The following is a 115,343-nucleotide window of genomic DNA, read 5'->3' on the forward strand; positions in this document are numbered from 1 at the left end:
CTGGAAGAGATGTGGCTGATCCGAAAAACGGCTCATGCCAAAGCCTGGGCCTGGTCGGTACAGTCTATCCGGCTATATCTGCTAAAAGTAGCTGCCCAGGTTCATGAAACGGTTCGCAGGATACACATTCGTTTTTCGCGAGCCTTTTCCCAACAGAACCTGTTCCGAGAAGTGATGATGCAGTGTTAGTGGCTCGCCAGCCAGGTGTCAACAAGGAGGGGGTTTTTTCTACAGGGGGCAAGCCCTGGAGGGAAGGCTATGCCCTTGGCTCATCATTTTCGGCTTTTTTCCGGCAAAATGAGAAAAAATTCTTGGCGAAGGAAAATTTAATTCTATTCCAACCGGGAGCCAAGGAGTAGTTTTGATAAAATCAGCGCGGCATGGAGTTAAAATTTAATTTCAACTCCATGCCGTGAATAATCCGGGCAAAGTGGGAATTTGAGTTTAGGTTTCCCACGCTTTCCCACATTGATTCAATATAGTTTTTCGGTCTTTGTCATCAAAAAGCATGGAGAAGTGCCATTTTTTTGATGATACCGGTCTGTAAGCACATTGTTTTTTTGGATGTGAGGAACTTTTTAGGCAGAAAAGGTGGTAAAAAGTGGTAAAAAGTGTCAGAAAGTAATACATTTGAAGAAATGACTAGGTGAAGAAGTGAATTTCGAACAGCTATTAGGCGAATACGAGTGCAAGATAGATGCCAAAGGGCGCATGCGGATGCCGAGCGGGCTGATTGCTCAACTCGGCGAAGGCGAAGCACTTTCTTTCGTCATCAACCGGGGCTTTGAACAATGCCTCATGCTGTACCCGGAACCGGTCTGGGAGCGGATCACCAACGAGATCAATCAGTTGAATCTCTACAATAAAAAGAACCGCAACTTCGTCCGTTACTTCTACCGAGGCGCACAGAAAGTCTCTATGGACAGTGCGGACCGCATCCTGGTCTCCAAGCGCCTGTTGGAATACGCGGGCATTGACAAAGAAGTGGTCCTGTCGGCTTATAACGACAGAATTGAAATATGGGCAGCCGATCAGTACGAGGCGCTGCTGGATGAAGAACCGGAGGATTTCTCCGATCTCGCAGAAGACGTACTGGGCAAGGCAAACGGCAAAGCACCTGAGCTATGAGTTACCACCTCCCAGTAATGGCGCAACCTTGCATCGACGGGCTGGTGACCAACCCTGATGGTGTCTACGTGGACGCTACTTTCGGCGGGGGCGGGCACTCCCGGCTTATTCTGGAGCACCTCGGTGCGCAGGGTAAGCTGGTAGGCTTCGATCAGGATGAAGATGCGTTGGCGAATGTGCCGGAAGATGAGCGGTTCATTTTCGTGCAGCACAACTTCCGCTTTCTGAAGCGCTTCCTGAAGTTGCACCGCATTCGTGAGGTGGACGGCATCATGGCGGACCTGGGGGTTTCTTCCCATCAGCTGGATGTGCCGGAGCGTGGCTTTTCATTCCGTTTTGACGCACCGCTGGATATGCGGATGAATCAACAGCAGGAAGAGACCGCTGCGACTTTATTGCAGCGCCTGACGGCCGAGGAGCTTCAGGATATCCTGAGCCGTTTCGGGGAAGTGCGCAACGCCAAAACGCTGGCAGAGCAACTGGTGGCGGAACAACGGGTCAAACCAATTCAAACGATTGGTGAATTCCTGGCGGTCGTCGATCCACTTGTGCGCGGCAACCGGGCGCGGTATCTGGCACAGGTATTTCAGGCACTGCGCATTGCTGTGAATGATGAAATGGGCGCACTGGAGGATTTCCTGAATCAGTGCCTCGAAGTGCTGAAACCCGGCGGCCGCTTAGTGGTGCTTTCTTACCACTCTCTGGAAGACCGCATGGTCAAGCATTTCCTGAAGACCGGGAATGTGGAGGGTGTACAGGAAAAGGATTTTTATGGCAATATTGACCGGCCATTCAAAGTGCTGACCAAAAAAGCCGAGCTGCCCACAGAAGAAGAAATTGAGCGCAATTCCCGCGCCCGCAGCGCTAAGCTGAGGGTAGGGGAGCGCAAAGCATAAATGAAAACCAAATGGCAAAGAGACAAAGCCCAATCGCAGGTCTGTTCGACATGGGGGTCTGGAGCAAAAAGCTGCTGCAGGACCAACTGTTCTACATCCTGTTCCTGGGGTTTCTGACCTTTGTCTACATCGCCAATTCTCACCTTGCGGAGCGGAATGTACGGGAGATTCAAACCCTACAGAAGGACCTCAAGGAAATGCGCTGGTACTACATGTCTCTGCAATCAGAGAACATGTACAATGCCAAGCGTTCGGAAGTGGCTAAACGGGTGAAAGACAATGGTCTGCGCCCGCATGCATCAAAGCTGAACCGAATACAGGTACGACAGGAATCTTATCAGTTAGGAGATGGATATTAAGAACGAAGTCCTTTACCGGGTCTACTTTCTCCTGTTCGGCATCGTCGTTCCGGTAGCGTTGATATTGATCTATCGTACCGTTGATTTGGCCGTCTTAAATGGCGACAAATGGCGCAAAGCCGGGGAGGATAATTATATGGATTACCGGACGATTGAAGCCGACCGGGGCAATATCTTTGCTGAAGATGGCAGCCTCCTGGCAACGTCTATTCCGTACTTCAATATCCGCTTTGACCCTCTGGCTGCTACGGACGAGGCCTTTGAAGAAAATCTGGATACCCTGGCACACTGCCTGGCTTACTACGTCCTGGAAGATGTGACGGTGGGGGGGGCGAGGGAATATCTGTTGGAGTTGCGTGGTGGTACTGACCGCTACGTATTATTAAAAAAGCAAGTCTCCTACGCGGAGAAAAAGTTCATTGAATCGTTTCCATTATTTCGACTAGGCCGCAATGGTGGCGGCTTCATTGCCGTGAAACGCAGTGAGCGCAAACGGCCCTTTGGCATCCTGGCACAGCGTACCGTTGGGTATGTCCGTGACGGAGCCAAGCCAATAGGGCTTGAGGGTTACTATGACGAAGTACTGGGCGGGGAGCCCGGTCAGCAGTTGATGGTCTGCGTAGATCGCCGGAAAGACCTTTGGATGCCGGTGGATGACCTTAGTGCGATAGAGCCTCAAAGTGGCAATGACATCGTTACCACCATCGACCTTGACATTCAGGACATCGCCGAGCGGGCCCTGAACCGTGCGGTGAATGCCCACGATGCAGAATGGGGCACCGCCATAGTGCTCGAAGTTGAAACGGGCGCTGTCCGGGCCATCGCCAACCTTGGCCGAACCGATCAGGGCTGGTGGGAGACCTACAACTTCGCCGTTGGAACAGCAGGTGAGCCAGGGTCTACCTTCAAGGCAGCATCTGTATTGGCACTGCTTGAAGATGAGTACCTGACCCTCGATGACTCCATTCGCATCTATAATGGTAAGGCGGAGTTCTACGAAGAGACGATGGAGGACGCCTCACCCTACAGCTACCGTATGGATACCATCAAGCTGCGGGAGGCATTCGAAATCTCTTCTAACGTGGGAATTGCTAAAACCATTGAGCAGTTCTACGGAGAAAAGAATGACGGTAATGACGATGAGGGCGCTGCCCGCTTCGTCCGGCGCCTCAAGCAGTTCAACTTGCATCAGCCTGTTGGACTGGAAATAGAAGGGGAAGCCAATCCTTATATCAAGGAAGCCTATAGCGAAGAAGACTACTGGAGCGGCACAACGTTGCCCTGGATGTCGATCGGCTATGAACTGGAACTGACCCCTCTGCAACTGCTGACCTTTTATAACGCTGTGGCAAACGGGGGCAAAATGATGAAGCCCTATCTGGTCTCCGCCATACAGCGGATGGGCAAAATGGAAGAGCAGTTTTACCCAACGGTAATTAACCGCCGCATCGCTTCTCCAAAAGCCATTAACCAACTGCAGGAGTTGCTGCGGGCGGTGGTGGAAAGCGAACGGGGTACGGCTCATGACTTGTATACCGATAAGTACAGCTTTGCCGGGAAGACCGGTACAGCTCAGGTCAACTATAAAAAAGGGTCCAGAGGGACAAGTATCGGGGGGCATCAGGCTTCTTTTGTCGGGTATTTCCCGGCGGAAGCTCCAAAGTATTCCTGCATCGTGGTCATCAATAAGCCACGCCGCGGCGGGTTCTACGGTGGTGATGTAGCCGGGCCGGTCTTCCGGGAAATCGCAGACAACATCTACCGGGTGAAACCGGCGCTGCACCCGGTACTCAATGCTCAGGCACCGCCAGCTTACCTGGAAAATACGCTGCCGGGTATGAGTATTGGAGCACAGGACGACTACCGGTCGCTATTGGCTTACCTGGATATGGAGGTGCACGGGGAGCCCGAAACCCAAATGGCAGTACTGCGCCCCCGTTCAGATAGTTTGATGATGGAAACCCGGACGATGGCAGAAGAAACAGTGCCAAATGTAGTCGGGCTGGGATTGCGGGATGCCCTGCATGTGCTGGAAAACCGCGGGCTGAAAGTCTCGGTGGAAGGCGTAGGTAAAGTGGCCCGGCAGTCTATCATCCCTGGCACAAGAATCCGCGGGCAGCAGATAAAGCTTTACTTGCGGTAGCAGGATAAAACAAAACGAAACCAACACCGGAGTACGAAAAGCTCTGAATAAAAACTAGGATGTAGCATGTCTGCAACACTCGAAACCCTCCTGGAACCTGTAAAGGTCCTGGCTGCCAACGGGCCGCTGGGGCAAGAGGTTGGAAGCTTGCAGTTTGATTCCCGGAAAGTAAAGCGTGGTGATGTGTTCATTGCCATCCGGGGCACACAGGTCGATGGGCACGATTATATCGCCTCGGCCGTGGAAAAGGGAGCTACCGCAATCATTGCAGAAACGCTGCCCGAAACCCTGCCAGATCATTTGGCAAGTGTGCAGGTAGCCGATAGCGCAAAGGCGCTCGGCGAGATGGCCAGTCTTTTTTACGGTGAGCCATCGAAACAATTGAAATTGGTAGGGGTGACCGGCACCAACGGCAAAACGACCACCGTAACCCTGCTTCATGAGTTATTCCTGAAGCTGGGCTACAAGGCGGGGCTGCTGTCTACGGTGCGCAATAAGATTGGTGAAACCCCGCTGCCGGCAACGCATACCACGCCCGATGCCCTGTCCGTACAGGCATTGCTGCGGGAAATGGTGGATGCCGGTTGCGACTATGCCTTCATGGAAGTCAGTTCCCACGCAGCGCATCAGCGGCGTATTGCGGGGCTTGACTTTGACGGGGCAGTATTCACCAATATTACGCACGATCACCTCGATTACCATAAAACGTTTAAGGCCTACATCGAGGCCAAAAAAATGTTCTTTGACATGTTGCCTGACACCGCCTTTGCCCTGGTCAACGTTGATGACCGCCGGGGGGAGGTGATGTTACAAAATACTTTAGCCAAACGCTATACCTATAGCCTTCGGTCTATGGCCAACTTCCGGGCAAAGCTCCTGGATAATTCGGTCACTGGCCTGCAGTTGCTGATGGATGAGCAGGAAGTATTCAGCCGCCTGATTGGCGATTTCAATGCCTACAACCTGCTCGCTGTTTACAGTGTAGCCGTGCTGCTGGGGCAGGACCGGATGGAAACCCTTACGGCGCTGAGTGAACTTGGCGCAGTGGACGGGCGCTTTGAAACCATCGTTACGCCCGGCAAAAGCTACATCGGCATCGTCGATTACGCTCATACGCCGGACGCGCTGGAGAAAGTGCTGCAGACCATTGATCAGCTCCGGCAGCGGGACAGCCGGGTCATTACGGTGGTAGGCTGTGGTGGCGACCGGGATAAAACCAAACGCCCGGTCATGGCCAAAACGGCCTGTGCGCTGAGCGATCAGGTGATCCTGACCTCAGACAACCCCCGTAGCGAAGACCCGGAAGCGATACTGGAAGAGATGTGGAAAGGGGTGCCAAAGGACGCAACCCGTAAGGTGCTGACGATTGTCAACCGGCGGGAGGCTATCCGGACGGCTGCCGCACTGGCACAAGGAACCGATATCGTACTGATTGCCGGCAAAGGGCATGAGAAGTATCAGGAAATTAACGGAGAACGGCTGCCCTTTGATGACAAAGCAGAATTAGAGGGAGCGCTACAGGATAAATCTTAGCAGAAGGCCGGAGCTGCGCCCTAAATGATTATTTTAGCGGCGTTTCTTCAACCACCCAATAACTGATCAACACTATGCTCATTCAACTCGTCGACTGGCTCGGCAATTCCATGGGAGACTTTTCAGGTGCAGGCTTGTTCCGGTACATCACGTTCCGGGCGGGCGCGGCTGCAGTTTTATCCCTGATCATCTCTATGGTTTTTGGTGGCCGCATTATCAACTACCTGCGCTATCTGCAAGTAGGGGAGACGGTGCGCGACCTGGGGCTGGCTGGTCAGCTGAGTAAGCAAGGTACGCCGACGATGGGGGGCATTATCATCATCATGGCCATTCTGATTCCCTGTCTGCTGCTGGCTGACCTGAGTAATGTATACGTTGTGCTCATGATTGTCAGTACGGTTTGGATGGCTACAATCGGGTTTATCGATGACTACATTAAGGTGTTCCGCAAAAACAAGGAAGGCCTGCGTGGTACTTTCAAAGTGCTGGGGCAGGTTGGCCTGGGGTTGTTGATTGCCCTGACGATGATCCTGAGTGAAGACATCGTAGTCCGCCTGGAAGTAGACGAAGCAGCCGAGTTGGGCTATACCGAAATGGTGGGAGATACCATCCACGTCCCTGCAGACCTGGCCTACGTTGGGCCTGCGGAAAAGGGCGATTACAAAGCCAACCTGACCAATGTCCCGTTCCTTAAAGGTAATCGCCTGGATTATGCCTGGCTGATGCCGATTCAGGAGCCTTCTGCTTCGCGCTGGGTGTGGTTGTTGTTTGTGCCTTTGGTCATTTTCGTAGTCACTGCCGTTTCCAACGCTGCCAACCTCACGGACGGGCTGGACGGGCTGGCGACGGGTGTTTCCGGTATCATTGGTGCTGCACTCGGCATCTTTGCCTACGTTTCGGGCAATGCCATCGCCGCCAACTACCTGAACATCCTGCACCTGCCGGGCACCGGAGAACTGGTGATTTTTGCGGCCTGCTTTGTGGGGGCGACCCTGGGCTTTTTGTGGTACAACTCCTTTCCCGCTCAGATTTTCATGGGCGATACCGGGAGTTTGACCCTGGGCGGTATCATCGCTGCTATGGCCATCATCCTCCGTAAAGAGCTGCTGATCCCCCTGCTGTGCGGTATTTTTCTGGTGGAAAACCTATCGGTAGTGCTGCAGGTCAGCTATTTTAAATACACCAAGCGCAAATACGGCGAAGGCCGGCGCATATTCCTGATGTCCCCCCTGCATCACCACTATCAGAAAAAAGGCATGCCGGAAGTGAAAATCGTCACCCGTTTCTGGATCATCGGTATCCTACTGGCGGTATTGACGATCATCACGCTGAAAATCCGGTAGTCACCAACACATTACACAAATAAACAAATATGCACCAGAATCACCTTAGCTGTGGTTCTGGTTTCGGTATATGACCGGAAAACGCTGAAACATGAAAAACATCGTCATACTCGGAGCCGGCGAAAGTGGCGTAGGCGCTGCCCTGCTGGCTCAACAAAACAGGCATCATGTCTTTGTCTCCGACCGCGGGGGCATTGCAGAAAAATACAAGCGTGAGCTGGAAAGCCACGGCATTGCATACGAAGAAGGGCAACACACCCGGGACCGTATCCTGCAGGCCGATGAGGTGATCAAAAGCCCGGGCATTCCCGATCACGTACCCTTGATAAAAGAACTGGTAGGCAAAGGCATACCGGTTATTGCTGAAATTGAATACGCAGCCCGCTACCAACAATCAAAAGTGATGGGAATTACGGGCAGCAACGGAAAAACCACCACCACCCGCCTGGCTTTCCACCTGCTGCAAACCGCAGGGTTTGATGTGGAAATGGGCGGTAATGTCGGCAAAAGCTTTGCCCGCTGCCTCACGGAGGCCCACCGGGCGTACTACGTGCTGGAGCTGAGCAGCTTTCAACTGGATGGTATCGTGGACTTCCGGCCGGATATTGGGATGATCCTTAATATCTCGCCGGACCACCTCGACCGCTATGATTACAAAATGGAAAACTATATCCGGTCTAAATTCCGGATTACCATGAATCAGCGGCCGGACGATGTCTTCCTGTATCAGGCAGAGAATGAGCATATCGCTGCTTTTCTGCCAGAGCACGACATTCAGGCGGAAGCGCTGCCGTTGCTGCGGGCGGCCCTCACGGAAAACAGCTTTACAGCTGGCGGTCATCATTTTGACCTTCGGCCAACTAAGCTTCGGGGAGAGCACAACGCATTCAACGCATTGTTTGCCACTACGGCAGCACTACGTTGGGGCGCAGCGCCGGAGGCTATACAGCGAGGGCTGGAAACTTTCACTCCGGTACCGCACCGTATGGAGGTGGTGGGCACTTATCAGGGTGTGGAGTATATCAATGACAGCAAAGCCACGAATGTGGATGCGGTGTACTACGCACTCGATGCCATGCCAAAGGGCGTGGTTTGGATTGCCGGCGGGCAAGACAAAGGCAACGATTACGAGCCCCTGCTGCCGCTCGTCCGGGAAAAAGTCCGGGCTATGGTGGCGCTGGGCATTGACAATACGAAACTGAAAGCCACTTTCGGGAACCTGGTAGACACCTTTGTGGAAGCCCGGTCGGCAGAAGAGGCGGTCGAACAGGCCGCAGGGCTGGCAAAAAACGGAGAAAAAGTCCTCCTTTCGCCAGCGTGCGCCAGCTTCGATTTATTTAAAAATTACGAACAACGGGGCGAGCTGTTTAAGGCAGCCGTCCGGCAATTAAAATAAACAGACAAGCATGTCGCTAGCAACGAGAATATATGCAGAACTTCAGGGAGATCGCGCCATTTGGGCGGTGATAGCCCTGTTGGCGATGTTCTCGGTCATGGCGGTGTACAGCTCAACGGGCACATTGGCTTACCGGGAGATGGGCGGCAATACAGAGTCCTTCCTCGTCAAGCACTTTCTAATCGTAGTGGGCGGATTGTTCCTGACGTACCTGGCACACCTGATGCACTACATGAAGTATTCCCGTTCAGCGCCCGTGCTTTTGCTGATTTCGGTCCCACTGCTGATTTACACTATCGCCTTTGGAGCCGATATCAACGATGCCCGCCGTTGGATTGAAGTGCCCTTTGTCGGGGTGACTTTCCAAACGTCGGACTTTGCCAAGCTGGCGCTGATCATCTACCTGGCCCGTATGATCGGGTCAAAGCAGGATTACATCAAAGACTTTCAGTCGGCTTTTGTACCGATCATTGTGCCGGTACTCATCATCTGCGGGCTGATTGCGCCGGCGGACTTGTCGACAGCCATTCTGCTGTTTTTCACGAGCATCATGATGATGTTTGTAGGAAGGGTCGCGCTACAGTATATCGCGTTGCTGTTGCTGCTGGGCATTGTGGTTTTTGCGATGCTGGTACTGCTTGGTGAGTTTTTCCCTGAGGTCGTCCGTTCCGATACCTGGGTCAACCGGGTCCGGGAATATATGGACAACCCGGATGGCGGTTATCAGGTGCAGCAGGCAAAGATTGCTATGGCCAATGGCGAATGGCTGGGGCTGGGGCCGGGGAACAGTATTCAAAGGAATTACCTGCCGTCCCCGTATTCTGACTTCATCTACGCTATCATCGTGGAGGAGTACGGCATCTTTGGTGGGTTTGCCATCATCGGCCTGTATGTGGCCTTGTTCTTCCGGTCTACCCGTTTGGTGACCAAGAGCCCCAAAGCGTTTGGTGCCATGCTTGTGATCGGGCTGAGCATTAGTCTCGTGCTGCAGGCCTTCATCAATATCGCGGTTTCGGTCCACCTTGTACCTGTTACAGGGGTGACGCTGCCGATGGTGAGTATGGGCGGTACTTCGATCCTGTTCACTTGTATCTCCTTTGGGATGATCCTGAGTGTGAGTAAGTATATTGAGACGGTTGATGGGGGAGGGTAGGGTTTAGAGGTGAGGGGTTAGGGTTTAGGGGTGAGGGTTTAGGGGTTAGGAGTGAGTGGTGATTGAGAAAGAGCATTGAAAAAGCCGAGTCGAGTACGAAGGCTGAACATAGAGGAATAAATTATTGAAAGTGGCCATAGAAAAAGAAAAGCCGGGGGAAAGCTCCCCAACCTCAACGCCCAGGATCATCATATCCGGAGGCGGGACCGGTGGCCACATTTTCCCCGCTATTGCCATCGCTGATGCGGTGAAGGCCATAGCACCGGAAGCAGACATCCGGTTTGTCGGGGCGAAAGGAAAAATGGAGATGGAGAAAGTGCCCAAAGCGGGCTATCCCATCGAAGGGCTGTGGATCAGCGGATTCCAGCGGAAATTGACATTACGGAACCTGAGTTTCCCTTTTAAGCTCATCAGCAGTTTGTGGCGGTCGCGGCGGATCATCCGGCGTTTTCGGCCACAGGTGGCTGTGGGCGTGGGAGGGTACGCAAGCGGGCCTTTGTTGCAGGTCGCGAACAGCCGGGGCATTCCCACCCTGCTGCAGGAGCAAAATTCCTTCCCGGGCATTACCAACCGGTTACTGGGTGGGAAAGCCGACAGGATCTGCGTGGCTTACGAAGGCATGGAGCGGTTCTTCCCGGCAGAAAAGCTGCTGCTCACCGGCAATCCGGTCAGGGCACAGTTGCAGGATATCCGGGCGACCCGGGAGGAAGGCGCAAAGCACTTCGGGGTTGATCCGGCGAAGCCCATCCTGTTCGTTTTTGGCGGAAGCCTGGGGGCACGGTCGATCAACGAAGCGATGGCAGCGAATGCCGAAGCGCTGAAAGCCCGGCCCGATGTACAGGTGCTCTGGCAGGTAGGTAAGCTTTACGAAGCCACCTTCACCGCTTGCGAAACGGCACAGTTGCCCAACGTGAAAGCACAGGCTTTCATCGACGGCATGGATCTGGCCTACACGATGGCGGACGTTATCGTTGCCCGCTCCGGTGCCCTGACGATCTCAGAACTGCAATTTGCCGGGAAACCGGCGATTTTCATACCCTCCCCAAACGTGGCGGAGGACCACCAAAGCAAAAATGCACAGGCTTTAGTTCGTAAAGATGCTGCCCTGATGATTCCGGATGCAGCAGCCAAGGAGCGAATCCTGAAGGATGCCATTGCTTTGATTGATGATGAGGAAAGGCGCCTAACGCTGAGCGCCAACATCAAAAAACTGGCACAACCGGATGCAGCGGAGCAAATTGCCCGCGAAGTGATCCGGCTGGCCCAATCGGCAAAGCCATAACCGATGGACTTGAAAAGCATACAAACCGTGTACTTCATCGGAGTGGGAGGGATTGGCATGAGTGCCATCGCCCGCTACTTCAACGGCAGAGGTGCCAAAGTACTCGGCTACGATAAAACCTCAACCGAGCTGACCAGAACGCTGGCAGCAGAAGGCATTGACATACATTACGAAGAGGACGTCTCCCGGATACCGAAGGACGTTGACCTGGTGGTTTACACTCCGGCCGTGCCTGATACGCATGCGGAGTTGCAGTACTTCCGGCAGCAGGGCACGCCCATCAAAAAGCGGGCCGAAGTGCTGGGCATCATCAGCCGGGGTATGAAAGCGATTGCCATCGCGGGTACGCATGGCAAGACCACGACGACTACGCTGACGACCTACCTCCTGCGGGAGTGTGGGATCAGCTGCACGGCTTTTCTCGGCGGCATCGCCCTTGATTTCGAGACCAACTTTGTGGAAGGGCAGTCGGAATGGGTGGTCGTGGAAGCCGATGAATACGACCGGTCTTTCCTGCACCTGAGCCCCAATATTGCGGTCGTCCTTTCCATGGATGCGGACCACCTCGATATCTACGGCGACCGGGCGTCTTTACACGAGACCGGGTTCCGGGCTTTCGCCAAAAAACTGGAGCCGGGCGGCAAGCTGTATTTGCAGCATCGCTGGGCAGTAGAGATGGGGAATATACCTGGGCTGGAGCTTTTTGGAGTGGAAGGTGGCAGCTACCGCGCAGATCATATCCGCGTGGAAGACGGCTACTTTACCTTCGATTACCACAGCCCGGCGCACCGGCTTGAAGGACTCCAACTGAGCCTGCCCGGGCGGCACAACGTCGAAAATGCAGCGGCAGCTATTACGGTGGCTTTGCAGCTGGGCGGCAAAGGAGAAGATATCCGACGGGCCCTGCGCAGTTTCCGGGGCATCCGGCGGCGGTTTGAATTTTTGCACCGCAGCGAAGGTCAGGCCTACATCGATGATTATGCCCATCATCCGGAAGAACTGCGGGCCGCAATCGGAGCAGCAAAAGAGTTGTTCCCGGACCGCGAAGTGACCGGCATTTTTCAACCGCATCTGTTCTCGCGTACGCGGGACTTCGTGGATGGATTCGCCCGGGCGCTGGAACAGCTGGATGAAATCTGGCTGATGGATATTTACCCGGCCCGTGAAGCACCGGTTCCCGGTGTGGACAGTGCCTGGTTGTTTGACAAAATAAACCACCCCCGCAAGCATTTGGTGCATGCGGAGGAGGTACTTCAGCTGGTTCAGGAGCGGCAGCCCAAAGTGTTGCTTACCCTTGGTGCCGGTGATATTGATTTACTCAGAAACCCCTTGAAGGACTACTTCGGGGGAAAAGCATAAGGAAATGGCGATACCGCTACTACAAAATATGGACCCTAAAACACAGCGTATGCTTCGGCGCATCGGCTGGGTAGTCCTGTTTTTGGGCGTGCTGGTGATCTATATTTCGGCGGTGGAACAGAAAGGCGGCAGTGCGGTAAAGGATATTATTGTGAATATAGAACCGTTACCGGATGGGAACAGCCTGTTGGCAGATGCTGATGTAAGAGGCGCTATAGAACGGGCTTTTGACAAGCCACTGGAAGGGCAGTCACTGTCCGACATCGATATTGAGCGCCTGGAGCAGGTACTGGAGGCAGAGCCTTTTATTCTGGACGCGGAAGCCTATGTGACAGCCGGCAATCATATCGTCATTGACATCAACCCAAGGGAGCCGATACTGCGGGTGATCGACAATAACGGGTATAATTACTACCTGGACCGGGACGGCATACAAATGCCCCTCTCGGACCATTTCACCGCAAAAGTGCTGGTGGCAACTGGTAGTCTGCCCACGTACAATGAGACCTTCCTGGAGCGCAAACGCAACCGGCTGAAGGACGCCTTTTTACTGGCGCAGCTCATTTTGAGTGATCCGTTCCTGGCGCCTTTGTCAGAACAGATTTACTTCGACAGCCGGGGGAAGATCACCCTGGTACCGAAGATTGGCAGTGACCGTATTGAATTTGGAAGCTTTGAAGACGCCCGCAGTAAGCTGCGTCGGATCAAAATATTTTATAAGGAAGTGCTGCCCTACACCGGGTGGCGGACCTATGATGAGATTAGTGTTGCCTATGATGACCAGGTGGTCGGGCGTAAGTAATTTTGAAAACGAAAACTACAGTTAAATGATACCCATGAGTGAGACCAATGTAAACAAATCGGAAATCATTGTTGCGCTCGATATCGGGACAACAAAAATCTGTGCCATCGCGGGCCGCCGGGATGAGCATGGCAAAATTGAGGTACTGGGCTTTGGCAAAGTCGCCTCCGAGGGCGTACTGCGCGGCGTAGTGTCGAATATTGAAAAGACTGTTAAGGCCATTGCTGAAGCGGTGAACATGGCGCAGCGTACGGCAGGGCAGACCTTCAAGGTGGTGCACGTGGGGATCGCCGGGCAACACATCAAGAGCCTGCAGCACCGGGGTATCCTTACCCGTGACTCTGACCATACTGAAATCAGCCGCCGGGATATTGACCGGCTGATCAGCGATATGTTCAAGCTGGTACTGCCGCCCGGCGACAAAATTTTGCATGTTATTCCACAGGAATATACGGTGGATAATGAGCAGGGGATTACGGATCCAATTGGTATGTCCGGCATTCGTCTGGAAGCCAACTTCCACATTATTACCGGTCAGATTTCTGCTTCCAACAACATTCACCGCTGTGTAGAGCGCACCGGGCTGAAAGTGGCGAATATGACCCTTGAGCCTATCGCTTCTGCTTCTGCGGTGCTGAGTGAGGAAGAGAAGGAAGCCGGCGTGGCACTTGTAGACATCGGTGGCGGCACCACGGATATTACCATCTTCCAGGAAGGCATCATCCGGCATACTGCGGTAATTCCCTTTGGCGGCAATGTGATCACCAAAGACATCAAGGAAGGCTGCACCGTGATGAAGCCACAGGCAGAGAAACTGAAAGTGAAGTTTGGCTCCGCACTGGCGGAGGAAGTTTACGATAACCGGATTATCTCCATTCCCGGCCTGCGCGGTCAGGACCACAAGGAGATTTCCGAAAAGAACCTCGCGCGGATCATTCAGGCACGGGTGGAAGAAATCCTGGACTATGTGATTTGGGAAATCCGCCGTTCCGGCTTTGAGCGCAAGCTCATTGGCGGCATCGTGCTGACGGGTGGAGGCGCGTTGCTCAACCACATTGATAAGCTTTCCGAGTACCACACGGGCATGAGTACCCGGATTGGTACGCCGGTGGAGCACCTGGCGCACGGGTACCACGAGCACCTGAGCAGCCCGATTTACTCGACCGGTGTGGGCTTGCTGATTAAAGGGCTGGATGACCTGGAAGCAGGGCTCATCCCGGCGCAAGCCGAAGAACCCGCCGAAGAAGAAGAAGTTACGGTAGAGAAAGAACCGGCAGGCAGCAACTGGTACGATCAGCTTTTCAAACGCACGAAAGAGTGGTTTGAGGCCGAGCCGGATAATGAATTCTAAATCTGGCCCCATTAGCCAGCAAGCAAACCTTGTTCCGGAGCGGGAGGGACGCCCGGTACCGAAACGGGGTGCAACAAACAACAAACGAACGCTGATACTTCAATTAACCATGTTGGGTCCACGCAAAGCGCAGCAGGAAAGCCCAGCAAAATAAAAAACAAGCAGTTATGGTATTTGATTTGCCAAAAGATGAAAGCCCGATCATAAAAGTACTGGGCGTGGGCGGCGGCGGCAGCAACGCCGTGACGCACATGTTCCGGCAGGGCATCGTAGGGGTTGACTTTGCGATTTGCAATACCGATTCACAAGCTATGGAACTCAGCCCGGTGACGACCCGCATTCAGCTGGGGCCCAACCTGACCGAGGGCCGGGGTGCTGGTTCAAAGCCAAATATCGGCAAAATGGCCTGTGAAGAATCCATTGAAGCCGTTAAAGCTTATCTGGAGAATAACTGCCGCATGCTCTTTATCACAGCGGGCATGGGCGGTGGTACAGGTACGGGTGCAGCTCCCATCATTGCCAAAACAGCTAAGGAAATGGATATCCTTACCGTGGGTATCGTGACGCTGCCTTTCACTTTTGAGGGCCGTCGCCGTACCTCTCAGGGCTTCGAAGGGCTGGAAGAGCTGAAAAAGAATGTCGACACCCTGATTGTCATCTCGAATGATAAGCTGCGGCAAATCCATGGCAACCTGTCCATCTCTGATGCTTTCGCGGAAGCGGACGACATCCTGACCACGGCAGCCAAGGGCATCGCGGAGATCATCACCGTACCGGGCTACGTAAATGTGGACTTTGAGGACGTCAACACCGTTATGCGCGAAAGCGGTGTAGCCATTATGGGTACTGCCTCCGCTGAAGGGGAAGACCGGGCCAAACGGGCTGTGGATGACGCACTGCATTCTCCGCTGCTTGAGGATAACGACATTCGCGGTGCACAGCATATCCTGCTCAATATCACTTCCGGTACGAAGGAAGTTACCATGGACGAGATCTTTGAGATCACCGAATTCGTGCAGGAGGAAGCCGGTTACGGTACCGACCTGATCTGGGGTAACTGCTACGATGAAGAGCTGGGCGAGAAGATCAGCGTGACAGTTATCGCTACCGGTTTTGAGCACAACAAGCAGAAAAAGGCGAATAAAGTTGCGGATGACAAGGTGATCGTTGCGCTGGATGAGGATCAGCCCAAACCCGTTGAGGACCAGCCAAAAAAAAAGGGCCTGGCCGATATTGGGTATGAGCCTTCCGGCAATGGCCGGCACACGGTAGAGTTTGATGATGTGCGCGAAACTATTGCGAAATACCAAAGCCGTGGCCGGTACTCCTATGACGAGCCCTATGTGAACACAGAGGGCGGTGAGGCTTCAGATGAAGACCGGGATCAGTTTCTGGAAAGAGAGCGTAAGCGCCGCGAACGTCTGCGCAATAACCGCGTAAAGCTGAGCAACCCACAGGCTATCATCGAACTGGAGAACGAGCCGGCCTACCTGCGCCGGGGCGTGAATCTGGATAATGTGCCGGATTCCAGGGAAGAGTCACATTCCACCTGGAGCATCAACGATGATGATGAGCTGGAGGTCCGTGGTGGCAATTCCTTCCTTCACGATAATGTAGATTAGGCGGAAGCCTGATTTTCAAGATACTTTTGCTTTCGTAGGCGGCTTGACTCAAATGGGGTTAAGCCGCTTTTTTGTTGAAGGTTTTTGGTGAAAAACCTGAACAAAATACTTAATTCGGAGTTATACCATTGAATTAAGAGACAAGAACCATGAGTAACCGAAAGATGAAGCTGGCACTGACTGTGGGGTTGTTGAATCGGAAGACAGGCGAAGGCAACACGCTGCAGCTGGTTAAGCGTCTGATGAACAAATTCCGTTCCGATGTCGGTGGTTTTTTGGGCATGCGTCAATTGGAAGAGCAAATACTCAACCGGTCGCACACGCTACAGTCTTTCGCATTAGATTTTGAGCACTACACCCTCAATCTGGATATCGTCAACAACCGCACCGACAATACAGAGTCTATCAACAGGTTGGAGTTTTCTGCTCCGGCATCCATGATTGCTGCTTAAAGACATGATATAGTAGTTTTTTACGGCGCAGGTCCGATTGCATAGGGTGGCTTGCGCTATTTTTTTGTCCCGGTTTCAGCAGCACCATAAAGAGCATTGGAAGCGGGCCGGTTTGAAGCGCTTCCTGTAGGTCTCGTCCTGCTTTTTGCTGCTTTAGGGCAACTGTTTTTCCTTTTGATCGTAACAATGAGTAAACAGTATCGCTTGGTTTAGGTGCTTTGTGGTATTTGTCTTATGGAAACCAGCGTAAAAGCACAACCACTTTCGAAAAGGAGGCTTTCCCCGAAACATTCTGTCATTGTTTGAGAAAATCATATATTTACTCAAAATATGCCCCGGTAGAGGTAAACTATGAGCTACAAGCAGGAAGAAATCGATGGTCTGGAACGGCGTTGCAAAATGATGCAGCTGAAGATATCTAAGCTTGAAGAAGCGCTCATTCTTGCCATTGATGCCAGCGCGAAGTTCAAAATTGAGCACGAGCTGAATGAGTTAAAGCCTAAGCTGGCTGCTGCCAAACGAGAGCTGGAAGACTTGCTTACCACAAAGTCGTCTGTTGAAAAATCCTCTTCTAAAAAGCCCCCGGCGAAGTTGCATGATCATCACCGGCTCACTTGCGACCGGAAGGAGCAGGACACGCAGTTTAAGGGGATTAGGCTTACACAGGAACATCAGGTGAATTTCCTCTATATCTATGGCTTTGACCGGCATGAGCACGAGGCGCTGGTCGAACGCTTTGCCTATGAACTGCGTGGCGTGATGAAGGATTATCTTAACCCTAACCTCCGTGCACGTTGTAAAGTAGAACAGGCAGAGACCATCTATCTGGAACTCAATGACAATATCGAAGCCTACAAAATAGAGGTCCTTTCCCAGTTGTTTGCCGTCTTTGGTGTCGATACCCACACCTGCGGCCCAATGCTGCAGCGTGACCTGAAGTACCTCTGGCAGCACAGTGCCCGGTTGCAAAGCCTGCAGGCGCAGGATTACGTTTGCTGCTACCTGATGATCCCTGAAATGGATTGGAATAAGGAAATTACCCCACAGGTGGTGACTTGGTTTATTGATGAATTTTGCGGTTCCACCCTTCCGCCAGAGGCCCCCGGATTCTTTTTCTTTTTGGGTATTGAGTTCGAAGAAGAGGACAGTGAGGTGAAAGGGGAAGTAAAAACGGCTATCCGGGCTGGTGGCAGCCGCGTACAAATTCTTCCGGAGTTGAACAGCCTTGGAGAAAAAGACCTCAAACAGTGGTTTAACCGCTACAAAAATCAACTCCCCCGCCGCACGAAGTATACGGACTACTTCAAAACAGAGGATAGCTATTATATGGATGACGTTGTGGTCGAGCTGCAGCGCCTGATTGACACGATAAACCACACCACATCATGAAGATACTGAACCGAAAGTTTTCCCGTACCGCCTTTGACCCGGAAGGGTATATCCTACAGGATGGCCTGCGCAGTGCCGTTGAGGTGGCCATTGCCCTCGGTCAGCCGCTGTTGCTTACCGGGGAGCCGGGGACAGGCAAAACCCTGCTGGCTTCTAAAATTGCGCATGAGCTGAGCAAAGCACCTGATAGTACCTTTCGCCCCAAGCCGCTGGTGTTCAACACCAAGACGACTTCTACCGCCCGTGACTTGTTTTATACCTATGATGCCGTCTCTCATTTCCAAACAGCCAATATCAAGCGGCAGGATAATGAAGCGGCTCTTGGTACAGCTGATTTTATTGAATTGCAGGCGCTGGGGCGGGCCATTGCAGGTACCAACCCCGGAGCGGTAGATACCAGTAAATTCAAGACTGCATTGCCGGAAAAGCCGGAAAGTGCGGTGGTGCTGGTCGATGAGATTGACAAAGCGCCCCGTGACTTTACCAACGATATCCTCAACGAGATTGAGGCATATACCTTCCGGATTAAGGAGCAGGACAACTATGAAGTATCCGTAGGCACTTCTGAACAGGTGGTCGTTATCATGACGTCTAACTCGGAGAAAAACCTGCCTGATGCCTTCCTGCGGCGCTGTGTCTTTTTTCATATTGAGTTTCCCAAATCGGATAAGCTGTTACAGATTGCGCAGTCCCAATTGAGTGGAAGTACGGGCTACACAGAGGAGGCGCTAAAAGACCTGATCCGCATCTTTGAGCAGATCCGGGGGGCTGCTGTGCGCAAATCGCCAGCCACAGCTGAGTTGATTGCCTGGCTGCGTATTCTGGAATTGCAAAAATATATGGAGCAAGGTCGTAAAAAACAGCAGGAAATGCTGCTCCACAACCTCTCCGTATTGGTGAAAACCAAGGAAGACCTGGAAGCGGTGCAGGCTTATTTAAAGGAACAGCTTAGCACGTCATAAACTAATCCCCCAGATCAAAACGTCTTTTGAACCAACCACCACCAAATACCAATCCACTACCCCTTGAATCCCTGATTCAGCGGCTGGAGGCTTCGGGCTACCAGATAAGCCCCCGGCAGCGCCTGCAACTGTGGCGGATTTTGGAGCAGTTTGGTGCGAAGGAGCTAGACCGGGCGGATCAGCTCAAATACCGTATGGCACCGGTGCTGGTGACCAATGCGGAGGAGCAACAGGCTTTTTATGCCCTCTTCGATCAGTTCCTGGAAGAAAGCCGGAAATACGAGCCGCCCCCTGTACCTGAACCCCCGCCCCGATGGTGGGAAAGATTATCCCGTAGTGCCTGGGTTGCTTTGCTAGGAGCGTTGTTGCTACTCGCAGGAGGAGGGCTGTGGTACGTGCTTTCCAACAGAGCGGAGCAGGCGCCCCGACTGCTCAAGGTGAGCCACGATCCGGTGATTACGCTGGGGGAACCCTTCCGTGCGGACAATCAAAGTGGGGGATACGATACAACAACGACCCGGTTCAGGTGGGAATTACAGGATGCCGTTACTGGCAGTGTAGAAGACTCATATGACGATCCGGTCCGCTGGATATTCCGAATGGATACCATTAGCGGTAGTTATAACAAAAAGCTGTTGTTAATTGCAGCAGCAGCAGAAAATCAGGATACCTTTTCCGCATCAGTCAGAGTGGTGTGCGCTTCCCCTCCGGATGCCAGTTTTGAAGTGCCGGACAGTGCTTCGGTACAGGAGCGTCTCCGGTTCCGTCCTGTTGCTGCTGAGCAGGAAGGCTACCGGTACGAATGGAAATTTGGGGACGGCACCGAAGCGGAGGGCTACATTGTGCAGCACCGGTATGAAAAAGCCGGTGGGTACACTGTTCGTTTGCGTATTGTCGATGACCGTACTCAGGCCTTTTGTGAAAGCACTGCTCAACAAGACCTGTCGGTGGGCAAGCTCAACGCATTTCTGGCTTATCTGCTGGTACAGAAGGATGAGCGGGTGCCAATGGGGCTACATTTTTCGAAAGGTACCTGGCGGGCATTGTTGGCCATCCTTATCCTGGCCGTTTGGTTTTGGGGCAGGTGGTTATTCCAGAAACCCCCACCACCACCGGCTCCTGAGGAAAAGTCGGCGGCCTTGAAAGCCCGTTTTGCACATGCCGATCAGCCTCCCTACGAAATCCCGTTCCGGGCACAGGACGAGCTCCTGCGCCCGGGGCCAGAGCTGTACCGGCTGGCCCGTATTTTGCGGCTGCGGCAGGAGGGCGTCCGGCAGGAACTGGATTTGCCGGCCACCATCCAACAGACGATCGAAGGCGGCGGCTTCCCGGCTGTGCAATTCCGGCGTACGACAGTTCCGCCCAACTACCTTTTCCTGATTGATGAGCAAGCGCCCAACAGCCATCAGGCACAATTATACCGCTACCTGCTTGATTTTCTAAAGGAGCAGGACGTACACGTGGCGGCATTCTGGTACAATAAACTCCCCGACCGTTTCTGGAATGCCCATCATCCCAACGGGCTGCGCCTGGAGCAACTGCAGCGTTTGTACCCGCACCATCGCTTGCTGGTGCTCGGAAATGCCCATGCTTTGCTCGATCCCACAGCTGAAGGGGAGCACCGGGTACGCCCCGAGCTGTCGGGCACCTACCGCCGCTGGAAAAGCCGGTTGCTGCTCACGCCTTTGTCTGCCAATGACTGGACTTACCGGGAAGCGGTCCTCTACGACCTGATGGCGGTCTTCCCAAGCGATACCGCAGGGGTACAAGCTGCGATGGCTTACCTGGAAGAAGACCACGATGAGGAAGACGAACGCGCCATGCCTGGTTTCAACCAATGGCAGGCCGCCCACAATCAGCCGCCCCTGCCTCCGGAAACCAACTACCGCCGCTGGAACCGCTTATCGACCTACAAAGCTTACTTCGCTGATCACCCTGAAGTATTCACCTGGTTCAAAGCCGCGCTGGTTTACCCGCAGCCCACCTGGCCGCTGACGCTGGCTATAGGCAAAGCCATAGGCGCACCGGTCACCTTCGACAATATGCTGCTGCTGTCCCGCCTGCCGGTACTACAGGGGCATCCCATTCAGCCCCGTCTGCGCCTGAAGTTGCTGGCCGACCTGGATAAGGAAACGGAGCGCAAAGCCCGGGCTGCCCTGGCTGAAGAGCTGGAGGCTGTAGCACCTGCGGTAGAAGGCGGGCACGCCAGTTATAAGCTTCAGGTGCAACTGGCCATGCAAAACTTCCTGACAGCCCCGGATGATGCGACCAATAAAGAGGCGCTCTTCCACTTGCTGGAGGGGCATGCCCTGAATAAGCAGCAGCAGGCAGAACTGGAAGAAGCGCTGTCTCGTGCCACCGGCCGTACACAACAGCTGAGTACCTTCCTGCAAAAAACATCGAGAGAAGACCGTAAGCCACGACTGGGGCGGCGCCTGCTGAATGCTGATTTCTACCGGGCGCTAACCACCACCTCCCTGCTGTTGCTACTGGGAGCGATGGTTGGCACCTTTGACGGCTATGTGGACCGTAGTGGTACGGAAGGGTCCGTCTACAATCCTTTCTGGGAGCAGCGTCCGCAGCCTGATAGTGCTCTGATTTACCACAACCGGGCGGTCGTGGTCTGGGACAGCCTGCGGGGAGGAGAAGAGCTGCCAGCTGTGCAAGACCTGGAGCCTCTGCTGGCTGACTTCCGCCGGGCCAGTGGTCTGCGCGGAGGTAACTACCCCCTTGCTGCTTCCAACACAAGCCTTACCCTTTACCATCAGGGCTTGTTGGATTACCATCGTTTTTTGCAGGAGGGGGATGAAGTGTGGTTGGGTACCGCTGCCGCTTTCTTTGAGCAGGTAGATACCCTGCCCGCTGCCCGGCATGCGCTGGGGCTGATTGATTTCTACCGTGAGGACCGTGCTGCTGCCCGGCGGGCTCTAAACGCACTACCTGCCGGTTTCTTTGAAGACTGGTCACTGGAGCCGAACCTGCTGACGCTGCTGTCCCCACAAAACGAATACGGCGTACCGCTTGCCGAATGCCTGGCACCTCCGGAGTTGGAGTGGCTGAACGGCACAGACCTCTGTCGTGGGGACACCCTGCGCTTGCGGATCGTGCCCGCCGGGCAAACCATTGAGGAGTACTTCGTACGATGGGGGGACGGGCAGTTAGATACCCTGTCGCAGGCAGACACCATCGGGCACCGGTACGAGGTCGGCGGCGGGCAGTTGGAGCTAGAGGTGCTGGCCTTTGGGCGGTGTGGCAAAGGGCAGCGTGGTTATCAGAAGCGGTCGCAGCTCATAACGCTAAGTGTACCCCCCCGCATTCTATCTGGCGGTGTCGACTCCATTACCGTTTGCCCGCCCTACCGCTTTGCCCCACGCCCGGACGTACAGGGCGCCGCAGACTACGCCTGGGATTTTGGGAACGGGCAGCAAAGCCGGCAGCGACAGCCTACAGTGACTTACACTAAGCCCGGCACCTATACCGTGCAGCTCCGGGTAGCGAATAGATGTGGAACGGACGAAGCCATCTGGCAAAATACCGTAACCATACAACCCCCTGCCGCCTGCATGGATGAAGATAAGCTTCTCCTCTTTGAAGACAGGTCTACCGGTCTGTATGGCTATCGCGACATACACGGGGAGGTCGTCCTGCCCGCCCGGTACAACCTCGCCAGCGAATTTGACGACAATGGCCAAGCCGAAGTCGCCAAAAACGGCCGCCTCTTTCGCATCGACAACACCGGGCGCTGCGTGGGTGGGGACTGCCCGCTGCGCCGGTACCGCGGCCGAATTATGGGTAGCCTGACGGAGGAGCCCCTGGCGAACACACCCCTGCGCATCCCGAATCTCCCGGAGCCTTCCCTGGAGACGGATGCCCAGGGCTACTACACCTTTGAGCTGTCCGAAGACACTTCCCCTGCCAACTGGCAGGCACAGGTGATGAGCGGAGATGGCTCGATTGGGAGTTTCCAGTTGCAAATTGCCGATGCGGAAGCAGATCCGGTGGCGCTTGTAACCCATACATTCCAACAAACCGTATTGGACGAGGATCCTAATGAAGCCGATACCGACGGCGATGGCATTCCCAATACCTCCGACCGCTGCCCGGAAGAAGCGGGCCCCGAAGCTCTGCGTGGCTGCCCCGATACCGATGGGGATGGTATACCGGATATCGATGACCGCTGCCCGGAGGAGGCGGGTGTGGAGGAGCTGCAGGGGTGCCCACCTCCGTCCGATGAAGCCACGGAGGGCGAAGTCGGACTGGAGATGGTGCGGGTGGCGGGCGGCACCTTCACCATGGGCTGCGCGAGCGAGGAGCGGGATGGGGATTGCGATGATGATGAACAACCTGCCCATAAAGTGACGGTGGATACCTTTTATATGAGTGTGCATGTGGTGACGGTGGGTCAATTTGCTGCATTCATTGAGGATAGCGGCTATAAAACGGATGCCGACAAAGAAGGTTGGAGTTATATCTGGACGGGTAGCGATTTTGAAGAAAAGGAGGGCGTAAACTGGAAATGTGATGTATCCGGTCAGGTCAGGCCCCAAGAAGAATATCGCCATCCTGTCATTCATGTTTCCTGGAATGATGCGGTAGCCTATGCAGACTGGCTGAGCCAAAAGACGGGTCAAAACTACCGCCTGCCCACAGAAGCGGAGTGGGAATACGCAGCCCGGGGCGGGGAAGCGGGGGCTAAAGATGCGTTTTTATACAGCGGTAGTAACGATATTGACGCGGTGGCCTGGCATTACGGGAACAGTAATAGCCGTACGCACGAGGTGGGGCAGAAGCAGCCCAATCAGTTGGGCCTGTATGATATGAGTGGGAATGTGTGGGAGTGGGTGCAGGATTGCTGGCATGAGGATTATAAGGGAGCTCCAGAGGATGGGAGTGCCTGGTTGGAAAGTAATGATGGCAATTGTGGTCGTCGTGTTGTGCGCGGCGGGTCGTTGTTCCTCATTACTAACGACTGTCGTGTCGCGAGTCGCTACAGGAGCAGCACAGGTGACCGGTTCAACGACCTCGGTTTTCGTCTTGCCCGGGACTAATTTACCCTCTGTTTCTTTTAGTTCAGCCGATAGGCTGATTACTCTTTTGTTCTTTTGGCTTTTAATTCGCCGCAGGCGAATAAATTTCATAAATTGCAATGGGCAGTCATGTAATGAGCTTGTCGTCGTGTGCTCCCCTGTGAAATGATTTTAAATCTTTGCTTATGGAACAGTTTTACTTTGTCTACATCTTACAAAGCGAGGTAGATGGTAAAAACTATGCTGGCTATACTAAAGATTTAAAATCAAGACTTCAGGCGCATCAAAAGGGAGAAGTAATGAGTACGAAGCATCGCCGTCCCTTAAAGTTGATATACTACGAAGCTTGCTTATCACAAGAGGATGCGCTCAAAAGAGAAAAATACTTCAAGACACACTATGGCAAAATGTACCTAAAGAAGCGCCTGAAGTCTTATTTCACAGGGTGAACGCGGCGGGTCGTGGAACAACAATACTAACAACTGTCGCGTTGCGAATCGCAATCAGCCCTGTGGAATCCGGCAGAAGCCGGAATGCTATCGCATTATTCCACAGGGCAGGAAACAACACAGATAATCGGAACAACAACAACGGGTTCCGTCTTGCCCGGGAGTATGCACAGCCCAGTGCTGTAAGCCAGAGTCTGGCTAGGTGAAGTTGCCAGTCAGAGCGTGCGTTCATTATAGTCCGATGGCCGTCCGGTGCTGCTGCCTTGAGGCAGATGCCAAACACATCGGCAAAAGGCGGGGCTAGTAGCGTTAGTGAACGTCCCTCCTGCCTGTTGTCACAGGCTCTTGTACCAGCCGCCGGTCATCCTTCCCAGGCTTTGAATTTGCTCGCTTACCAGCCGGTACTGCCCGGAAGAGATGAAGGTCTTTTTTTAGTCACCCCCACCTCTCTCTGTCATCTCCTAAAAAAGGTTGACAGGATTAATGAGATGGGATAGCGTTGAGTCCACCCCCCGGCCCCGTCCATGACGAAGCGGAGCTTGTCAGGATTTAACAACCAGACGCTTGCGCCATAGCTGGCTACAGCGTCGGGGCACGGGGGAGAGGTGTTGCCCGTGATGCTGGTGAGTGGAGCGTAAAGTCCGCCCTTCGCTTTTGGGCTTGAGCCAGGCAGGCGTTGCCGTGCACGGCGTGTATGAAGTGTGGAAGCTCTGCATTGAGCTCCAACGCCCCTACCTCAAGCGCAGCGCCTGTCCCCCGCTGGCCGCTTTCGCCTGGCTGCTACAGCGCCGGGGCTAGGAGGAGGTACTAGTGGTCTGTCAAGTGTTAATTTATGGGTTGAGTGGGAGGGAATTTTGAGGCTAATCAAGGCGGATGTTCCCGCGCATAGCAGCGCTACGTAAGGGGTTATCCAACGAAGAGTAGCCTCAAAAGTCGCCACAGGCAACCCCTAGTTTTAGCCTTGACAGACCACTAGAACCAATTCCCTGAAAAGAGTTGACAAGGGGGCAAGGGAGAAGCGTAACCTCAAAAAAGCCCCACCGAAACAACGCCGGCGGGGCTTCTCTTTAAATGCGTCTGTATCTTTTAGCCGCCGAGGAGGATGTCGCAGTATTCCTGTGGGATGACAACATCTTCCACAATGATAGAAGACCGGTTGTCTGGGTTGTCAAGGTCGACCTCAAGCTTGTAGTCTTCCACTTCCAGGGTCTGAGACTCCACGACAATATCCATAAAATCATAGGTGCGGCCGGCGTAAACAAGCCTGAAGTCATATACCTCGCCCCGGAAAAGACGGCTGGTAGTGAAGGCACCGCCAATGACCTGAGCGAGCGGTTCCCAGCGCTGCCCGGTTTGCCGGAAATAAATCACAGCATCTGGCTTAATGATTATGTCAGGCCCTGCTCCTTCGCACAGACCGGAGAACCGGACGTCCAGCATCAACGGGCTCGGGGGTTCAAAGGTCTTCATATCCAGGACTGTGGTAGAGTTACAGATGGTCGTAAATGGAGGCGAGGTGTAGATGACCTGATTGCCTTCAGATACCTCCATGTACAAAGTCCGGTTCTTCGGGATATTATACATGTTGATGGTTTGCCCGTTCAACGCTTTGAAGTAGCGGCGGTAGCTGAAACGACGTCCGGTGATAGCGTCATAAAGCTGCCCTCTGAGCCAGGGCGCATCCCGGTAGTTGTTGTAGTCAGATTCGATCACCAGCCGAACCGGCTCATACCAGCGGCAGGAGTTGTAGAAGTAGTCAAAGTTCCACCACGAAAGGTGGGTGATCAGCATCGTAGCGCTAAGGTTGCCATCCGCGTCTTTTTCTACAACGGCCTCGCCTTCGTGCTTCCACTGTCCGGTATTATCATCGAGTGACCAGATGGGGATAATGTCCCCTTCTTTTACCTGCTGCCCTGTAGCCGGGTCGATGGTCTCCGGATTAATCCCGACTTCCACTTCTACCGGCTCAGAAAAGTCGGTCACCTCATCATTGCCAACAAACATATCCAGTGCAACAAAACCAGCGGTTACAAATTCTACCGGCTCCATTTCATTGCCATTTTCGTCTACTACGTTGGTAGCCGTGAAGCCACCAGGGAAGGAGGCCAGGGATTCATCGCTGCGGTTGTCGAAATGTACCAGTTGCACCTCAATGTCACCGATAAGCTCTTCCCCCTGTGCATTCATGACTTTAGTACCTTGCTTGAGCCTGACACTAGCCATTTCCTCTTTGCCGGCGACCATTGGGGTCGAGAATGCGGTGTCCTGCATAACACCGTCAGCGTCCGCAGCAGTCGTTCCCAACTGAAGGCTTACCCCTTTAGGCGGGGCATTAAGGCTCACCATATTGACCGGAATGTACTGATACGTCGTATCGTAGAGTACAATATTCTGAATGGTTTTTATATAACCGGGAGCTTCTGCAATGACCGTTAGTTCCAGCGGGTCATCCTCGGTGATCATGACGTCTTTGTCTAATCCTATTTCGAGGAAGCCTGCCACGGGTTTCAAGTCCCGCTTACCGTCTGTAGAGTAAATCAGGTCCTTATCCGGGCCCTCAATGGTAATGGTGAGGTTATCGGGAGCGTCACCGCCTGTGTCCAGGTTGGCATCACCAAAGTAGAAGGCAACGGGCACCCGGAAGATATCAGTATTAATGTTGAGGTTGACGCCATCAACGTACCCTTCTATCAAATCCTCCCGGGCTTCCTCTGTACAAGTAGTTACCAAAAAGGCAAGCATTAGAACTGCGCTTAGCCGTAGGGTATTTAAGAATAGCTTTTTCATAATATTTTTGGATTGGATGATTCAGGATTTACTGCTCGGCTTCGAGCGCGAAATGTTGTGTGATTGTCTTGGAGGCTCCACCGGGGTCCGCTTTAAGGACCTTCTTGAACGGCTTATAGCCAGGTACGGTGATGTTAAGCTCATAGGTATCTCCAGGATCAAGGCCAAGAGTGAACTGCCCGGTAGGATAGGGCCCGGTACGCTCCAGCGTTTTGTCGCCGTTGGGGAGTACCTTGTACAGGTCTATATAAGCCTGACGCAGCTCCGCATTGGTAACGGCATCAACGGCAGCGCCCTTCACAATAAGATAAGGTGAGGCCGTTGGTATGGCCTGCTTTGGCGGTGCCGGGTTGGCATCTGTAAGTTGTTCTTTGGTCTCGTTTTGAAGACGCTCTTTTGCAAAGGGCTTCGGTGCATCCACCATTTCGGAGGTCCCCTCTGCTCCCGGGCGCAAGCCAAACAAGTCTTTTGGTAAATTAAATTTATAAGCCAACCGGAAGCCTACCGAGGGGTGTACCCGTACATTTTTAAAGTTTTCGGAAAGGACCGGGCCATTTTGGGCATTGTCGCTTAACAGGCCTGTTGAATTAAACCGGATATCCGGGCGCCCTCTCACCATAGCTCCGGCCTCCAACGCAAAGCTCAGGTGCCTCACGCCAAGCGAACGGCCGAATCCGAGCCCAAAGTAAGGGTAAACGGCAGATCCCGTGGTGTAATTGACATTGATGGTGCCAATGCGATCAGGCGTCAGTTCGTAGTCATTGACTGCTACGCCTTCTGCAAATTCACCATTGACATTGATGTAATTATTGAGATTGACCATCACGCCGCCCATGAGGCGGAAAGAGCGTTTTTCCCCAATGGGCAACTCTGCAATCAGCCCAAGGGTGCTGAGGTCAAGATCGGAGCTCAGAATCAGGCTCTGTCCGGAGAACCCGAGCGAAGAGGCATTAAAGCTAAGCCCTTCTACATTCATGCGCATGCGGTTGTAGGATATGCGGAAGTTGACGGGCTTTATGACCCTCAATGTGGCATCAACACCAAAAAAGGCATGGGTGCCCGAGCTTAAACCAATGGACATAGCGGGCTGAAAGGTGGAAGCAGGCGGTTCAGCTGCTTCGGCTTGCCCATAGGCGGCATCTATGGGCACTGAAGAAAAATAAATCGCAAAAACGAACGTGAGTATTCCGCTTGCGGCGTGTAGTTTAATCCTCATAGTAGTAAGGGTTTAGAAATCCGGAATTTGGGTTTTAATTATCAAAAACCTACTGAAAAACGGTAGGTATCATCCCTTTTCTATTGCCCTTAGGGCTTCTCGAAAAATAAGTTTTACAATTGGGTTTTGCCTTGATGAGGGACAAAACCAACCATCGGGCGGGTTTTGGGACTTATCAAGGCAAAAGCTACCAATGCCATTGTAAAACTTATTTTTGCCCCGCTACTTAGTGTGTAGTTTGCAGTTGTGTTTGTTTTTGGGCAATGTGAATGTATACGGTAGGAATTTAAGGAGGTTGCAAATCGAGGTGATTTTTTGACCGGTATAAATTAGTGTTTTCCAAATATTTTAAGGTTGGCAGCTAAAGAGAAATATGGCTTAACGGTAAAATTTGCCAGGGTTTGGCTATTTGGTGTCCTGGGAGTTGTCAAATAAAAAAGCCCCCTTGCGGACGATCCGCAAAGGGGCCAGATTATCTCAATGCGCAATCAGAAGGCCAATGCTTCTGATTCAATTGATTTTCATTTATTGCTTGGTGAAGCGCAGCGTTTCCAGAATGCCGCTTTCGCCCTGTACTTCCAGGAAGTACATGCCGGCAGGCAGCGTTGCCACATCAAGCTGAGTTTGTACAGCGCCTGTACCTACCTGCTGCTGACGGAGCGCCTGCCCAAACTGATTGCGGACAACCACGATGGTGTTGTCCTCTAGTGCACGCTCGAAGCGCAGGTTCAGTGCATCACGGGTTGGGTTCGGGAACAAGGTCGTATTGCGTACCTCCTGAGCCGGTACTTCAAAGGTAACCGCATTACCGGTTTGTGCTTCTGCACCGCGCTTGAGGCTGATGCCGTTGATCGCTTCCTGCACTTCCTCAGAAAGTGTAGGGATTGTATTGCCAAGCACCGTTACATTACTGAATACCGCACTTGCAGGTGTATTGTTGACAGAGAAGACCACCATACCGACTTCCACGCAGGCATCCATTGGTACATAAGCGGCATTTACGAATGCGAAGCTGCCGCCACTAGTGCTGCTGTAGCCAATGATGTAGTCGCCCTGACGTACCAAACGCAGCCACTGTGGGAATGGGCGGTAGAAAGAGGTAAAGCTGCGGTTGGCATCCGTGTCGTACCGGGTAGACCAGTAGATGTTGCCGGTGATGTTGGTAAGCATGTTAACCATTTTGGCACCCGCTGCAGTGCTCTCACGGATAGCAATACCAGGGAATCCGCCCTGACGGCTCTCTACCTTTACTGTGATGGATCCATTGCCGCAAAGTTCCTGAGAAATGAAACCGGTGTTATCTGAGTCATCTTCCAGCGGGAAGTTGCGGCCTCCACTGGTGATCGCAAATTCACCATTATTGGCGTTGCACACCTCATAGCTAAATTCATTCTCGCCTTCGCCTACATCGCTGGCACCCCATGGTGCAGGCAGTTCACCTGATTCGTCTACCACAGTGATATTAGCAGTACAGCTCTGCGGGCCTTCCGGGGTGTTGACCATGACGGTCACCATGACGGTTTGGCCAAGGTCATCACAGCTCAGCGTAGCTGGGCTGATCATGCCGAGTGTGATTTCGGGGCAATCAGATGGATTGTCCTGATTGTCGATATTGACCACGTCCGCTTCTGAAAGGTTGTAAGAACCAAAGTCGAGCAGTACATCATTGTCTACGCACTCGAAAGTAGGATCTTCGCAGCAGTCCACATCCGCATTAGCGCCGCCTTTGGTGTTTTGGCAGGTCTCGGTCCATACGCCGTCAATGAGTTGCAGGGAGCCTTCTTCTGGTGTGCCGCTGCCTTCGGTAACGCCTACGTTGGTGCTGGCAAAGCCATCGACGGTCATATCGCCCTCGTAGCTCAACAGCTGGAAAATTGAACTATTGCACTCCAGTGCGATACCATCAGGGCTGCCGTTTTGCAGGGAGCTGAACTCGAAATAGTAGTAGGTTATACCGCTGGCGGTACTGCCTTCGCTGAAGTTGTCAAGGGTTTCGCTATCGTAGGAGGTGTTGTTGCTGCCATTGTAGAGTACGACCTCGATACCGGATAGATCGCCTTCAAATTCGCTGGAAACGGCTACTTCCACGAATTCATTGACATCGCCCCCAGCGTTATCGTAGTGGAATTCGCTGATGAAGATGTCATCGGTAGTTGGGCAAGAGACGCACTCGGGTACACGGAAGTAGTAAGTTGGCGTCCTGCAGGTAGTATTCATCTGATCGAGCAGCTCGATTTTTGCTACTTCACCCGGCGTGTTGTCGGTGATACTCGCCTGAAAGGATCCAGAGATAGGACCATTTTCTGCACCTGAGAAGGTGCCATATCCGATACTCGTTTCAGGATTAATATTTGAATAAGAGCCTGAGCCATTGGATACAACCGCAGATACATCAAAAAATGAGCTTTCAGCAAATTCGCCCGTTCCGCACGACAGGTTGGAGAAGGAAACATTGGTGAAGCCGCAGGTGCTCTCGGGAGCTGCTGGTGATGATGTGCACTCGGTCACGGTGAGGTCAGCTACGTTTTGTGGCTGGTTAGAGTTATGGTTAGTACAGCCGCTGGCAGTGGAAACATCCGAATAGACTTCCCAGTTGGCTTCATTCCAGCTGCCGTTATTTGGACCAGGGTTTGTCCGAATGGCTACGCCATCTTCAAATTCGTGGCAGGTATTCGAACCATCTTCACCAATAACTCCGAAAAAGTCAATAACCGTTTCAGATCCATCAATAATCGCTATTTGATCATCCCCATTACTGTCGGCAGGGCCATTGGCTCCTCCGTCAATAACAGGTGCAAATCCGTAAGCTGTCTCGAAGTCATCTGCATCTTTTGCAATGTAGGCACAGCTACCCGCTGCAAGCGTTCCGATCGAGCTAAGGCTGATATCGACATTAGTGGAAGGACCACTATTTCCATTTGTCCAGCGGCGCAGCGCCCATCCGGTCAGGTCAACACCGCTAGTGCCGCCATTTTTTATTTTAACAAAACGGGCATTTGCATTATCATTAGGGTCAGCGATCATCTCAAGGTAGATTTCCGGCGTGCTAGGAGGCGGAGGAGGAACGACACCCGTACCAGCAGTAGGCGTATTGTCATTGCCCAGGTTAAAGTCACTGATGACCCAGTCGCTGGCCATATCTGTGTCTACGCCATCCGTTACCCGGCGTACGCCTGCCGGGAAGAAATTGCCATCCGGTCCGATTACCGGGGCATCGAAGAAAAACGTGTCACCGGCATCTCCATCGGTGAGCGCAACCACATCTCTCCAGAACTCCCCACCTGTAACGGAAGAACCGGAAAGGCTGCTTGTTACCACAAGGCCATAGGTGGTGCTGCTGTTTTCCAGGGAATTGGTGATGATCTTGTTAGGGGTTACGCCATACTCCGTATTGACAAGTGCGTTACCAATGAGGTAAAACCCATTGGAGCCAATGATATCATCGGCTCCAAAGTCAAACCGGAAGTCAATCGCTCCATTATCCGATTGATCATCAGATTCTACCCCGATGATACTCAAGCCAAGTAGTGGTGTACCGGGTTCACCGTAAATTTCCACATATTCCACATCAGTGCCTGCGGTGCTGATTAGTAATTCATTGAGCACTTGTGCCTGTAGTGTTGTTCCGAACATACATAGCGCAAAGAGCATTAAGTAAATTTGTCTCATGCTGTAGTAATAGTTTTATAGATTCAGTAATTTTTTACCAATAAATCGATAGGTCTCCGGGTGGAAGACAGGGGGGCGCTTATGATAAGTAGTAGCCTAAAACAGTCGTAAATAGAATTACGGTGCGGGGGGAGCGTACATATTTTTTCTAAAGATGCCACAAAATAATCAATTCTCAGCGATTTGCCCAATTCACGCATGTTAACTATTTGTATATTTTGCTGTTTGCCAGGTCAAATGCCACTCCGGGGGTACAGAATGAGGATTTTTTTTAGCTTAGCCCTACCTAATAGCAATACATGAGTGATCAGATCAACAGACCGGACTCCAGGATTGGCAACCAACTCGAGTTGCTGTCCTTCCATATCCCTAAGTCGGCAGGAACCTCTTTCCGGAACATGCTGCGCGATGTGTATGGTGCCGAAGCCGTACTGCGCTTTGATACGCCCCTGCGCGGTAGGGGTAAATTCCGGGTAGAACAGCAGCCGTTCACCGGTCGCACCCTGCCCAACCGGGTGCGGGTGCTGCACGGGCATTTTTCCTGGCCAATGGTTAGCAATATTCTGGAGCTGTCACCGGATATCCTCAAAATTACCTGGCTCCGCGATCCGGTGGACCGCGTGGTGTCCAATTATTTCTATTTGTCAGAGCGCCTGCGGGACATTATTGACGAAGAAGGGAGAGGGGTTGATATCCTGGCAAAAATGGAGCGCAGTCTCATAGAATATGCGCAAACCGAGATCAATCAAAACCGGATGTCCAAATTCCTGGAGGGGCTGCACCTCAGGGACTTTCGCTTTGTGGGCATCCTCGAGCATATGGATGAGGATTTGCAACATATGGCGGACGCGATGGGCTGGACGATTCAGGAGGCTTATCAGCACAATGCCACTGGCAAACGCAAGCGGGAAATCACCCCTGAGGAACGGGCCATCATTGAAGCCTGCAATGCCAAAGACCTGGAACTTTATCGTGAGGCTCTTGAGCTTCGAAAGCAGGGATACTGGAAATCATGATCGAGTTAATATCCATACATATTCCCAAAACGGGTGGTACCTCTTTTTACCGGGCATTGCAAACGGTTTACGGGGTGGAGCGGGTATCGGTCTCTTTCAGAAGGCGGGATTACTTTGAAGCGGTGGAGCAGGGAGGACTGCCCCGGGCGCTGCCTTCACAGCTGAACGTACTGCATGGGCACCTGCGCTACGAAGAAGTCCGGGATCTGCACCTGCAGCATAATGCAAAAGTCATTACCTGGCTACGTGACCCGGTAGACCGCGTAGTTTCCAATTATTCTTTTTTCAAACATCGCCTGTTGCACCCGGAGCATAACCCAAAGGTGGCCGCGGCTAATGCCCACCGGGTTTCAGAAACCCTGCTGGAGTACGCCACGCTGGAGGAAAACCGCAACCGCATGTCTAAATTTATGCAGGGGCTGCATCCAAAAGACTATTTTTTCATTGGTTTGCTGGAATCCTTTGAAGCCGACTATGAACGGCTGGGGAAACGCCTGGGCTGGGCTCACATCCCACCACTGCCCCGCCTCAATGACAACCGCCGTTTCCGGAAAGCGCTACCTGAAGTCAACGAAGAGGCGCTCCGTCAGTTGCAGGCCCTCAATGCAGAAGATATGGCGCTGTACGATTGGGTGAAAACACACCGCTCAGCTTTTTAAGTCTCGGTAAAGATTGATGTAGGACTGTACAGCATCCTGTAAGTGAAAAGGGCGGAACGGCCGTTTTTCCCAGTCTCCTGCGTACGCGCGCTGCAGTGCCCGGGCGAGTGCCGCTGTGCTCATCTCCTGCATGGGCACCCAATGCCCGCTTACCACTTCGCGCAACGCACCTCGGCCGGAGGAAAGGATAGGGACGCCCATAGCAGAGGCTTCTGCTGCGACAAAGCAAAACCCTTCGCTATAGGAGGGGATCACAACACAGGACGAATGTGCGATTTCCCGATAGAGGGTCGCCCGCGGCAGATCGTGGAGCAACTGTGTCTGCTGACGGATCCCGAGTTGGTCCAATTGTGCCTGTACCCAATTGTACATTGGTTGAGGATAGGTGGGTATAATGAGCTTGAACCTGGCTTCAGGGTATTGCCTGAGCAAGGTTTGCGCTGCCGGCAGCAGGAGTTCCAGCCCCTTTGACATGCCCAGGCGCCCAAAGTAGGTGAAGGTGAATTCCTTTGGCGGCTGATGAGGATAAGCCTCAAAAGCTGTATAGTCCAGCCCGTTGTAAATCCGTAGCGCTTTTTCGTCAGCAATGCCGCTCGCACGCAACGCCTGCCGGGTGTAGTCGGATACCCCGATGAAGCGACGAAAAGGCAGTTTTAGCAGGAGTTGCTCCCAGGAGTAAAAAAGGGTACGCTGCAGCACATTAGCAAAAGGCAGCTGCCACCAGAGCTTTCCCCAGACTTCGTGGAAGGTAATCAATACCGGTTTTTTGCTAAGGGCGGCACCGATCCAGGCTGGTAAGGCGGCATTGTAGGAAGTAGTGTGTACCACATCGTATTTTTTCGCCATACGCCGGATCACCGGCAGGCTTGCCACGCTGAACCAGTAACGGTTGCGGCAGTTGACCCGCACCACTGATACGCCCTGAATGTCCTCCTGTCCGGGCAAATCGGGGCGGAACCGGGTGGTAACGACTGCAACTTTGTGACCTGCCTTTACCAACGCTGTTGTCAGCTCGTAAAACAGCTTCTCCGCTCCACCGATATAAGGATGGAAATGCTCAAGTACGAAAAGGATTTTCACGATTGGAGGTCTTCTTTTTCTGCTTGCTGAAGAGTGATTTTGCGAGCCAGCTCAGTGGTGGCCATCTGGTTTTTTTTCAGCATGAAGAAGAGTTTGTACTGGAAGAAAAAAATGAGTCCCAGGCAGAAAAAAATGATAGCGTTGATGTTGCTCTTAATCCCAAAAAAGTTGGCAATGGCCTTGGAGATTGCGTCGGGGAAGAGGGCAAAAATACCGACCGACATCCAAAAGGAGGCACCCAGAGCAGCCTCTTGCCAACTGGCTTTTGATTTCAGGAAACGCCGGAACAGGTTGAAAACAAACCCCAGGGAGGCTAGTGGAACGATAATCTGATAGACTTCAAGCTTCACGTCACTTCATTTTTGAAGGGTAAAATAGCAATTTCCAAAGCAAATCCACAGCGGTGGTAATGCCCATGACCAGGTCTTGCCCTTTGTTCAGCGAGTAGTCCGTGTAAGTGACCTGTATAGGAGCCTCGGCAATGGTCAGCCCCTTTTCTTCTGCCTGCACGATCATTTCGCTACAGTAGCCAAAGCCATCAAGCCGGAGCCGGAGATTGCGTATGGCTCGTGCACTGAGTAACCTGAAGCCCGTCTGAGTATCCGAATAGCTGCGCTGACAAAAGGTGTTCGTCAGGACATTGGAGATGCGGTTGTACAGGACACGGGTGGGCGGAATGCCAGGGGACGGGTCCAGGAAGCGGCTGCCCAGCACGATATCAGCTTCTGTTTGGGCCTGTACTTCCACCAGCCTGTGGATGTCTTCAGGGTGGTGCTGCCCATCGGCATCAATTTGTACCACACATTTCCAGCCCTGACGCCTCGCGTAAGATAAGCCGGTTTGTGCTGCTGCCCCTGCGCCACGGTTGATGGGGTGGGAGAGGACACGTGCCCCTGCCAGCCGGGCCTGAGAAGCAGTATCGTCTTTGCTGCCATCATCTATAACCAGTACATTGGGGAAGCCACTGCCAATCACCTTAGCTACGACCTGCTCAATCACAGGGCCTTCGTTATAGGCAGGAATAACAATCCATATTTGTTCTGGTCGCATCATTTTGGGGTTTCTGCTACAGCTTAGACCTCGGATTTGAAATAGATGTGCAATATAGTCATACGTGCCTGGAGTCGGGTTGTTTCGCAGCAAGTTTTTGGAGGGCTTCCTGGCAGGCTTTGGCATGTGCTGCCCAGTTGAATTGCGCTGCCCACTCCACGGATCGTTCTTTGAGAGCTGACCTTGCTGAATCGTCCAGCTGGTCTACCGCTTGCATCTGCCGGGCTATGGATGCGGGCTCCTGATGATCGATATAGTACGCAACCGAACCGCCTACTTCAGGCAGGCTGGATACAGAGGAGCAAATCACCGGGCAACCGCACCGCATAGCCTCAAGAACAGGCAGCCCGAAACCTTCGTATTCGGAAGGATATATCAAAGCCTGGGCGTGGCTGTACAATTGCGGGAGGGCTTCATCGGGCACAAAGCCGGTCAGAAGAATATCTGCCCGGTACGGGTGCTGGCGCAGCGCTTCGAAGAACGGCTCTGATTTCCATCCCCGCTGCCCGGCTACAATGAGCTGACCGCTGCCGCCATTTTGCCGGTACTGCTGATAGGCCATTAGGAGATTGACGAGGTTTTTTCGAGGCTCAATAGTGCCGACCGTAAGCCAGTAAGGGGTGGTAATGCCCTGCTGATCCAACCAGGCCCGGGTCCTCAGGGGGGTAAGTGCCGGATTGGCTCCGAGATGAGCTGCAATCACTTTGTTTTTTAGGAACGGGAAGTGTTCCAGGACATCTTTGCGCGTATGCCGGGAATTGGTGATGACCAGGCTTGCCCTTCTAAGTATGCCTTTGAGGAAGAGGCGTTGCAGCATCTGACTGTGCCAAATGTGGTACTGCGGGAAGAGCAAAGGTGTCAGGTCATGGATGACCGTCACCCGATGGACACGCCGCGGCAGATTGAAAGGGCCAAAGTGAGCAGGCTCCACTACGATATCCACCTGATGCCGCCGGAGTAAGTACGGTACAATAAAAAACATGCGGAAGGCGGCGAATACCAGCCCAAAGCGGTTGTTGGGCACTACGAGAGACTGCGTGCCCGGTATAGAGGGCATGGCTTTCTCACGCACCAGCAGGTACTCATTATCAGAGTCGAGCCGGGCTAATGCTGTGATAAGCTCGCGGGTATAGACATGTACACCGCCACGTTGATTGTCCAGAGGGTCCGCAAGTATGGCTATTTTCATGATTTTGACCTGTGCTGAATGCAAAGGTACAATCTTTGGGCTAACCTTTGAACAATGGAGATGGCCCTGACATGCAGGACAAGCAATTGGAAAAAAGTATATTCGCCACCATGAGTACTGATAAGAAGCGAATACCTGAGACGGGCCAGGATCCGGAAAAGCTGCTCGCAGCAATGGAAAGTTTTAAGTCGGGGGATGCCCGCTGGAAGGAAGGCCGTACCTGGAGTATGGTCTATCAGGTGGACGAAGCCCACAATAAGTTTTTAAAGCAAGCCTCCAACCTGTTTTTTTCAGAAAGCTACATTAACCCCTTCGCCTTTGAGAGCCTGCAGCGTATGGAAAAAGAAGTAGTCGCTATGACAGCTGATATGCTGCACGGGGACGAGCAGGTTGCTGGGACGATGACTTCCGGCGGGACAGAAAGCATTTTTCTGGCGCTGTACACCTATCGGGAGTGGGGGCGAAAGGCCAAAAGAGGCTGCACTGAGGTGATTGCGCCGGCTACCATCCACCCGGCTTTCGAGAAAGCAGCTCACATCCTTGGGCTTCAAATAAAGAAAGTGGAAGTAGGAGAAGATGGAAAAGCAGATGTGGAAGCCATGCGGCGGAAAATCGGCCCCGGAACACTAATGCTTGCAGCTTCTGCACCCTCTTATCCGCATGGGTTGCTCGACCCGATTCCATCTATTTCTCAGGTCGCACAGGAGCATCAGTTGCCCTTCCATGTGGATGCCTGTATAGGGGGGTTCATGTTGCCATGGGTGGAGCAGTTGCGCCCGGAACTTGTCCATCCCTGGGACTTCCGGCTGCCTGGCGTCACCTCCATATCCGCAGACACACATAAATTTGCCTACGGAGCAAAGGGCAGCTCAGTCCTGTTGTACCGAAGTATGGCTTACCTCAGGCATCAGTTTTTCATAACCACCGACTGGGCAGGAGGCATTTACGCCTCAGCTACGCTTCTTGGGTCACGTTCCGGCGGTCCTATCGCTGCCGCCTGGGCCGCGATGAACAGCCTCGGGCGGCAGCGCTACCTGGAGCTTGCCGGGCAGGTAATGGCGGGGGTGGATCAGCTCAAAGCAGCGATTGAAAGTATACCGGAGCTGGATTGGATCGGCGCGCCCTGCATGAATATCCTCGCTTTTGCTACCCGGAATAACCGGCCCGATATATTTGTGGTGGCGGATGCGCTGGCAGAGAAGGGCTGGTATGTGGACCGGCAGCAGCGTCCCAATTGCATTCATGTGACCGTCATGCCTCAAAATTTGCCAGTGTTGCAGGCTTACATCGATGATCTCCGCTCTGCTGTTGCTTTTGCAAAAGCCAACCCCAACGCAAAGGCAGAGGGCAATGCGGCACTCTACGGGCTTATGGCAAGAATCCCCTTCCGGGGAATGGTGGCACAGAATGTGCGAAAAATGTTTGAAACGCTATATGGGAACCCGGCTGAGGAGGACGCTTCTACCGAGCCCGAGCCTGCAAAGTGGATGGGCTGGGCCAACCGCTTGCTTAGCTTCAACCCGTTTCGGCGGTAACAATAAAAGAAGCAGAAAAAACAGAATTGATGATTTATGCCACTGCTTTTTTTACCGTAAAAACCTATTTTTGTTTCAAAAGCACCAACCCACAATCAGACGAAAAAACCAAAGTTTAAAACAAGATATATATGTTTAAAAGTATCGATGCCCTTTCACCTCAGGACCAGAAAGTATTGTACGATGCAGTCCCTCAGGTTGTTCTGCTTGTTGCCGGTGCCGATGGTATTATCGACGATTCCGAGTTGGCAGCCAGTGAAAAAGTAGCTCATGTCCGGTCTTTTGACTTTCATCCGGAGTGGATGGAGTTTTACGAAAAACTGGATCAGGACCTTCATGAACGGCTGCTGGCTATGATCCAGGATTTACCAAGGGAGACAGAGCCCCGGCAGGAAGAGCTGGTCAGCCGGCTTTCCAATGTTAATGCAGTACTCAAAAAGATTGATAAGCGGCAGGCCCGGCATTTTTATGAGGGGCTGTTGAGCCTTGCGGGCCACGTAGCCAAGGCCTCCGGTGGATTTATCGGTTGGCTGAGTGTAGGGCCCAAAGAAGCGAAGGTGACGGATTTGCCTATGATCGATCCAGTCTGATTTAAGTTGGCATTTTTAGGGATAGTAGGGAACATAGCTTTTGTTTTCTGGTAGAGTAGGAGTAGCTATGGTGCTACCTTGGGCATTGTCCATGGTTTCACCTTGCCAAAATCTACGTTTTTATGAAAGCATTCCTACTATCCCTGACCTTAATGTTTGGCCCTCTGGCTATAGTGCCCGCTCCTGTAGCTGTGCAATCGGCTGCAACTTTATATTTCAGATCTTACCTATGTCCTGAATGTGATTCCTGACCAAGTAGAAAATAAGACTATCAGATAGCCGTGTGTATCCGGGCTTGTCTGGTCGTAGCCAAATTGTAAAGAACTGCCGGGAGCTTCGGTATACTGGCCGTTTGCAGGGGCATGAAATCAACAAACCTTCTTTTCCGCGCATTTATAGATGGAAAGCGGTGGTTACAAAGCCGCATTACTGAATCTAACAGCAGCACCACGGCACAAAGCGCAAACAAGGCAGCGGACAATCCTGCCAAAAAGCAACTACATGTTCATCTGGATCGGGTTTATTACCCTCGTATTTTTTCTTCTGGCCCTTGACCTGGGCGTCTTCAACCGTAACCCTCATGCTATTACCACGCGTGAGGCGCTGGGGTGGACAACGTTGTGGGTAAGCCTGTCTCTGCTGTTCAGTGTATTTATATACTACGCCTATGGCAATGGCTGGGTCGCCAATCCGGAAGCGCTTACTGCAAAAGATGCGGTGCTTAAATACCTGACGGGTTATCTGGTTGAGCAATCGCTGAGCATGGACAATATATTTGTCATTGCGATGATCTTTACCTACTTCAGTATCCCGCAAAAGTATCAGCACCGGGTGTTGTTTTGGGGTATACTCGGAGCGTTGGTTTTCCGCGGGATTATGATTTTTCTGGGCGTGGTACTGATTCAGAAATTTGCCTGGCTGACTTATGTATTTGGCGTGTTTTTGTTGTACTCTGCCTATAAAATGTGGTCCTCCAGTGAGGCGGTCCATCCACACCAAAATCCGGTGATCAAGTATGTAAGCCGCCTCATACCCGTTACCAAAGAGTTCGACGGAGAGCAGTTTTTTGTCAAGCGCAAGCATATTACAGCGGCGACGCCATTGTTCGTTGCGCTTATGGTGGTGGAAACCACCGATATCATGTTTGCCTTCGATAGTATTCCGGCTATTTTCGCGATCACGACTGATCCGTTCCTGGTCTTTACCTCTAATATCTTTGCCATTTTAGGGCTGCGGTCTCTGTATTTCGTGCTGGCTTCCATCCTGGACCGCTTCAAGTACCTGCAGCATGCTCTGGTGTTTATACTTGCCTACGTAGGTGTGAAGATGCTATTGGTGCATCAGGTCCATATTCCGGAATGGTTATCCCTGACAGTCATTTTTATTTCTCTGGGTGCCGGTGTATTGTTTTCCCTTTACAAAGCGCCCAAAGCTGAAGAAGCCCCGGCAGAACAAGCTGCACAGGATATTGCCGAGTCTGCTTCCAGTCAGTTGGACGCCCGTTCAGAGGGTCAGGGGCAATAAGGTCAGGGCTATCTGGGGATAATCATATCTTTAACTACGCCCCAAATGGCAAATTCCATATCCGGCTCCAGTGCAATGATTTCCTCATCGGTTTGGATACTGATCTGTTCTTCCTGCATATGCAGGCGGCAGACGATAAAGCTGCCTTCGAAATAAGCGGCTATGATATCCCGGTGGCGGGGTGTGGCCTGCCGGTCAACAATAGCAATATGTCCGGGCAGAAAGCCTTCACTGCCCAGCGTTTCCTGGCTGACCCGCAGAAAGAAGGTATGTGCCGGGTGCCGAATGAGGGCCAGGCTCAAATCCAGCCGGATGAAGTTGTACTCCTCGCCCGGGAGTGGAAAGCTTTTGCCATCACTGGCCTCCACTTGCAGATAGGGCGTCATCTCATCCATATCCACAACAGGAACCGTTTGGAAATCTTCGTAGGACCGTATTTTTACCATCGTACATTTTGTTTAGTTGCCACAATTTTAAAAACAAAAGGTTTTTAATGCAAGTATTTGTGTGGTTTTTTATTCAGAATTGTTTTCCACTTCTCCCTTGCTTCCGAAATACCTCAGAGTTTAGCTATCTTCGAGCGAAAATCAGAGGGCCGGCTGAACATCCGGAATTGGGCATCCTTTGAAACAGAAGTAAGCGTATGGCGCAGGAATGCAAAGCAAAAAGCCCGTGTGGCTGGAGGCTGGCGCTGTTCGAACTATCCTCTGCGGCTTTGATCGTTCCCGGCAGCTTACTTTTTTTGTAACTATTTAGGTCAATTTGCAAAATAGCGAAAAAATAGCGAACTAGCACAGGTGAACAAGGACGAGATCATAGCGCAACAAGCTGAGCAAATAGCAAAGCTGGAATCACTGCTGGAAGCAGCGCTGGCTCGTATTGCAGAGCTGGAAGCACAGCTGAAAGCCAACAGCCGGACTTCGTCGCGGCCTCCGAGCAGCGATGGGCTGAAGAAGGCCCCTGCTTTCCCGCGCAAGAAAGGCGGCAAGAAGGGAGGCCAGTCTGGGCATAAGGGGAAGACGCTTGAGATGGTCGCCCCGTCTGCAGCAGACCGCCTTGTTGTCCACCCGGTAGCTGAGCAAAAATGCAGCTGCGGCCAGAACCTGGAAAGCACTGTGCCAAGCATAAGCTTAGAGCGCCGCCAGGTTTTTGACCTCCCCCCGAAGCTTTTGCAAATAGAAGAGCACCGCCTGGAGGTCAAACATTGCCCTTGCTGTGGCGAGCAGCATACAGGCAGCTTCCCGTCCGGCGTGCCAGCCCCCGTACAATACGGCGACAGGGTACATGCCTTAGTCAGCCTGCTGAATGTGGAGCAAAGCATGCCCGTAGGGCGCATAGGGGAGCTCTTTGCCAGCCTGACAGGGTATGAGCTTAATGAGAATACAGTATCCACTTCCGTACAGCGCATGTACGGGAAGCTGGCCGATGATGAGGCGGTTATCAAAGAGCAGGCATTGTCCAGCCCCGTAGCGCATGCTGACGAAAGCGGTGCCCGGGTGGCAGGCAAACTGCACTGGGCACATAATTTTGTCTGTGGCCTGTTTACTTATCTGTTTGTGCATGAGAAAAGAGGCGCACAGGCGCTGCACAGCGACGAAAGCATAGCTCAAAACTATACAGGCACACTGGTGCACGACTGCTGGGCAAGCTATTTTGGCTTGGAAAACGCCCGCCATGCGCTTTGTGGGGCGCACTTGCTGCGCGAGCTTAGAGGCCTAGCTGAAAACCATGAGCGCCAGTGGGCTGACAAGATGCACAGTTTGTTAATGTACGCTTACGAATTTAGCAGTGGCGGGAGCTCAGTGCTGCCGGCTAAAAAATATAAAACGGTCCTGTCCCGCTACCGGCAAATCTTAAAAGAAGCCAGCCGTGAAGAGCCGCCGCCCGAACTCCGCCCAAAAGGCCGGGCGAAGAAAACAAAAGGGAGGAACCTGCTCGAAAGGCTGGAACGATACGAAGAAGAAGTACTGAGGTTCACGCGGGAGCACGAAGTGCCCTTCACTAATAACCTGGCCGAACGTGATATCCGCCCGTTAAAAACGAAGCTAAAAGTCAGTGGCTGCTTCCGTACCCTACAGGGTGCGCGGCACTATGCAAGGATCAAAAGCTTTTGCAGCACGGCAAAAAAGCACGGCTTGTCTGCCTATGAAGAGTTGCTCAACGCTTGGCGGGGCGAGTCGTTCCTTCGCAGCTACGCTGCCGCAGGAACCCACACCTAAATAGTTACCTTTTTTTGATTACCAAAACCTTATCCGTTTTTAACATGGCAGATCCTACAATCTCACAAAAAGCTGCAGACAACATCCGTGTGCTTTCCGCCGCAATGGTAGAAAAGGCAAATTCCGGCCACCCCGGTGGCGCAATGGGCGGTGCAGACTTCATGCACATCCTGTTCACGGAGTATATGAACTATGACCCCAAAGACACGGCCTGGCCCTTCCGCGACCGGTTTTTTCTTGACCCCGGCCATATGTCGGCTATGCTGTACAGCCAACTCCACCTGCTGGGGCACTACGGTACAGAAGACCTCGAAAATTTCCGGCAGTGGGGCAGCCCGACACCGGGCCACCCGGAGATTGATGTAGCCCGTGGTGTGGAGAATACCTCGGGCCCATTGGGGCAGGGGCACACTTTTGGTATCGGTGCCGCAATTGCTGAGCGCTTCCTGGCCCACCGCTTTGGGGAGTGGATGGCGCACAAGACCTATATCTACATCTCTGACGGCGGCATTCAGGAAGAAATTGCGCAAGGTGCCGGCCGTACGGCAGGCTACCTTGGCCTGGGCAATGTGGTGATGTTCTACGACGCCAATGACATTCAGCTGTCAAGCGAAGTTAGCGAAGTCATGGACGAGGATACGGGTAAGAAATACGAAGCCTGGGGCTGGCATGTGCAGACTATTGAAGGCAACGATCCTGATGCCATCCGTAAGGCATTGGATGCTGCTGTAGCGGAAACAGACCGTCCTTCCCTCATCATTGGCAAGACCATCATGGGCAAGGGAGCGGTAACCGAAGAAGGCGAGTCCTTCGAGCGTCAGGTGTCCACCCACGGTAAGCCGCTGAGCGGTGCCGGAGCCTCTTTTGAGAAGACCGTAAAGGCGCTGGGCGGCGACCCGGACAACCCATTCGCGGTTTTCCCGGAAGTGGCAGCATTCTACGAAGAGGTGAAGACCGAAAAGCACGCTTATGCCGAACAAAAGCGGGCAGAGCAGGAAGCCTGGGCTTCCGAAAACCCGGAGCTGGCGGATAAGTTGGAGCAATACCTTTCCCGTGAGCTGCCTGAGCTTGACTGGGCTGGTATCAAACAAAAGCCCGATCAGGCTACCCGTAGCGCTTCCGGTGCCGTGCTTAGCTATCTGGCCGATCACCTCGACAACATGATCGTCGCTTCTGCTGACCTTTCCAATAGCGATAAAACGGATGCCTTCCTCAAGAAGACCACTTCTTTTGTTAAAGGCGACTTTAGCGGTGCGTTCCTGCAGGCCGGTGTTTCCGAGCTGACTATGGCGGCACTGTGCACGGGTATGGCTTTGCACGGCGGCGTCATCCCGGTTTGTGCAACCTTCTTCGTGTTCTCCGACTTTATGAAGCCGACCATCCGCCTCGCCGCGCTGATGGAGCAACCGGTGATTTTCATCTGGACGCACGATGCGTTCCGGGTAGGGGAGGACGGCCCGACGCACCAACCCATCGAACAAGAGGCTCAAATCCGTTTGCTGGAGCATTTGCAGAACCACTCCGGCCGCAACAGCTTTACCGCCCTGCGCCCCGCTGATGTGGACGAAACGACCGTTGCCTGGCAGTTAGCCCTAGAAAACACACACGGTCCGAGCGGGCTCATCCTTTCCCGTCAGGACATCAAAAGCCTACCCGCCAATGGCAGCCGCTACGAAGCAGCTAAGGCAGCTGAAAAAGGTGCCTACATCGTCCAAAAGGAAGAGGGCGGCAACCCTGACCTCATCCTGGTTGGCAACGGCTCCGAAGTCGCTACCCTGATCGAGGGCGCCAAGCTGCTACGGGAGAAGAAAAAGCTCAAGGTACGGGTCGTCTCCGCTCCATCCGAAGGCCTCTTCCGTAATCAGCCCATCAGCTATCAGCTGGATGTGTTACCTTACGACGTACCTACTTACGGTCTTACCGCTGGCCTGCCGGTCACCCTCCGCGGCCTGGTCGGCCCACTGGGTGAGGTCGCTGGACTGGACCACTTTGGGGAGTCCGCCCCCTACACCGTACTGGATGAAAAGTTCGGCTTCACTGCCGAGCGCGTCTACGAAGGTGCGGTAAGCTACCTGGAGGACTTTGAGTAAACGCAAATACCCTCATGGATAGATGGATGAGCGCCATTTCCTGTTTTTTGCGGGGGATGGCGCTTGTTGTTACTGCTGGTTGGTCTGTCAGGCAGCGACTCCAGAGTTGCGATCTGACTTAAAGCAGATGACCCCGGGAGCACTCCCTTCTCCCGGGGTCCTTTACTATGATAGCATACTAGCTCCCCAACAGGATCAAAGCGTTGCTGGTGTAGAGCTTGAGCCTGGCATTTCCACAAGAGCTCTGCCCCAGCTTTTGCCTGGAAAAACCTATCGGGTCCCGGTAAAGTACCGGGAGGGAAGCTCTCCGACAGGAGGCTTGGGTTGCTGGTGTAGAGCTGGATCCAAGCCCCCGTCAAGAGCTCTGCCCCAGCTTCACTTGGGAAAGCACTGATGCACTTCTACATTTCTACGGAATTTGGGCTATTTTGTATGCCAAATACAAACGGTATGGAGCTTTACCCCAATCAGTCCTTTCACATTTATAACCAAGGGAATAACGGGCAGCAGGTCTTCTTTTCAGACCGTAATTACAAGTTTTTCCTTTGGAAAATGCGTGCTTATTTGCTGCCTTTTGGTGATTTACTTTGCTATTGCCTAATGCCAAATCACTTTCATTGGTTATTTTATGTAAAGGCGGCAGAAATCTCAAAAGACATACTATGGCTCCATGTAGATCATATCGAGTGGGTGAGGCGTAAGCAGCAATATGGTGATGCGGCGCAAGTTGTGAACCGGCAGCGCATAGGCAGTAAAGAAGAGGAACAGGTAATAAGTATCAACCAGTCCATAGGAATCCTTTTGCAGTCGTATGCCCAGGCAATCAACAAAGAGCAGGGTCATACAGGGGTGGTTTTTCGCCCCAAGTGCAAAGCGAAAGATGGTTGGATAGACGAATTTGTGACGATTAAAGGGCTTACGAATGCCCCCTTTGCTCCCGGAAACGGTTATTTTTACAACTGCTTCTGTTATATCCACGATAATCCGACTAAAGCTGGACTGGTCAGCAAAAATCCAGATTGGGACTATTCTTCCGCAAAGGATTATGCAGGTCTTCGAAAGGGCACGCTGTGTAATCTGGAGATGGGGCAGGAGCTGATTCGATATTTGTGATTTTTTAAACTTGCCGTAGAGCGTTGGCTGCTGGTGTAGAGCTTGATCCAAGCCCCATCGGAGCGCTCTGACCCAGCTTCCTCCTGGTGTAACCTATCGGATCCCGGTAAAAACCGGGACCCGACAGGAGCAAGGCTCTTGCTGGTGCAGAGCTTAATCCAGGCCCCCTCTAAGCGCTCTGCCCCAGCTTTATCTTGGATAACCTGCCGGATCCCGGATAAGTACCGGGAGGGAAGCTCTTCGACAGGAGGCTTGGGTTGCTGGTGTAGAGCTTAACCCAAGCCCCCACCAAGCGCTCTGCCCCAGCTTCATTTACTGCAAACGAAGCGACCCCAGCCCCTCCAAACGCAATAACATTGCCCAAAATCCGTATATTGCTCACAAAAAATAGATTTTGCCAGAGCAGCACAAAGGACTAGACCACGAAGCCATGCAGCAAATGGCCCTGCAGCAGCAAGGGCACACCCACCTGCTGGTCATCGGTGTGGACGCCTACGCCCACTGCCCGCCCCTGAGCAACTGCGTAAAGGACGCCAAAGACTTCACAGCGCTGATGCAGCAGCAGTATCAGGTCAGCCCGGAGCGCACCTACGAGCTGTACGATGCGCAAGCCACCCGCACCCAAGTGCTGCGCCAACTCAAAAACCTGCGCCATAAAGTACAGGAAGACGACAGCCTCATCGTCTACTTCTCCGGTCACGGCGAGATCGAAGACGAGGAAGGCTACTGGATACCCATAGAAGGCAAGCCAGGCGAAGACGAAGGCTGGATTGACGCGAGCAGCATCAAGCGCTGCCTGAATCAAGTGGAGTCCTTCCACACCCTCGTTATTGCCGATGCCTGTTTTGCCGGTTCTTTTTTCATGTCTTACAAGAGTGCTACCCGGCAGTTGCTGCACAGCCGCCGCTCCCGCCTCGGCATTTCCGCCAGCCACAGCCGCGAGCGCGCCCTCGACGGGCAGGCGGGCGACAACAGCCCCTTTGCCAAGGAACTGCTGCGCGCCCTGCGCCACAATCAGCAGCCCCTGCCGGTCGATCAGCTCTTTACGCAGTTGCGGGATGCCGTAGCCGCCGCCACGCAGGGCCGGCAGACACCCATTTTCAAGAATATCGATGTGAAGGGGGATGATCAGGGGCAGTTTGTGTTTGTGCCGGTGGGCGATGAAGTAACGGCATGGGAGGCGGCTAAAGCGGCCGATACGATCCTGGCCTATTTCCAATACAATCAAGACTATCCGGACGGGAAGTACCGGGCGGAAGCCTTGGCGGCAATCCGTCGCCTGGAAGAGGAAGCCCACTGGCAAAGGGCGCAACAAGCCGATACGCTTTCCGCCTATTTTGAGTTCTTAGATCGTTTTCCTACTGGGGCTTTTGCCGAGCAAGCCAAGCAGCGGCAGCAGGAGTTATTGAGCGGCTATACAGAGCCGAAAAGCCCCCAGCCGCCTAAATTAAAAACAAAAAATCCACCTACTCCGAAACCAAAACCTTCCAAGCCTGACTTACCACCCGACCTCATTAAGCTGAGCGAAGACATGGTGCATATACCCGGCGGCACTTTTTGGATGGGCTGGAAGGATGAGGTGCGGGATGGAGAGGGTCATGACAAGGAAAAACCTTGCCACGAAGTCAGCCTGTCCGACTACTATTTGGGGAAGTACCCGGTCACCCAGGCGCAGTGGAAAGCGGTGATGGGGGACAATCCAAGTTGGTTTAAAAATTGCCCTGATTGCCCGGTGGAACAGGTCAGCTGGGATGATGTACAGGAATTCATCAAAAAGCTAAATGCTAAAACCGGCGAAAAGTACCGCTTGCCTACCGAAGCGGAGTGGGAGTATGGCGCCCGGGGCGGAGCTAAGGATGAATATTTGTACAGTGGTAGCAATGATCTGGATGAAGTAGGTTGGTATAGGGATAATAGTGGAGGTAAAATCCACCCTGTGGGGCAAAAGCAGCCGAATCAGCTGGGTTTATACGATATGAGTGGGAATGTTTGGGAGTGGGTGCAGGATTGCTGGCATGAGCATTACAACGGAGCGCCGCGGGATGGAGGTGCATGGTTAGAAGACAGTAATGGAGATTGTAGTCGTCGGGTGCTCCGCGGCGGTTCCTGGTACTTCAGCTCTGGGGGCTCCCGCGTTGCTATTCGCAGCAGGAGCATTCCTTCGATTCGGAGCAGCTACCTCGGGTTCCGTCTTACCCGGGACTAAGCTACTCTTTGTGCTCTTACCCTTTTACTCTTTTTTCTTTTCTGCTGGAATGACAGTCAGACCGATGGGGCGTAAGCCCCCGGCTAAAAAATGTAAAACGGGTCTTGCTGCGCTGCGGAAATGTAGAATGAAAAATGCACTGTCCGCCGAAGTGAGAGCGAAGGCGGGTATAAAGGGCGAGCGGTGCCAGACGTACTACCGAGCTACCTTTCCTCCCCTCCGCAGCTTTAATGTCACTCATTATCCATCGAAAATCATTACTTTACAGTGTTCGAATTGAACGGAAAACCTATAATCAATTGTTTGAAAAACAGAGCATTAAAAATATGGGTGGAACAGACCTATTAAAAAGTGCGACTCCGCTGGAGTCGATGCTACAATTTAAGCTTAAGATTACTGATGTACGACCCCAGTAGGAGTCGACAGTCAGTAAAAAAAGTCTTCCCCCCTTTAATTGACGCCGTAGGTGTCACACTTATGCTTAGGCAGATTCAGAAACAAGAAAGTGGAGGATCAGGATGCCCCAAACAACCGCCCCATCTCCAACACCCCAATCCAATCCTGCTCCATCCTATCCCCCGCCCGGTAAATCCGGATACTGCGGTAGCCTTCCGAAGCGGGCTCGGTGTACTGCTCCAATTGCTGCTCCGGAAGGTTGACGATCCACACTTCCGGGATGCCGGCGGCAGCGTAGAGGGGCAGCTTCACTTTTTGGTCTTTGTCAAGGCTGGTGTCGGCGACTTCGATGAGGAGGTGGATGTCTTCGGGTTGTGGGTGGGAGCGCTGGTAAAAGTCTGCCCGGTAGCGGAGTACGCTGATATCCGGCTCAGGTTCGCTATGGTCGCTGAGGGCGATGGGGTTTTGTGCGTTCACAATGTAGTCGTCTGATAGTTGCCGGCTGAGGTGATGGATTAGGAACGCAACTGCGCCAGCGTGTTTAGGCTTTATTGGGGACATATCAATAATTTGACCTTCAAGCAACTCCACACGCTTGCCCTCGAACAAGTCTGCCTCTCCCATTTGATGGTAATCATCAATACTAAACCGGTGTATAGGTAGTATTGCTTTGGTGGCTTGCTGTGTCATAAGAATACTTTTGATCAAAGATAAGCCTATTTGGAGGAAGGGGCAAGGTGTGAGATGACAGAGCGCGTCCACTGAAGTGGCTTCAAGTTAGGTGGCATTGTGTGTTCTTGACGCAGAGGATCCCGGGAGAAAGGACCGACTTCATTAATTAAAAACGTCGGACAGGGAGTGCTCCCGTGGTTCTTTCCTGCAGGACTCAGGCGGCGATTTTGGAATCGCGGCCTGGGGCTAGGCTGAAAGGTTGCCCCCGTACAGCTATCGAGTTCAAAGTCGGCAACTGACTGGAAGCTAGTGCTGACTTAATCGTCAGTATAGTCAGGCTCAATTGCATGAAGAAATTAGTAGATCGATGCTTGTGAATAAAATGACGCTATAAAACCTATCTGATTGATGGTTTTGTATATTTGATGCGATCAAATGATGGCATCATGATTCAAAAGTACTACGAGGGAACCTCTAAAATCATTAACCTATCAATAGAAGTTGGTAAATTGATAGGGATAGTAGACGCAACATATCTAAGAAAACCTCAAACAAATCTACGCCGGGAGAACAGGATAAAGACGATTCAGTCCTCCCTGATGATTGAAGGTAACACCTTGTCGTTAGATCAAGTGACAGCGATATTCGAAAACAAAAGGATTATAGGTCCGGCAAAAGATATAAAAGAGGTTCAAAATGCAATTGTTGTCTATAGTAAACTGAGGGATTTTGATCCATGCAGTGAAGAATCCTATTTATTGGCACACAAAATATTAATGTCGGGATTAGTGGAGAATGCTGGAAAATACAGGGCAAAAGGGGTTGGGATATTTAAAGGAGAACAGATCGCACATATGGCACCTCCTGCATGGAATGTAAGTAATTTGATGAGCAATTTATTTTCCTATTTGAAAGAGAGTGAAGACAATCAAATCGTAAAAAGCTGTGTATTCCATTATGAAATGGAGTTTATACACCCATTCATGGATGGAAATGGCAGAATGGGCAGGTTATGGCAAACATTGATATTGATGCAGGAGAATCCAGTATTTGAGTATTTACCGATAGAAATAGAGATTAAGAAAAATCAAGAAAAGTATTACGAAGCGTTATCAGAATCAGATAAAGAAGGCCTATGTACTAAGTTTGTAGAATTCATGCTTGGAATGATAAAAATAAGTCTGAACGATTTAATAGAAGACCAGAGAAAATCCTTTAGTGATGAGGAGCGGTTGCAATATTTTAAGGAACAAACAGATTTGAAGGAATTTACCAGGAAAGATTACCTGAGGGTATTTAAGGATATATCCACCGCTACAGCAACAAGAGATTTAAAAAAAGGAGTAGACTTAGGAATTTTAAAAAAGAAAGGTGAAAACAGGTTAGCGAAATATGAATTCAAATAAAAATGGTAAATTAAGAATCCGGCACGGCGTGTAGCCGGGCTGTATGGACAAGGGTGCAGTTTTCCACTGCGCCCTTGGTTGTTACGGGAGGAGGACTAGTGTGAGCCTACCCCCCAAACAACCGCCCCACCTCCAACGCCCCAATCCAATCCCGCTCCAGCGTATCCCCCGCCCGGAAAATCCGGATCAGGCGGTAGCCGTCCGTGGAGGGCTCGGTGTACTGCTCCAGCTGCTGCTCCGGCAGATTGACGATCCATACTTCCGGGATGCCGGCGGCAGCGTAGAGCGGCAGCTTCACTTTTTGGTCTTTGTCAAGGCTGGTGTCGGCGACTTCGATGAGGAGGTGGATGTCCTTAGGTTGCGGATGAGCCTTAGCATAATAATCTTCCCTAAAATCCAGAACAGCCAAGTCAGGCTCAGGCTCAGAGTACTTGCTGAGCGAAATAGGGTCTTGGACACTGATAGTGTACTGGTCAGAAAGGGCGGATCGCAGCCAGTTGTTTAGGAGCTTGACTACAGAGGCATGTTTGGATTTTACTGGAGCCATATCAATGATTCTTCCTTCGAGCAACTCGACACGCTTGCCTTCAAACAGACCTGATTCAGACATGCTGTGGTAGTCATCTGTACTGAACTGGTGCAGGGGTAATATTATTTCGGCAGCCCGTTGCGTCATAGGTAGTACTTTTGATCAAAGATAAGCTTAATTAAAGGATGGGGCAAGATTTTATAGCGCAGGGTCTCATGAAGGTGGCTTCAAGTTAGGTGGTATTCAGTGTTCTTTTGTTTGAAGCATAGAACCCTAGGAGAAAGGTCTGACTCTACCTGGCTGAGCTGGTAGACAGGTTCGTTAATAAACTACGTCGGACGGGGAGTGCTCCCGGGGTTTGCCCGTGATACTCAGGCGGCGATTTAGGAATCGCGGCCTGTGTCAGTGAGGCCTGAAGCAAAAAATACGCCCACGATACCTTTTTATCACCGCCAAATTCCTATTTTAATCCTCTGGAAAACAGATGGGGCAGGAGGTCCCGGAGCAGGTAGGCAGGGCTGAGCTACTGTAGGAGCATACCAACAGGAGCCGTCCTCTGCCACAACGAAAAAGTACAGCTGATCATGGCATTGCAGTGACTAAGCTTCCCACCCGGCATTGAACCTCCGCCCCGGCATACCGTTCCAACAGAAAACAACGCCACATGCGTATCTTACTCACCGGCGCGACCGGCTATATCGGAAGACGGCTCCTGCCCGTGCTCCTGGAAGACGGGCACGAGGTCATTTGCTGTGCCCGTAACGCCACGACCTTTGACGTGCCGGAAGGGTGGGAGGAGCAGGTGGACGTTTTTCAGGTCGATTTCCTAAAACCCGTGGATATGCAGGAAGCGCCCCGGGAATTCGATGTAGCCTTTTATCTCATTCATTCCCTGTCTGCTGCCATCGACGATTTCAAATCCCTGGAGGAGCAGGCTGCTACGCATTTTAATGCTTTTGTGGAGCAAACAACTTGCCAGCAGATCATTTACCTCACGGGTATCGTCAACAGCGAGGAACTATCGAGCCACCTGGAGTCCAGACTGCGGGTAGAACAAATCCTGGACAGCGGCAAGGTGCCGCTCACCGCACTACGGGCCGGTATTATCATCGGCTCCGGCAGCGCTTCCTTTGAGATCATCCGCGACCTGGTGGAAAAACTGCCGGTCATGATTGCCCCGCGCTGGGTGAGTACCCGCTGTCAACCGATTGCTATACGCGATGTGATCAAATTCCTGACGGGCGTAATGCTCAAAGAACGGTACTACGGCAAAAACTTCGATATTGGTGCCGAGGATATCCTGACCTACAAGGAAATGCTGCTCGGCTACGCCCGTGCCCGCGGGCTGAAGCGGTCGCTCTATGTGGTGCCGGTCATGACGCCCCGTTTATCTTCCTACTGGCTGTACTTTGTGACCTCCACCACCTACGAGTTGGCCGTCAACCTGGTCAACAGCATGAAAATAGACGTCATCTGCCGACCCAACAATCTGGCGGAAGAGCTGGGCATCGATCCTATCCCTTACGAACAAGCGGTAGCCCTGGCTTTCGATAAGATACAGCAGAATATGGTGGTCAGCAGCTGGAAAGACTCTCTGGTGTCCAGCTCAGACAAAGCGTCGCTCAACCGCTACATTGAAGTGCCCGAGTACGGCTGTTTTGTAGATGAGCAGAAGGTCGCCATTACCCACAATACCCCTGACCAGGTTTGGCAAAATGTAGTCAGCATCGGAGGCGAACGCGGCTGGTACTATGCCAACTGGCTGTGGAAGCTGCGCGGCTACCTGGACAAGCTCGTCGGCGGCATCGGTCTGCGCCGGGGCCGTACCCATCCCAACCGCATCCACGATGGCGATGCCCTTGACTTCTGGCGGGTACTCATTGCCGACGAAGACAAACAACGGCTCCTCCTTTACGCCGAGATGAAGCTGCCCGGTGAAGCCTGGCTGGAATTTCGCATTCAGCACAAAGACGGGCAAGCCTACCTGCGGCAGAAAGCCACCTTCCGGCCGTTCGGACTATTCGGACGACTATACTGGGGAGCCGTGCTGCCCTTCCATTACTTTGTTTTCGGGAATATGGCCAAGCATATCGTGCGTTTTCAGGCTAAAGGGCAGCCTAAAGTCAAAGTTTCCTAAAAAAATTTCCCAACGGAACGGGCAAATAATAGGTTTTCGATAAATGACGCAGTTAGTATGCTGCCAGACGAGGCGCGATAAGGGAGCATCCGTACGGACGTGACCGCAGAGTAACGAAGTATGGCGGCATAATAACAAGACAGAATCGAAAAGTTATTATTTAGCCGTTCCTTAAAAAATCCAATCGGCGCTCAGGCTCGTATGCCTGTCGAAGATCACCCGAATGAATCATTTTTTAATTGAAAAGTAAGCTATGAAAAATTGTATTGCATTAGTAACCAGTATTATGATGGTCGCGCTCTTAGGTTCTCCCTTGCAGGCGCAGTACGATGGTAAAGCAAAGATGAAGAAGGAAAAAACCAAGATGATGGCCGAAAAGGACATCCTTGATGTAGCGGCTTCTTCCAAAATGCATACCACCCTTGTCGCAGCCGTAAAAGCTGCCGGTCTGGTAGAAACCCTGCAACAGCCGGGGCCATTCACTGTATTCGCGCCGACCAATGCGGCTTTTGAGAAGTTGCCGGAAGGCACCGTAGCGACCCTCCTGCTCGAAGAGAACAAGGAGCAGCTGCAGGCCTTGCTGACCTACCACGTTGTGCCTGGCAAAATCACTGCCGATCAGGTTGTGAAAGCCATTAAAGCCAATGACGGCACCGCTACCCTAACCACCGTCAATGGCGCAGAGATCAAGGCTATCTCCGAAGGCAATGCCGTCTACCTGATTGATGAGAATGGCAACCGCGCCCAGGTCTTTAAGACCGACCTTGAGGCGTCCAACGGCACCATTCATGTCATTGATACCGTGGTGATGCCATAACAAGGCAAGGTGTATCAACCTGCATCAATGTAAAACAGACTTGGCAAGTGCCCGTATCAGGGTTTTGCTAAGTCTTTTTTTGTCTGGCCCGCTTTATCGTTCAACTGCAATCGGGCCGGTGCTGCAGCCCCCCTGAACCCCCCGCCTGCCCATCTGTTACAACAGAAGAACCAACCCACTACTCATGCGATATTTACTGACTTTAACATTATTGCTCGGGCTTATAGCCTGCGCCAACAACACCAATGTGTCCGAAGAACTGCCGACAACGACCAAGGCGAAGTCCAGCCGCTGGTCAGACCCGACGCTCATCCTGCCCGATAATTTCGAAGCTATCGTGGTAGCCGATGCGGTAGGCAGAGCCCGGCATATTGCGGTACGCGACAATGGCGATATTTACATTCAGCTCCAAAAAGCGAAAGACGGAAAGGGAATCGCTGCCCTGCGCGATAATGACGGCGATGGCCGGGCCGATACCCTGGCTTACTTCGGTGAACATACCGGCACTGGGATGGAAATTTATAAAGGCTACCTTTACTGCTCCTCCACAACGGAGGTCTTCCGCTATCCACTGCCGGAAGATGGTGCCCTTGTTCCGGACGAAAACAGCCGCGAGCTCGTGGTGAGCGGCTTCCCTCAACAAGGCTCCCACGAAGCCAAGTCGGTCACCTTTGATAACGATGGGCAGCTGTATGTCAATGTAGGCGCCCCGTCCAATGCCTGCATGAAAGAAGCCCGCACCAAAGGGTCAACCGGTATGGACCCCTGCCCGCAGTTGGAATGGCAAGGCGGTATCTGGCAGTTTGATGCCATGCAGACTGGTCAGACACAGCAGGCAAATGGGGAGCGCTTTGCCACCGGGCTGCGCAACTGCGTTGGCATTCAGTTCAATCATGAGGGCAATCAACTGTACGCTATGCAGCATGGGCGCGATCAGCTCAGCTATCTTTTCCCGGGCATGTACAGCTACGAGCAAAATGCCGAACTCCCTTCTGAGGAATTCCTGAAGGTGGATAAGGGCGACGACTTTGGCTGGCCTTATTGCTACTACGACCACAAGCAGGGCAAAAAGGTGCTGGCGCCGGAGTACGGGGGCGATGGAGAAAAGCAGGGGCGCTGTGAAGGCATCGAAGAGCCGGTGGTGGCCTTCCCCGGGCATATGGCGCCGAACGACCTGGTCTTTTACCACAATGAGCAATACCCTGAAAAGTACAAAGAGGGCGTTTTCATTGCCTTCCACGGCTCCTGGAACCGGGCCCCGCTGCCCCAAAAAGGCTACTTCGTGGCTTTTGTGCCCATGCGCAACGGGGAAGCGACCGGTGATTGGGAAATCTTCGTGGACAATATCGCCGCTGAGACGACCATTGAGAAACCGAAAGATGCCAAACACCGCCCCACGGGGCTGGCAGTCGGGCCCGATGGCAGCCTCTACATTACCGACTCCGTAGAAGGTAAGGTCTGGAAAGTCCGCTACCTCGGATAAACGGAAGATCGAATGGTGCCCTTTTTGACGAGGGGCACCATTTGAATTTTAAGGTGAGTGCTGCCGGTGTGCATAAAAAATTCCACTTTTTGAATAGCCTGGCAGTATTTGTCGTTTGCCTATTTTGGTGCATCTCCTAAAAAAATCCTGGATAAGCTGGAGCAGAGCGGGAAGCTCTACCCCAGCAGCCATAGCGCTTAAATGCAGGGGGGGGGCCTTCGGATTCCTCCCGCATTTTCTTACCTTTGCTAACGAACATTCATTCGTATTTTGAAGTCTGTTTACCAAAAGCATTAACCAAACCATGACAGATAAAACCAAGTTAGGCTCCGTAAGCATGGAAGTCGACGAGAAAGGCATTGCCCGCCTGACTTTCGAGCACCCTGCAAGCAACTCTCTGCCCGGCCGTTTGCTGGCTCAGCTGGCAGACACCATCACTGCTGCGGGAGCAGACCCATCCGTTAAAGTGATCATCCTGCAAAGTGGGGGCGACCGTGCCTTCTGTGGCGGGGCAAGCTTCGATGAGCTGATTGCCATCAAGGATTTGGACACTGGCAAGCGCTTCTTTATGGGGTTTGCCAATGTCATCAACGCCATGCGCAAGTGCCCCAAGTTTATCATCGGGCGCATACAGGGCAAAGCCGTTGGTGGTGGCGTGGGGCTCTGTGCAGCGACCGACTACTGCATTGCCAGCCAATGGGCATCGGTCAAGCTGAGTGAACTGGCAATTGGTATTGGTCCGTTTGTGGTAGGGCCTGCTGTGGAACGTAAGGTGGGTAAATCCGCCATGACACAACTGGCCATTAATGCTTCCGAGTGGCGCACGGCGCAGTGGGCGAAGGACAAAGGCTTGTTCGCAGATGTCTTTGAAACCGTGGAGCAACTCGACGCCTATGTGAGCCACCTGGCAGAACGACTGTCGGATTACAGCCCGGAAGCCATGCGGCAGCTCAAAGCAGTCTTCTGGGAAGAAGCTCAGGACTGGGATACCCTGCTCGAAGCCCGGGCGGAACGAAGCGGGGAGCTGGTCCTTTCTGATTTCACCGTGAATGCGATCAACGCCTTCAAACAAAAAGCCTAAGCATGGACCCCCGGCAAATTCTAAAAGACCAATTTCTGCAGATCGTCGATACGCAGTTGAAAAACAATGACCCGGCGCATACCCGGGTGACTTTCGACCGTCTCAGGGCTACCGGCTATAATGAAGAAACAGCCCGCCTGATGATCGCGCAGTGTGTGGCGGCAGAAGTCCGGGAAGTCATGTCGAGCGGAGCGGAATTCAATACTGCCCGCTACATAAAAAACCTGGACCGGCTGCCTGGACCACCTGAATCAGCTACATAATGGATCAAACCCTATCCATGGAAGAATACCTCAAGCCTACCGCTTTTTACGAGTTAAGCGACTCCGCTTTGCTATCCTTTGTAAATGGAGTAATGAAAGGCGGGTCGCCTGTTGAGAAAGCCGTAAAACTGTACTATGCCATTCGGGACGGCTGGCGTTATGACCCTTATCAAATCAAACTGGAGCCCGAAGCCCTGAAGGTTTCAACTTTAATGGCCCGTTCAGATGGCCACTGCATAGACAAAGCCATTTTGCTGATTGCCGCCTGCCGTGTGGTGGGTATTCCTGCCCGGCTCTGTTTGGCGAAGGTGCGCAACCACATCGCTGCCGAGCGTATGACAGCCACCTTCGGTACGGACGAACTGGTGCCCCACGGTTATGCGGAGCTGTGGCTCAATGGCAAATGGGTAAAGGCTACCCCTGCCTTCAATAAAGAGTTGTGTGACCGGCTGGGCGTTGCGCCGCTGGAGTTCGATGGGCATTCGGATTCCTTGTTTCAGGAATTTGATCAGTCCGGTGGCACCTTTATGGAATACCTCGATGAGTATGGTGCCTTTGCTGATGTACCGTTGGAGCGTATGCGGGCGCTCATGCAGCGCCACTACCCTGAGGCTTATGAGAACTATCTTAAGCACGGTAAGCTGATCCTTAAGGAGGCCTGACAACAGGCTGCCCGGCACATCTCCGCATCTCGTTTTGGTGCAGAAAAAATAGAAACTATCCTGACCGAACCATGAATAAAACCGCTATGAAAATCGCAAAAAAATCTCTGCTCGAAGGCTTTCGCCTGATGGCAACCGCCAAGGCCATGACGGAGATTTATGAGGACAACTTCAAATTCGTTTCCAAGTACGTGCACGCCACCTCCCGGGGGCACGAAGCCATTCAGCTGGCTACCGGCATGCAGTTGCTGCCACAGGACTACGTAGCACCTTATTACCGGGACGACGCTTTGCTCCTGGGCATTGGCTTGCAGCCCTACGACCTGATGCTGCAACTGATGGCGAAGCGGGACGATCCGTTTTCCGGCGGCCGGACCTATTATTCCCACCCCAGTCTGAAGGACGAGGATAAGCCTAAAATCCCGCATCAGTCCTCCGCGACCGGCATGCAGGCTATTCCCACCACCGGCGTAGCCATGGGCATTCAGTACAAAGAGCAGCAGGGGCTGGCAGAGGATTTTGGTGGGAAAAACCCCGTTGTGGTTTGTTCCCTGGGCGATGCTTCTGTAACGGAAGGAGAAGTGGCGGAAGCCCTGCAAATGGCCGCACTTAAGCAATTTCCCATTATTTATCTGGTACAGGACAACGGCTGGGACATCTCTGCTAACGCGGCGGAGACCCGGGCGCAAAATGCCGCCGAGTATGCTGCCGGCTTCAAGGGGATTGAAGTGGAAAGCATTGATGGCAGCGATTTTGCAGCTTGTTACGACACCCTGCGCAAGGTGATCCGTAAAGTGCGTAAGGAGCGCCGCCCGTTTTTGATACACGCTACGTTGCCCCTGCTCAACCACCACACCTCCGGCGTCCGCAAGGAATGGTACCGGGATGACCTGGAAGAAGCGGCTGAGCGCGACCCGTACCCGGTACTGCGCGATAAATTGCTCAATGAAGATATTGCTACCGAAGCGGCGGTGGAAAAGATAGAAGCGGAGGTCCGGGCGCTGGTGGCAGAACACTTTGAGCGTGCCCGGTCCGCCGAAGACCCCAAACCGGAAGACTTATACACTCACGATTTTGCGCCCACGCCCATTACCGAAGAGCGGGGCGAGCGGGAACCCGCCGGCGGTACCCCCACCGTTATGGTAGACAGTGCCCTCTTTGCGGTAGAGGAACTGATGCGCCAACACAAGGAATGCCTGCTGTATGGTCAGGATGTGGGCGGGCGGCTCGGCGGCGTATTCCGCGAGGCTGCCACCCTGGCGCAGAAATTTGGCGACGACCGGGTGTTCAATACGCCCATTCAGGAAGCTTTCATCATTGGCAGTACGGTGGGGATGTCCGCTACAGGGCTCAAACCTATTGTGGAGGTGCAGTTTGCCGACTACATCTGGCCGGGGCTCAATCAGCTGTTCACGGAAGTCAGCCGGTCGTACTATCTCTCCAATGGCAAATGGCCGGTCAGCAGTATCATCCGGGTGCCGATTGGAGCATACGGCAGCGGTGGCCCATACCACTCTTCCAGTGTGGAATCGGTGGTGACGAACATCCGGGGCGTAAAAATCGCCTATCCGAGCACCGGAGCCGACCTCAAAGGACTGCTGAAGTCCGCCTACTACGATCCGAACCCGGTCGTAATTTTCGAGCACAAAGGGCTGTACTGGTCAAAAATGAAAGGCACCGAAGCCGCCAAGACCATCATGCCCGATGAAGACTATGTCATTCCTTTCGGGAAAGCGCGGGTGGCTTTACCGGCCAATCCGGAGCAGATAGCGGCAGGCGATTCCCTGGCCGTGATCACCTACGGCATGGGCGTGCACTGGGCGCTGAACGCGGCTAAAGCCTATCCCGGACAAGTGGAGGTCATCGACCTGCGCACCCTCAGCCCGGTGGATGAGGAGGCGATGTACGATGCTGCCCGCCGCCACAACAAAGTATTGGTGGTTACGGAAGAGCCGGTCCATAACACCTTCGCGCAGAGCCTGGCTGCCCGTATTCAGGAGCATTGCTTTGAGCACCTTGATGCACCGGTACGCACGATCGGTTCTGAGAATATGCCGGCTATCCCGCTGAATGAGGTGCTGGAACGGGCTATGGTGCTTTCCATGGAGCAGGTGCAGGAGGCGATAGGGGAGGTGCTGGCGTATTAATTCAAGTCAGGTGGTGGCTTCACAGCCTCACAAAACAACTCACATGAGCACGTTCCATCCCCGAAACCTCCACCGCGAGGGCTATGATTTTGACAGGCTTACGAAAGCCTATCCGCCCCTGCGGGCGCATGTGATCAGGAACCCCGCAGGCGGCCCTACGATTTCCTTTTCAGACCCGGAAGCCGTAAAAGCGCTGAATACCGCCCTGCTCATCGGGTACTACGGCTTACAGCATTGGGACATTCCCGAAGGTTACCTTTGCCCGCCGGTGCCGGGCCGGGCCGACTATCTCCATCATCTGGCGGACCTTCTGGCAGCCGGAGGCCCCCTGCTTACTGGCAAAGACATCCGCATCCTGGATATCGGCACAGGCGCTAATCTGATTTATGCCATCCTGGGGCAGCGCATCTATGATTGGTCTATGGTGGGCACAGAGGTGGATCCCCTTGCCCTGAAAACGGCTAAAGCCCTGATCGACATTAATCCGGTACTGCAAAACGGCATCAGGCTGCGGCAGCAAAAGGATCCCCGCTTCATCTTGGAAGGCATCATCCGTGAGCAGGACTTCTTCCATGCCACCGTTTGCAATCCACCTTTTTACGCCTCCGAAGCAGAGGCAGCCGAGGCTAACGCCCGCAAACGGAAGAATCTCAAGCTCGGAAGGGTAGGCCGCACTGTGGCTGGGCAGCCCGCGGAGCTGTGGACGGAAGGCGGGGAGCGTTCGTTTCTCCTGCAACTCATCAGGGAGAGCCGGGCCTACGGGCAGCAGGTCGGCTGGTTTACCAGTCTGGTGTCCCAAAAGGATAATTTGGAACCTTTGAAGCACGCCCTGGTAAAAGCGGCGGCCAAAGCGGTGAAGGTTATTCCACTGGCTGCCGGTCAGAAGCGTGTGCGGATGCTGGCGTGGCGCTTTCAGGAATAGGGGCATTGCGCTGTTTGCAGAAGCCTGGCATTTGCCCAGGTCTCCGTCCTCACTCCAAGCCGCAGGCCGATTTTAACAAATCCATAGTACTTCCGGTATTATTAACACGTTCTTAGTACCCGTTAAACTGGGATTAAACCCCTTCCGGGCACTAGGGGGCAGTTGTTGAAGGATGTATCTTATGGGAAAGATTAAACCAAACCCGACCACCATGAGGACCCTTCAGTTTATAGTCGCCCTGGCCATCATCACCACCACCTTTTCCTGCTCAGATTATGCCCGTCTGGAACGCAAAGAAGACCGCCTCATTGGCGCGTGGGAATTTGATAAAGCTTTCTACCGGGGCCATGGGCAAATTTTCCGCGACAACGTCATCGATCAGTTCAACGGAGACATCATCGAATTCTACGAAGACTACACCGCAATTTACGATGACTACAGCGAAGGCATCGTTTACGCCGGGGAATGGGAGCTCTTCTTCGACCGCCAATGGGAAGGTGATGATACAGACATCGAGTTCTTCCTGGATATGTACTTCTTTGAACCTTACGGACAGGAGTCTTTTGCCTACTTCACCTGCGTGAATCTGATTACGAGAAATAAGCTGCACGTCCAGGCCCGTACCCGTCATGGTTTGTATACTTTTAAGCTTCGGCGGTTGTAGAGCTTATGAGGGGGGCAGGCACCATTGCCTCTACACCCAAACCAACTTCCCCTCATTCAGTTCCCGCTCCCCATCAAACCGGTAAGCAGTGAGCACCCCGCCCTTCGCCACGCTATAGTCGAGGCAGCAGGCATTGGGCGTCAAAAGCTCAGGCGTGCCCTTCAGCCAGTAGTGACCGAAGAATACCGGGCGGCTTCGGTAGGGTAGTGGGCGGTATCATCGTCCCGGAAAGGCAGGGATGATTACTGATCACAAATCTTGAGATATCTATGCCCGGTCAAACGCTGCGCTGCCTCAACCGCCCGGAGGAGCAGTGGCTATCAGAACTTAAAGTCCAATGGCAATGCATCAAAAGATTTGACTATAAACCAAAATGTATATACCTTTGCAGAGCCTACGCTGCATGAAATCCGACTCCATGTCGTTGAAGGGTATCCTTCTTAGTGCAGTTGCGGGCATTTTTTATTTTAGTGTGTTTGTTTTGGTTAAACTCGGAACGGAGAGGTTTGGGCGTCAGGCACAAACCCGACGCATGAGTTTATGCCGACACGAAGTCATTTTTGGTCCGAAACCACTTCTTCGTCGGTATAGCGGTTTCCTTACCGACTTTCAGCAGACTGTTGAAAATAGTTTTCCATTAAGCTCACTGTAAAGCAAGAGGACGATACAGGCTTATGTTAAGCTTTGGCGCTACTTTTTCAGCCCCCAATTTACCAGGCTCAATTACTTATCGAAAACAGTAGCAAGTTTACTACGTTTTACTTTCAGTGGTTCGAAAAGTTCGAAACACTGAAATTGAGTAGCCCACTAAGCATTCTTCTTTTCAACTATTCGAATTACTCGAATAGTTGCCCATTAATGACATCTCCCATTTTCAGGACAAGCCATTGTAAGACCACTATACAAGACTACTCTTCCTGGAGCAAAGTTGATACCTCCACCCCCAAAGCCCGCGCCAGCTTCGCCAAGTTCAGTACGGCGATGTTCCGCTCACCCCGCTCCACGGAGCTGACGTAGGTACGGTCGAGATCGGCTTCGAAGGCGAGGGCTTCTTGGGAAAGCTGCTTTGCCTTGCGCAGCTTGCGGATGCGGGCGCCTAGTTGGGAGAGGTAGGATTGCTCGTCTTTGTCGTAGGGCATATGGCGTTTTAGAAGGCATATTGACCAAAAGTAGATTATAAGTCTACGGACTATAAGTATCATTTTGGATTTTCTGCCTATATTTGTAGCTCACCAAAACGCCAATCCATGAAACCTAATGCTATCCCGGCACGACCTGCTCTGCCTTGGATGTACCTATTGCTGATAATTATATCACTCCTGCTGCTGTATCTGCCAATATTCTACCTCCCCACTACCCCACCTCCAGAAGTCGCCATCGAACTCAGCACCGATGAACTGTTGGCCTTAGAGGCAGCGTATGAGCAAGGATTCGACCATCCCGATCCAGATGGCGACGATCCCTGTCTGCGGCTGCAGCTCCTCCCCTACAAGAAGCTATCCGCTTGGCGCAAACAGTTCCGTAAACGCGGTTTCACTATCCAAAAGATCAAAGACATGCTAAAAAGCGGACGGCGGGAGATATTGATCCACCCAGAAAAGAGCACCCGCTACACCAAAATTTTCGACTCCAAAGGTAATTGGATTGTAGTTGACTTCGTAGATTGCATCATCTGGCAAGTTGCCCCTCATAACTTTAAGTAATATGGAAATCGGACAAAACACTACCCTCTACGTCAAAGCCCTCTCCAACGGCGAATGGTTCGGTGGCTGGGCACCGGTGCAGGCCCGGATGGAATGGCTGCGCCCGGATGGAAATGCGGCGCTGTTTACGATTACGGAGGAGGGGTTGGATGAGGAGGATGAGTATGAGTTTTACGCTGCCGGTACTTTGGTTATTGCGGTTTTTGAAGAGGGGGATTGGCGGGGGAAAAACGGGGTAATAGTAGGCTAGCTTTACTGACGTCAACCACATTTTAACATGACAACACAAAAGTTAAAAAACATCATCAACCATTACAAAAAAAGGGCGCGGAAAAATTATTGGGAATGAAATTGCGCGATAAGTGCATAAGAAAAGTAAATTTGCCAGATCCATTTCAAACTGATGAATTAACACCTGCTGAAATTGAAGACATCCTTTGCATTTACAAAGACAGGTTTGACAAAGTCGAAATAGAAAAAATAAAAAACTGCAGCTGATCAAGTCGTGACTACTAATGCTTAAGCCAGTACCCCCTCCAGCCGCTCCTTCCACCGCCGCCAATCCGGCATTTCCCTGGTCTGCAATTCGTAGAAAGCAGCGCTGTGATTTGGGTGTAGCAGATGGCACAATTCATGCAGGACCACATACGAAATGCAGCCTTTAGGGGCTTTGACCAACTCCACATTGAGGATGATTTTCCCGGCGGGGGTACAACTGCCCCAGCGCTTGTCCATCCATTTGATAACCGTCGAGGTCGGCGATACTTTATATTTCTCGAATCGCTGTACCCATTTTTCGGCAATTGCAGGAAATTGGATTTCCGCCCGCTTTTTGTACCAAGCCTTTACCAGGCGTTCCGTATCGTTTTTATCCGGGGTGAACACTTCCAGAAAGCCGCGTTTCAATTTGACCGAGGCTTCCCCGGGGCGCTCGTACACCTTCAACCGATACTGCCTCCCAAGGTATAGATGGCTTTCTCCGCTGACGTACCGGCGCGGCGGCGTCCGGGGCTCAAAGGACAAAAAGTAGCTTTGCTGTTTCAGAATCCAGGGTGCACGCTTGCGGATTTTGGACTCGATTTTTTCCCATTCCGCACCAGTTGGCGCTTTAACGCTGACCGAACGGTCAGGATGCACGGTGATCCCCAGCGTCTTCCGCTCCTGATAAGTCAACGAAAACGCTATGGTTTCCGACCCGAATGCTATGCAGTGTTCGCCTTGCTCTATGCTCATTACTGATACCTCAATTTTGCCACTTCAATACTTTTGGCTGCAATATCGTCGATTTCTCCAAAGGTAAGCTTCAGCCCGTGTTTGTCCCGGATTTGGTCCATCAGGAAGTCGCCAATGGCAATTTCCAACTGCCCGATCAGATTAGTCTTGTTTTTCCAGTCTACTTTGGGCATACCATTGTCAAGTACGATGGATTGTACCAAATTGTCAATGCCCAGCCCGGCATCCACTGCCACAGAACGGGCCACTTCAGGGGCTTCCATCTTTTCTTTGATGGACTCAAAGGCGATGCCGTAGAAGGCCTGCGCCACTTCCCTGCCCTGCAAAGGGGCCGGAATATCATCCCCGGTACGATTAAGGACGGCCTCTTCGATTTCCTGCGAGCGCTTCAGGTATTCTGCCTCTGAAATCCGGCGCTCCTCATACGCTTTGATGGTTTCTTTGAGCAGCTCGGAGAAGCGCTTGTAAAACACTGGGTCTTCATCCATGCGCTCGTTGATGTGCTTAGCGGTGCGGTGGGCGATGGTGTCTGCCTTGGCGGCTTTGCCCACGATCTTTTCTACCTCTTCTTCAAACTCATCTTTGTCAAAGATATTGACGAGTTCGGTGATGGGCTTGACCTCATGCGAAGTGACGTGCTTGTCGATCAGTTTCTGAATCTGCTGCTCGTAGGATTTGAAGTCGATGGTATCGGCAAACCGCTGCCGCACCGAAGCGCGGAGCTTGGAGAAAAAGCCCAGATCGAATTTATAACGGTTGACCTCTTTTTCCGGGGTTTGGGTATGCCATTCCACGCTGGACAGTGCCATTTTCAGGAGGCGGGCAAATTGGCTGAGCTTGTCGTAAAACTGCGCGCGCCGGGCCTCATCTCTCAACACCTCTTCATAAGCTGGCTCATCGTAGCGATTGTCTACCGTTTTGAATAAATCCCAAAGTTCGGAATGGGCCTGCGGCAGCTTTTGTGCTTCCTCCAGAACATTGATCATAGTGAAGGCCAGATCTTCCGCATCAAAATCCTGATAACTCGAGTAGGTGCGCAGGGCTTCATCCAGTTCTTTGAGCACTCCGTAGTAGTCAATGATATAGCCATAATCCTTGCCAGGGTGGACACGGTTGACCCGCGCGATAGCTTGCAGTAAAGTATGCTCGCGCAAGCTGCGGGTGATGTACAAAATGGCATTTCTAGGCGCGTCGAAGCCGGTGAGCAACTTATCGACCACTATAATGATTTCCGGTTCGTCATCGTATTTGTAGCGGTTGATTAGTTGCTTTTCGTACTGCCGGGGGCTGCCGCCGAATTCGTCCATTTTGGCGCTCCAAAACCGCTTGACCGTGTCATTCGATTCCTCAAACGCGCTTTCTTCCCCTTCGCGCATATCGGGAGGGGAAATGAGTACCTCCGCGCTGACTTTGCCGATTTCATCCAGGTACTTTTTGTACTGTATAGCGGCAGCTTTGCTTTGGCAAACCAATTGCCCTTTCCAGTCTGTGCCGTCACTGACATCAAGGTAGTGCTCGCTGATGTCCCAGGCGATGGTATAGATTTTCTGCTCGGCTACATTGAGCTGATCGGCCCGGCTGAATTTCTTTTTCAAATCTGCCCGCTGATACTTTGTGAGGGGTTCAGACACTTTCGTGAAATAGGCATCCAAAGGGCGCTCATTGACTTCCTGCAGGGCGTGGCGGCCTTCGTAAAGCAGCGGTACTACAGCTTCATCTTCCACTGCCTGGTCTACGGTGTATTTGTCGATCAGCCCACCGAATTTTTTTGCTGTATTTTTCTCCTTTTTGCGCAAAGGCGTACCGGTGAAAGCTACAAAACAGGCATTGGGCAGCGCTTTTTCCATGCTGATATTGAAAATGCCGTGCTGCGAACGGTGCCCTTCGTCGACCAGCACAAAAATATCCGGGGAGGTAAAAGGCTGTTTGACCTGATTGACGGCTGTCTCAAATTTGTTGATAATGGTCGTGATGACGGCATCACTTTTGCTACCCAGCAATTCCACCAGGTGCTTGCCCGTTCTGGCTTGCAAAACCGGAATCTGGCATTTGTTGAAAGTACCATAGATTTGGTCGTCAAGGTCGACCCGGTCGGTGACGATGACGATTTTGGGGTTGCGGATGTTGTTGTCCAGCGCAATCGCCTGAGCCAGCATGACCATCGTAAGCGACTTGCCGCTGCCTTGGGTGTGCCAGACCACGCCCCCAGTGCGCTTGCCCTGTTGCAGTACCGCAATCCGCTGCATGGTTTTCTTGATGGCAAAATATTGCTGATAACGGGCAACCTTTTTGATGCCCGCGTCAAATACGATGAAGTTGAAGACCAGGTCCAGCAGGCGTTCCGGGCGGCACAGACAGTACAGGTAATGATCTTGCTCAGTGGGCAACTGTGACTCAGCCAGCAGGTTTTGCACCATATGCCGGGTGTAGCTGCTGCGGCTTTGCAATATTTTCTGCTCCTGCTCCGGGTCGAGTGGGGCGTTTTTGGCGGAAGCCAGTTCCTGCTCTAATTGGCCCGGCTGCCCGGATTGTTCTTTCCACTTTGACCAGAACTTTTCCCGGGTGGCTGTGGTGGCGTAGGCGGCAGCATGGGTAGCCAAAGACAAAAGTAATTGCGAATAAGCATACAACAAACGGATGCCGTCTTCCCGCTGATTGCGCAAGTGCTGGGAAATGGCCTGCGGCAGCGGCTCCTTCATATCCGGCCGCTTGCACTCTATGACCACCAGCGGAATGCCGTTGACAAACAGCACGATGTCAGGTACGTAGTGCTCGTGGCTGCCCGCCCGCTGCACTTTGTATTCTTCGGTAACGTGAAAGGTATTGCGGCTCCAGTCTTTCCAGTCAATGTATTGCAGCGTATGGCTTTTTTTGTCGCCCTCTATGGTCTGCTCCAGCGACTTGCCCAGGGTGAGCAATTCATAAACCGATTGGTTGGCAGTGATCAGTCCTTCCTGCAAAGGGACCTCTTTGAGGGCGTTTACACCGGTTTGGATGTTGGCATCCGTGTAGAGATAAGCTTCGCCTTTGTACTGTATGCGGTTGATGCGCTGCAACTGCGCCCGCAGGATACTTTCCAGCAGCACATTGCCCGTTTTGCCGTTACGCGCTGCTAGGGCTTCTTCTGGACTGAGGTAGGTGTAACCCAGACTTTGCAGAAAGCGCAGGGCGGGGATTTGGGAGATGTGGTCTTCTTGAAACGATGGGGTGCGCATACTCTTAAGTATTACAGTGCTATGCTTTCCAGCCAATCCAATGCTTTCTTTTTCCGGTCGCTGCTGCTATCCTGTTGCTTGACGAAGCGGTCGACTAACCCTCTGGTCAATAGCTCGCCGAGTGAGCCCTGTGCAATTAGCTCAGGGTAATAGGGAATGTCTTCCATCGCCACAAGTTCGCTGTAGCCCGTTTCCGGATTTCGATAGCAGAATACCACCTTAGGCACGGCATCGTCCGGCAAGGCATCAAGCAGTGCGGGGTTATGGCTGCTCAATAGCAGCGTCAGCTGCCGCTCTTTGGCCAACTCATGCATCGTAGCCAGTAATTTGTGAGCACGGCTGGGGTGAACACCGTTATCGACCTCTTCCACAATTACGGTACTGCCTTCCTTCGCAGAAAGCAGGATAGCTCCGAAAGCCAGTATCCGCAAGGTGCCGTCAGATAGTAGTGCTGCTTCACAAGAACGGTTTACACCTCCAAACGACTCTGTCAATTGCAGCATCACCTCCTTCCTGGGGGTATGAATGAAGTCGATATCAGTAATGGCTTGCTCCGGCACACTTGCTATAAAATCTAGTAAAGCTTGCTTATTAGCAGCCCGGTTAGGATTCTCTGATTTGAGCAAATAGTGAAGCGTACTTGACAGATTACTGCCATCGCCAAGCAGGGTGTAGTCGCTTTCAAAGCTGTAGCCTCTCATCCTTGAAGGCACTGGGTCCAGAAAAACAATATTCAGCAGGTGCTTTTCAAAAGCTTTGGCTGTGGATGGGATAATTTGGCCGGACTTCTTATGCCCCTCTGCAAAGCGGGAAGCGTTCATCAATTGCAGGAAAACGGCCGTTTGATCGGTACCGCTTAACAGCGGCTTCTTACCGCCACGGGCAAAGTTGTTGTATTCTATTTCTATAGCAGTCTGCCGGCCTGCGCTTGGCTTCTTGATTTGGTACAACGGGTAAGGTTTGGGGCGGCTTTCGCCTGCGAAGACCTTTTCTCCATCAATATGCAGCTCTCCGCCCTCCCGGACTTCAAAGGATACTTCCAGCTGATTATACTCCCGTCCTGATATGCTCCCTCCAAGGGCAAAGCGCTGCAGGCCTGCACGAGGCAGGTCCTCTATTTTGCCCCTTACCACCTGATCGTTTTCATTGACCTTGTACTGCAAAGCTGACAGCTTCTGCCCCTGCGCCAGCCAGTTCAAGAAACGGATCGCTTCCAGTGCGTTGCTTTTACCGGACGCGTTGGCTCCGATGAGCATCGTCAGGGGCGATAGCTTGAGCCTTGCTGATTGGTAACTTTTAAAGTCCTTGATGTGGATTTCCTGAATCATACCCTTACGTTTGCTCCAATATAAAGAATTATTTCAGTGCTGGCACAACCCCCATACTTAATAAGCCTCCCGCCGGATACGCTTGTCCGGGAGAAAATCCCAAACCATAGAGCTATAGTGCCAGTCGAACCACTGATTGAACAATATCCAGGAGCGATGCTCCGGCCAAAACTCGGGAAAAGAGCACATCCCTTCCAGCAAGTCTTCAAAGATCATTGCGTAGTTGGCTTTCAAAAAGCGCTCCACCTCCTTTATTTCCCAGTCTTGATCTATGAGGCCGGTCCAGCATTCGTCCATGACATCTACCTCACGGCCAGCAAACACCTCGTCAACCCAATCGTAGAAGGGCTGCTTTGGTGTGACGATCAATAGTGCGCGGTTGAGGGTTTTTCTTTTAGCCATGTGATGTTGGGAATTCTGAATTCCATTAATTGTTCGTTAGTCGCTCCAGAAATTGGCGGGTGCTGAGCACGCGCATGTTGGGAAAGGTTATGTTTTTAAGTATACGGAAGTGGCGGTTGTCCGTTACAATGAAGTTTAATTTGCTTCTTCAGCCAGCCAGGTCTCCATCGTTTCTTCGTTCCAGCCGTGTTCATCCCAAAGGCGGTCCATTTCATCACTGGCCTGTTTGGCAAAATAATTGGCCAGAAGGCGTCGCACGTCTTTGAGCTGCTCCTCATTCAACTCCATGCTGTATAGCTTGAGCAGCTCAAGTTGGAGGTTGGTCAGTGGTTTATCTAATATCATAGCTTACTATTTTCAAAATTCAACATGGATAACCAGACTTTAGTTTCTGTTTCACCAGTCTTCCCCAGGTGTCCAGAACTTCAACAGCGATTCCCGCCCCACATGATAGCAGTACTGCTTAGCCAGGGCTTTGAGGTCTGCACCTTCGTCAATGGCTACGGCATCCTGTGCCACAAAAGCACGCCGGATAACCTGAAAATTCCGGGTCTTTTTGTCCAGCAGTTCAAAGGTCATTGTCCAATCGTATTTTTTCCAAAGATGTACACGGTCACCAAATTGCTCTCGGGCTTCTTCAGCCGAGAGGTACAACTGATCAAAATAATTGCTGAACTGCGAAATGCTGATGGCAATACCGCCCCGCTCCGCTGTGATGATAAAGTCTTTGACCGGGGAGTAAGCTTCCATAGCACTCCGGACTATAGCCTGTTCTTCGTTCGTAGTGTGTACGGGCACTCTTTTCCGAATCACCACCTTGCCATCGTAGGGGTATTCCACGACCTCGTAGTCCTCCGGCACTTCCGTGATCAAGTCTTCCGCCTCGGAGTCCTGCGTCAGGTAATACCGTACTTTTCCGGTTTTGGTGGGAACAGCACGCACGTAATAGGTCTTTTTCTGTCGGTTGGTGTAGCTGAATGAGGAATTGACCATAAGAGTATTTCTAGTTTTCTCTGGTGTTTCAGACTTAATGAGTATTGATTTAGAAGTCAGAATATCCTAACATAGCGCATCCCCACTTATTGTCCAAGTTGACATAAACACAAAATGTACGTACATTTACATTATGTTCACTGCACAAATACGACTGCAGATCGCTGAAAAGTAATTTTCTTAAGTGCAGTTGTGGGTATTTATGATAACGCAACTGATAAAGAATTAAGTCGACTGGGTTTGGCCGCATGGCCTTATCGAGCCGCGAAAAGTCCCCGGTTCTTCAACCGGGGCATCTTTATTTCCGGACTATTCCCATTGGGTCATTTTTGGAAATACAAGACCGGAAAGAATATAGTAAGGCGACCCATACTTATGCAATCCCGGGTCCCCACTTTCGTCTACATACATGAAGTGCATATTCTATGGATTTACGCGCACCTTCCCCGTCAGCAGCCGCTGCATCAGCCCTTTCTTTTGCGTCTGTAAAGCCCGCTCCTTCTCCCGCAGCAGGCGGATTTCCTCGTCGGCCTGAGTGAGGATGGCGGCTATGGCGGTCTGTTCTTTTATCTGGGGTATAGGAAACTTCAACTTCAATATGCTTTTTTGAGAAATAAGTGGTTGCCCACCCTTATTTCTGAACCTTTTCAGTTGCTTGAAATCCAGAAAGTAAGCAAGGAAATTGATAGACGTACTATGATAAAACTCCTTGGTAAAAAGACAATTGTCGGTTACCCAATAATCACCATTAGCTACATGAACACAACCACAATACTCTCCTACACGACCGATTAAAATCTTGCCTCCTGAAAGCAATGATTTATCTGTATATCCCATAATTCCATTACCGCCATAAACAGGTTTGTTTATATTTTTAGTTGAGCTTGACCGGGTATTATTGGGTTTGGTTTTTCCACTACTCAAAGAAAACAGTTGCCCTAGCTCTAAGGCATCCCATTCCCCCTCAAACCCCTTCACCCGCACCTTCCCCGTCAGCAGCCGCTGCATCAGCCCTTTTTTCTGTGCTTCTTTTTCCTGCAGGAGCTGCCGGGTGAGGGCGATGGCGCGGTCCCAGGTGGAGAGGATGGTGGCTATTTTTTGTTGCTCGGGTAGGGGGGGGAGTGGGACAGGAAGCTTCTTCAGCTGAGTTGAGTTTATACTAGCCAGATTAGTACTCTGTTTTGACGAGAGCATAAAGTACTTTCTCCCTTGCCAGCTTCTCGTAAACTCGGCAAGAATATTTGGTAAAAGCTTTTCCTTGTTTGTCCTTACAGCAAATATGTGATTTTGATGTATGCAGTTTTCAATTTCATTCATCCATATGGTACCTCGACCTAATTTGTCAGCATCGCCTCCTTCTGTGAGTAATATATCTCCCTTGCGAAGAAGATACTTGGGTACTTCGTCCGTAGGGACTTCAATTTCCTTTACAACTTCTAAATCCAAATATCCGTCTTGTACATTTGCAACTCTCATATAAGGCACCAAAGATGTCTTCGTACCTGGCTTAATTTTTCTTCCTTTTGCAATACCCTTTTGAATGGTACTGATATTTGCCAATTCGTTCACCTCCCACTCCACCGGCAGCCATCCGAGTTTGGTTTTTTTGTAGCCGGGTTGAGTACTGGAAGAGGGTATGTTATCGTAATGGTTAGTCATAGTTGGTCTAGGCTAGGAAATCAAATTGGTGATTAAATGCGATGAGTATCTACGGTCTCTCTATGGAGCAACTCCAACATGCGCTGAACAAAATACTGCTCACTGGGCTTCATTGGTTGATAGTTAAAATCTTTAAATTCATTGAATCTTACTGTTAAATAAATTACCTTCACAGAAGGTAAAATGCTTACCTAAGACAAAAAGGCAGGTAGGCTTGGTGAGATTGACTCGTGAGAGCGGCACTAAGATCCTCCTGCCTAAGTTACCATTAGGCTTTCCAACCGGGAAGCCTTTCCTTTTTGCAATGAACCTATGGCAGTATAGTAGTCCAATAAAATAGAAGACTCGCCCTGGTACGCTGATCTGACGGGAAGCGTGGCGAGTACTGTTGCTATAAATATACGTACAAAAGGTCATAATGTCCAGCTTGTTTGGACATTTTTTTAAAAGAGACGCAATCGCACGAACGGTCTCACAGAGGCGTTTTTGCGTCAACCGCAACGTTTCTTCCCCAAAGCAGAATTTTACTAAAGCGGTAATTTTTTCATTCATCATCCTTCCCTTTTTGCAGGGATTTGATCGTTTCATCAAAATCCGACTCCAGCCGCTCATCCTCTTGTTGCCGAAAAATCTCGTAGGCTTTATCCGCCAGTTCACGTGCAATTTTGGCAGATACCTTGCCCGCATTCTGCAGGACATCGTATTCATTGAATTGCAGGAAAGCGTCCAGCTTTTTCACCCAGTCGGCCATTTTCATCGGGATTTGCCGCTTGGCTTGGTTTTCGGCATAGTCAAGGTACATAGTGACGATGCGTTCCAGCCCCTGTAGCTCTTCCTCGTTCAGGTAGTTTTTGGCAATGTGGGTATCGGACTTCAGGATTTTGCCCGCCGGGGCGTGCTTCCAGCTCGTCAGCCCCATATTGGGCTTGGAAGCATCTACCCGTTTGGCGATGATTTCAGCGGCAGTCAGCCCGGTGATCGCCCAGTGGAGCTTATTTTGCACCGTTTTGTAAAACTGCTGCGTAATCGGGGCTTTGGGGTCGTAGTCGATGCTGGCCTCAGCGTACAGGTCGGTGATTTTCTGGTAGAAGCGCCGCTCTGAAGCGCGGATTTTCCGGATGCGCTCCAACAGCTCGTCAAAGTAGTCTTTGTCGAACCGCTTGCCCTGTTTGAGCCGCTCGTCATCCATCACAAACCCCCTGATGAGGTACTCCCGCAGCACCTTGGTAGCCCAAATCCGGAATTGCGTAGCCTGATAGCTGTTGACCCGGTAGCCGACAGCGATAATGGCATCGAGGTTGTAGAAGTCGACCATTCGGCTGACCTCTCGGTTGCCTTCCGTTTGAACTATTCGAATTTTTCGAATAGTTGCTTCTTCCCGCAATTCCCCGCTTTTGAAGATTTCCTTCAGGTGGTAGTTGATGGTCTGCACCTCCACGCCGAACAGCTCAGCCAGCTTCTTTTGCGTCAGCCAAAAGGTTTCGTCCTCAAAGCGGATTTCCACTTTCACCGCTCCGTCCGGTGTCCGGTAAAGAATGATGTCTGATTCCTGCATGGCATTAGTGTTTTAAGCCGAGCTCTTTCAAGTAAGCCGCCATCTGCTCCTGTACCTGCGACAGCTCCCTTTCCAGCCCCTCGATGCGCTGCGCTACCGCGTCCAGGTCTACTTCCGGCTCTTCCTCGAAGGTATCCACGTAGCGTGGGATATTGAGGTTGAACTCGTTCTCTTTGACCTCCTCAAAGGTGGCAACGTAGGCAAATTTGTCTTCCACCGTGCCCGGCTGCAGTTGCCCCTGCTCAAACTGAGCATGCAGGCTGACGATGTGCTCCATGTCTTTTTCGCGCAGCACATTTTGGTTTTTGCCCTGTTCGAAGCGCTGGCTCGCGTCTATGAAGAGTACATCGCGGTTGTCACCCTTGCCTTTGTTGAAAATGAGAATAGCGGCAGGAATACCGGTGCCAAAAAACAAATTCGCAGGCAGTCCAATTACCGCCTCAAGCAGGTTTTCTTCAATGGTTTTTTGCCGGATCACCCCTTCTGAGCTTCCCCGGAACAGCACGCCGTGGGGCACCACCACGCCTACTTTGCCCCGGCCCTCATAGGCAGTTTCGATCATGTGGGAGATAAACGCCCAGTCGCCTTTGCTCTTGGAAGGTGCGCCCCGCCAGAAGCGGTTGTAGGTGTCGTTATCAGCGACTTCTTTTCCCCATTTATCAAGGCTAAAAGGCGGATTGGCGACCACGGTATCGAATTTCATCAACGCATCCCCTTCCTTGAGCTTAGGATTGCGGATGGTATCTCCCCAGCGTATCGTGGCATTGTCCATGCCGTGCAGGAACATATTCATAACCGCCAGTGCCCAGGTGCTGCCGTTGGCCTCCTGCCCGTACAGCGCGAAGTTGTCCGAGCCTACCTCTTTACCAGCTTTGATGAGCAAAGAGCCCGAGCCGCAGGTAGGGTCGCATATGCGTGCCCCCGGCGCGGATTTCGTCAGTTTGGCGATCAGGGTAGAAACCTGGCTGGGCGTGTAGAATTCCCCCGCTTTTTTCCCCGCATCAGAAGCAAAGAAGCCAATCAGGTACTCATAGGCATCCCCGATAATATCCTGCCCGTCCAATGCAGATGGGCGGAGGTCAAGTCGCTTGTCGCTAAAGTCGATCAGCAGGTTTTTCAGGCGGGTATTTTTGTCTTTGACATCCCCCAGATTGCTGGAGTTGAAATCAATGTTTCGGAATACGCCGGCACCGTCTTCACCAGATAGCTTTTGTGGGTTGGCCTCTTCCAGTGCCTCTAATGCCTGATTGATTAGCTCACCGATGTTGGGCTCATTGCGATGCTCATAGAGATAGCTGAAGCGGGCATGTGGAGGTACAATGAAACGCTCTTTTTGCATGGCCCAGTCTGCCCGCGCCTCATCGCCTTTATAGCGCTCTAAATAAGCTTGCCACCGGTCCAGCCAGACATCGCCCACGTACTTGATGAATAGCATAGTCAGTACATAGTCTTTGTACTGCGAAGGGTCAATCACGCCCCGGAAGGTGTCGCAGGCTTTCCATACGACATTGAATACATCTTCTTTAGTCGTTTTATGCATTTTTTCTGTTTTTTCCATTGGCTAAAAAAAGCAATAAATGCTCGTAATACCTGTCTTTTGATTTTTTAAGATTGTCCATGAAGCATTGTTCTATTAGCCATTGCTCCGCTACCTTGATAATTTCCTGCTGCTCCTCCATAGAGGGTATCGGTATTTGAACTGACGAAAGTGCTTTCTTGGATAAAGACTGTACTTGTGTTCCCTTAGATAGACTTTGCAGGAGCTTCTGATAGCGTTGAGTATTCAACAGCCATAGCAAATAGTCTGGCATTAGGCTCTGCTCTTTCAAGCGGATTACAAAAAAGGTGGATGAGGCCACAGCTTGGCCGATTTGCTCCTTGTAAAGACAAGCTCTATTCGCTATTCCTTTTGCAACAAGCAGTATATCCCCTTCAATCAGCAAATGCTTTTCAAGGCGCTTATCTAATTCAAGGCTTTTGGTTAAAGGGGCTTCTTGCCTAAATCTGCCGTGCTCGTCGAAGTGCTTAGCTTGCAGGTAGTAAAGCTCCCCGCCAGAGCCTTCTTTTTGGTAGATGCCGGTTGTGATTTGAGCGATTTGATGAAGGGGTTTCTTCATTTTTGTATATAGCTTATGCGTGTTTTAATGCTTTTAAGATAATTTAAATCAAAATAATAGCAATACAAATTTAAAGAAGAAGCACCAAAAGGTCAAATCTTTTCAAAGATTTATTTCTTTGTAATTGTTGTACAAAATATAAAAATATGGTGCTAAATAAGAGGTGAAACCTTGCTTGCCGAGTAAAACATGCTACTATTGCGCATTTCAAGTGCTGATTTTTTGCTTCAGCCAGGCTTGCCAAATACTACTATGCAGCAATTAAAAACCGCTCTATTTCTCTTCTTGATTTCATCAGCTTCAGCTAAAGCTCTCTGGCTATGCCTGATTCCGCTGATCGGCAGGAAACACACAAAAAAAGGACCTCGAACGTTTTTTGCATAGTAGCGTTAAGCGCACCGTAAGTCTTTAGGGTCTCATTCCTAATTTACTTACTACCCCTGCCCACCACGCGCTCGCTCAATCATAATCGCCTCAAGAATATTCTCGGTATTCAGCACGCCGAGGAGGTCGCCTTCGGGGCTGTAGACGGGGCAGATGCTCAGGTTGCGCTGGTTCATCAGGTCGTAAGCTTCATTGAGTTCCATGTCCGGCGCGAGCCTGACCCAATCGGTATTGACGATGCGTTTGATGCGTTCTGCCGGGCCCATTTCCTGTAGCCCGCGCAGGATGTCATCCCGGGAGATGGTGCCGATGAGGTCGCCCTGCTCGGTGACGATGAAGTCCTTTTCCTGTCCGTCCAGCAGGGTGTCGATGGCTTCGCTGATGGGCGACCAGGCATCCATTTCGGTGAATTGGTGCATGAGTACGTCTGAGACCTTGAGGTCGGTGAGGAGGTGGCGGGTGGTTTCGTAACGCGATTCTCCGCTGGCGCCCAGAAAGATGAACAGCCCGATAAAGATCAGCCAGAAGTCGTACATAAAGCCCAGGAAGACGAAGCCAATGGCCAGAAATTGCCCGATCTGAGCAGCTATGGCGGTGGCTTTGGCCCGGTTGTACTTCATCGACAGCAGTGCCCGCAGTACCCGTCCGCCATCCATGGGGAAGGCCGGGATGAGGTTGAAGAGCACCAGGATGATGTTGACGGCCAGCAGGTTGGGGATGAAGGCATTGCCCAGGCTGATCTGACTGGGGTCTTCCAGTTGTTCGGTGGGGAAGGTGATGCCTGCCACTTGCATCAGGATAAAGAGCAGAAGGGCAATCACGACATTTACAGCGGGCCCGGCGATGGCTACGAGCAATTCTTCGCGGGGCTTCTCCGGCATTTTCTCCAAACTTGCCACCCCGCCAATTGGCAAAAGGGTAATGCGGCGGGTGGGGACGCCGAAGCGGCGGGCGGTCAGGGCGTGCCCGTACTCGTGCAGCACCACGCAGGCGAAGAGGGTGAGGATAAAGGCCACGCCCAGCAGGGCTTCCTGCATGTTTTGCCCGGAGCCCAGGCTCGACAGGAAAATCCACCCCAGCAGAATGAGGAATGTCCAGTGGATGTAGACATTGATGCCGAAGAGGCGGGCAATCTTTAGGGACCAGCTCATGGTAGGTTTTATTAATTAAACCGTCTGATGCCTCGATTTTGTTCGGCAAAAAAGAAAGGGCTGCTCCCTGTTACCGGAAACAGCCCTGCTTAATATGCTTTAATATGCCTTACTGGCAGCCCATGCTGGCCAGTTGCTCTTCCAGGTTTTTGACCTTGGCCTGGCCGTCAGCCAGTTTCATGCGCTCGCGCTCCACTACCGGTGCGGGGGCATTATTGACGAAGCGCTCGTTGCTCAGCTTTTTCTCCACGCTGGCTACGAAACCCTTTTGGTATTCCAGGTCTTCTTTAAGTTTTTTGCACTCGGCTTCCGTGTCAATTTCCTGATTGAGCTCCAGGAAAAACTGGGTCTTGCCGGACAGGAAGGACACGCTGTTGGGGACTTCTTCGCTGGTGAAGTCCAGCCCGGACAGGTTCGCCATCTTGATGATCATCTCGCGCAGCCCGGTAAGTTCGAACAACGCGCGGCTGTTGGCTTCGTCCTGAACGAAAAGGGCGAGCTCATCTTTCATCTTCACGCCTTTGCTGTTGCGGGTCTCCCGTACACTGGCTACGATATTTTTGGCCTGCTCGATGCGGTCGATCAGCGCCTGATCGTAAGCTTCAGCGGTTGGGTACTTGCTCATCACACAGTCATCCCCGTCAGCCCGCTCCCGCAGGTTGTGCCAGATTTCTTCGGTGATGAAGGGCATGAACGGGTGCAGCAGGGTCATTAGCCGCTCGTAAATGCTGAGGGAAGCCTCCAGGGTTTCGGCATCAATCGGCGCGCCATAGTCGGGCTTGATCATCTCCAAATACCAGCTGCAAAAGTCGTCCCAGATGAGTTTGTACAGCATCATGAGGGCGTCTGAAAGGCGGTACTGCTCGTACTGCTGCCCCAGCTTTTCGATGGTCTCGTTCAGCCGCTGTTCCATCCACTGTACGGCAAGGCGGTTGATGGCATCGCCTTCGCCGGCTTTGACCTCCCATCCCTTCATGAGGCGGAGGGCATTCCACATTTTATTGCAGAAGTTGCGGCCCTGCTCGCAGAGCTTGCTTTCGTTCAGGACCTCCTTCGTTTCCGGATCGAAAGGGGCATCGAATACAATATCGTTGCCGGCTGCTGCACTGGAGAGCATCGCAAAGCGTACGCCATCCGCACCGTAGTTCTCGATGAGCTGCAGGGCATCCGGTGAGTTGCCGAGCGACTTGCTCATCTTGCGGCGGTCTTTATCGCGGACCATGCCGGTGAAGTAGACATCGTTGAAGGGCTGAATGCCTTTTTCCTTTTTGGCGGCTTCGCCGAGCAGCCCCGGGGCATACTCGTATCCCATCATAATCATCCGGGCTACCCAGAAGAAAATGATGTCCCAGCCCGTCACCAGCACATTGGTCGGGTAGTAGTAATTCAGCTCTTCATTGGTCTCGAAGCCATCAAAGACGGAAATCGGCCAGAGCTGGGAGGAGAACCAGGTGTCCAGCACGTCTTCGTCCTGATGCAAGTCATCCAGTTGCAGGTCCGGTTTGCCCAGTTCTGTCCGGGCTTTGTCCAGGGCTTCGGCAGCTGTTTCGGCCACGAAAATCTTGTCCTCATAGTACCAGGCCGGGATGCGCTGTCCCCACCACAGCTGACGGGAGATGCACCAGTCGCGGATGTTGTCTTCCTTCAGCCAGCTGTTGAACATATTGTAGAAGTGCTCCGGGAAGAAGCTCACTTCGTCCGTTTCCACTGCCTTTAGCGCCGTTTGGGCAAAGTCCTTCATTTCGAGGAACCACTGCAGCGTCAGGCGGGGCTCTACGATGGCATCGGTCCGCTCAGAACGGCCGACTTTGTTGCGGTAGTCTTCGTCCTTCACCAGGTGCCCGCCGGCTTTGAGGTCTTTAACGATCAGCTTGCGGGCTTTGAAGCGGTCTTCGCCTACGTAAAGCTGCGCCGCTTCGCTCATGGTGCCATCGGCATTCAGGACGTCGATGACTTCCAGCCCGTGGCGCTCGCCGATTTCGTTATCGTTCATGTCGTGGGCAGGGGTGATCTTAAGGGCACCTGTACCAAACTCCATGTCCACATAGCGGTCTTCAATAATCGGGATGGCGCGGCCGATCAACGGGACAATAGCTTTTTTGCCCTTGAGGTGGGTGAAGCGCTCATCGTCCGGGTTGACGGCAATTGCGGTATCGCCCAGGATGGTCTCAGGGCGTACGGTCGCAATCGTGATGTACTCGTCTTCCGTACCCTCGATCTTATAGCGGAGGTAGTGCAGTTTGGAGTTTTCGTCTTTGTAGATGACCTCTTCGTTGGACAGCACGGTCTGCGCTTCCGGGTCCCAGTTGGTCATGCGCAGCCCGCGGTAGACTTTGCCTTTGTTGTAGAGGTCTACGAATACCTTGAGGACGGCTTCAGAAAGCTTGTCCTCCATTGTAAAGCGGGTACGTTCCCAGTCGCAGGAAGCACCCAGCTTTTTGAGCTGATCGAGGATGATACCGCCGTATTTGTCTTTCCATTCAAAGGCGTACTTCATGAACTCGTCGCGGCTGAGGTCGGACTTTTTGATGCCCCGCTCACGCAGCATTTTTACCACTTTGGCCTCCGTTGCGATAGAGGCGTGGTCCATACCGGGCACCCAGCAGGCATTTTTGCCCTCCAGGCGGGCCTTGCGGATGAGGATGTCCTGAATGGTATTGTTGAGCATGTGCCCCATGTGGAGTACGCCGGTTACGTTGGGCGGCGGGATCACGATACTGTAAGGCTCGCGCTCGTCGGGCTCAGAGTGGAAGTAGTTTTTGGATAGCCAGTGGTCGTACCATTTGGCTTCGGTATCCTGTGGGTTATAGCGGGTGGAAAGCTCCATATTTTACTATCTGGGAATGATCAGTTTGAAATGCTGCAAATATATATTTTTATTCGGTTCCTGCAGGTGCAGTACATACAATCCCGAAGATAAATCGGGGAGTTGCAGTTCGTGCCTGCCGGGGCTCAGCCCGACCCAGGACCGGATAGGCTGGCCGAGGGCGGAAACAAGCGTGGCGGACAGTACCTGATTGCCGGTATTGACCATCCAAACCCGTCCATCGGAGGGTAGGGTAGGGAAGACCTGTACCTGACCCGGCGGTTCTACCATGGTCTTACTGACTATAACCGGGCAGTCAAAGCTGAAGGTGCACTGTACATCGTCTACTGAGGAATAAGCAAGGGTGTCAGCCAGGCGGAAGCACTGCAGCTCGGCGTATTCGCTGGGGTTGAGCAGCCCACGGTAGAGGGGCCCGGCGAGGCTGCCCACGCCGCTAATCCAGGTTTCCTGCAGCCCGTTGGTGGGCACAAAGTTGATTACGGTCCGGAGCTGTCCACCTGAGCCTACGGTAGTGACGGAAGCCACTTTCAGCTGGGTGCTGCCGGAGAATTCAACGTACTCCAGCATGATTTCATCGCCGGCTTGCAGGCTGAAATCGTAAAGCAGGTGCTCTTCTGTTTCCCCAGGGCGGACAAAGAAGCTGCGCACGCTGGTTGACCGGACTGCAGCGAGATAGGTGGTGTCATTACTATCCGGGCTGATACTGAGCATTGGCGTGTAGTGACGCCCGGCGATCAGGGTGTCTCCACAGGCGACTTGCCGAAAGGTGTCAAGCCCGGCAATATTGCTACGGAAGCCCTGCCAGGCAGCGTCCTGTACCGGAAAAGACTGCCCGGTTGCCGGGCGGGCCGACAGCAGGGCAATCCATAGGAATAAAGCAATGCGTTGTGGCATAAATGCGGTTTTATTAGAGTTTATTAAAGTAAATTTTGTATGCCCCTGAATTGCCTTTTTTACCAGCTCTGCATCACGCCTGCCTGCCGAAGTATCGACACGCAGGCAGGTCCTCACCTTCGTAGCTAAGGCTACGAGGTTCCGGGCGTTCTTTGATCTGGCAAAAAATCCTAATCCATGGTCTATACAAAACCTACATTAATAAACTCTATTTTACCGCAGGCACCTCATCAAAAATCGGAGCTTCCACTTGTGTGCGGAGCAGGTCTTCCATGTTTTCCCGCTTGCGGATCAGGTACGCCTGCCCTTCGTGGACGAGCACCTCTGCGGGCCGGTAGCGGGAGTTGTAGTTGGAAGCCATTGAGAAACAATAAGCACCTGCATTATGCATACAAATGAAATCGCCCTCCTGAAGTTCCGTCATTTGCCGGTTTATGCCAAAAGTATCGGTTTCGCAAATGTAGCCGACTACGGTGTAGAAGCGGGCCTTGCCTTTTGGGCGGGAGATATTGGTAATTTTGTGGTAGGCGTTGTAGAACATGGGCCGGATAAAGTGGTTCAGCCCGGAGTCCACGCCTGCAAAGACGGTGGAGGTGGTTTGCTTGATGACATTCACCTGCGCAAAGAAGTAGCCGGCTTCGCTTACCATGAATTTGCCGGGCTCAAACATCAGCTTGAGGTCCTTGCCGTATTCTTCGCAAAACTTATTGAAACGCTCCGATATACGGCTACCCAACTCCTCAATATCGGTTTCCACGTCCCCTGGCTTGTAGGCTACTTTAAAGCCACTGCCAAAATCGATGTAGTCGAGGTCCGGGAACTCCTTAGCGATATTCAGCAGGATTTCTGCCCCGCTCAGGAAGACTTCCGGGTCGAGGATGTCAGAACCGGTGTGCATGTGGACGCCTTCCACCTTCAGTCCGGTAGCCTCTACGATGCGGTGCACAAGCGGCATTTGGTGAAAGGAGATGCCAAACTTGGAGTCGATATGCCCCACTGAGGTCTTGGCATTGGCCCCGGCCATGATGTGGGGATTAATGCGGATGCAAACGGGGGTATCCGGAAAGGCCTGCCCAAATTGCTCCAGAATAGATGTATTATCGATATTGATCTTTACGCCGTATTCCACGGCTTCCTCAATTTCTTCCAGGCTGACGCAGTTGGGCGTGAAGATGATGTCCTGCGGGTCAAAGCCTGCCCGTATGCCTATGGAAACTTCCTGTACGGACACGGTGTCCAGCCCGGAGCCCATTTTCCGGAAGAGTTTCAGGATATTGATATTCGACAACGCTTTGCAGGCGTAGTTGAGCTGTAGGCGTTTGACTTTCATGGCATTTTCCATGCGTTTGTACTGCCGCTGAATAATGGCACTGTCATACACATAAAGCGGGCAGCCATACTCCTCGATGAGCTGCAGCGGATCCACGCCTCCGCTAAGGACGTAACGGTCGTTGTCTAAAACCATGGTTTTGAGTTCATTTTAGCCTACAAAGATAAAGAATGGATCAGGAAAATAAGGGCTTATTGGCAGGCTAATGCCCCATAAAACGTTTATTGATGGCCACAATGCGCTCAAGGATATCCAGGACAGCCTTGAGGTTGCCGGTTTTTTCCTGTTTTGGATGGAGGAGCAGGTACTCTCGGAAGCCCTGCGCGACTTTGTCGGCATCATCGGTTTTGGAGGAGAAACGACTAAGCATTTCGAGGATATCCTCTTGTCGCTGATGGTTGTCGGTGGTGAGAACAGGATGATCAGAAAGCTCCAATTCGAGTAGAAGCGCGGGGGCAACATCGAAGAAATAGGCAATTCTGAGGAAGTTGGCCGCATTAGGTTCTACGGTTCCCGTTTCATAAGAAGCAATATTGCTTCGCTTCAACCCTACTTCCTGTGCCAGCTTTTGCTGACTGAGCCCGCGGGCTCTTCTTAGCGATTTGAGATTTCGCGAAAACGGAGTCTTTGCCAATGCTACGTCAAATAAATAGGTAAAGCCCTCATCCACGCAAGCCATGAGGGGATCAAAACACTCGCAATTTAGGAAATCTTTTGATTCGGCGCTCAGAAAATGGGTGTTGGGCAAGAAAAAACCGGGCTTACCTTACTCAGGCGCCCGGGTTGGTCAGGTGATTGGCTAATAAGGGTATGGTTTATTTGGTCCGCATCCCGGCAAATTCAGGGTGGCGGTTCATCCATCCTGACATAAAGGAACAGGTGGTTTTAATTTTATAGCCCATTTTTTCAGCGAAGCGAACGGCTTCCATGGCCATTTTTTCTTCGATGTCTACGCCGCTGAGTACTTCGGGGACATAGGTTTTTTTAATCTCCAGAACATTCGGATTAGGATCAGTGTGGATGTGGTACTGCATGTACACATCTTCATCCCCCTTCATATCGAAGCGGAACTGTTCACGTGCGGTATCCTGATGAATGTCTAACGCTTGTTTCGTAATTTCCATAATTGACTTGAATGTGTTTTGGTTCCTGAGCCTGTTAGCTCTAATTACTCGATGTAGACGGTTTTGGGGTTGGTGAATTCCCTCAGACCGTAGTGGGATAGTTCTCTGCCGTACCCGCTGTTTTTAATGCCACCGAAGGGTAATCGCGGGTCTGACTTGACCATCTCATTTACAAAACAGGCCCCTGCCTGCAGATGTTCGCGCGCTATCTGTTCGCCTCTCTCTATATTTTGAGTGAATACCGCGCTGCCGAGCCCGTAGCTAGTGTCGTTAGCGATGAGTATCGCCTCTTCTTCGTCCCGGGCCTGAATGACGGAAGCCACCGGCCCGAAGAGTTCTTCATGATAAGCCGGGGTACCCTTTTTTACGTCTGTGAGGATGGTGGGCGGGTAGAAGAAGCCTTTGCCTTTGGGCTTTTTGCCGCCGATGAGCCGTTTGGCACCGCCTTTGACGCTTTTTTTGACCTGCGCGTGAAGTTGGTCGCGGAGGTCCTGCCTTGCCAGAGGCCCTAGTGCGGTTTCGGCTTCCAGAGGGTCGCCCATAACGGCTTCTTCCATCTGTGCTTTGAAGGCTTCCAGAAACTGATTGTATACCTGCCGCATCACAATGAAGCGCTTGGCGCCAATACAGCTTTGCCCGTTGTTGAGCAGCCGCCCTTTGGTGCAGACCTGTGCCGCTTTGATGACATCTGCATCATCGAGAATGAGGTAGGGGTCGCTGCCCCCCAGTTCCAGTACGGTCTTTTTGAGGGCTTTGCCTGCCATGCCAGCCACCGCCCGGCCAGCACCAACGCTCCCGGTGAGGGTCACCCCTCTGACAACGCGGTTTTTGATGATCTTCTTAACGCGCTTTTCGTCAATAATCAGACTGGAAAAAACACCCTTGGGGAAGCCGGCTTTCTCCATGATGTCGGCAATAGCAAGGGCACAGCCGGGCACATTGGGGGCGTGCTTGAGCAGGATGGTATTGCCGGCCATAAGATTGGGCGCAGCAAAGCGGAAAACCTGCCAGAAGGGGAAGTTCCAGGGCATCACCGCCAGGATCACGCCCAGCGGGCGGTAGGAGATATAGCTTTTGGAGGCTTCTGTAGCGATGTATTCGTCCCTCAGAAAGCGCTCGGCGTTTTGGGCGTAGTAGAGGCATACCCAGGCGCATTTCTCTACCTCTGCCTTAGCATCTTTGAGGAGTTTGCCCATTTCGCGGGTGATGAGCATCGCCAGGGCGTCCTGTTCTTCCCCCAAAATACGGGCAGCCTCCCGGAGCAGGCGGGCCCTTTCCTCCAGGTCGGTGCGGCTCCATTCCTGAAAGGCGGCCTGTGCACCAAAGATGGTCTTATTCAGCTTCTTGTTGCTGATGAGCTTATAGGATTTGACGTTTTTGCCCGTAGTTGGGTCGATTGCAGTTTGCATATTATTATGGAGTCGATTTTTTATACTGACGATTAAGTGGTTTGCTACAGCAAACCACTTCGTATTGCGTATACTTAAAGAGGTATTCCAAGGGTTTGGCTGATGTCAAGTAGCTGTACTTCCAGTTCGTCTAACTCATGGTACCATTGCCCGAGCACGCTATCCTGCTGCAGGTGCTGGGTGCGCTGGCTGAGTTGTTGGTATTGTTTCTCCAAAGCCTCTGCCTGAGCACGCAGCCTGCCGGCCTCCTGTCGGGGGACGCTGTAGGCTTTACGCCGCATTTTTTCCGTGCGCCGGTTAATTTCCTGCATCGCTTCGCCCAGCCGGAGCAGCATGACTTCCCGGATACTGTCCCGCACTTCATAGACATCATCACTGTCCGGAGGGACGGTATTGTCGATGGGGCGGCATTGCAGCAGCATCAGGGCGAGCATCAGGGCCAATGCGTTAATTTTTGTCATTTTATTCAGGTCTAAAACAGTTGGATCAAACTTAACCAAGATAGACATTTCTGCAGACTTGGTTACCAGGCCTTATTCCGGTAAATTTGGGTTTCATCTTTATAAAATCCCTATATTTCGGCTCAAACCAAGCAACCCGTCTTTGAAACATGCACTACCGGCTGATGTTCTCCTTTGTTTTATTGTGTGCCGTTTTTCCCAGTCTTTTCGGGCAGGAGCAGAAGGTAGTTGGTTATTTGCAGTACGGGAGGGGTTATATGCTGGATGAAATTCAGTTTGAAAAGCTGACCCACCTGTGTATTGCTTTTGCCAATCCGGATGATAAGGGCCGGTTACAAACAGGAGGCGTTGACATCAGCCCTATCGTAAGCAAAGCCAGAGCGGCTAACGTTAAAGTGCTCATTTCGGTAGCCGGTGGGGCGCTTGACCCTGAATGGGCGGCGGCCTGGAAGACTTACATGCAACCCTGGAACCGGCAGTACTTTGTGGAGGAGATCATGCGATATGTCCGCCGGTACGAGTTGGACGGGGTGGACGTGGACCTGGAGTGGAAGCATGTAGACCACCACTATAGCCCCTTTGTACTGGCACTTGGGCGGGCTTTGCATGCGGAAGGTAAAATGATCACAGCGGCACTGCCGGGTAAAAAGCGGTACAAGCACATTTCGGATGCAGCGCTACGTATTTTCGACTTTATCAATATCATGGCCTATGACCTGACCGGTCCCTGGGCACCCAATCTTTCGGGGCCGCACTCGCCTTTTACGTTCGCAGAGTCCTGCCTGCAGTATTGGAGAAAACAAGGAGTACCTTCCGGTAAACTGGTACTGGGCCTGCCCTTCTACGGTTGGGACTTTACCAACCGGGACCGCATCCGGTCTGTAAATTATGGCGTGATTGTAGACCGCAACCCGGCATTTGCCCACCTCGATCAGGTCGGGCAATTGTATTTTAATGGGCTGATCACGATCACGGCAAAAACGGAACTGGCTTTGCAGCACGCTGGTGGAGTTATGCTCTGGGAGCTCGGCCGGGACGCCTTCAACGAGTACTCTTTGCTGGAAGCCGTCAGCCGCGTAATGCGGGGAGACACCTCTGCTTTGCCTGAGCCTCCGCCTGCCCTAGCCAAAGCGGAGATGAAAAAAGAAAAAATCACTGACTTGCGCGCCGAGCAGCAGCGTAAGGCTACCGCCCGGTTTATTGGGCCTATGTTGCCGGCAGATACGGTGGATGCCGATTTCGGAGAGGCGCCGCTCGCTGGGGAAAGAATGGACCCGTATCGTCTGGACCTGGAGGTATTGCCCAACCCTTTTACGGATACCATCACCATCGTGAATCATGAGATGGGCCCCATCCATCTGGTCCTGACCAATGACAGAGGGCAAGTACTGTTTGAGTCTGATGTACAGCCAAATTCTACCCTGACCTGGGAAACTTCCAGCTTCCCGCACGGTTATTATACTTTCTCCGCTATGGTAGGGGGGCGGCAGCTGTCCCGCCGGCTGATCAAGCGGATTCCTGCGGATAAGCCACTGAATGGCGTACAATCTAAAGGAGGGGTACTGCAAAACTGGCCCGAGCACTAAAGCAGAAGCATCCAAATTGAACCATAACTAACTGACCTGAAAGATGATGAAGTGTAAGATGAGCATATTACTGGTCTTGATGCTGCCCTTGCTGGTGTGCGGGCAAGCGCCCGAGCGCTGGACGGCAACCGAGATCTACCAGGGTATTGAGAAGTTGAATTTCCTGGGCTCTGCCTTGTATGTAGCCGCTCACCCGGACGATGAGAATCAGCGCCTGATTGCTTATCTGGCTAATGAATACAATGCCGAAATGGCTTATTTGTCCCTTACAAGGGGCGATGGCGGGCAAAACCTGATCGGCCCGGAAATCCGGGAACTGCTTGGTGTCATTCGTACACAGGAACTCCTGGGGGCTCGCCGTATTGATGGTGGTAAGCAGATGTTCACCCGGGCAAACGACTTTGGGTATTCGAAGCACCCCGATGAAACACTGGAAATCTGGCAGCGGGAGGAAGTCCTGGGCGACGTGGTCTGGGCTATCCGGAAGTGGCAGCCGGATGTGATCATCAATCGTTTCGACCACGAATCAGCCGGGCGTACCCACGGCCACCATACTTCTTCGGCGATTTTATCCTACGAAGCCTTTGACCTGGCAGGAGACCCCGATGCCTACCCGGAACAACTGGAATACCTAGACCCCTGGCAGCCCCGCCGCCTGTTTTTCAATACCTCCTGGTGGTTCTATGGCAGTCAGGAAGCTTTCGCGAAAGCAGACAAAACCAACCTGATGAGCGTGGATATCGGCGTGTATTATCCGATGCGCGGCAAGTCTAATAATGAGATTGCAGCTGAGGCACGGAGCATGCACAAATGTCAGGGCTTTGGGGCGACTCTGCAGCGGGGCACCCAGCAGGAATACCTGAAATTGCTCAAGGGCGATATGCCCGAGCAAAAGGAGGACCTGTTTCAGGGCATTAATACCACCTGGAGCCGGGTGAAAGGGGGAGAGGCCGTTGGTGCGATCCTGGATCAGGCCCTGGAAAATTTCACCTTTGAGCAACCTTACAAGGTGGTGTCCTACCTTCTGGATGCCCGCAAAGCGATGGATGGGGTAGAAGAGGGGTACTGGAAGCGGGTCAAGTCCAAAGAGCTGGACGAGCTCATCCTGGCCTGTATGGGAATGTACGTAGAAACCACTGCCGAGGATTACTCCGCTACCCCGGGCGAAACCATTGAGCTGACGATGGAGGCCATCAACCGTTCGCCGGTCACTGCGCGGCTCAAATCAGTGACTTACGAGCCAGTGATGGCTGATACGACGCTGGCACTGGAACTGGAGAACAATCAACAGTATGAGTTTTACAAAAAGCTGGCATTGCCTGGCAACATGAACTATACCAATCCATACTGGCTCAATGAGGAAGGCTCCCTGGGTATGTACAAAGTGGAAAATCAGCAGCTGCGCGGGCTGCCGGAAACGCCCCGGGCTTTGCAAGTGGCTTTCCATCTTGAAATTGAAGGCGTGCCCATGACCGTCATCCGGGATGTGGTGTACAAGGAAACAAAGCCTTCACAGGGCGAAACCTACCGGCCCTTTGAAGTGACGCCACCGGTGTTCGCCAATATTGCGGAGAAGGTATATGTTTTTGCCGGTGACGAGCCACAGGAAGTGGCGGTCCGGGTACGGGCAGGCAAGGATGAGGTGAAAGGGCAGTTGTCGCTGTCTTTACCGGAAGGCTGGCGGGCTGAGCCTGCAAAAGCGGCATTTGAAATTGCGGCCAAATCCGGAGAGCAGGTCGTTACCTTTATGCTTTATCCCCCCGCTGAGCAAAGCGAAGGGCGTATTCAGGCGGTGGCCACCCTGGAGAATGGGCAGGCATATACTAAAGGCTTGAATATCATTGCCTACGATCATATTCCCACACAGACTGTCATGTTGGAGAATAGTGCCAAAGTGGTGAAAGTGGATATTGCTACAGCTGGTAAGCAGATTGGCTATCTTATGGGGGCTGGTGATGAAATCCCGAACAGCCTGGAGCAGATCGGGTATGAGGTAGCTCTGTTGTCGGATGAAGATATTACCCTGGAGCAATTGCAGCAGTACGATGCCGTGATATTGGGCATTCGTGTGTACAATACCAATGAGCGCATGGCTTTTCATCAGCCGGTACTGCTGGACTATGTCAAACAGGGCGGCACCCTGATCAATCAGTACAATACCACCTGGAACCTCAAGGTCGATATGGAAGAAATAGCGCCTTACCACCTGAAGATTAGCCGGGACCGGGTAACCGTGGAGGAAGCAGAAGTGCGTATGCTCGCGCCCGATCATCCGGTGCTTAACTGGCCGAATAAAATCACGGCCTCTGATTTCGAAGGATGGGTGCAGGAAAGAGGGCTCTACTTCCCTAATGAGTGGGGCGACGAGTTTACAGCGGTGCTTTCCAGCAATGACCCCGGTGAAGACCCCAAGAACGGCGGGCTGTTGGTGGCGCCCTACGGTGAAGGGTACTACGTTTATTCCGGCTACAGCTGGTTCCGCGAGTTACCGGCAGGTGTGCCCGGTGCCTACCGCTTATTTACCAACCTGATTTCAATTGGGAAGGAGAACCGATAGGGCAGGGACCAGGAAATAACAACGGTCAAAATATTGAAGGCCCGGTACATGTTTGTTTACCGGGCCTTCTGATTTAAGCTTGTATTGGGAAAGGGCATTAGTGAGCCGCAGGATGCTGCTGCCTTGTGATTTGCTGAAAGATTTCTTCGGTGCTGATGTTGCCAATCAGGTCGGCATCCTCTTCTATTTCAGCGGTTTGTTCGGCCTCTTTGACCCGGAGTTTTGGATTGACAAAGGCATAGTCCATTTCATCGTATTCGTATATTGACCAGCGGCCCCATTTGTATTCCAGGGCGGTCAGGCTTTCCACCCAGTCGCCGGAGTTGAGGTAAGTGACTTGATGGCCGTGTGCTTCCTGTGAGCGCATTTGTGCCCGGTGGATGTGCCCGCAGACTACGTAGTCGTATTTTTGTTCTCCGGCCAGCTGTATGGCGGTGTCCTCAAAATCCGAAACAAATTTAATGGCTTCCTTGACCGATGATTTTACCCGCTTGGCAAAGGACATTCGAGGCTTGCCAAGTGCCATGCGCATCTTATTGATAAAGCGGTTGAGCATGATGAGCCAGTCATAGCCTTTGCCACCGATTTTGGAAATCAGGGGCGAGTACTTAATGAAAAGGTCGAAGATGTCTCCGTGAAAAATCCAGTAGGTTTTACCGTTGAGCTGCAGCAGGAGCTTGTCGCGCAGGTGGATGTTGCCGGAGGAGAAGTCAGAATAGCGGCGCAGGGCATCATCATGGTTGCCGGTAATGTAGTAGACCTTGGTGCCTTTGGCCGCCATTTTCAGGATGCGCTGAATGACCTGAATATGCTCTTTGGGGAAGTACCGTTTGCGGAACTGCCACATATCAATGAAGTCTCCATTGAGGATGAGCGTACCGGTCTTAATACTTTTAAGATAGTTGAGCAATTCTTTGGCGTGGCAGCCATAAGTGCCCAGGTGCACATCTGAAATAATGACAATATCTAATTCCCGCTTCATATCTGCCTTTGAATCTGCATGCCAGCACATGGAAAATCCCAGGAACTGACAGTTGCCATGAATTTGGGTGCAAATTCCGGCTTATATGTAAAGTAGGTGTAAAACGGGAATTATATATGTTTTAATCTTTTGCCTGACGGAAGGGGTATCGAGCGCGTTTGGCGTAGGTTTGGCAAGGATGCCGGGGAGCGCAACTTTTCGTTTTTGCGCTGCTCCCCGGTACTCTTTCAGACCGCAATCCCTATTCATTAGCAGCGGGGGCAGGGCCTTCCACTTTCTTTAGAATGCGGGTATACTTGGAACGCCGGGTGGTATCAGCGGCCAGGACAAGCTCTTCGTTCGTGAGTTTGGTAATTGTGTTGGGAATTTCCTGTGAGCCCAGGTTCATGAATAAGGTTTTGGCATCCGGGCTTATTTCCCAGGAGCCGTTGAGGGTGGCGCCATTTGGCGTTGTAACGAGCATTGAGCCATCTTCCTCAAAAATGAAGGCATCATTTTGGTACATCATCACGAAGCGCTCCAGGGCCACCTGCTCCTGAGGAGAGGGCTTGGTCTTCTGGAATTCTTCACTCATGCGGGCCGGGTTGTATTGCCATTTGCCCAGTAACATCTTTTTTTCCTCATCATTGTTGCTGCAAGCCGCAAGCAAGGCGATCAACGCCACAAAAGCAATCTTCTTCATGGGATAAGTGATTGTTAGTTAAACATTTGAGTGGGGTATGGGCCTGCCTTTTTTGCTGCAAAAGGAGGCACGTACGCCGCAAAAGTAGGACCTGAAACGGAAACATCCATCATTCCCACCCAAATATTTACCTTAGTAGTGGGGCAAAAATAAAATACACAACTTTTATACTGACGATTAAGTGGTTTGCCACAGCAAACCTACTCAATGTCAGCATTCACGCTGAGAAGTGGCTTCCTCCGATGTTGCAAGCCACTTCGTATTGCGTATAAAAAGCTTTTGCCCCAACGTTGCACAAAACTCGCTCTCTGGTTGGTTTTGTGCAACGTTGGAACAAAACCAGTTGTGTATTTTCTTTTTCGAGAAGCCCTGAAGCTAGTGCCTCAAGCCATCAATCCTTGACACCCCAAGTTTTGTTATTTTCCGCCTACTCTTCGTTGAAGAACCGCTCCTTTAGCTCGGGCTAAAGTCGCGAACCTTCGCCTTGATTAGTCGAAAAATAACTTCAACTTAAGTATCAGAGATCTATGACTTGAGGCACTAAGAAACGACTTTCCTGATATTTTTACGATAAGCCCTCGGGCTGAGGTTGGTAATCTGCTTGAACTGCCGGTTGAAATGAGATAAGTTGTTGAACCCGCTTTCAAAGCTCACTGCGGCAATCGTCATGCTGTCATCCCCAAGCAGGCGGCAGGCGTGAGCAATGCGGAATTCATTCACAAACTGGCTAAAGGTTTTGCGGGTGAGCTTCTTGAAGTACCGGCAAAATGCAGGCACCGTCATATTGGCCAGGCGTGCCGCTTCATCAAGGTTTACTTCATCTTTAAAGTTGTATTGTACATAATGGTAGATGGCCTCTATCCGGTCCTGATCCTGTGTGTTGACCTCCAGTGCAAAACCACTGGCGTTCAGCATCTCGTAGTCTTTGGCTTCCGCCATTTCCTGTAGAATGTGCAGCAGTGTAAGCAGGCGTTCAAAACTATCCTGCTTCAGCATAGCCTTCAGTTGTTCACCCACCCGGTCTTTCACCGGGCCGCTGAAGGAAAGCCCCTGCCGGGACCGCTGGAAGAGCTGCTTAATGGCCTGCATTTCTGGCTTTTTCAGGAATTCGGACCCCAGAAAGTCTTCCTTCATCTGCACCACGATTTCGGTATGTGCCTCAAAGACCTCCTCCGTAAACCCAAAATGGGGGAGATTGGGCCCCAGGAAGATCAGGTCGCCAGATTCAAAATAGGAGATATGGTCCCCAATATGCCGCTTGCCTTTACCTTTAGAGATGTAAACAATCTCGTACTCCGGGTGGAAGTGCCAGTTGGGGTGATTGCAGTCGTCGGATTCATCGAAACTCCTTAATGTAAAGGAGTTGCCAAAAACCGGTTCTATTTTTTCAAGTGCAGCTTTCATGCTCATGGTTTATCAGCTTGGGGCTTCCGCAGTATAATTTGGCTGTGTGGTAAGGGCTATGGGCGGGAACAGCCACATAGCTGAGGGAAAAAATGGTTGGTTATGCAGAGAACGATGTTTGTCCTCTGTTTCATATTGCTAATACAGTAAGAAATTGAGAAAAGTTCAGCCCTTCACAAAAAGTTAATATGGTATTGATATTGGTAAAAATGGCGGAAGAAAGGTTGTTGTAACGCCGTTACCTTTGTACCAACAAATTTGAAAGAAGACTTAAGTTTCATACACTGTTTTTGAAAGTGGTGACGACCCCATGGTTAGGGGGGGCGTCACCATTATTTTTTGCATGACTTACCAATTGTCCATTTTCTAAGTAATTTTGTCTATGATCAAAACCCTCAAAACGTTCGCGTTTCATATGCCCAGCCTTTCGGTAGGGCTCACTTTTTTCACATTGAGTATGCTTTTTGGCAGCTGGCTGGCCCGTTTGCCTGAAGTACAGGCCCGTTTGATGTTGTCTGAGGGGCAGCTTGGGCTTGCACTTTTAGGGCTTCCGGTAGGCGCGTTACTGATGATGCCGCTGGCCGGGTGGCTTTCTGCCCGGTTGAGCAGCGGGCAGGCGATGACGCTTTCCACTTTGCTTTTCTGCGGCGTATTTCCACTACCGGCTTTTGCCCAGGGGCCTTACAGCTTATTCGCCGGGCTGCTGCTTATCGGCTTTGTGAACAGCTTTATGAATATTTCCATGAATGCAGCGGCGGCGGCAGTGGAACGCCATTACCACATCGCCATTATGTCGGTTTGCCACGGTATGTTCAGCCTTGGAGCGATGGTGGGGGCGGGGAGTTCCGGCCTTATTGCCTCTCTTGGCGTTTCTCTCCAGGTACACCTGATCACGGTTGCGCTGCTGATGGTCGGTTTGCACCTGCTGCTGCGGCCGGTCATTCATTCTCTGCCCAGTGCGCCATCAGAGAATAACGGCCTTTCCATACCACCCCGGGCGTTGCTGGGGCTTGCCTTCATTGGCTTTTGTATTATGATTGGGGAGGGGGCAATTGCGGACTGGAGCGCGATTTTTCTCCGTAAGGAACTACAGGCGGGCCCGTTTATAGCGGGGTTAGCCTATGCCGGGTTTTCCATGGCGATGGCCATTGGCCGCTTTATGGGCGATGGTATCCGCTTGCAGCTGGGGCTGGGAAAAGCCGTTACTATGGGCAGCCTGCTAGGTGCTGCCGGGCTTTTGCTGGCAATTTTGGCGCCATTGCCGGTGTTGTCTGTACTCGGTTTTACAATTGTGGGGCTCGGTTTTTCAACGGTGGTCCCCCTGCTGTTCAGCGCTGCAGCAAATACACCCGGCGTGAGTGCAGGCAACGGTATCGCTGCTGTGGCAAGCTCAGGGGTCATCGGCTTTTTGGTCGCTCCGCCCCTGATCGGGTTGATCAGTGACCACTTTGGGCTGGCCCTGGGGTTAGGTTTTGTAGTGGTACTGGCTGTTTTAGCTTCCGTAACGGCACGTAGCATCAAAGCTTGAGCCAGGCTTCTCTACAACGCACTCAGCAGTGAGGTGTCAGACAGCACATCCCATTGCAGGTGCGCGGCATCGGCCAGGTGAGGGTACTGCCGCTTTAGGAACTGCGTGTACAAAGCTTCGCCATCCTGTGCATTCCCCTTTTCATGGTGGCCAATGCCGAAAAACCGCCGATTGTCTGCAAGGTCGCAGAGGTGGACCTTATTTAGAGAGGTCTGGAAGTAATTGTTCAGGGCATCCTCCAGCGATCCGCGTATAGAGCTGGGAATGATACTCGGTAGCGGCTTGATGATGGCGTTCACGAGTACCCCCACTGCTTTTTGCGGGTAAAATTCGTCATTAAGGAAATGGTCAACTTCCCGGAACCAGCCTTTGAGCAGTTCTGTGATTTCCTCCCGGTTGAGATTGATGTATTCCTCACTGGTGAGCAGCACATCGGCGATGAGGTTGGGGTAGTCGGAAGAGTCGGTCAGGACTTTAATGTCTCCGCAGCCTTCGGCAATGCAGGCTTCCACGAAAGGGCTCCATAGCACCAGTGCATCAAGGGTGTCGTCCTTTATGAAGCGTTTGGTAAGGAGGTCCAGGTCGGTGTGTTTTTGAGGGATGGCTTCCACTTCTTCGGGCCTGATCCCATGCTCCTGCAGCACATACTTCAGGAAAGTATGGGAAGGCGAGTCCTGGGGGTAGAGTATGCGTTTGCCCCGAAGGTCAGCCACCGTTTTGATACGGCTCCTGGACAGAATGGCGTCGGCACCATTGGACCAGGAAGCCTGGTAGAAAACCTTGGGCGACCATTCCTTGATTTTATCGGCTACGTAGGGCAGGCGGTCAATAGTGCACCACATCATATCAATCTGCCCGGCTTTGAAGTCATCGCAGAGCTGATCGAGGTGGTCATTAAGCTCAAAGTGGACCTCTCGCCTGTATTTCTGGAAAAGTGGTGTATTTTCATTACGGGCGAAGCCACCATTGTACATGATGCTGGGTATGAAACCGATCCAGGTAGGCAGGGCAATCTGTACTGACTTGGCATTAATGCGCGCAATGTATTCCTCCAGAGACTGTGCGATGCTTTCGTAGACTTTGCCCCGGCTTTCTCTGGCCTCCGGCAGCTTGTCAAACACTCTGAGGTTCTCAATGTCGAAATGCTGATCGTAGATGTCGTCCCAGCCATAGAGGTGATTAAGGAGAATAGGCATAATGAAGCGCTCCTCCTTGCGGTAGGCGTCGCTGTCGCTAAACCTGGCGTAGGTGGTCAGCAAGTCCCGTACTTCCTCATCTACGATATCGTCGTTGACAAATTCCGGGCTAAAAAGCAGCAGCGTAATATCTGCCCGCTTCAATTCATCCTTGAGCTGCCGATCTACGGAGCCCCCTATGTCAATGTCGGTGGCGGTCCAGATGTGTACATTCGGATAGCGGGCATTGATGCTGGTGAATTGCTTTTCCAGCTCCTCCCAGGCTTCCTGATCGGCCCTGGCGTAAAGGACGGCAATGTGAATGTTGGTGCTGCGGTCCTGCGTCTCTGGTATCGGTTGTATGGGCATAATTCTTAGTGTGTTGCGCTTCATGCATAGTCCTAAAACGGGGAAAAGCGGCGCTCGTTACGCTTTTGCGGGTTAAATTAAGACTTTTTTAATTTATCCGCACTTTGCCTTGAACTGTTACCGCCAAAGGATATTTTTTCGCGGCTTTTCTCTTGTCAGGTCGATAGGTCACCTTTGATCTCGTTCTGCCCGTTCACTCAGGATTTCGACCAGCTTGAACAAGGTCTTTTGGAACTGTAGGACCTCCGGTTCCGTGAGCCGGCTGTCGTTAAAGGATTCGATGATCGTTTTAGGTATTTCCTGAGCTTTGTCCTTTAGCTGTGCTCCGGGTTCGGTGAGTTCGACCAGTACACTGCGCTCGTCTTTAGAGGACCGCCTTCGGGTGATGAGCCCTTTCTGCTCCAGGCGTTTGAGCAAAGGTGTGAGGGTATTGGATTCCAGATAAAGGCGGCTGCCGATTGCATTGACGGTTTGCTCCCCATGCTGCCAAAGGACCAGCATGACCAGATACTGCGGGTAGGTCAGGCCAAGGGCCTTCAGCAAAGGGGCATAAATTTTAGTCGTCATCCTGGAAGCAGCGTAGAGCGGGAAACAAAGCTGGTTTTCCAGGTAAAGAGCCGCTGCAGTATCGCTCATGGTTACAGCAGTTTTTTGATCGTTGACTCCATCTTTTCGGGCTTCGTGACCGGCGCGAAACGCTTCACGGGCTTTCCGTTCTTATCAATGACGAATTTGGTGAAATTCCACTTGATTTTTTTCCCGAACAGGCCATTGAGTTCATCTTTCAGGTACCTGAAGATGGGGTGGGTGCCTTCGCCGTTGACCTCCACCTTGGTGAACATCGGGAAGCTAACCCCGTAGTTGATTTCACAGAATTCCTTGATGTCCTCAGCGTCCCCGGGTTCCTGATTGGCAAATTGATTGCAGGGGAAGCCCAGCACGACAAGCCCTTCGTCCCGGTACTTCTGGTAGAGCTTCTCCAACCCTTCGTACTGAGGCGTAAGCCCGCATTTGCTGGCGGTGTTGACCACCACAACGGTCTTGCCTTTGTATTCCTCCATTTTGACTTTTTTGCCATTGAGTTGTTCGGCTTCAAAGTTGTAAAATTCCATAGCAGGTCGATTTTATCGGTTTGATTGATTGAATAAATATTTGAGTGCTCCGGTTGACCAAAGTGCCCACAAAATGAGTACGGGCTGAAAGAACAGGCGGATAAGCCGCTTGCGGTCGGTGTTCAGCCCAAACGCATCAATACCGTTGGTATATTGGGAAACGTTGCCGGGGAAGATCAGCACATAAAAGATCGCCAGCGCAATGCCCACCTTGACCTTATGTCGGGCCCAGAAAACCATAGCCAGCCCGAGCGCAATTTCCGTCACACCAGAGGCGATGACCACAAAGTCCATAAAAGCAGGGTCGCTCGGTAACCACCTTGGCACCTAAGCCTGGAACTCCTCGCGTTGGAAGGTAAGATGCCCGATGCCGGCCAGCCCCATGAGCAAGCCGAGGATGACACGGAATACGTTTTGAAGTGTTGTTGTTTTCATTTGTATCGATTAAAATTAAATCGTGTGCGATGTAAATGACAAACGTTTTTTTAGTTTACCAGTTCATGGTCACGGCTACTTTTTACTATCCGTCTTTCCTTGTTGAATCCCTGCTGGATCTAACCACTAAGCCGAATAGGAAAAATGGCGCTTATCAGCGTTCTTTTCAAAAGGATGGATTTGAGGGATTGGCTTTGCTCTTCCCCGGAGAGGGGAGTCCTAATGTAATTTTCCAGAGGAGAGCTGTATAAACGAATAAGACCCTTGATCCAATTCAGAACCAAGGGTCATTTTTGCCGCTTTTGCCATTATTATTTGCCACTTTTATATCTGAAGGGCAATGATTTAGCAAAAAACCTTGTGGAGAATACCGGAGTCGAACCGGTGACCTCTTGCATGCCATGCAAGCGCTCTAGCCAGCTGAGCTAATTCCCCGCTTTTTAGCGAATGCAAATATAAGGGCTTTTTGGAAAAGGTGCAATAAGGTTGTTAATTTTTGCGCTCAAAAATTACCACATAGTCGCCAATATTGGCCACCTGAGTGTAGTGCGCTGTCCGGTAGGCGGAAAAGCGTTCGGTTTCGACGGGATAGCGGAAGACCATGAAGCGGGGGGCAGCGGCCTCAATTTTCGCCACTTCTTTCTCCACATCAATCTCCATGGCTTCGATGTGCTTGTCCAGCCAAAACAAGGAAGGGTGGACATAAGGGATGAGTGGAAGGCGCCGGGTCATGAAATAGATCGCCTGATCCTCCTGTGTGTAGATACGGTCGCCGGGCTCAAGGTGCTGATTGAGGTATTGAGCAGCGTAACGGACATTATCCGGGCGGTCGAGGTAGTCTTTCTTTTGAAGCAAGAGGTGCGTAACAAAGAGTAAGCCCAATAAGGCATAGCCAATTCGCGGGTGGCGCATCCAGCGCAGCCACCGGGGTACCTCCTGCCGGGGCAGCCCGAAGAATTCCCCGGCCAGATAACTAAAGGGCAGCATAAACTGAATGTAATAATGCCCAAAGGCATTACCGGGAATCAGCACGGAGGCCAGTGCAAAGACAGACCAGATCAGGCCAAACTGCCGGACAGACAGCTTGACGGTTTTGTGCCAGAGCCCTATGATAAACAAGACCGTAACGGGCAAAAACCGCAGGAAAAATTCAAAGAAGAAAACGATGTAATGCGAAAAGGCACGGGAAGAAGGGTAGCGCCCGGCTACCGTGATTGAGTTAAACCAAAAGCGGTCGAATTCTCCAATCTGATAATAGTAGCTGACTACCATGGCAAAAGGGATGGTTGCACCCAGCGCCATAGTCAGCGCCTTGCTCAGGGCTTTGACCACATTGCCCTCCCGGCGCAAAGACTGGAACATGAGAAAGGCCCCAAAGGCTAGCCCATCAAAGAGCACTACGTATTTGATGACAAAGCCAATGCCCAGCAGCAGGCCGGCTACCAGAAAAGCAGTATAACTGCGGTATTTAAAAAAAAGCAAAAGTGCGCCGGCAGTGAACAAATTAAAGTAAGTCTCTGTATTTGGGGAAACACCAAAGCGTGTAAATAATGAATTCAGGATAAGATAAATAATACCCGCTGACAGCGCAGCAGCCCAGCTACTCCCCTGTATACGTTTGGCGCGGTAGAGCAGAAATGCAGTAAGGCCCAGTACCAGGGCCGCAACGAGCCGGTAACCCCAAATGGCATGGCCAAGCAGAGACTTTAGTGCGGCCAGTACCAGAAAAATACCTATAGGTTTGGTATCAATATAGTCTACCTGATAAGTGTAGCCTTGTGATACGGCATCTGCGATGACGAGGTAGGTAGACTCATCGTGATCAATGACCGATGGGAAAAAGGAGATCAGGCGGATGGATACTGCTACCAACAGCAATATGCTGAGCGCCTTAATTGATTCAGGAAGTCGCAATGTCAGGTGTCATTCGTTTTGTGGCTAACAATAGAACAACAAATATAGGACAATTAATCTTCTTCCCAGTCCCGCATTTTGCGCAGTAGCAAGTCAATCCTTGCAACGATATCCTTTTGCTCCCGGCGCTTGAGCCGGGCAGCTTTTCTGGCGAGCTCTTCGTTGCCAGACCGCTCCCGGGTCATTTCACTCAGCACGTCCTGATAGTCTCTGGACTCCCAGTAGCCGCTTTCGTCTTCTACCTCCAGGTCATGAAAGTATTTTTCTTGCAAATAACGTAGTAAACTAACTATTGCAGCGTGGGTCTCCGGCCCTGCAGATTGGGTGTGCACTGTAATCCAATTTGGCGTGACAGCATAATTATCAACTGCGCTTACTGCAACTTGTATTGGAGAAGTCAAAACCCCCGAAGCACTAAAACAAAAATAAAGAGGGGCGCAGTCCTGATGAACCTTTAGAATAATGCCCTTCAGGCCTGAGTCGCCCACCAAGGCAGGCAGGCCGGCACTATTGCGCTCCAGGCGTGCGTCCGGTCTGCGGTCCCAGTGTCCGTCAAGTACCTGAGTGGGCCAGCGCATAGACTTTCCTATATCTTCGAGCTCGCAGAGCAGTGCTGCGGATTGCCGTTTGTCCGTCAGGGTGCCCCGGTAGTGGATGCTTAGCCCCATACGTTAAATCGGTTGCAGCTTAGGCACGCGCCGGGCAACTTGCTTAGCGATGACCGTGCCGTGGTCTCTTGTATTCTCAATAAAGAGTGAATTGGTTTTCATACCAGCGCAGACCACGCCCGCCAGAAAAACATTGGGCAGGCTGGTTTCTAATGTTTCCGGGTTATGATTGGGCACCCGTGCTTCATCCTCTGGTATTTCGAGCCCAAGACTGGATAGCAGGTCGTAATTCGGGCGGTAACCGGTCATGGCAAGCACCCAATCGTTATCCAGTTCCACTTCTCCTTCCGGGGTTTGCAGGGTTACAGTATCCGCCTGAATGGATTGTACTGTGCTGTTCCAGTAGGTAGGAATACTGCCCTCCTTTATCCGGTTTTCAATATCGGGCTTAATCCAGTACTTCACACCTTTGTATATAGCATTGCCCCGAATTGCCATCGTTACTATTGCCCCTTTGCGCCATAGCTCCAGTGCTACCTGGCAGGCAGAATTAGCAGCTCCAACCACAAGTACTTCCTGTCCGACATAGGGGTGGGCATCATCGTAATAGTGTTTGACTTTGGGTAGGTCTTCACCGGGCACCTCCATCATGTTTGGGGTATCGTAGAAGCCAGTGGCCACGACCGCCGCCCTGGCCTGATAGGTGCGCTTTGAAGTTGAGATCAGATAGCCGCCAGTGCCATCGGGCTCCATTTTTGACACAGGCTCGTAAGTATGCACATTGAGGGACCAGGCTTGCTGCAGGCGCCGGTAATATTCCAGTGCTTCCCGGCGAGTGGGCTTCTCGGTATGAGAAATAAAAGGGACATCTCCAATTTCCAGACGTTTGGAAGTGGAGAAAAAGGTCATGTTATCCGGGAAATTATAAATAGAATTGGCGAGTACACCTTTTTCAAGGACCAGGTGGCTAAGCCCTTCCTTATGTGCCGCGATTGCACAATTGAGCCCTGTCGGCCCACCGCCAATGATAATCAAATCGTAACTTTCCATGATTGCCTTTCCTTTTTCGACAATCATTCAACGCAGTAAAGGGGGGCAAGGTTGATGGATCAGGGAATGACTTGCTGTAAGACCCTCTTGAAAAGCCCTTCCGGCTTGACCGGCTTTACTACATAATCATTAATGCCAATCGACTGGCACCGCTCCTGTTCCTGCTTGGACTCATTGGCGGTCAGGGCAATAATGGGTGTGTTGGACTGGCTTCTGATTTTGATAGTGGCCTGTATGCCATTCAGCACAGGCATTTCGAGGTCCATCAGTATGATATCATAGTCGTTCCGGGAGGCCATTTTTACGCCTTCCAGCCCATTTACAGCCACATCTACAGTGACCTTGTCCGACCAATTCGTTAGCATTCGCTTGGTGGCCAGGCGGTGCAGGTCATGGTCTTCCACCAAGAGGATACGGAGCGGAGCCGTTGGCGTTTCGGGCAACGACCTGGGCTGTTGTTCGGGTGTTCCAATAGGCAGCTCAATTTTGATCTCGAACTTTTGGCTGGTCTTCCGGACAGGCTTTAGCTGCCCTCCCATAATGGCGGTAAGCTGTTTGGCAATGACGAGGGGGAGCATTCGGCTGGCTTCTACGCTATGGTCCTTAATAATATCTTCATCCTCAATCATTTCTTTGGCTTCCTCGAAGTTGAAATCGTCAGATTGAAACATACAGCGGACCAATAACTCAAGGTTGGTATTTCGGCTGCCCCTGACGCCCAGCGAAAGACGGGTTTGGGCATCGGGCACCGTGAAGTTGACGGCAAGCTCCAGGGCGTTGTAAATAAGTTGGGTAAGCCGCTGAGGGTCACTGATAATGGTATCCGGCAATTTCTGTGATACGTCCAGGGCTAGATCACTGCCCGATTTTTCTGCCCTGATTTTAGAGATATCCAGGACAGTTTTCAGCATATTGGTAACTTGAATCTCTGAATAGTTCAGGTTTACCTGCTCGGTACGGAGCGTACTGAGGTTTATCCAGTTGTTCAGTGCAAAGCTCAGGTCTTCCAAAGAGGATTTGATGCCCCTGATATATTCTTTTTGCTGGTCCTGAAGCGTTGTTTCCTCCAGGAGATAAATGAAATTAATCACGGAGGCGATGGGCGTCCTGAGGTTATAGGAAAAATCAGAAAATAGCACTTTAGGGTTTTCATGCGCCGGGCTATCTGACTTGTGGTCAGGGGTTTGCTGGGAATTCTCCTTGTCCGGTTTTGGCGGTTCCTCAGGGTCAGGCCCGGGCCCGCTGTCCGGAGCAGGTTGAGGAGGGGAGGGCTCAGGAGCGTGATTGGAAACATCCTGAATGCTGCCCAGGAGCATCATTTGGCTATCCTTTTCAACATAGCTGACCTGCGCATTCACCTGTACATGGCGGACTTTCTTGTTGTCAATGACAATACGATGATTGATAGTGTGGGGCTTGCCGTCACTCATAGCTTCTTCGAAGAATTGCTCTACCTCTGCCCGGTCATTGACATGAACGTACTTGAGGTACTCAGAAAGTGATGGCAGGAAGCTGCCTGGCTGGAACCCGAAGAAGCGAAAGATCTCATCGTCCCAGTGCATGGAAGTGTCCACCATATTCATTTCCCAACGCCCAAACCTGGCTATCTTAAGCGCCCTTCGGGTGCGCTCTTCGTTTTTGCTGAGGTCATCGGCTTTTTTCTGGAGCTTTGATTGTGTGGCAAAGCGCTGAAGGGAGTAGTTAATGGTTTTGACAAGGAGGCGATGGTCAAAGGTGCCCTTGACCAGAAAATCCTGAGCGCCTGCTCTTACGGACTGAATGCCCATGATCTCATTCTTATAACCGGTCATGACAATAACCGGCGTATTTGGGGCTTTTTCTCTAAACTGCTGCAAGGTTTTGAACCCTGTAACGTCCAGCAGGTTGAGATCGAGCAGTACGATGTCCGGTGAGCATTCCCATAGCTTTTCCAACCCTTCTGACAGAGAGTCAGATGTGAACAAAGTGTGCTTGTAATTGGCCTCTTTAAGGAGTGCTTCCAGCAGCGTAATGTCTGACTCGGAATCTTCAATGACCAAAATTCTCGTATTGTTATTGCTCATAACCATTAACCGCTTCTTTCATTCCTCCCATTCGTCAGTTCCTGAATAGGGTTCGGGGTTAAAAATAGCTTTGGTTGTCTGGCGGGATAGAATACGTAAAGCTCCCCGCAGCGTTAGGGGAACTGAACCAGATGCAGCTACCGAAGTGGCTGCCATAGTTCTGATTGTCCACACCCAGAAATCAAATACCGATTAGATAATTCATGCGAATGCTGCGTAGTGTTTCACGGCAAGTTTACAACGAGGGCTGTTTGCGCCAGGCTGCAAAATAATCAGATGTTTCCGATTGTGTAACCGGGGGTTTTTATAATCGGCGGGATAAAGCACGATCAGGTTTCGTTTAGGATACCTTGGTCGGCAAAATTGTAGTAGACAACCAGAAGTCTTCTATCTTATGTATGATTTCAAAAAATTTATCAAAGTCAATAGGCTTATTGATAAAGCAGTTGGCGTGCAGGTCATAGCTTTTCAGAATATCTACGCCAGCATTGGAAGTCGTAAGCACCACTACAGGGGTACGCTTAAGTGTTTCATCAGATTTGATGACGCCCAGGACTTCCCGCCCGTCCCATTTAGGCAGATTTAGATCCAGTAGGATAAGATCAGGCAGCGGAGCACTTTCGTAAGGAGGCTCTTTACGAAGGTACTTGATGGCTTCAATGCCATCAGTTACGGCATCAAGCTTTATGTCGTTTTTGCTTTCCCGAAATGCTTCTTGGGTGAGCCTTACGTCCCCCGGGTTATCCTCGATTAAGAGGATATTGTGTGCTTTTGTTTTGTTGACCATATTACCAATTTCAATAATTGGGTCTCAGCTTTGATCCGATTCTCTGATCCACTGCGTCCGGTTTTCAAATTTGCTTTGGTACAGAGCATTTTGAAGATCGGGGCACTGCGTAAGCCTTTGTCAATTAATTGTACTGTTTACTATCGAGCCTGCTTTCTGTTATAGCTCTGTAAAGTTAGAATTATTTTGATAAAATAATGAATACGAAGGCGCTTAATTAGGGTTTTTCCTGTCACCTTTTCTACGAAGTGGGGCTACAGACAAATCAGCGGGCTGTAAAAAATGGTGTATTATGGACGGGCATAAATTTTGAACATAGTCTTCCTTCCGCATTTGTGGAACCATATTGCTTGTCTATCTTTGTTGAAACATCATATCTTTTATGCTTGACATCAAGGCGCTTCGTAATTCCTTCGAAGCCTACCGCCAACAGCACGCTTTTTCACAGGCTCCTCAGAGGCTCTACGAGCCAGTCGAATATATTATGTCTTCTTCCGGTAAGCGGCTGCGGCCGGTCCTGGTATTAATGGGGGGCGCTTTATTTAAGGGGGATATGGCTTACAGCCTGCCTGTGGCTATGGCTGTGGAAATCTTCCACAACTTTTCTCTGGTGCATGATGACATCATGGATGAGGCCCCGTTGCGGAGGGGGCGTCCCGCCGTGCATACTAAATATGGTTTGAATACGGGCATTCTTAGTGGTGATGTCATGCTGATCTATGCTTATCAGTTCCTGTCGAAGGGGGGCAAAACTGCTAAAGAGGTGGCCGATTTGCTGGACGTCTTCAATACAGTCGCAATAGAAGTTTGTGAGGGACAGCAGTTTGATGTAGACTTTGAATCCCGAAATGATGTCACAATTTCGGAATATATCAATATGATTGAGCTCAAAACGGCAGCTCTTGTTGGAGGAAGCCTGCAAATGGGAGGCATTACTGCCGGTGCGCCTCCAGAGGCTCAGCATCAGCTCCGTGACTTCGGGCGAAATATCGGCATTGCCTTTCAGCTTCAGGATGATATCCTGGATACTTTTGGAGACCCTGAAAAGGTTGGTAAGCGGGTTGGAGGCGATATACTGCAGAATAAAAAGACGTTCCTTATCCTTAAAGCGCTGGAGCTTGCCGAAGGGGAAACCTATAAGACCCTTCACCATTTAATGACGACAAACCCGGAAGACGAAGACAGTAAAGTCCGTACGGTCACACAAATATTAAGGGAGCTCAGTATTCCTGCATGGGCAGAGCAGCAAAAACAGCAATATCAGGACAGGGCATTTAGCGCATTAGATGCTTTGGAGGCGCCAAAGCAGGGTAAACAGCAACTACAGGCTCTTGCTGAACAATTGCTGGTGCGAGAGTCCTAACCTCCCTGCTAAACGGGCAAAAGAAAAGGAGCAACCACCGTAAAGTGGCTACCCCTCACACTATGAAACACTATAAATTAGCAAGTCAGAGTGCACTAGCTTACATTGCCAGATCATGTCAAAAGACATCATTTAGCGCAAGGCAGTGCCGTCTTGCTTTTGTACATTCAAAAACAATCAGGACTTAGGGCCTTGAATAGAAGGCACCTATGCGATCAACCTGAATGAATAAGGTGATTACCACAAACCGGAAGGAAGGCCGGGAGGGTAACAGCCTTTGTTTGTTTGTTGTGTAGCTTTCTGGACTTGCGAGACTGCTTATGAAAACAGTTTCATATCAAATGTATTAACTAATATTAACAATTACAAGAAAATTTTGCCATTCCACCACTCCTGCTCAATTGTAGCTGCTTTTTTCCTGTAAAAATTAATGGCGGGCTTATTCCAGTCCAGTACCTGCCATTTCACCAACCGGCAGTCTTTGCTCTTTGCCGTTTCCAGAAAGGCATCAAACAGAGCCTCTCCGATTCCTTTGCGGCGGTAGGCAGCCTGAACAACGAAGTCCTCCAGGTACAGCATCCTGCCTTTCCAGGTAGAGTAGGTCATATAGTATAAAGCCATGCCTACAATAGTTTCCTTCTGCTCTGCAACCAGTACTTCAAAGACCCCTTCCCCGAAATCGCGCTGATAGTCTTCCAGCGAGGCAGTGAATTCATGGGCAGCCTTTTCATATTCGGCTAACTCCAGTACGAGGTTATGAATGGCAGGCAGGTCCTTTGCGGTGCCCGGACGGATATTGATCTGCATAAGTTGGTTATCTGATAATCTCAAATTGCTGCAAAGCCGAAATGGGTTGTTCTTCAACTTCTACGGATTCGACGCGGGCTTCCGAAGGGCCCTCCCTGCACCAGTCTATCCAGTTTTGAAGGCTCGAATCGGGCCCCTGTCCCACAGCGGAAACGCTGCCATCCGGCTCGTTTTTCACCCAGCCTTTTATATGAAGCTGTTGTGCCTTCTCCAGTGTGGAGGCTCTGAAGAATACCCCTTGTACCTTGCCGGTAATCCGCAGTTTTACTTGCCGCATAATATTTTGTTTTGCAGGCAATATACAAAAAAGGGGCTGCGCAAGGCAGCCCCGTTAGAATTGAGGTTATCGCCATTTTGAGCATGGCGAAGGTACAGTTACTGTTTGAACACTTGCTGGCTGAAGGTCGACTCGGCATCTGTGACTTGCAGAAGATAGCTGCCTGCCGGCAGTTGCTTCAGGTTCATTTGGTATTGTTGCCATCCGGCTGAAGTTGCTGTTTGCGCCCCACGGAGCAATAGGCTGCCGTCCAGACTGAAGAGCCGGTATTCAACCGGGCCTGCAGCTGTAGTGTAGTGCCCAATGCTCAAAAGGTCCCGCACCGGATTAGGAGCCACTTGTGGCTTATTATCCGCAAATGCTGCCGCTTCCAGCCCACTGATAACCAGCACATCATCCTGCCGGTATCTGGCTGCCTGCCCGCTTTCAAACAGCGGTTGGTAGAAGGCTGTTGATTGTTGTCCGCCTCTCCATAACTGAATGAAGTAGGGTTGACCGTTTTTCAGCGCTTCCTGCAGGTGTGGCGTGGCTTCATCATCTCCCCAGATGGTTATGGCAAAATGTTCACCTTCGTACCGGTTGCGCCCAAAAACGTTCCCTACTGCATCCGTAACGGCAACTTCGTCTCCTGGTAGTAACCAGCGGGCAGCAACTGAGGCTGGAAGGATAAGCGTTGCACTGTTGCCGGTAGGCTGCAACCCTGCCACTGCACGCATTTCCAGCGCGGCTTCTGGTGTGCCCCCGGGTGCTGCATAAAGCGCATTCAAATCGGGGCCGATCAGAGAGTTAGGGCTGTAGATCAGGGTGTCTTCAGCAGTAAGCCGGAGATGATAGCCTCTTCCCGGTACCATACTTCCGATATCGTCAATATTTAACGCAGGAATGTAAGTATCCCCGGTTCCATTCTTTGCAATCAGCAGATTAGAGCCGATTCCTGCAAGTTCGCCGGCAATAGGCGAGGGGCTGTTTCTGAGATAGGCTACAATCTGCCAGCCTGCACTAAGAGGGATTTCCGTCTGGGGATCCATCTGCTCTCCGGTGATGGAAAGCACTCTGGTGTTCGCCATTTTGACCTGGTAGCCTTGCAGCATATCCCAGTTTCCGATATCATTAATGTTAAATGTGGGGATATAAGAGTTGCCAACCCCATCCTTTACAATAATAACATCCGTAGCCACCGGGCTGAAAATCTGGTCAATGGCGAGGTCTTCCGGCATCACATAGCTGGATATGGTATTCCAGCCCACATCCAGGGTGATATCCAGCGAAATATCCAGCGTTACCGTCAGGCTTTCCAGTGCACTGATGCCATCGCTGGCATAGCTGTCCGTATGGGTAATGAGAATATCCGTTGGGGCATAGGTTGCGGTCGCTTCGTAGGCAGCAGACTCAGCGGTGCGCCAAACCATGACTGTAAACGTCTCTCCTGGTGCAAACCCGTCTTTCTCCGGCGTCTGGCTGTCGTCTCCGTAAACGGTGATCACGGTATTATTTTGTGGATTCCACTGGCCGTAGCCTGCACAGCGCATGGTGTCTGTATCGGTATAGAAGAAGCCGATCCAGTCATCCGTGCTCAGTGGCTGTCCGTCAATGCTGCTAAACAAGTCGTCGGGTACGATTACACTGTGGTTGTTGCCTGTCACCGTAACCGTCCAGGGTGCTCCGGAGGTGGGGATGAAAATACTGTCGAGTTTGCTCAGTCCGTCCAGTGCAAAGCGGTTGGTGTGGGAAATGATATTATCGATAGGAGCAAAAGCTCCCTGTGCATCGACTGTGTCCTGAGTGATGGACTGCAGTACGCGGATCTGGAAAAATTCTCCTTCGTCAAAACCATCTTTTGCAGGCGTTTGGGCATCATCGCCGTAAACGGTTACAGCAGTATTGTTGTTGGGGTCCCATTGCCCGGCACCGGCGCAACGCACTGTCCCGTTGTCGTCATAGAAAAAACCGATCCAGTCAGTGGGGCTGAGAATGCCACCATCTAAGTCGCTGTAGAGCGTATCTGGAAGGACAACGGTATGGGTAATACCCGTGGGGTTCACGGGCCATGGCGCAACGGTAGATTCCGGGTTTTGGTTGATGGTCGCTGTAGTTGAAACACCACCTCCTGAAAACCCAATACTGGCAATACGCAAGGAGCCGCTGTTGTTCTCCTCATAGCATACAGTAATGGTCCCGTTTCCTGTGCCACTGATAGGATTCACGGAAGTGACCCAGGCGGTCTGAGCAGTAGCTGTCCAGGAAGTATTGCTGGCTACTGAAAAAGAGACACAGTTTGCCGGGTGTTCTACCGTTATGCTGGCCGGGGTGACGCTCAGGGTTGCAGCAGTCCCCGCAGCCTGAGTGATGGTTGCCGTCTGGGGGGGCAAACCAGGCGTATTGAGGATCACCATCACAGAACGCGGGTTGCCGGAGGTGTTTGCTGTATAGGTTACCACGAGGGTCTGGTTCCCACTCCCTGAAGCAGCAGAAAGGGTTGCCCAGGACTGACTGGTGTTAGCGGTCCAGCTTACGTTTGAACTTACTGACACCGTAGTTTGCCCGGCAGGAGCCCCTACTTGCTGGTTGGCAGGGCTCACTGTTAGTACCGGGCCGGTGGCTGCTGCGTTTTGCAGGATGGTAGCTGTTTGTGCGGGCTGCCCCGGACTGTTGAGGGTCAAGGTTGCCGTTCGCTGGGTTGATGACGTATTCTCATCGTAGGAAATGGTAATGGTTGCATTCCCCGATCCGGAGCTCTGAGAAAGCGTTGCCCAGCTCTGACTGGAGGTTAGCGTCCAGCTTACATTGGAGGTTACCTGAACAGTGGTTTGGCCTGCCGGAGCGGTAACTACCTGAGAAGCAGGGGTCATAGCGATATTGGCAGGGGCACCAGTTTGAGTCACGGCTACAATCTGGTCTGCCACGCCGTCGCCAGTAACAAGAACATTCACCGAACGGTTATTGGTGCTTAAATTAGGCGTGGCGGTTAGGGTCACAATCCCGTTGCCCAGACCGCTCAGCGGACTAGCAGACAGCCATGGAGCATTTTCCATTATTTGCCAGTTGGTATTAGACTCAATACTGAAGCCGGCAGTGCCTCCGGTATGCGGTATGCTAAGGCTACCTGGTGTGATAGTCAGAAAATCCGGATTATTTATGGTCAGCTGGTAATCCTCTACTTCGCGGATCCCTCCGGTAGCACAAGGGGCGCTGTAGCCACCGGTGCTCACTGCAATCCGCATACGGGTACTGCCTGAAGACAGGCCGCCTGGGATGGAGAGCTGGCCGCTGAGAGATCCCTGACTGCCACTCGTGCCCTGATAAAGCTGTTCGCCTGCATCATTAAAGTCATCATCCTGGTTTAAATCAACCCACACCCTCCAGTAAACCAGCGTACTTGAAGAAAGCCCCTGAGCCTGCAGGAACAAGGGGTAGCTATTTCCTGGCTGTACACTGGTATTGAGATGGGTATAATGGCCGTATCCATGGTCATTGCCGGAAATATTATTGATGGCGCCTATGTTGACCCGGTCTATCCAGATATTTCGGCTGTTACCATAGGAGTAGCAATAATCGTCATCACATCCAATGGTGGAGAATGCTGAAGTAGCAGAAAAGTCACTAAAGTTGCTGCCACAGTCCGATCTGATCTCCACCTGGTAGTCTGAACAAGGGATGAGGTTGTAGAGGTAATCTGTCGTATCAGTTAGCCATGAAGTTGTGGACCAGGTGAAACTGCCCACAGTCCGGTACCTGATCTGATAAGCGCTGGCGCCGGGAGAAGGCGACCAGGCAATTTGAGCAGAAGCGTAGCCAATATTGCTGACGGATGGAGCCGAGGGAGTACTGCAAAAACCAGGCTGTATGTTCAGGCTGTAGTCTTCTACATCTGTGAACCCACCGGTGGAGCAGGGCCCGGGGAAGTTGTTGCGGTCCATACTAATGCGCAGCCGGGTGTTTCCGATATTGCTTCCGGCGGGAATCGTGATCGCCCCGGAGACCAATGAACTACTGTTCGTGGCCGCAGAAAGCAAAAGCTCCCCCGGGTCTTCAAAGTCGCTGTCCTGGTTAAGGTCTGCCCATACCCGCCAGTAAACGGGAGCCACGAATTCGTCATCGGAATTCATGATGAGCGTATAGGACTGTCCCTGTACCACATTAGCAGTTAAATTGGTGAAGTTGGAGTATCCATTGCCGTTGCCTGAGTTATTGGATAAGTTACTTAAGGCTACACTGGTGATCCAGGCACTCCAACTGTTGCCGTAGGAATAGCAATAGGCATCTGAACACCCCGTAGTGCTAATAGTATAAGGACTGCTCCAGATACTGGGGATGCCGTTGCAAACAGACTGCACCTGCCACTCCAGCGTATTACAAGGAGACAGGTTCTCCATAGTATGTTCGCTTTGGACCAGCCCCTGCTCGACCGTCCATGGGGCAGTTGGAACGGTGCGGTACCTTACATTATAGCCTTGTGCGCCGGGTACCGCTTCCCAATCCTGAGTGATATGAGAGTAATCAGCTGAAACCGTTTCTACATTAGAGGGTGGGCTGCAGGGAGTCGTATAGGAAAAGGAAAAACCAAAATTGTCGGCAGACCAGCGGTCGTCCCATTCAAAGTAATAGCGGGTACCAGCCGTTACATTCAGGATGACCTCACTGGCAAGATTCGGCCCGCTTTGGCTGATAGCGCAGTCGTCATCGCTATTGTCAATTGGGGTGAGGTTGCCGCAGGAGCCGGTGTAAACCCAAAGCCGGGTATTCACATCATTCAGGCAGCTGCTGATGGATATACTTCCATTGGCAGGCGCATCATAATAAAACCAGTCTGCATGCTGAGCACCTCCCGAACAGTTCACACAACCGTTCCCCTCATCGGGCCCGTCAGGGAAGTAGTTTCCATTAGTGGTAATAGGCTGGGCATCCGTACAGGTAGAACCTACACTGGGCGCAGTACCGCAGGAAAGGTAGCCTCTGGCGTTGGTGTTGTAAAAGCTGGCCCGTGCATACTGGCCGGCGGAGAAGGTGTTTCGACAGCTGTGAGGAGCATAAGACATGATATTGGACACGTCTGGATCATAAGGGTCGCCGTTTGCATCGGTAAAGCTGCCGGTGTAAACACAGTTAGACACCACATATCCGGTACAGCCTATGCCCAGCAAGCCGGGGTCCGCAGGGGTGTCGCAGATGTCGTCGCCAGCGGTACTGCAGTTAGAGCCGTTAACAAGCTCATCGGTCAGCCCGCCGCAATTGGTCTTTCCGTGGGTATGGTAAAGCCCGAAGTAGTGGCCCACTTCGTGTGCAAAGGTGTTACCGCCGGAAAGGAAACAACTGTTGGCAACGGTAATCAGGTCCCGCCCGCCGCCGGGAAGATAGGCGTACCCGCAAAGGCCGCCCCCTGAACTTGTCGTGAGGCTGCCACCCGGAATGATAATATTGAGGACATCCTCTACGCCATAAGTATTCCAGAAACTGGTCTCTTCTGAAATGCTAAAGTTGAAGTAGGTGTCGCTGTTGATGAAATTGATGGGGGCGCACTGGAAGAATTCCATGTTCGCATTAATGAAAAAGTCATTGACTTCATTCATGCCGGTATTGAACTCCGCTTCCGTGATCCCGCCGGTGCCGTTACTTCGGCGAATGATGTGGACCTGTACAGGGACCATATCCACCATACTGTAACTGCTGCCGGGGGAAAAGGCGGCAGCATAGTTCTCATAGTCCTGTTGCAGACTGTCCATCAATTGGATGGATGCCGGACTGGCAATAGCTCCGCAAGGAGAGACTGTGGGGGTGTTTTGTGCCAGAAGTGGGGGGAGCGCCAAAAAAAACAATCCTAGAAACTGTACCAAACACTTCATAAATATTCGGGTTTTAAAAACTTTAAGAACCCAAACAGATACTAAAACCCCGCGCCCTCTACAGTATACTATGACAGATTAAGTAGCAAAAGGCAGAGCGGCAGGCACAGGCCTGATACTCTGTTTTTGGGCATATCTGTTTGATGTTGTCAATTAATTAATGCCAACCTATTCCACAAGGCTGGTGTATAGCGTGTTCTATTTTGCTGTCTTAGTGTTGTGGGGAAGTGTTGTGCGTTATGCGATCTTGGTAAGATAGATATAATGCTCTCAGTAGGGGGGAGTAAATATAAGGTAATTTCTAATATTTCTACATTTAATACGTCAGGGATTTTATTGGGTTTCAAAATCCCTGTTAAATTTCTTCTGATTTTTTGAAACTGTTGCTCCTCATTCACATTTGTGTTTATAGTTCTCCAGGGCGAGATTAATGCATTTTGACTTGCTCTTTTTTCCGCTCGCTGCGTTGAAAAGCCTCGCCGTCCGTACGGATGCCTGCGTTTTTCGCCTTGCGAGCGAAAAAAATACCTGCGTCAACTTTGCACAAATCCTGCCTTGGAGAACTATAAATATGAAAACAAAGATCTGTAATACCTGTAATCGGGAGGAAACTACGTTGTACAGGGTGCAGCTTCAAAAGAAGGGCCCCTGGGTTTTTGTCTGTAAAAGCTGTTGTGAGCAACATCAAAAACGACCGGGGTACCGATACGGCGGGACCTGGAAGGGCTACCGGCATTAGTTTGCCGAAAGTTCGTTATTTTGAGCCCTTCAAATAATGAATTAGTATGAACCGACTCCTTTCCTTTTTCCTGCTCCTGGCTTTAGGTACGGGCTGTAGCCAAAGCCTTTCCGTTGATCAGTTTGCCGATACGCTGATTATCAATGGCAATATTTACACCGTGGACACTTTGTTGCCCGGCGCTGAGGCGGTTGCTCTCAGGGGAGGCCGTATCATAGATGTGGGGAGCACCGCTGATCTAATGGCACTCCGGGGGGACAGTACCGAAGTTATTGATCTGCAGGGGCGCTTTATGATGCCTGGTTTTATAGAGGGACATGGTCATTTTTCCGGTCTCGGGTACAGCCTGATCAACCTCAATTTTCTCCACACCAGCAGTTGGGAGGAGATCGTGCAGATGGTAGCCGAAGCGGCAGCACAGGCCGAGCCAGGAGAATGGATTGTGGGCCGTGGCTGGCATCAGGAAAAGTGGACGGAGACGCCAAGCCCATCAGTCCTGGGCTATCCTTATCACGATGCACTGAGCGCTGTGTCAGCTGATAATCCGGTTATGCTGCGGCATGCAAGCGGGCATTCCCTGTTTGCCAATGCGAAGGCAATGGAACTTGCCGGCGTAACTGCCGAAACACCCGACCCTTCAGGAGGGGAGGTGGTGCGGGACTCCCGCGGCAAAGCGATTGGCGTGTTTGAAGAACGGGCCATGAGCCTCATCAATGCGGCGTACGATGACTACCGGGCCGGTCTTTCTGAGGAGGCAAAGACAGAGGAGTGGTACAGGGCCATTGAGTTGGCGGAAGAAGAGTGCCTGAAAAAAGGCGTTACCTCATTCCAGGATGCCGGCTCCAAATACTTCGAACTCGAGCGCTACGAGCAAATGGCAGAGGACGGCGAGCTCGATCTCCGCCTATGGGCGATGGTCCGCCACAGCTACGATGAGATGAAAGACAACCTCGATGGCTATCCGAAAATTGACATCGGCAACCACTACTTTACCTGCCGGGCTATCAAGTCTGAAGTAGACGGTGCCCTTGGTGCCTTCGGTGCATGGCTGTTGCGGGCTTACAATGATAAGAAAGGCTTCACCGGGCAAAACACCACACCCATCCCGGAGGTGAAAAATATCGCTCAACTGGCTATGGACAACGATATGCAAATGTGCGTACATGCGATCGGCGACCGTGCTAACCGGGTAGTCCTCAATATTTACGAGGAACAGTTCAGTGCAAATCCGGAAAAGGAAAATCTCCGCTGGCGCATCGAGCATGCCCAGCATCTCGATACAGCAGACATTCCACGCTTTCGCGAAATGGGCATCATCGCCTCCATGCAGGGTATTCACTGTACCTCCGATGCACCATTTGTGGAAAAGCGACTGGGCAGAGAGCGCTCCCGGCTTGGTGCCTACCCCTGGCGCAGCCTGCTGGATGAAGGCGTCATTATCGCCAATGGCACAGACGCCCCGGTTGAGGATGTGGACCCGCTGCTGAGCTTCTATGCTTCCGTTACCCGAAAACGGGCAGATAATGGTTTCGAATTCTTCCCGGAGCAACGGATGACGCGGGAGGAAGCCATCCACTCCTACACCCTGGGCAATGCTTATGCCGGCTTTGAGGAGGACTTCAAAGGCTCTGTTACCAAAGGTAAAGCGGCTGACTTTGTGGTGCTTTCACATGACCTCGTCAATTGTACGGACGAAGCAATCCCCGAGTCCAAAGTGTTGATGACTATGGTGGACGGGGAGGTCAGGTATCAGGCTAAGGATTTCTAAATCCGGCTTTTTACTGTTGGCGGATGAGGTCGGATATAGATTTGATATCCATAGACTCCGCTTGCGCCTCCCGCATCATCAGGGCATAGGTGTTGTTAAATCCAAGCGGAGCAAGCCACTTTAGCCCATATTGGGCCTCAAATTCCCGGCTGACATACTGGTAGACAGCATCGGGCTGTGTAATGATGCGCTCAAGGGTGTCCTGAGGTGGGTTGAGCAGTACCTGCAGCCCGGTCCCGGTGTACTCCGGGTAAAGGTCGATCTCGCCATTGCGCAAGGCATCAAAGCAAATCTTAGTACCTCCCAGCCCCGGGCGGGTGTCCACATCATAATCGGTGTACCCGTTGATGAGTTGACTGAAGAGCTCCACCAGAATATACTGCTCGGTAAAGATTTTGGAACCGATGATGAGCGTTTCCCCGCCTTGCTTTTGGTCTGCCCGCCAAAGTCCCTCCGCTTTCAGGAAGTCCCGGGCTACCTGTTCAGGCGATATTTTGTCGAAATCCACCCTGTGATTCAGCACGGTCATCACCGAATCATTGATCCGGCCTGCGAGTAAGTTAAGTGTTTCCGTTAGTTTTTTATTTTCCTCAGCCAGCTTTTTCTGCACAATTGGAGCGCAGTAATAGGGAGGAAAAGCATGGCGGTCATCTTCTAACTGCCGGAGGCGGAAAGCCTCCACCCGCCCGTCAGTAGCATAGCCGCTGATAACGTCCACTTCACTCTCGTAAACCGCTTTATACA

At 51.9% G+C, this 115,343-nt stretch carries 95 protein-coding genes and 1 tRNA gene (1 of these 96 running past the window's edge); 47 read left to right on the forward strand and 49 right to left on the reverse strand.

The features are described from left to right. From IX84_RS16415 to IX84_RS33400, 20 genes are all read left to right on the forward strand, one after another. Positions 1–189, forward strand: a 189-nt coding sequence (locus IX84_RS16415) for a transposase (protein ID WP_044223269.1), incomplete at its 5' end; no start/stop codon positions are given. Between the two features lie 465 nt (positions 190–654). Next, the gene (gene mraZ / locus IX84_RS16420; protein WP_072013665.1) at positions 655–1,128 is read left to right on the forward strand and encodes a division/cell wall cluster transcriptional repressor MraZ; all 474 of its coding nucleotides are present in this window, start codon (positions 655–657) and stop codon (positions 1,126–1,128) included. Further along, positions 1,125–2,024, forward strand: a complete 900-nt coding sequence (gene rsmH / locus IX84_RS16425) for a 16S rRNA (cytosine(1402)-N(4))-methyltransferase RsmH (RefSeq protein ID WP_044223271.1) — start codon at positions 1,125–1,127, stop codon at positions 2,022–2,024. Before mraZ ends, rsmH begins: the two co-directional genes overlap by 4 nt. An 11-nt stretch (positions 2,025–2,035) precedes the next feature. Then, positions 2,036–2,383 carry an FtsL-like putative cell division protein gene (locus IX84_RS16430; protein ID WP_063978278.1) on the forward strand — a complete coding sequence of 116 codons (348 nt, stop codon included), beginning with the start codon at positions 2,036–2,038 and terminating at the stop codon, positions 2,381–2,383. Then, positions 2,373–4,526 (forward strand): penicillin-binding protein, encoded by a 2,154-nt coding sequence (locus tag IX84_RS16435; protein WP_044223276.1) that lies wholly within the window; start codon positions 2,373–2,375, stop codon positions 4,524–4,526. The genes IX84_RS16430 and IX84_RS16435 overlap by 11 nt, the downstream gene beginning before the upstream one ends. A 66-nt stretch (positions 4,527–4,592) precedes the next feature. Next, positions 4,593–6,059 carry a UDP-N-acetylmuramoyl-L-alanyl-D-glutamate--2,6-diaminopimelate ligase gene (locus IX84_RS16440; protein WP_044223278.1) on the forward strand — a complete coding sequence of 489 codons (1,467 nt, stop codon included), beginning with the start codon at positions 4,593–4,595 and terminating at the stop codon, positions 6,057–6,059. 74 nt (positions 6,060–6,133) lie between these two features. Further along, positions 6,134–7,402, forward strand: a complete 1,269-nt coding sequence (gene mraY, locus IX84_RS16445) for a phospho-N-acetylmuramoyl-pentapeptide-transferase (protein WP_044223280.1) — start codon at positions 6,134–6,136, stop codon at positions 7,400–7,402. A 91-nt stretch (positions 7,403–7,493) separates the two neighbouring features. Then, positions 7,494–8,798: a UDP-N-acetylmuramoyl-L-alanine--D-glutamate ligase gene (murD, locus tag IX84_RS16450; protein ID WP_044223283.1), complete on the forward strand. Its 1,305-nt coding sequence runs from the start codon at positions 7,494–7,496 to the stop codon at positions 8,796–8,798. Positions 8,799–8,808: 10 nt separating this feature from the next. Next, positions 8,809–9,951, forward strand: coding sequence for an FtsW/RodA/SpoVE family cell cycle protein (locus IX84_RS16455; RefSeq protein ID WP_044223285.1), 1,143 nt, complete (start codon positions 8,809–8,811; stop codon positions 9,949–9,951). 130 nt (positions 9,952–10,081) lie between these two features. Next, complete coding sequence (murG, locus tag IX84_RS16460) at positions 10,082–11,233, forward strand: undecaprenyldiphospho-muramoylpentapeptide beta-N-acetylglucosaminyltransferase (protein WP_238578295.1); 1,152 nt, start codon at positions 10,082–10,084, stop codon at positions 11,231–11,233. Positions 11,234–11,236: 3 nt separating this feature from the next. Beyond that, positions 11,237–12,592, forward strand: coding sequence for a UDP-N-acetylmuramate--L-alanine ligase (gene murC, locus IX84_RS16465; RefSeq protein WP_044223287.1), 1,356 nt, complete (start codon positions 11,237–11,239; stop codon positions 12,590–12,592). Positions 12,593–12,620: 28 nt separating this feature from the next. After that, positions 12,621–13,394 carry a cell division protein FtsQ/DivIB gene (locus IX84_RS16470; protein WP_044223290.1) on the forward strand — a complete coding sequence of 258 codons (774 nt, stop codon included), beginning with the start codon at positions 12,621–12,623 and terminating at the stop codon, positions 13,392–13,394. 34 nt (positions 13,395–13,428) lie between these two features. Beyond that, positions 13,429–14,745, forward strand: a complete 1,317-nt coding sequence (gene ftsA, locus IX84_RS16475; protein WP_044223813.1) for a cell division protein FtsA — start codon at positions 13,429–13,431, stop codon at positions 14,743–14,745. Between the two features lie 167 nt (positions 14,746–14,912). Next, the gene (ftsZ, locus tag IX84_RS16480; protein ID WP_044223291.1) at positions 14,913–16,367 is read left to right on the forward strand and encodes a cell division protein FtsZ; all 1,455 of its coding nucleotides are present in this window, start codon (positions 14,913–14,915) and stop codon (positions 16,365–16,367) included. A gap of 149 nt (positions 16,368–16,516) precedes the next feature. Further along, entirely contained in the window at positions 16,517–16,819 is a 303-nt protein-coding gene (locus tag IX84_RS16485; protein WP_152605102.1) for a hypothetical protein, read from the forward strand. 351 nt (positions 16,820–17,170) lie between these two features. Further along, complete coding sequence (locus tag IX84_RS16490) at positions 17,171–18,208, forward strand: hypothetical protein (RefSeq protein ID WP_044223295.1); 1,038 nt, start codon at positions 17,171–17,173, stop codon at positions 18,206–18,208. Continuing rightward, on the forward strand, positions 18,205–19,170 hold the full coding sequence (locus IX84_RS16495) for an AAA family ATPase (protein WP_044223297.1): 966 nt from the start codon (positions 18,205–18,207) through the stop codon (positions 19,168–19,170). The genes IX84_RS16490 and IX84_RS16495 overlap by 4 nt, the downstream gene beginning before the upstream one ends. A 26-nt stretch (positions 19,171–19,196) precedes the next feature. After that, complete coding sequence (locus IX84_RS34145; protein WP_052516081.1) at positions 19,197–24,218, forward strand: SUMF1/EgtB/PvdO family nonheme iron enzyme; 5,022 nt, start codon at positions 19,197–19,199, stop codon at positions 24,216–24,218. 164 nt (positions 24,219–24,382) lie between these two features. Then, the gene (locus tag IX84_RS16505; protein ID WP_044223299.1) at positions 24,383–24,646 is read left to right on the forward strand and encodes a GIY-YIG nuclease family protein; all 264 of its coding nucleotides are present in this window, start codon (positions 24,383–24,385) and stop codon (positions 24,644–24,646) included. A 654-nt stretch (positions 24,647–25,300) separates the two neighbouring features. Then, positions 25,301–25,444: a hypothetical protein gene (locus IX84_RS33400; RefSeq protein ID WP_160213808.1), complete on the forward strand. Its 144-nt coding sequence runs from the start codon at positions 25,301–25,303 to the stop codon at positions 25,442–25,444. A 288-nt stretch (positions 25,445–25,732) separates the two neighbouring features. Here IX84_RS33400 and IX84_RS16510 read toward each other — a convergent pair whose 3' ends face one another. From IX84_RS16510 to IX84_RS31125, 3 genes are all read right to left on the reverse strand, one after another. Beyond that, on the reverse strand, positions 25,733–27,433 hold the full coding sequence (locus IX84_RS16510) for a hypothetical protein (protein WP_152605103.1): 1,701 nt from the start codon (positions 27,431–27,433) through the stop codon (positions 25,733–25,735). A gap of 28 nt (positions 27,434–27,461) precedes the next feature. Then, on the reverse strand, positions 27,462–28,649 hold the full coding sequence (locus IX84_RS16515; RefSeq protein ID WP_044223304.1) for a hypothetical protein: 1,188 nt from the start codon (positions 28,647–28,649) through the stop codon (positions 27,462–27,464). Between the two features lie 525 nt (positions 28,650–29,174). Further along, positions 29,175–32,318 carry a lamin tail domain-containing protein gene (locus tag IX84_RS31125; RefSeq protein ID WP_152605104.1) on the reverse strand — a complete coding sequence of 1,048 codons (3,144 nt, stop codon included), beginning with the start codon at positions 32,316–32,318 and terminating at the stop codon, positions 29,175–29,177. A 299-nt stretch (positions 32,319–32,617) separates the two neighbouring features. Here IX84_RS31125 and IX84_RS16525 point away from each other — a divergent pair, with 299 nt between their 5' ends. Both IX84_RS16525 and IX84_RS16530 read left to right on the forward strand, forming a co-directional pair. Beyond that, complete coding sequence (locus tag IX84_RS16525; RefSeq protein ID WP_044223306.1) at positions 32,618–33,334, forward strand: sulfotransferase family 2 domain-containing protein; 717 nt, start codon at positions 32,618–32,620, stop codon at positions 33,332–33,334. Beyond that, positions 33,331–33,993 carry a sulfotransferase family 2 domain-containing protein gene (locus IX84_RS16530; RefSeq protein WP_044223308.1) on the forward strand — a complete coding sequence of 221 codons (663 nt, stop codon included), beginning with the start codon at positions 33,331–33,333 and terminating at the stop codon, positions 33,991–33,993. The genes IX84_RS16525 and IX84_RS16530 overlap by 4 nt, the downstream gene beginning before the upstream one ends. On the opposite strand, the gene IX84_RS16535 is transcribed toward IX84_RS16530, so the two are convergent. From IX84_RS16535 to IX84_RS31130, 4 genes are read right to left on the reverse strand one after another with little or no spacing between them, the layout of a single operon-like run. After that, positions 33,982–35,073, reverse strand: coding sequence for a glycosyltransferase family 4 protein (locus IX84_RS16535; protein ID WP_044223310.1), 1,092 nt, complete (start codon positions 35,071–35,073; stop codon positions 33,982–33,984). The genes IX84_RS16530 and IX84_RS16535 overlap by 12 nt on opposite strands. Beyond that, positions 35,070–35,423: a DUF2304 domain-containing protein gene (locus tag IX84_RS16540; RefSeq protein WP_044223312.1), complete on the reverse strand. Its 354-nt coding sequence runs from the start codon at positions 35,421–35,423 to the stop codon at positions 35,070–35,072. The genes IX84_RS16535 and IX84_RS16540 overlap by 4 nt, the downstream gene beginning before the upstream one ends. A 1-nt stretch (position 35,424) precedes the next feature. After that, complete coding sequence (locus IX84_RS16545; RefSeq protein WP_160213809.1) at positions 35,425–36,126, reverse strand: glycosyltransferase family 2 protein; 702 nt, start codon at positions 36,124–36,126, stop codon at positions 35,425–35,427. Between the two features lie 55 nt (positions 36,127–36,181). Then, entirely contained in the window at positions 36,182–37,312 is a 1,131-nt protein-coding gene (locus IX84_RS31130; RefSeq protein WP_052516085.1) for a glycosyltransferase family 4 protein, read from the reverse strand. 110 nt (positions 37,313–37,422) lie between these two features. Here IX84_RS31130 and IX84_RS16555 point away from each other — a divergent pair, with 110 nt between their 5' ends. From IX84_RS16555 to IX84_RS16565, 3 genes are all read left to right on the forward strand, one after another. Continuing rightward, a complete protein-coding gene (locus tag IX84_RS16555) occupies positions 37,423–38,847 on the forward strand; it encodes a pyridoxal phosphate-dependent decarboxylase family protein (protein WP_044223822.1) in 1,425 nt (474 codons plus the stop codon). Positions 38,848–38,978: 131 nt separating this feature from the next. Beyond that, positions 38,979–39,437, forward strand: coding sequence for a hypothetical protein (locus tag IX84_RS16560; RefSeq protein ID WP_044223315.1), 459 nt, complete (start codon positions 38,979–38,981; stop codon positions 39,435–39,437). Positions 39,438–39,938: 501 nt separating this feature from the next. Continuing rightward, on the forward strand, positions 39,939–40,961 hold the full coding sequence (locus tag IX84_RS16565; protein WP_081968828.1) for a TerC family protein: 1,023 nt from the start codon (positions 39,939–39,941) through the stop codon (positions 40,959–40,961). A gap of 8 nt (positions 40,962–40,969) precedes the next feature. Here the strand turns inward: IX84_RS16565 and IX84_RS16570 are convergent, their stop codons facing one another. Further along, positions 40,970–41,407 (reverse strand): LexA family protein, encoded by a 438-nt coding sequence (locus IX84_RS16570; protein ID WP_052516087.1) that lies wholly within the window; start codon positions 41,405–41,407, stop codon positions 40,970–40,972. A 351-nt stretch (positions 41,408–41,758) separates the two neighbouring features. On the opposite strand from IX84_RS16570, the gene tnpC reads away from it, so the two are divergent. From tnpC to IX84_RS31870, 4 genes are all read left to right on the forward strand, one after another. Next, positions 41,759–43,180 (forward strand): IS66 family transposase, encoded by a 1,422-nt coding sequence (tnpC, locus tag IX84_RS16575; RefSeq protein ID WP_052515688.1) that lies wholly within the window; start codon positions 41,759–41,761, stop codon positions 43,178–43,180. Positions 43,181–43,224: 44 nt separating this feature from the next. Next, positions 43,225–45,270, forward strand: coding sequence for a transketolase family protein (locus IX84_RS16580; RefSeq protein WP_044223317.1), 2,046 nt, complete (start codon positions 43,225–43,227; stop codon positions 45,268–45,270). Between the two features lie 450 nt (positions 45,271–45,720). Beyond that, entirely contained in the window at positions 45,721–46,383 is a 663-nt protein-coding gene (locus IX84_RS16585) for a hypothetical protein (RefSeq protein ID WP_044223320.1), read from the forward strand. 394 nt (positions 46,384–46,777) lie between these two features. Next, positions 46,778–48,589, forward strand: coding sequence for an SUMF1/EgtB/PvdO family nonheme iron enzyme (locus IX84_RS31870; protein ID WP_063978280.1), 1,812 nt, complete (start codon positions 46,778–46,780; stop codon positions 48,587–48,589). A 513-nt stretch (positions 48,590–49,102) separates the two neighbouring features. On the opposite strand, the gene IX84_RS16600 is transcribed toward IX84_RS31870, so the two are convergent. Next, positions 49,103–49,675, reverse strand: a complete 573-nt coding sequence (locus IX84_RS16600; protein WP_044223323.1) for a Uma2 family endonuclease — start codon at positions 49,673–49,675, stop codon at positions 49,103–49,105. Positions 49,676–50,106: 431 nt separating this feature from the next. Here IX84_RS16600 and IX84_RS16605 point away from each other — a divergent pair, with 431 nt between their 5' ends. Next, positions 50,107–51,063: a Fic family protein gene (locus IX84_RS16605; RefSeq protein WP_044223830.1), complete on the forward strand. Its 957-nt coding sequence runs from the start codon at positions 50,107–50,109 to the stop codon at positions 51,061–51,063. A 106-nt stretch (positions 51,064–51,169) separates the two neighbouring features. On the opposite strand, the gene IX84_RS16610 is transcribed toward IX84_RS16605, so the two are convergent. Beyond that, the gene (locus IX84_RS16610; protein WP_044223325.1) at positions 51,170–51,739 is read right to left on the reverse strand and encodes a Uma2 family endonuclease; all 570 of its coding nucleotides are present in this window, start codon (positions 51,737–51,739) and stop codon (positions 51,170–51,172) included. A gap of 517 nt (positions 51,740–52,256) precedes the next feature. On the opposite strand from IX84_RS16610, the gene IX84_RS16615 reads away from it, so the two are divergent. The 9 genes from IX84_RS16615 (at position 52,257) to IX84_RS16655 (ending at position 61,768) form a co-directional block, all read left to right on the forward strand. Continuing rightward, a complete protein-coding gene (locus tag IX84_RS16615; protein ID WP_044223328.1) occupies positions 52,257–53,729 on the forward strand; it encodes an SDR family oxidoreductase in 1,473 nt (490 codons plus the stop codon). Positions 53,730–53,982: 253 nt separating this feature from the next. Then, positions 53,983–54,546 (forward strand): fasciclin domain-containing protein, encoded by a 564-nt coding sequence (locus tag IX84_RS16620; RefSeq protein WP_044223330.1) that lies wholly within the window; start codon positions 53,983–53,985, stop codon positions 54,544–54,546. A 184-nt stretch (positions 54,547–54,730) separates the two neighbouring features. After that, a complete protein-coding gene (locus IX84_RS16625; RefSeq protein ID WP_063978281.1) occupies positions 54,731–56,029 on the forward strand; it encodes a PQQ-dependent sugar dehydrogenase in 1,299 nt (432 codons plus the stop codon). Positions 56,030–56,333: 304 nt separating this feature from the next. After that, complete coding sequence (locus IX84_RS16630; RefSeq protein WP_044223332.1) at positions 56,334–57,110, forward strand: enoyl-CoA hydratase/isomerase family protein; 777 nt, start codon at positions 56,334–56,336, stop codon at positions 57,108–57,110. Between the two features lie 2 nt (positions 57,111–57,112). Next, positions 57,113–57,373 carry a hypothetical protein gene (locus IX84_RS16635; RefSeq protein WP_044223334.1) on the forward strand — a complete coding sequence of 87 codons (261 nt, stop codon included), beginning with the start codon at positions 57,113–57,115 and terminating at the stop codon, positions 57,371–57,373. Beyond that, a complete protein-coding gene (locus tag IX84_RS16640; RefSeq protein ID WP_202965260.1) occupies positions 57,373–58,035 on the forward strand; it encodes a transglutaminase-like domain-containing protein in 663 nt (220 codons plus the stop codon). Before IX84_RS16635 ends, IX84_RS16640 begins: the two co-directional genes overlap by 1 nt. An 86-nt stretch (positions 58,036–58,121) precedes the next feature. Further along, entirely contained in the window at positions 58,122–60,182 is a 2,061-nt protein-coding gene (locus IX84_RS16645) for an alpha-ketoacid dehydrogenase subunit alpha/beta (protein ID WP_238578297.1), read from the forward strand. Between the two features lie 43 nt (positions 60,183–60,225). Further along, positions 60,226–61,104 (forward strand): 23S rRNA (adenine(1618)-N(6))-methyltransferase RlmF, encoded by an 879-nt coding sequence (gene rlmF / locus IX84_RS16650; protein ID WP_044223340.1) that lies wholly within the window; start codon positions 60,226–60,228, stop codon positions 61,102–61,104. 211 nt (positions 61,105–61,315) lie between these two features. Next, positions 61,316–61,768: a hypothetical protein gene (locus IX84_RS16655; RefSeq protein ID WP_044223342.1), complete on the forward strand. Its 453-nt coding sequence runs from the start codon at positions 61,316–61,318 to the stop codon at positions 61,766–61,768. 908 nt (positions 61,769–62,676) lie between these two features. Here the strand turns inward: IX84_RS16655 and IX84_RS16665 are convergent. After that, positions 62,677–62,970, reverse strand: a complete 294-nt coding sequence (locus IX84_RS16665; protein ID WP_238578298.1) for a helix-turn-helix domain-containing protein — start codon at positions 62,968–62,970, stop codon at positions 62,677–62,679. A gap of 45 nt (positions 62,971–63,015) precedes the next feature. Between IX84_RS16665 and IX84_RS16670 the strand changes: the two genes are divergently transcribed. Beyond that, positions 63,016–63,471 carry a hypothetical protein gene (locus IX84_RS16670; protein WP_044223347.1) on the forward strand — a complete coding sequence of 152 codons (456 nt, stop codon included), beginning with the start codon at positions 63,016–63,018 and terminating at the stop codon, positions 63,469–63,471. A 1-nt stretch (position 63,472) separates the two neighbouring features. Then, positions 63,473–63,721: a hypothetical protein gene (locus IX84_RS16675; protein ID WP_044223349.1), complete on the forward strand. Its 249-nt coding sequence runs from the start codon at positions 63,473–63,475 to the stop codon at positions 63,719–63,721. Positions 63,722–63,990: 269 nt separating this feature from the next. Here the strand turns inward: IX84_RS16675 and IX84_RS16680 are convergent, their stop codons facing one another. The 12 genes from IX84_RS16680 to IX84_RS16730 all read right to left on the reverse strand — a co-directional run bounded on the left by IX84_RS16680 (position 63,991) and on the right by IX84_RS16730 (position 75,973). Next, on the reverse strand, positions 63,991–64,704 hold the full coding sequence (locus tag IX84_RS16680) for a M48 family metallopeptidase (RefSeq protein WP_044223351.1): 714 nt from the start codon (positions 64,702–64,704) through the stop codon (positions 63,991–63,993). Beyond that, on the reverse strand, positions 64,704–67,919 hold the full coding sequence (locus IX84_RS16685; RefSeq protein ID WP_044223353.1) for a type I restriction endonuclease subunit R: 3,216 nt from the start codon (positions 67,917–67,919) through the stop codon (positions 64,704–64,706). Before IX84_RS16685 ends, IX84_RS16680 begins: the two co-directional genes overlap by 1 nt. A gap of 11 nt (positions 67,920–67,930) precedes the next feature. Next, positions 67,931–69,247 (reverse strand): AAA family ATPase, encoded by a 1,317-nt coding sequence (locus IX84_RS16690; RefSeq protein ID WP_044223354.1) that lies wholly within the window; start codon positions 69,245–69,247, stop codon positions 67,931–67,933. A gap of 57 nt (positions 69,248–69,304) precedes the next feature. Next, on the reverse strand, positions 69,305–69,649 hold the full coding sequence (locus IX84_RS16695; RefSeq protein ID WP_044223357.1) for a hypothetical protein: 345 nt from the start codon (positions 69,647–69,649) through the stop codon (positions 69,305–69,307). Positions 69,650–69,784: 135 nt separating this feature from the next. Continuing rightward, positions 69,785–69,994 (reverse strand): hypothetical protein, encoded by a 210-nt coding sequence (locus IX84_RS16700; RefSeq protein ID WP_044223360.1) that lies wholly within the window; start codon positions 69,992–69,994, stop codon positions 69,785–69,787. 51 nt (positions 69,995–70,045) lie between these two features. Then, the gene (locus IX84_RS16705) at positions 70,046–70,642 is read right to left on the reverse strand and encodes a hypothetical protein (RefSeq protein WP_044223363.1); all 597 of its coding nucleotides are present in this window, start codon (positions 70,640–70,642) and stop codon (positions 70,046–70,048) included. Positions 70,643–70,951: 309 nt separating this feature from the next. After that, positions 70,952–71,062 (reverse strand): DUF3800 domain-containing protein, encoded by a 111-nt coding sequence (locus tag IX84_RS34625; RefSeq protein ID WP_152605106.1) that lies wholly within the window; start codon positions 71,060–71,062, stop codon positions 70,952–70,954. Between the two features lie 3 nt (positions 71,063–71,065). Then, a complete protein-coding gene (locus IX84_RS31135) occupies positions 71,066–72,301 on the reverse strand; it encodes a restriction endonuclease subunit S (protein ID WP_052516091.1) in 1,236 nt (411 codons plus the stop codon). 138 nt (positions 72,302–72,439) lie between these two features. Continuing rightward, a complete protein-coding gene (locus IX84_RS16715) occupies positions 72,440–72,856 on the reverse strand; it encodes a hypothetical protein (RefSeq protein WP_044223365.1) in 417 nt (138 codons plus the stop codon). Further along, positions 72,846–73,856, reverse strand: coding sequence for a virulence RhuM family protein (locus tag IX84_RS16720; protein WP_044223367.1), 1,011 nt, complete (start codon positions 73,854–73,856; stop codon positions 72,846–72,848). Before IX84_RS16720 ends, IX84_RS16715 begins: the two co-directional genes overlap by 11 nt. A gap of 4 nt (positions 73,857–73,860) precedes the next feature. Further along, on the reverse strand, positions 73,861–75,396 hold the full coding sequence (locus tag IX84_RS16725; RefSeq protein WP_238578299.1) for a type I restriction-modification system subunit M: 1,536 nt from the start codon (positions 75,394–75,396) through the stop codon (positions 73,861–73,863). Then, positions 75,389–75,973, reverse strand: coding sequence for a restriction endonuclease subunit S (locus tag IX84_RS16730; protein ID WP_052516092.1), 585 nt, complete (start codon positions 75,971–75,973; stop codon positions 75,389–75,391). Before IX84_RS16730 ends, IX84_RS16725 begins: the two co-directional genes overlap by 8 nt. A 189-nt stretch (positions 75,974–76,162) precedes the next feature. Between IX84_RS16730 and IX84_RS32990 the strand changes: the two genes are divergently transcribed. Next, positions 76,163–76,357: a hypothetical protein gene (locus tag IX84_RS32990; RefSeq protein WP_152605107.1), complete on the forward strand. Its 195-nt coding sequence runs from the start codon at positions 76,163–76,165 to the stop codon at positions 76,355–76,357. Positions 76,358–76,407: 50 nt separating this feature from the next. Here the strand turns inward: IX84_RS32990 and IX84_RS16735 are convergent, their stop codons facing one another. The 8 genes from IX84_RS16735 to IX84_RS16770 form a co-directional block, all read right to left on the reverse strand. After that, on the reverse strand, positions 76,408–77,508 hold the full coding sequence (locus IX84_RS16735) for a site-2 protease family protein (RefSeq protein WP_044223371.1): 1,101 nt from the start codon (positions 77,506–77,508) through the stop codon (positions 76,408–76,410). Between the two features lie 109 nt (positions 77,509–77,617). After that, complete coding sequence (locus IX84_RS16740; RefSeq protein WP_044223373.1) at positions 77,618–80,335, reverse strand: valine--tRNA ligase; 2,718 nt, start codon at positions 80,333–80,335, stop codon at positions 77,618–77,620. A 6-nt stretch (positions 80,336–80,341) separates the two neighbouring features. Beyond that, on the reverse strand, positions 80,342–81,229 hold the full coding sequence (locus tag IX84_RS16745; protein WP_044223375.1) for a T9SS type A sorting domain-containing protein: 888 nt from the start codon (positions 81,227–81,229) through the stop codon (positions 80,342–80,344). A 208-nt stretch (positions 81,230–81,437) separates the two neighbouring features. After that, positions 81,438–82,694 carry a diaminopimelate decarboxylase gene (gene lysA / locus IX84_RS16750; RefSeq protein WP_044223377.1) on the reverse strand — a complete coding sequence of 419 codons (1,257 nt, stop codon included), beginning with the start codon at positions 82,692–82,694 and terminating at the stop codon, positions 81,438–81,440. 67 nt (positions 82,695–82,761) lie between these two features. After that, positions 82,762–83,307: a helix-turn-helix domain-containing protein gene (locus IX84_RS31140; RefSeq protein WP_152605108.1), complete on the reverse strand. Its 546-nt coding sequence runs from the start codon at positions 83,305–83,307 to the stop codon at positions 82,762–82,764. 67 nt (positions 83,308–83,374) lie between these two features. Next, a complete protein-coding gene (locus IX84_RS31145) occupies positions 83,375–83,683 on the reverse strand; it encodes a GNAT family N-acetyltransferase (RefSeq protein ID WP_052516096.1) in 309 nt (102 codons plus the stop codon). Positions 83,684–83,727: 44 nt separating this feature from the next. Then, entirely contained in the window at positions 83,728–85,092 is a 1,365-nt protein-coding gene (locus tag IX84_RS16765; protein ID WP_044223379.1) for an NAD-dependent succinate-semialdehyde dehydrogenase, read from the reverse strand. A 74-nt stretch (positions 85,093–85,166) separates the two neighbouring features. Beyond that, entirely contained in the window at positions 85,167–85,553 is a 387-nt protein-coding gene (locus IX84_RS16770) for a hypothetical protein (protein WP_152605109.1), read from the reverse strand. A 149-nt stretch (positions 85,554–85,702) separates the two neighbouring features. Between IX84_RS16770 and IX84_RS16775 the strand changes: the two genes are divergently transcribed. Together IX84_RS16775 and IX84_RS16780 are read left to right on the forward strand one after the other, a co-directional pair. Beyond that, positions 85,703–87,139, forward strand: coding sequence for a glycosyl hydrolase family 18 protein (locus IX84_RS16775; protein ID WP_052516098.1), 1,437 nt, complete (start codon positions 85,703–85,705; stop codon positions 87,137–87,139). Positions 87,140–87,197: 58 nt separating this feature from the next. Beyond that, entirely contained in the window at positions 87,198–89,696 is a 2,499-nt protein-coding gene (locus IX84_RS16780) for a PIG-L family deacetylase (protein WP_238578300.1), read from the forward strand. Between the two features lie 97 nt (positions 89,697–89,793). Here the strand turns inward: IX84_RS16780 and IX84_RS16785 are convergent, their stop codons facing one another. The 3 genes from IX84_RS16785 to IX84_RS16795 form a co-directional block, all read right to left on the reverse strand. Continuing rightward, positions 89,794–90,678, reverse strand: a complete 885-nt coding sequence (locus IX84_RS16785; protein WP_044223846.1) for a UDP-2,3-diacylglucosamine diphosphatase — start codon at positions 90,676–90,678, stop codon at positions 89,794–89,796. A 241-nt stretch (positions 90,679–90,919) separates the two neighbouring features. Next, the gene (locus IX84_RS16790) at positions 90,920–91,360 is read right to left on the reverse strand and encodes a DUF5004 domain-containing protein (protein ID WP_044223388.1); all 441 of its coding nucleotides are present in this window, start codon (positions 91,358–91,360) and stop codon (positions 90,920–90,922) included. Positions 91,361–91,900: 540 nt separating this feature from the next. Continuing rightward, positions 91,901–92,764, reverse strand: a complete 864-nt coding sequence (locus IX84_RS16795) for an AraC family transcriptional regulator (RefSeq protein WP_052516178.1) — start codon at positions 92,762–92,764, stop codon at positions 91,901–91,903. A gap of 415 nt (positions 92,765–93,179) precedes the next feature. On the opposite strand from IX84_RS16795, the gene IX84_RS16800 reads away from it, so the two are divergent. Then, positions 93,180–94,292, forward strand: a complete 1,113-nt coding sequence (locus IX84_RS16800) for an MFS transporter (RefSeq protein ID WP_044223392.1) — start codon at positions 93,180–93,182, stop codon at positions 94,290–94,292. 11 nt (positions 94,293–94,303) lie between these two features. On the opposite strand, the gene IX84_RS16805 is transcribed toward IX84_RS16800, so the two are convergent. The 10 genes from IX84_RS16805 to IX84_RS16855 all read right to left on the reverse strand — a co-directional run bounded on the left by IX84_RS16805 (position 94,304) and on the right by IX84_RS16855 (position 103,805). Continuing rightward, positions 94,304–95,836: an ABC transporter substrate-binding protein gene (locus tag IX84_RS16805; protein WP_044223393.1), complete on the reverse strand. Its 1,533-nt coding sequence runs from the start codon at positions 95,834–95,836 to the stop codon at positions 94,304–94,306. 168 nt (positions 95,837–96,004) lie between these two features. Next, positions 96,005–96,472 carry a MarR family winged helix-turn-helix transcriptional regulator gene (locus tag IX84_RS16810; RefSeq protein WP_044223396.1) on the reverse strand — a complete coding sequence of 156 codons (468 nt, stop codon included), beginning with the start codon at positions 96,470–96,472 and terminating at the stop codon, positions 96,005–96,007. 2 nt (positions 96,473–96,474) lie between these two features. Continuing rightward, complete coding sequence (locus IX84_RS16815; RefSeq protein ID WP_044223398.1) at positions 96,475–96,948, reverse strand: glutathione peroxidase; 474 nt, start codon at positions 96,946–96,948, stop codon at positions 96,475–96,477. Positions 96,949–96,960: 12 nt separating this feature from the next. Beyond that, positions 96,961–97,275: a DoxX family protein gene (locus IX84_RS16820; protein WP_202965261.1), complete on the reverse strand. Its 315-nt coding sequence runs from the start codon at positions 97,273–97,275 to the stop codon at positions 96,961–96,963. Between the two features lie 469 nt (positions 97,276–97,744). Beyond that, positions 97,745–97,818: transfer RNA gene (locus IX84_RS16830), tRNA-Ala, on the reverse strand. A 54-nt stretch (positions 97,819–97,872) separates the two neighbouring features. After that, entirely contained in the window at positions 97,873–99,297 is a 1,425-nt protein-coding gene (locus IX84_RS16835; protein ID WP_044223401.1) for an ArnT family glycosyltransferase, read from the reverse strand. A 53-nt stretch (positions 99,298–99,350) separates the two neighbouring features. After that, positions 99,351–99,965: a hypothetical protein gene (locus IX84_RS16840; protein WP_044223403.1), complete on the reverse strand. Its 615-nt coding sequence runs from the start codon at positions 99,963–99,965 to the stop codon at positions 99,351–99,353. A 3-nt stretch (positions 99,966–99,968) separates the two neighbouring features. After that, positions 99,969–100,955: a YpdA family putative bacillithiol disulfide reductase gene (locus tag IX84_RS16845; protein WP_044223848.1), complete on the reverse strand. Its 987-nt coding sequence runs from the start codon at positions 100,953–100,955 to the stop codon at positions 99,969–99,971. 59 nt (positions 100,956–101,014) lie between these two features. Then, entirely contained in the window at positions 101,015–103,018 is a 2,004-nt protein-coding gene (locus tag IX84_RS16850; RefSeq protein ID WP_160213811.1) for a response regulator, read from the reverse strand. Positions 103,019–103,358: 340 nt separating this feature from the next. Next, positions 103,359–103,805 (reverse strand): response regulator, encoded by a 447-nt coding sequence (locus IX84_RS16855; RefSeq protein ID WP_044223407.1) that lies wholly within the window; start codon positions 103,803–103,805, stop codon positions 103,359–103,361. 382 nt (positions 103,806–104,187) lie between these two features. Between IX84_RS16855 and IX84_RS16860 the strand changes: the two genes are divergently transcribed. After that, positions 104,188–105,168, forward strand: a complete 981-nt coding sequence (locus IX84_RS16860; protein ID WP_044223409.1) for a polyprenyl synthetase family protein — start codon at positions 104,188–104,190, stop codon at positions 105,166–105,168. A 363-nt stretch (positions 105,169–105,531) separates the two neighbouring features. Here the strand turns inward: IX84_RS16860 and IX84_RS16865 are convergent, their stop codons facing one another. The 4 genes from IX84_RS16865 to IX84_RS33405 form a co-directional block, all read right to left on the reverse strand. Next, the gene (locus tag IX84_RS16865; RefSeq protein ID WP_044223411.1) at positions 105,532–105,975 is read right to left on the reverse strand and encodes a GNAT family N-acetyltransferase; all 444 of its coding nucleotides are present in this window, start codon (positions 105,973–105,975) and stop codon (positions 105,532–105,534) included. Between the two features lie 7 nt (positions 105,976–105,982). Beyond that, positions 105,983–106,252, reverse strand: coding sequence for an acylphosphatase (locus tag IX84_RS16870; protein WP_044223413.1), 270 nt, complete (start codon positions 106,250–106,252; stop codon positions 105,983–105,985). A 98-nt stretch (positions 106,253–106,350) separates the two neighbouring features. Then, positions 106,351–112,092, reverse strand: a complete 5,742-nt coding sequence (locus IX84_RS16875; protein WP_044223415.1) for a BACON domain-containing protein — start codon at positions 112,090–112,092, stop codon at positions 106,351–106,353. 427 nt (positions 112,093–112,519) lie between these two features. Continuing rightward, positions 112,520–112,828 carry a hypothetical protein gene (locus IX84_RS33405; RefSeq protein ID WP_044223417.1) on the reverse strand — a complete coding sequence of 103 codons (309 nt, stop codon included), beginning with the start codon at positions 112,826–112,828 and terminating at the stop codon, positions 112,520–112,522. Between the two features lie 49 nt (positions 112,829–112,877). On the opposite strand from IX84_RS33405, the gene IX84_RS16885 reads away from it, so the two are divergent. Next, positions 112,878–114,599 carry an amidohydrolase gene (locus IX84_RS16885; protein ID WP_044223419.1) on the forward strand — a complete coding sequence of 574 codons (1,722 nt, stop codon included), beginning with the start codon at positions 112,878–112,880 and terminating at the stop codon, positions 114,597–114,599. 10 nt (positions 114,600–114,609) lie between these two features. On the opposite strand, the gene IX84_RS16890 is transcribed toward IX84_RS16885, so the two are convergent. Further along, positions 114,610–115,343: the final stretch of an ABC transporter permease/substrate-binding protein gene (locus IX84_RS16890; protein ID WP_044223421.1), read on the reverse strand. Its footprint extends 817 nt past the window's final position; 734 of the gene's 1,551 nt are visible here — the last part of the coding sequence; the start codon falls outside the window, past its right edge — the gene reads right to left on this strand; the stop codon is at positions 114,610–114,612.

This window comes from Phaeodactylibacter xiamenensis, from assembly GCF_000759025.1.
In the GTDB taxonomy this organism is placed as follows: Bacteria; Bacteroidota; Bacteroidia; order Chitinophagales; family Saprospiraceae; genus Phaeodactylibacter; species Phaeodactylibacter xiamenensis.

Excerpts from the sequence above, each read along its gene's own strand:
- rsmH (WP_044223271.1), top strand. The coding sequence starts at position 1,125 with ATGAGTTACCACCTCCCAGTAATGGCGCAACCTTGCATCGACGGGCTG.
- IX84_RS16430 (WP_063978278.1), top strand. The coding sequence starts at position 2,036 with ATGGCAAAGAGACAAAGCCCAATCGCAGGTCTGTTCGACATGGGGGTC.
- IX84_RS16435 (WP_044223276.1), top strand. The coding sequence starts at position 2,373 with ATGGATATTAAGAACGAAGTCCTTTACCGGGTCTACTTTCTCCTGTTC.
- IX84_RS16440 (WP_044223278.1), top strand. The coding sequence starts at position 4,593 with ATGTCTGCAACACTCGAAACCCTCCTGGAACCTGTAAAGGTCCTGGCT.
- mraY (WP_044223280.1), top strand. The coding sequence starts at position 6,134 with ATGCTCATTCAACTCGTCGACTGGCTCGGCAATTCCATGGGAGACTTT.
- murD (WP_044223283.1), top strand. The coding sequence starts at position 7,494 with ATGAAAAACATCGTCATACTCGGAGCCGGCGAAAGTGGCGTAGGCGCT.
- IX84_RS16455 (WP_044223285.1), top strand. The coding sequence starts at position 8,809 with ATGTCGCTAGCAACGAGAATATATGCAGAACTTCAGGGAGATCGCGCC.
- murC (WP_044223287.1), top strand. The coding sequence starts at position 11,237 with ATGGACTTGAAAAGCATACAAACCGTGTACTTCATCGGAGTGGGAGGG.
- IX84_RS16470 (WP_044223290.1), top strand. The coding sequence starts at position 12,621 with ATGGACCCTAAAACACAGCGTATGCTTCGGCGCATCGGCTGGGTAGTC.
- ftsA (WP_044223813.1), top strand. The coding sequence starts at position 13,429 with ATGAGTGAGACCAATGTAAACAAATCGGAAATCATTGTTGCGCTCGAT.
- ftsZ (WP_044223291.1), top strand. The coding sequence starts at position 14,913 with ATGGTATTTGATTTGCCAAAAGATGAAAGCCCGATCATAAAAGTACTG.
- IX84_RS16485 (WP_152605102.1), top strand. The coding sequence starts at position 16,517 with ATGAGTAACCGAAAGATGAAGCTGGCACTGACTGTGGGGTTGTTGAAT.
- IX84_RS16490 (WP_044223295.1), top strand. The coding sequence starts at position 17,171 with ATGAGCTACAAGCAGGAAGAAATCGATGGTCTGGAACGGCGTTGCAAA.
- IX84_RS16495 (WP_044223297.1), top strand. The coding sequence starts at position 18,205 with ATGAAGATACTGAACCGAAAGTTTTCCCGTACCGCCTTTGACCCGGAA.
- IX84_RS16505 (WP_044223299.1), top strand. The coding sequence starts at position 24,383 with ATGGAACAGTTTTACTTTGTCTACATCTTACAAAGCGAGGTAGATGGT.
- IX84_RS16510 (WP_152605103.1), bottom strand. The coding sequence starts at position 27,433 with ATGAAAAAGCTATTCTTAAATACCCTACGGCTAAGCGCAGTTCTAATG.
- IX84_RS16515 (WP_044223304.1), bottom strand. The coding sequence starts at position 28,649 with ATGAGGATTAAACTACACGCCGCAAGCGGAATACTCACGTTCGTTTTT.
- IX84_RS31125 (WP_152605104.1), bottom strand. The coding sequence starts at position 32,318 with ATGAGACAAATTTACTTAATGCTCTTTGCGCTATGTATGTTCGGAACA.
- IX84_RS16525 (WP_044223306.1), top strand. The coding sequence starts at position 32,618 with ATGAGTGATCAGATCAACAGACCGGACTCCAGGATTGGCAACCAACTC.
- IX84_RS16530 (WP_044223308.1), top strand. The coding sequence starts at position 33,331 with ATGATCGAGTTAATATCCATACATATTCCCAAAACGGGTGGTACCTCT.
- IX84_RS16545 (WP_160213809.1), bottom strand. The coding sequence starts at position 36,126 with ATGATGCGACCAGAACAAATATGGATTGTTATTCCTGCCTATAACGAA.
- IX84_RS31130 (WP_052516085.1), bottom strand. The coding sequence starts at position 37,312 with ATGAAAATAGCCATACTTGCGGACCCTCTGGACAATCAACGTGGCGGT.
- IX84_RS16555 (WP_044223822.1), top strand. The coding sequence starts at position 37,423 with ATGAGTACTGATAAGAAGCGAATACCTGAGACGGGCCAGGATCCGGAA.
- IX84_RS16560 (WP_044223315.1), top strand. The coding sequence starts at position 38,979 with ATGTTTAAAAGTATCGATGCCCTTTCACCTCAGGACCAGAAAGTATTG.
- IX84_RS16565 (WP_081968828.1), top strand. The coding sequence starts at position 39,939 with ATGTTCATCTGGATCGGGTTTATTACCCTCGTATTTTTTCTTCTGGCC.
- IX84_RS16570 (WP_052516087.1), bottom strand. The coding sequence starts at position 41,407 with ATGGTAAAAATACGGTCCTACGAAGATTTCCAAACGGTTCCTGTTGTG.
- IX84_RS16580 (WP_044223317.1), top strand. The coding sequence starts at position 43,225 with ATGGCAGATCCTACAATCTCACAAAAAGCTGCAGACAACATCCGTGTG.
- IX84_RS16585 (WP_044223320.1), top strand. The coding sequence starts at position 45,721 with ATGGAGCTTTACCCCAATCAGTCCTTTCACATTTATAACCAAGGGAAT.
- IX84_RS16600 (WP_044223323.1), bottom strand. The coding sequence starts at position 49,675 with ATGACACAGCAAGCCACCAAAGCAATACTACCTATACACCGGTTTAGT.
- IX84_RS16610 (WP_044223325.1), bottom strand. The coding sequence starts at position 51,739 with ATGACGCAACGGGCTGCCGAAATAATATTACCCCTGCACCAGTTCAGT.
- IX84_RS16615 (WP_044223328.1), top strand. The coding sequence starts at position 52,257 with ATGCGTATCTTACTCACCGGCGCGACCGGCTATATCGGAAGACGGCTC.
- IX84_RS16620 (WP_044223330.1), top strand. The coding sequence starts at position 53,983 with ATGAAAAATTGTATTGCATTAGTAACCAGTATTATGATGGTCGCGCTC.
- IX84_RS16625 (WP_063978281.1), top strand. The coding sequence starts at position 54,731 with ATGCGATATTTACTGACTTTAACATTATTGCTCGGGCTTATAGCCTGC.
- IX84_RS16630 (WP_044223332.1), top strand. The coding sequence starts at position 56,334 with ATGACAGATAAAACCAAGTTAGGCTCCGTAAGCATGGAAGTCGACGAG.
- IX84_RS16635 (WP_044223334.1), top strand. The coding sequence starts at position 57,113 with ATGGACCCCCGGCAAATTCTAAAAGACCAATTTCTGCAGATCGTCGAT.
- IX84_RS16640 (WP_202965260.1), top strand. The coding sequence starts at position 57,373 with ATGGATCAAACCCTATCCATGGAAGAATACCTCAAGCCTACCGCTTTT.
- IX84_RS16645 (WP_238578297.1), top strand. The coding sequence starts at position 58,122 with ATGAAAATCGCAAAAAAATCTCTGCTCGAAGGCTTTCGCCTGATGGCA.
- rlmF (WP_044223340.1), top strand. The coding sequence starts at position 60,226 with ATGAGCACGTTCCATCCCCGAAACCTCCACCGCGAGGGCTATGATTTT.
- IX84_RS16655 (WP_044223342.1), top strand. The coding sequence starts at position 61,316 with ATGAGGACCCTTCAGTTTATAGTCGCCCTGGCCATCATCACCACCACC.
- IX84_RS16665 (WP_238578298.1), bottom strand. The coding sequence starts at position 62,970 with ATGATACTTATAGTCCGTAGACTTATAATCTACTTTTGGTCAATATGC.
- IX84_RS16670 (WP_044223347.1), top strand. The coding sequence starts at position 63,016 with ATGAAACCTAATGCTATCCCGGCACGACCTGCTCTGCCTTGGATGTAC.
- IX84_RS16675 (WP_044223349.1), top strand. The coding sequence starts at position 63,473 with ATGGAAATCGGACAAAACACTACCCTCTACGTCAAAGCCCTCTCCAAC.
- IX84_RS16680 (WP_044223351.1), bottom strand. The coding sequence starts at position 64,704 with ATGAGCATAGAGCAAGGCGAACACTGCATAGCATTCGGGTCGGAAACC.
- IX84_RS16685 (WP_044223353.1), bottom strand. The coding sequence starts at position 67,919 with ATGCGCACCCCATCGTTTCAAGAAGACCACATCTCCCAAATCCCCGCC.
- IX84_RS16690 (WP_044223354.1), bottom strand. The coding sequence starts at position 69,247 with ATGATTCAGGAAATCCACATCAAGGACTTTAAAAGTTACCAATCAGCA.
- IX84_RS16695 (WP_044223357.1), bottom strand. The coding sequence starts at position 69,649 with ATGGCTAAAAGAAAAACCCTCAACCGCGCACTATTGATCGTCACACCA.
- IX84_RS16700 (WP_044223360.1), bottom strand. The coding sequence starts at position 69,994 with ATGATATTAGATAAACCACTGACCAACCTCCAACTTGAGCTGCTCAAG.
- IX84_RS16705 (WP_044223363.1), bottom strand. The coding sequence starts at position 70,642 with ATGGTCAATTCCTCATTCAGCTACACCAACCGACAGAAAAAGACCTAT.
- IX84_RS34625 (WP_152605106.1), bottom strand. The coding sequence starts at position 71,062 with ATGCACTTCATGTATGTAGACGAAAGTGGGGACCCGGGATTGCATAAG.
- IX84_RS31135 (WP_052516091.1), bottom strand. The coding sequence starts at position 72,301 with ATGACTAACCATTACGATAACATACCCTCTTCCAGTACTCAACCCGGC.
- IX84_RS16715 (WP_044223365.1), bottom strand. The coding sequence starts at position 72,856 with ATGATGAATGAAAAAATTACCGCTTTAGTAAAATTCTGCTTTGGGGAA.
- IX84_RS16720 (WP_044223367.1), bottom strand. The coding sequence starts at position 73,856 with ATGCAGGAATCAGACATCATTCTTTACCGGACACCGGACGGAGCGGTG.
- IX84_RS16725 (WP_238578299.1), bottom strand. The coding sequence starts at position 75,396 with ATGCATAAAACGACTAAAGAAGATGTATTCAATGTCGTATGGAAAGCC.
- IX84_RS16730 (WP_052516092.1), bottom strand. The coding sequence starts at position 75,973 with ATGAAGAAACCCCTTCATCAAATCGCTCAAATCACAACCGGCATCTAC.
- IX84_RS32990 (WP_152605107.1), top strand. The coding sequence starts at position 76,163 with ATGCTACTATTGCGCATTTCAAGTGCTGATTTTTTGCTTCAGCCAGGC.
- IX84_RS16735 (WP_044223371.1), bottom strand. The coding sequence starts at position 77,508 with ATGAGCTGGTCCCTAAAGATTGCCCGCCTCTTCGGCATCAATGTCTAC.
- IX84_RS16740 (WP_044223373.1), bottom strand. The coding sequence starts at position 80,335 with ATGGAGCTTTCCACCCGCTATAACCCACAGGATACCGAAGCCAAATGG.
- IX84_RS16745 (WP_044223375.1), bottom strand. The coding sequence starts at position 81,229 with ATGCCACAACGCATTGCTTTATTCCTATGGATTGCCCTGCTGTCGGCC.
- lysA (WP_044223377.1), bottom strand. The coding sequence starts at position 82,694 with ATGGTTTTAGACAACGACCGTTACGTCCTTAGCGGAGGCGTGGATCCG.
- IX84_RS31145 (WP_052516096.1), bottom strand. The coding sequence starts at position 83,683 with ATGGAAATTACGAAACAAGCGTTAGACATTCATCAGGATACCGCACGT.
- IX84_RS16765 (WP_044223379.1), bottom strand. The coding sequence starts at position 85,092 with ATGCAAACTGCAATCGACCCAACTACGGGCAAAAACGTCAAATCCTAT.
- IX84_RS16770 (WP_152605109.1), bottom strand. The coding sequence starts at position 85,553 with ATGACAAAAATTAACGCATTGGCCCTGATGCTCGCCCTGATGCTGCTG.
- IX84_RS16775 (WP_052516098.1), top strand. The coding sequence starts at position 85,703 with ATGCACTACCGGCTGATGTTCTCCTTTGTTTTATTGTGTGCCGTTTTT.
- IX84_RS16780 (WP_238578300.1), top strand. The coding sequence starts at position 87,198 with ATGAGCATATTACTGGTCTTGATGCTGCCCTTGCTGGTGTGCGGGCAA.
- IX84_RS16785 (WP_044223846.1), bottom strand. The coding sequence starts at position 90,678 with ATGAAGCGGGAATTAGATATTGTCATTATTTCAGATGTGCACCTGGGC.
- IX84_RS16790 (WP_044223388.1), bottom strand. The coding sequence starts at position 91,360 with ATGAAGAAGATTGCTTTTGTGGCGTTGATCGCCTTGCTTGCGGCTTGC.
- IX84_RS16795 (WP_052516178.1), bottom strand. The coding sequence starts at position 92,764 with ATGAAAGCTGCACTTGAAAAAATAGAACCGGTTTTTGGCAACTCCTTT.
- IX84_RS16800 (WP_044223392.1), top strand. The coding sequence starts at position 93,180 with ATGCCCAGCCTTTCGGTAGGGCTCACTTTTTTCACATTGAGTATGCTT.
- IX84_RS16805 (WP_044223393.1), bottom strand. The coding sequence starts at position 95,836 with ATGCCCATACAACCGATACCAGAGACGCAGGACCGCAGCACCAACATT.
- IX84_RS16810 (WP_044223396.1), bottom strand. The coding sequence starts at position 96,472 with ATGAGCGATACTGCAGCGGCTCTTTACCTGGAAAACCAGCTTTGTTTC.
- IX84_RS16815 (WP_044223398.1), bottom strand. The coding sequence starts at position 96,948 with ATGGAATTTTACAACTTTGAAGCCGAACAACTCAATGGCAAAAAAGTC.
- IX84_RS16840 (WP_044223403.1), bottom strand. The coding sequence starts at position 99,965 with ATGGGGCTAAGCATCCACTACCGGGGCACCCTGACGGACAAACGGCAA.
- IX84_RS16845 (WP_044223848.1), bottom strand. The coding sequence starts at position 100,955 with ATGGAAAGTTACGATTTGATTATCATTGGCGGTGGGCCGACAGGGCTC.
- IX84_RS16850 (WP_160213811.1), bottom strand. The coding sequence starts at position 103,018 with ATGAGCAATAACAATACGAGAATTTTGGTCATTGAAGATTCCGAGTCA.
- IX84_RS16855 (WP_044223407.1), bottom strand. The coding sequence starts at position 103,805 with ATGGTCAACAAAACAAAAGCACACAATATCCTCTTAATCGAGGATAAC.
- IX84_RS16860 (WP_044223409.1), top strand. The coding sequence starts at position 104,188 with ATGCTTGACATCAAGGCGCTTCGTAATTCCTTCGAAGCCTACCGCCAA.
- IX84_RS16865 (WP_044223411.1), bottom strand. The coding sequence starts at position 105,975 with ATGCAGATCAATATCCGTCCGGGCACCGCAAAGGACCTGCCTGCCATT.
- IX84_RS16870 (WP_044223413.1), bottom strand. The coding sequence starts at position 106,252 with ATGCGGCAAGTAAAACTGCGGATTACCGGCAAGGTACAAGGGGTATTC.
- IX84_RS16875 (WP_044223415.1), bottom strand. The coding sequence starts at position 112,092 with ATGAAGTGTTTGGTACAGTTTCTAGGATTGTTTTTTTTGGCGCTCCCC.
- IX84_RS33405 (WP_044223417.1), bottom strand. The coding sequence starts at position 112,828 with ATGCCGGTAGCCCTTCCAGGTCCCGCCGTATCGGTACCCCGGTCGTTT.
- IX84_RS16885 (WP_044223419.1), top strand. The coding sequence starts at position 112,878 with ATGAACCGACTCCTTTCCTTTTTCCTGCTCCTGGCTTTAGGTACGGGC.